The organism is Streptomyces sp. DSM 118878, assembly GCF_052936595.1.
In genome coordinates this window covers 7,073,848-7,189,190 of record NZ_CP193622.1, presented here as the reverse complement: position 1 = coordinate 7,189,190, position 115,343 = coordinate 7,073,848, and the positions used below count along the sequence as shown (strand labels likewise).

Annotated in this window: 73 protein-coding genes (2 of these 73 only partly in view); 39 read left to right on the top strand and 34 right to left on the bottom strand. The window is 71.2% G+C overall.

Features of this window, described 5'->3' with window-relative positions:
• The 7 genes from ACRAKF_RS31435 to ACRAKF_RS31405 all read right to left on the bottom strand — a co-directional run.
• On the bottom strand, positions 1 to 3,370 hold the beginning of the coding sequence (locus ACRAKF_RS31435; protein WP_447041069.1) for a type I polyketide synthase. 21,467 nt of this gene lie to the left of the window's left edge; only the first 3,370 of its 24,837 coding nucleotides appear in the window; the start codon lies at positions 3,368 to 3,370; the stop codon falls past the left edge of the window.
• Positions 3,371 to 3,448: 78 nt separating this feature from the next.
• The gene (locus ACRAKF_RS31430) at positions 3,449 to 17,749 is read right to left on the bottom strand and encodes a type I polyketide synthase (protein ID WP_447041067.1); all 14,301 of its coding nucleotides are present in this window, start codon (positions 17,747 to 17,749) and stop codon (positions 3,449 to 3,451) included.
• Between the two features lie 32 nt (positions 17,750 to 17,781).
• Positions 17,782 to 27,891, bottom strand: a complete 10,110-nt coding sequence (locus ACRAKF_RS31425; protein ID WP_447041065.1) for a type I polyketide synthase — start codon at positions 27,889 to 27,891, stop codon at positions 17,782 to 17,784.
• An 82-nt stretch (positions 27,892 to 27,973) separates the two neighbouring features.
• On the bottom strand, positions 27,974 to 43,519 hold the full coding sequence (locus tag ACRAKF_RS31420; protein ID WP_447041064.1) for a type I polyketide synthase: 15,546 nt from the start codon (positions 43,517 to 43,519) through the stop codon (positions 27,974 to 27,976).
• Positions 43,520 to 43,781: 262 nt separating this feature from the next.
• Positions 43,782 to 43,988: a ferredoxin gene (locus ACRAKF_RS31415; RefSeq protein WP_447041062.1), complete on the bottom strand. Its 207-nt coding sequence runs from the start codon at positions 43,986 to 43,988 to the stop codon at positions 43,782 to 43,784.
• Between the two features lie 131 nt (positions 43,989 to 44,119).
• Entirely contained in the window at positions 44,120 to 45,319 is a 1,200-nt protein-coding gene (locus ACRAKF_RS31410) for a cytochrome P450 (protein ID WP_447041060.1), read from the bottom strand.
• 213 nt (positions 45,320 to 45,532) lie between these two features.
• Positions 45,533 to 48,517: an AAA family ATPase gene (locus tag ACRAKF_RS31405; protein WP_447041059.1), complete on the bottom strand. Its 2,985-nt coding sequence runs from the start codon at positions 48,515 to 48,517 to the stop codon at positions 45,533 to 45,535.
• 179 nt (positions 48,518 to 48,696) lie between these two features.
• Here ACRAKF_RS31405 and ACRAKF_RS31400 point away from each other — a divergent pair, with 179 nt between their 5' ends.
• The 5 genes from ACRAKF_RS31400 (at position 48,697) to ACRAKF_RS31380 (ending at position 55,556) form a co-directional block, all read left to right on the top strand.
• Positions 48,697 to 51,690 (top strand): AAA family ATPase, encoded by a 2,994-nt coding sequence (locus ACRAKF_RS31400; RefSeq protein WP_447041057.1) that lies wholly within the window; start codon positions 48,697 to 48,699, stop codon positions 51,688 to 51,690.
• Between the two features lie 186 nt (positions 51,691 to 51,876).
• On the top strand, positions 51,877 to 52,803 hold the full coding sequence (locus ACRAKF_RS31395; RefSeq protein ID WP_447041055.1) for a CPBP family intramembrane glutamic endopeptidase: 927 nt from the start codon (positions 51,877 to 51,879) through the stop codon (positions 52,801 to 52,803).
• Between the two features lie 36 nt (positions 52,804 to 52,839).
• Positions 52,840 to 54,060 carry a sensor histidine kinase gene (locus tag ACRAKF_RS31390; protein ID WP_447041053.1) on the top strand — a complete coding sequence of 407 codons (1,221 nt, stop codon included), beginning with the start codon at positions 52,840 to 52,842 and terminating at the stop codon, positions 54,058 to 54,060.
• Complete coding sequence (locus tag ACRAKF_RS31385) at positions 54,057 to 54,743, top strand: response regulator (RefSeq protein ID WP_447041051.1); 687 nt, start codon at positions 54,057 to 54,059, stop codon at positions 54,741 to 54,743. The genes ACRAKF_RS31390 and ACRAKF_RS31385 overlap by 4 nt, the downstream gene beginning before the upstream one ends.
• Positions 54,744 to 54,821: 78 nt before the next feature.
• Positions 54,822 to 55,556 (top strand): S1 family peptidase, encoded by a 735-nt coding sequence (locus tag ACRAKF_RS31380; protein ID WP_447041049.1) that lies wholly within the window; start codon positions 54,822 to 54,824, stop codon positions 55,554 to 55,556.
• Positions 55,557 to 55,646: 90 nt separating this feature from the next.
• Here the strand turns inward: ACRAKF_RS31380 and ACRAKF_RS31375 are convergent, their stop codons facing one another.
• The 5 genes from ACRAKF_RS31375 to aztB all read right to left on the bottom strand — a co-directional run bounded on the left by ACRAKF_RS31375 (position 55,647) and on the right by aztB (position 60,374).
• Positions 55,647 to 55,856, bottom strand: coding sequence for a DUF6243 family protein (locus ACRAKF_RS31375; RefSeq protein ID WP_447041048.1), 210 nt, complete (start codon positions 55,854 to 55,856; stop codon positions 55,647 to 55,649).
• Between the two features lie 172 nt (positions 55,857 to 56,028).
• Positions 56,029 to 57,228: a zinc metallochaperone AztD gene (aztD, locus tag ACRAKF_RS31370; RefSeq protein WP_447041047.1), complete on the bottom strand. Its 1,200-nt coding sequence runs from the start codon at positions 57,226 to 57,228 to the stop codon at positions 56,029 to 56,031.
• A gap of 44 nt (positions 57,229 to 57,272) precedes the next feature.
• Positions 57,273 to 58,232, bottom strand: a complete 960-nt coding sequence (gene aztC / locus ACRAKF_RS31365) for a zinc ABC transporter substrate-binding protein AztC (protein WP_447041045.1) — start codon at positions 58,230 to 58,232, stop codon at positions 57,273 to 57,275.
• On the bottom strand, positions 58,229 to 59,467 hold the full coding sequence (locus ACRAKF_RS31360; protein ID WP_447041043.1) for a hypothetical protein: 1,239 nt from the start codon (positions 59,465 to 59,467) through the stop codon (positions 58,229 to 58,231). The genes aztC and ACRAKF_RS31360 overlap by 4 nt, the downstream gene beginning before the upstream one ends.
• A 10-nt stretch (positions 59,468 to 59,477) precedes the next feature.
• Positions 59,478 to 60,374 carry a zinc ABC transporter permease AztB gene (gene aztB, locus ACRAKF_RS31355; RefSeq protein WP_447041041.1) on the bottom strand — a complete coding sequence of 299 codons (897 nt, stop codon included), beginning with the start codon at positions 60,372 to 60,374 and terminating at the stop codon, positions 59,478 to 59,480.
• 14 nt (positions 60,375 to 60,388) lie between these two features.
• On the opposite strand from aztB, the gene aztA reads away from it, so the two are divergent.
• Complete coding sequence (gene aztA, locus ACRAKF_RS31350) at positions 60,389 to 61,132, top strand: zinc ABC transporter ATP-binding protein AztA (RefSeq protein WP_447041039.1); 744 nt, start codon at positions 60,389 to 60,391, stop codon at positions 61,130 to 61,132.
• Between the two features lie 37 nt (positions 61,133 to 61,169).
• On the opposite strand, the gene ACRAKF_RS31345 is transcribed toward aztA, so the two are convergent.
• The 7 genes from ACRAKF_RS31345 to ACRAKF_RS31315 all read right to left on the bottom strand — a co-directional run bounded on the left by ACRAKF_RS31345 (position 61,170) and on the right by ACRAKF_RS31315 (position 67,981).
• Positions 61,170 to 61,772, bottom strand: coding sequence for a sugar kinase (locus tag ACRAKF_RS31345; protein WP_447041038.1), 603 nt, complete (start codon positions 61,770 to 61,772; stop codon positions 61,170 to 61,172).
• On the bottom strand, positions 61,773 to 62,930 hold the full coding sequence (locus ACRAKF_RS31340; RefSeq protein WP_447041036.1) for an ROK family glucokinase: 1,158 nt from the start codon (positions 62,928 to 62,930) through the stop codon (positions 61,773 to 61,775). It lies immediately after the preceding gene.
• A 211-nt stretch (positions 62,931 to 63,141) separates the two neighbouring features.
• A complete protein-coding gene (locus tag ACRAKF_RS31335) occupies positions 63,142 to 63,960 on the bottom strand; it encodes an ATP-binding cassette domain-containing protein (protein ID WP_447041034.1) in 819 nt (272 codons plus the stop codon).
• Positions 63,957 to 65,012: an ABC transporter permease gene (locus ACRAKF_RS31330; RefSeq protein ID WP_447041033.1), complete on the bottom strand. Its 1,056-nt coding sequence runs from the start codon at positions 65,010 to 65,012 to the stop codon at positions 63,957 to 63,959. The genes ACRAKF_RS31335 and ACRAKF_RS31330 overlap by 4 nt, the downstream gene beginning before the upstream one ends.
• Positions 65,009 to 66,022, bottom strand: coding sequence for a sugar ABC transporter substrate-binding protein (locus ACRAKF_RS31325; protein WP_447041031.1), 1,014 nt, complete (start codon positions 66,020 to 66,022; stop codon positions 65,009 to 65,011). The genes ACRAKF_RS31330 and ACRAKF_RS31325 overlap by 4 nt, the downstream gene beginning before the upstream one ends.
• A gap of 95 nt (positions 66,023 to 66,117) precedes the next feature.
• Positions 66,118 to 67,107 carry a sugar ABC transporter substrate-binding protein gene (locus ACRAKF_RS31320; protein ID WP_447041030.1) on the bottom strand — a complete coding sequence of 330 codons (990 nt, stop codon included), beginning with the start codon at positions 67,105 to 67,107 and terminating at the stop codon, positions 66,118 to 66,120.
• A gap of 136 nt (positions 67,108 to 67,243) precedes the next feature.
• On the bottom strand, positions 67,244 to 67,981 hold the full coding sequence (locus tag ACRAKF_RS31315) for a GntR family transcriptional regulator (RefSeq protein WP_447042261.1): 738 nt from the start codon (positions 67,979 to 67,981) through the stop codon (positions 67,244 to 67,246).
• Positions 67,982 to 68,163: 182 nt separating this feature from the next.
• Between ACRAKF_RS31315 and ACRAKF_RS31310 the strand changes: the two genes are divergently transcribed.
• Complete coding sequence (locus ACRAKF_RS31310; RefSeq protein ID WP_447041029.1) at positions 68,164 to 69,168, top strand: Gfo/Idh/MocA family protein; 1,005 nt, start codon at positions 68,164 to 68,166, stop codon at positions 69,166 to 69,168.
• Between the two features lie 30 nt (positions 69,169 to 69,198).
• Here ACRAKF_RS31310 and ACRAKF_RS31305 read toward each other — a convergent pair whose 3' ends face one another.
• The 3 genes from ACRAKF_RS31305 to ACRAKF_RS31295 all read right to left on the bottom strand — a co-directional run bounded on the left by ACRAKF_RS31305 (position 69,199) and on the right by ACRAKF_RS31295 (position 71,646).
• On the bottom strand, positions 69,199 to 69,651 hold the full coding sequence (locus ACRAKF_RS31305) for a PaaI family thioesterase (RefSeq protein WP_447041027.1): 453 nt from the start codon (positions 69,649 to 69,651) through the stop codon (positions 69,199 to 69,201).
• Between the two features lie 61 nt (positions 69,652 to 69,712).
• Positions 69,713 to 70,384, bottom strand: a complete 672-nt coding sequence (locus ACRAKF_RS31300) for a response regulator transcription factor (RefSeq protein ID WP_447041026.1) — start codon at positions 70,382 to 70,384, stop codon at positions 69,713 to 69,715.
• On the bottom strand, positions 70,381 to 71,646 hold the full coding sequence (locus ACRAKF_RS31295) for a sensor histidine kinase (protein ID WP_447041025.1): 1,266 nt from the start codon (positions 71,644 to 71,646) through the stop codon (positions 70,381 to 70,383). The genes ACRAKF_RS31300 and ACRAKF_RS31295 overlap by 4 nt, the downstream gene beginning before the upstream one ends.
• 157 nt (positions 71,647 to 71,803) lie before the next feature.
• Between ACRAKF_RS31295 and ACRAKF_RS31290 the strand changes: the two genes are divergently transcribed.
• Positions 71,804 to 72,010, top strand: coding sequence for a hypothetical protein (locus tag ACRAKF_RS31290; RefSeq protein WP_447041023.1), 207 nt, complete (start codon positions 71,804 to 71,806; stop codon positions 72,008 to 72,010).
• 35 nt (positions 72,011 to 72,045) lie between these two features.
• Here the strand turns inward: ACRAKF_RS31290 and ACRAKF_RS31285 are convergent, their stop codons facing one another.
• Both ACRAKF_RS31285 and ACRAKF_RS31280 read right to left on the bottom strand, forming a co-directional pair.
• On the bottom strand, positions 72,046 to 72,489 hold the full coding sequence (locus ACRAKF_RS31285; RefSeq protein ID WP_447041021.1) for a ribonuclease: 444 nt from the start codon (positions 72,487 to 72,489) through the stop codon (positions 72,046 to 72,048).
• Positions 72,490 to 72,602: 113 nt separating this feature from the next.
• A complete protein-coding gene (locus ACRAKF_RS31280; RefSeq protein ID WP_447041019.1) occupies positions 72,603 to 73,283 on the bottom strand; it encodes a CGNR zinc finger domain-containing protein in 681 nt (226 codons plus the stop codon).
• Positions 73,284 to 73,374: 91 nt separating this feature from the next.
• Between ACRAKF_RS31280 and ACRAKF_RS31275 the strand changes: the two genes are divergently transcribed.
• The 4 genes from ACRAKF_RS31275 to ACRAKF_RS31260 all read left to right on the top strand — a co-directional run bounded on the left by ACRAKF_RS31275 (position 73,375) and on the right by ACRAKF_RS31260 (position 77,700).
• Positions 73,375 to 74,169, top strand: a complete 795-nt coding sequence (locus tag ACRAKF_RS31275) for an MBL fold metallo-hydrolase (RefSeq protein ID WP_447041018.1) — start codon at positions 73,375 to 73,377, stop codon at positions 74,167 to 74,169.
• Positions 74,170 to 74,365: 196 nt separating this feature from the next.
• Positions 74,366 to 75,451, top strand: a complete 1,086-nt coding sequence (locus ACRAKF_RS31270) for an LLM class flavin-dependent oxidoreductase (RefSeq protein WP_447041017.1) — start codon at positions 74,366 to 74,368, stop codon at positions 75,449 to 75,451.
• 133 nt (positions 75,452 to 75,584) lie between these two features.
• Complete coding sequence (locus tag ACRAKF_RS31265; protein WP_447041015.1) at positions 75,585 to 76,877, top strand: MFS transporter; 1,293 nt, start codon at positions 75,585 to 75,587, stop codon at positions 76,875 to 76,877.
• Positions 76,878 to 76,959: 82 nt separating this feature from the next.
• Positions 76,960 to 77,700: an SDR family oxidoreductase gene (locus ACRAKF_RS31260; protein WP_447041013.1), complete on the top strand. Its 741-nt coding sequence runs from the start codon at positions 76,960 to 76,962 to the stop codon at positions 77,698 to 77,700.
• A gap of 132 nt (positions 77,701 to 77,832) precedes the next feature.
• Here ACRAKF_RS31260 and alc read toward each other — a convergent pair whose 3' ends face one another.
• Positions 77,833 to 78,963: an allantoicase gene (gene alc, locus ACRAKF_RS31255; protein WP_447041012.1), complete on the bottom strand. Its 1,131-nt coding sequence runs from the start codon at positions 78,961 to 78,963 to the stop codon at positions 77,833 to 77,835.
• Between the two features lie 4 nt (positions 78,964 to 78,967).
• The gene (gene allB, locus ACRAKF_RS31250; protein WP_447041010.1) at positions 78,968 to 80,344 is read right to left on the bottom strand and encodes an allantoinase AllB; all 1,377 of its coding nucleotides are present in this window, start codon (positions 80,342 to 80,344) and stop codon (positions 78,968 to 78,970) included.
• A 311-nt stretch (positions 80,345 to 80,655) separates the two neighbouring features.
• On the opposite strand from allB, the gene ACRAKF_RS31245 reads away from it, so the two are divergent.
• Positions 80,656 to 81,471 (top strand): IclR family transcriptional regulator, encoded by an 816-nt coding sequence (locus ACRAKF_RS31245; protein ID WP_447041009.1) that lies wholly within the window; start codon positions 80,656 to 80,658, stop codon positions 81,469 to 81,471.
• 62 nt (positions 81,472 to 81,533) lie between these two features.
• Here ACRAKF_RS31245 and ACRAKF_RS31240 read toward each other — a convergent pair whose 3' ends face one another.
• Together ACRAKF_RS31240 and ACRAKF_RS31235 are read right to left on the bottom strand one after the other, a co-directional pair.
• Positions 81,534 to 82,253 (bottom strand): ABC transporter ATP-binding protein, encoded by a 720-nt coding sequence (locus tag ACRAKF_RS31240; protein WP_447041007.1) that lies wholly within the window; start codon positions 82,251 to 82,253, stop codon positions 81,534 to 81,536.
• Complete coding sequence (locus ACRAKF_RS31235) at positions 82,250 to 83,335, bottom strand: ABC transporter permease (RefSeq protein ID WP_447041005.1); 1,086 nt, start codon at positions 83,333 to 83,335, stop codon at positions 82,250 to 82,252. The genes ACRAKF_RS31240 and ACRAKF_RS31235 overlap by 4 nt, the downstream gene beginning before the upstream one ends.
• Positions 83,336 to 83,504: 169 nt before the next feature.
• Here ACRAKF_RS31235 and ACRAKF_RS31230 point away from each other — a divergent pair, with 169 nt between their 5' ends.
• Both ACRAKF_RS31230 and ACRAKF_RS31225 read left to right on the top strand, forming a co-directional pair.
• The gene (locus tag ACRAKF_RS31230; RefSeq protein WP_447041003.1) at positions 83,505 to 84,731 is read left to right on the top strand and encodes a sensor histidine kinase; all 1,227 of its coding nucleotides are present in this window, start codon (positions 83,505 to 83,507) and stop codon (positions 84,729 to 84,731) included.
• Complete coding sequence (locus ACRAKF_RS31225) at positions 84,728 to 85,432, top strand: response regulator (protein ID WP_447041002.1); 705 nt, start codon at positions 84,728 to 84,730, stop codon at positions 85,430 to 85,432. Before ACRAKF_RS31230 ends, ACRAKF_RS31225 begins: the two co-directional genes overlap by 4 nt.
• A gap of 29 nt (positions 85,433 to 85,461) precedes the next feature.
• Here ACRAKF_RS31225 and ACRAKF_RS31220 read toward each other — a convergent pair whose 3' ends face one another.
• Positions 85,462 to 85,983, bottom strand: coding sequence for a universal stress protein (locus tag ACRAKF_RS31220; protein WP_447041000.1), 522 nt, complete (start codon positions 85,981 to 85,983; stop codon positions 85,462 to 85,464).
• 96 nt (positions 85,984 to 86,079) lie between these two features.
• On the opposite strand from ACRAKF_RS31220, the gene yczR reads away from it, so the two are divergent.
• On the top strand, positions 86,080 to 87,549 hold the full coding sequence (yczR, locus tag ACRAKF_RS31215; protein WP_447040999.1) for a MocR-like transcription factor YczR: 1,470 nt from the start codon (positions 86,080 to 86,082) through the stop codon (positions 87,547 to 87,549).
• A gap of 25 nt (positions 87,550 to 87,574) precedes the next feature.
• Here yczR and ACRAKF_RS31210 read toward each other — a convergent pair whose 3' ends face one another.
• Positions 87,575 to 87,832, bottom strand: coding sequence for a DUF5955 family protein (locus ACRAKF_RS31210; protein WP_447042259.1), 258 nt, complete (start codon positions 87,830 to 87,832; stop codon positions 87,575 to 87,577).
• A 308-nt stretch (positions 87,833 to 88,140) separates the two neighbouring features.
• Between ACRAKF_RS31210 and ACRAKF_RS31205 the strand changes: the two genes are divergently transcribed.
• On the top strand, positions 88,141 to 88,794 hold the full coding sequence (locus ACRAKF_RS31205; RefSeq protein ID WP_447040997.1) for a nucleotidyltransferase family protein: 654 nt from the start codon (positions 88,141 to 88,143) through the stop codon (positions 88,792 to 88,794).
• Between the two features lie 226 nt (positions 88,795 to 89,020).
• On the top strand, positions 89,021 to 90,640 hold the full coding sequence (gene aceB, locus ACRAKF_RS31200) for a malate synthase A (RefSeq protein ID WP_447040996.1): 1,620 nt from the start codon (positions 89,021 to 89,023) through the stop codon (positions 90,638 to 90,640).
• Positions 90,641 to 90,728: 88 nt separating this feature from the next.
• On the opposite strand, the gene ACRAKF_RS31195 is transcribed toward aceB, so the two are convergent.
• Positions 90,729 to 91,634: a HipA family kinase gene (locus ACRAKF_RS31195; RefSeq protein ID WP_447040995.1), complete on the bottom strand. Its 906-nt coding sequence runs from the start codon at positions 91,632 to 91,634 to the stop codon at positions 90,729 to 90,731.
• Between the two features lie 239 nt (positions 91,635 to 91,873).
• Here ACRAKF_RS31195 and ACRAKF_RS31190 point away from each other — a divergent pair, with 239 nt between their 5' ends.
• The 11 genes from ACRAKF_RS31190 to ACRAKF_RS31140 all read left to right on the top strand — a co-directional run bounded on the left by ACRAKF_RS31190 (position 91,874) and on the right by ACRAKF_RS31140 (position 102,988).
• Positions 91,874 to 92,230, top strand: coding sequence for an NADH-quinone oxidoreductase subunit A (locus tag ACRAKF_RS31190; RefSeq protein ID WP_447040993.1), 357 nt, complete (start codon positions 91,874 to 91,876; stop codon positions 92,228 to 92,230).
• Positions 92,231 to 92,253: 23 nt separating this feature from the next.
• The gene (locus ACRAKF_RS31185; protein ID WP_447040991.1) at positions 92,254 to 93,354 is read left to right on the top strand and encodes a hypothetical protein; all 1,101 of its coding nucleotides are present in this window, start codon (positions 92,254 to 92,256) and stop codon (positions 93,352 to 93,354) included.
• The gene (locus ACRAKF_RS31180; RefSeq protein ID WP_447040989.1) at positions 93,347 to 94,288 is read left to right on the top strand and encodes an NADH-quinone oxidoreductase subunit H; all 942 of its coding nucleotides are present in this window, start codon (positions 93,347 to 93,349) and stop codon (positions 94,286 to 94,288) included. Before ACRAKF_RS31185 ends, ACRAKF_RS31180 begins: the two co-directional genes overlap by 8 nt.
• Positions 94,289 to 94,311: 23 nt before the next feature.
• Complete coding sequence (locus ACRAKF_RS31175) at positions 94,312 to 94,872, top strand: NADH-quinone oxidoreductase subunit J (RefSeq protein WP_447040987.1); 561 nt, start codon at positions 94,312 to 94,314, stop codon at positions 94,870 to 94,872.
• A complete protein-coding gene (locus ACRAKF_RS31170) occupies positions 94,869 to 95,174 on the top strand; it encodes an NADH-quinone oxidoreductase subunit NuoK (protein ID WP_447040985.1) in 306 nt (101 codons plus the stop codon). Before ACRAKF_RS31175 ends, ACRAKF_RS31170 begins: the two co-directional genes overlap by 4 nt.
• Positions 95,171 to 97,033 (top strand): NADH-quinone oxidoreductase subunit 5 family protein, encoded by a 1,863-nt coding sequence (locus ACRAKF_RS31165; protein ID WP_447040983.1) that lies wholly within the window; start codon positions 95,171 to 95,173, stop codon positions 97,031 to 97,033. The genes ACRAKF_RS31170 and ACRAKF_RS31165 overlap by 4 nt, the downstream gene beginning before the upstream one ends.
• A 6-nt stretch (positions 97,034 to 97,039) precedes the next feature.
• On the top strand, positions 97,040 to 98,545 hold the full coding sequence (locus ACRAKF_RS31160) for a complex I subunit 4 family protein (protein WP_447040981.1): 1,506 nt from the start codon (positions 97,040 to 97,042) through the stop codon (positions 98,543 to 98,545).
• Entirely contained in the window at positions 98,542 to 99,957 is a 1,416-nt protein-coding gene (locus ACRAKF_RS31155) for an NADH-quinone oxidoreductase subunit N (RefSeq protein WP_447040979.1), read from the top strand. The genes ACRAKF_RS31160 and ACRAKF_RS31155 overlap by 4 nt, the downstream gene beginning before the upstream one ends.
• 96 nt (positions 99,958 to 100,053) lie before the next feature.
• Positions 100,054 to 100,404 (top strand): ArsR/SmtB family transcription factor, encoded by a 351-nt coding sequence (locus ACRAKF_RS31150; RefSeq protein WP_447040977.1) that lies wholly within the window; start codon positions 100,054 to 100,056, stop codon positions 100,402 to 100,404.
• Positions 100,397 to 100,546 carry a hypothetical protein gene (locus ACRAKF_RS31145; RefSeq protein WP_447040975.1) on the top strand — a complete coding sequence of 50 codons (150 nt, stop codon included), beginning with the start codon at positions 100,397 to 100,399 and terminating at the stop codon, positions 100,544 to 100,546. The genes ACRAKF_RS31150 and ACRAKF_RS31145 overlap by 8 nt, the downstream gene beginning before the upstream one ends.
• A 150-nt stretch (positions 100,547 to 100,696) precedes the next feature.
• A complete protein-coding gene (locus tag ACRAKF_RS31140) occupies positions 100,697 to 102,988 on the top strand; it encodes an MMPL family transporter (RefSeq protein ID WP_447040974.1) in 2,292 nt (763 codons plus the stop codon).
• A 29-nt stretch (positions 102,989 to 103,017) separates the two neighbouring features.
• Here ACRAKF_RS31140 and ACRAKF_RS31135 read toward each other — a convergent pair whose 3' ends face one another.
• A complete protein-coding gene (locus ACRAKF_RS31135; RefSeq protein ID WP_447040972.1) occupies positions 103,018 to 103,674 on the bottom strand; it encodes a winged helix-turn-helix transcriptional regulator in 657 nt (218 codons plus the stop codon).
• An 84-nt stretch (positions 103,675 to 103,758) separates the two neighbouring features.
• Between ACRAKF_RS31135 and ACRAKF_RS31130 the strand changes: the two genes are divergently transcribed.
• From ACRAKF_RS31130 to ACRAKF_RS31085, 10 genes are all read left to right on the top strand, one after another.
• Positions 103,759 to 104,970, top strand: coding sequence for a pyridoxal phosphate-dependent aminotransferase (locus ACRAKF_RS31130; protein ID WP_447040970.1), 1,212 nt, complete (start codon positions 103,759 to 103,761; stop codon positions 104,968 to 104,970).
• A gap of 30 nt (positions 104,971 to 105,000) precedes the next feature.
• Positions 105,001 to 105,603: a peptidase gene (locus tag ACRAKF_RS31125; protein WP_447040968.1), complete on the top strand. Its 603-nt coding sequence runs from the start codon at positions 105,001 to 105,003 to the stop codon at positions 105,601 to 105,603.
• A 35-nt stretch (positions 105,604 to 105,638) separates the two neighbouring features.
• On the top strand, positions 105,639 to 106,868 hold the full coding sequence (locus tag ACRAKF_RS31120) for an FAD-dependent monooxygenase (protein ID WP_447042258.1): 1,230 nt from the start codon (positions 105,639 to 105,641) through the stop codon (positions 106,866 to 106,868).
• Positions 106,869 to 106,912: 44 nt separating this feature from the next.
• Positions 106,913 to 108,208 (top strand): VWA domain-containing protein, encoded by a 1,296-nt coding sequence (locus tag ACRAKF_RS31115; protein WP_447040967.1) that lies wholly within the window; start codon positions 106,913 to 106,915, stop codon positions 108,206 to 108,208.
• On the top strand, positions 108,208 to 108,999 hold the full coding sequence (locus tag ACRAKF_RS31110) for a hypothetical protein (protein ID WP_447040966.1): 792 nt from the start codon (positions 108,208 to 108,210) through the stop codon (positions 108,997 to 108,999). Before ACRAKF_RS31115 ends, ACRAKF_RS31110 begins: the two co-directional genes overlap by 1 nt.
• A 111-nt stretch (positions 109,000 to 109,110) precedes the next feature.
• Complete coding sequence (locus ACRAKF_RS31105) at positions 109,111 to 109,704, top strand: histidine phosphatase family protein (protein ID WP_447040964.1); 594 nt, start codon at positions 109,111 to 109,113, stop codon at positions 109,702 to 109,704.
• 130 nt (positions 109,705 to 109,834) lie between these two features.
• Entirely contained in the window at positions 109,835 to 110,470 is a 636-nt protein-coding gene (locus ACRAKF_RS31100; RefSeq protein ID WP_447040962.1) for a hypothetical protein, read from the top strand.
• Positions 110,471 to 110,563: 93 nt separating this feature from the next.
• The gene (locus ACRAKF_RS31095; RefSeq protein WP_447040960.1) at positions 110,564 to 110,986 is read left to right on the top strand and encodes an acyl-CoA thioesterase; all 423 of its coding nucleotides are present in this window, start codon (positions 110,564 to 110,566) and stop codon (positions 110,984 to 110,986) included.
• A 229-nt stretch (positions 110,987 to 111,215) separates the two neighbouring features.
• Positions 111,216 to 112,040 (top strand): endonuclease I family protein, encoded by an 825-nt coding sequence (locus tag ACRAKF_RS31090; protein WP_447040958.1) that lies wholly within the window; start codon positions 111,216 to 111,218, stop codon positions 112,038 to 112,040.
• 162 nt (positions 112,041 to 112,202) lie between these two features.
• The gene (locus tag ACRAKF_RS31085; RefSeq protein ID WP_447040957.1) at positions 112,203 to 113,015 is read left to right on the top strand and encodes an SAM-dependent methyltransferase; all 813 of its coding nucleotides are present in this window, start codon (positions 112,203 to 112,205) and stop codon (positions 113,013 to 113,015) included.
• Positions 113,016 to 113,084: 69 nt separating this feature from the next.
• On the opposite strand, the gene asnB is transcribed toward ACRAKF_RS31085, so the two are convergent.
• Together asnB and ACRAKF_RS31075 are read right to left on the bottom strand one after the other, a co-directional pair.
• Positions 113,085 to 114,920, bottom strand: a complete 1,836-nt coding sequence (gene asnB / locus ACRAKF_RS31080) for an asparagine synthase (glutamine-hydrolyzing) (RefSeq protein ID WP_447040956.1) — start codon at positions 114,918 to 114,920, stop codon at positions 113,085 to 113,087.
• Positions 114,921 to 114,991: 71 nt separating this feature from the next.
• Positions 114,992 to 115,343, bottom strand: the 3' end of a protein-coding gene (locus ACRAKF_RS31075; RefSeq protein ID WP_447040955.1) for a nucleotide sugar dehydrogenase. The gene runs 908 nt beyond the window's last position; only the last 352 of its 1,260 coding nucleotides appear in the window; its start codon lies off the right edge, out of view; its stop codon occupies positions 114,992 to 114,994.

The following is a 115,343-nucleotide window of genomic DNA, read 5'->3' as shown; positions in this document are numbered from 1 at the left end:
CGGAACGGCCCACCGACACGGCACCGGTGGTGGCGCACCACAGCCGGGCGCGGAGGTCCGCCTCGGCCAGGGCGCGCACCAGCGTCAGGGTCAGCGCGAGGCCGCGCGAGACCACCGGGTGCTCGGTGCAGGGCCGCTCGTCCACTCCCAGCAGGGACAGCACGCCGCCGAGCCCGGACGGCTCGGTGGCCATGTCACGCAGTCGCCCGGCCAGCACACCGGGGGCGAGATCGGCCTCGTCCGCCACCAGGCGAACGACCTCGGCGCCGTGCCGCTGGAGTGCGGCGGACACCGAGTCCGCGAACGTGTCGGCGACACCGGACGCGGGGACGACCATGAGCCAGGTGCCGGACAGTGTGGCCGCGGGGGTCTCCGAGACCGGCTTCCACGAGATCCGGTAGCGCCAGCCTTCGACCGTGGCCCGGTCGCGTCCCTGACGGCGGTAGGAGGACAGCGCGGGCAGCAACTCGCCCAGCGAGCCGCTCCCGTCGACGTCCAGCGCCTTTGCCAGCGCCTCCAGGTCCTCGCGCTCCACCGCGTCCCAGAACCGAGCGTCCACCGAGTCCGTGGCTGCGGAGGCGCCCGAGGTTCCGCCCGTGCCCTCCAGCCAGTAGCGCTGACGCTGGAAGGCGTACGTCGGCAGCTCCACCGTCCGCGCACCGCGCCCGGCGAAGACCTGCTCCCAGCCCACCTCGACACCGTGGACATGGGCCTCGGTCAGCGCGGCCATCAGGGCCTGGGCGTCGGGGCGTCCCTTGCGCAGGACCGGCACCACGGCCGGGGCCGAAGCCGCCTCGCCCGTCAGGCAGTCCCGCGCCATCGCCGAGAGCACACCGTCGGGGCCCACCTCGATGTACGCGGTGACGCCCTGGGCCTGGAGGGAGCGGACGCCGTCGGCGAAACGCACGGCCGCGCGCACATGCCGCACCCAGTATTCGGGGGAGCAGACTTCGTCGACCCCGACCGGCTCTCCGGTGACATTGGAGACCAGGGCCAGGGTGGGAGCCTGGAAGGTCAGGTCCCGCGCGACACGGCGGAAGTCGTCCAGCATGGCGTCCATGCGGGGCGAGTGGAAGGCGTGGCTGACGCGCAGGCGGCGGGTCTTGCGGCCCTGCTCCGACCACTGTCCTGCGATCTCCAGTACGGAGGCCTCGTCGCCCGCGATGACGACGGCGGTCGGGCCGTTGACGGCCGCGATGCTCACCTCGGCCTCACGGCCGGCGAGCGATCCGGCGATCTCCTCCTCGGACGCCTCGACGGCGACCATCGCGCCGCCCTCCGGCAGCGCCTGCATCAGCCGACCACGGGCGGCCACCAGGGCGCACGCGTCCTCCAGCGAGAAGACTCCGGCCACATGGGCCGCGGTGATCTCACCGACGGAGTGACCGATCAGCACGTCCGGGGTGACACCCCAGTGCTCAAGGAGCCGGAACAGCGCCACCTCGATGGCGAAGAGCGCGGGCTGCGTGAACGCGGTCCGGTCCAGCAGCTCGGCGTCCGCGCTGCCCTCGGCCGCGAACATCACGTCCTTCAGCGGACGGTCCAGTACGACGTCCAGGTGCGCGCACACCTCGTCCAGAGCCTGGGCGAACACCGGGAACGCCTCGTACAACTCCCGTCCCATACCCAGGCGTTGAGCGCCCTGACCGGAGAAGAGGAACGCCGTCTTGACGGCCGACCCTGCCACGCCCTGGAGCGCACCGGGAGCGGCTTCTCCGGATGCGACGGCCTCAAGACCGGCGAGGAGTTCCGCACGGCTCGCGCCCGACACCACCGCACGGTGCTCGAACATCGACCGCGTCGCCACCAGCGAGTGGCCGACGTCCAGCGCGCTCGATTCGGCCCGCTCCAGCAGGAACGCCCTGAGCCGCGCCGCCTGGGCCCGCAGCGCGTCCGCGCCACGAGCCGACAACAGCCACGTGGCCACGCCACTGTCGGCGTCGGAAGCCGGAATCTCCTCGGCCTCGGACACGTCCTCGCCGACCGGCGGGGCCTGCTCGATGATGGTGTGCGCGTTGGTGCCGCTCACGCCGAAGGCGGAGACACCGGCCCGGCGCGGCTGCCCGGTCTCGGGCCACTCCGTGGGCTCCGTCAGCAGCCGCACCTCACCCGCCGACCAGTCCACCTGCCGTGAGGGCTCATCCACATGCAGCGACTGCGGCAGCACACCGTGCCGCATCGCCATCACCATCTTGATGACACCCGCGACACCGGCGGCGGCCTGCGTGTGACCGAGGTTCGACTTGAGCGATCCCAGCCACAGCGGGCGGCCCTCCGGCCGCTCCTGGCCGTAGGTGGCAAGGAGCGCCTGCGCCTCGATCGGGTCACCCAGGGACGTACCGGTCCCGTGGCCCTCCACCACGTCCACATCGGCGGCCGACAGGCTGGCACTCGCCAGCGCGTCGCGGATGACTCGCTGCTGGGACGGGCCGTTGGGCGCCGTGAGGCCGTTGGACGCACCGTCCTGGTTGACCGCCGAACCACGCACGACCGCCAGTACCGGGTGGCCGTTCTTGCGCGCGTCCGACAGCCGCTCCACGAGGAGCATGCCGACACCCTCGGACCAGCCGGTGCCGTCCGCGGCGTCCGCGTACGGCTTGCAGCGGCCGTCGGGGGCCAGGCCACGCTGGCGGCTGAACTCCACGAAGGCACCCGGTGTGGACATCACCGTGGCACCACCGGCAAGGGCAAGGTCGCACTCGCCCTGACGCAGTGCCTGCGCGGCCAGATGCAGCGCGACCAGCGACGACGAGCACGCCGTGTCGACCGTCACCGCGGGTCCCTCAAGACCGAGTGTGTACGAGATACGGCCCGATACGACCGAAGTCGCCGTGCCGGTCAGCAGGTGGCCTTCGATCTCCTCGGGGAAACCGACGATGTCCGCCCCGTAGCCCGAGGTGGCGGCTCCCACGAACACACCGCCACGCCGGCCCTTCACCGACCCCGGAGCGATGCCCGCCCGCTCGAAGACCTCCCACGAGGTTTCGAGGAGCAGCCGCTGCTGCGGGTCCATGGCAAGGGCCTCACGCGGCGAGATCCCGAAGAAGCCCGCGTCGAACTCGTCCGCGTCGTGCAGGAAGCCACCCTCGCGGGAGTAGAACGTCCCCGAACTCTCGGGGTCCGGGTCATACATCCCGTCCACGTCCCACCCACGGTTGGACGGGAAGTCGGAGATGGCGTCACCACCGCCGGCCACGAGCCGCCACAAATCCTCGGGGCTCCCCACACCACCCGGGAAGCGGCAGCTCATCGCCACGATCGCGATGGGCTCCTGCTCTCCTGCCTCCAGCTCGCGCAGGCGTTGGCGCGCTTGGTGCAGATCAGCCGTGACCCGCTTGAGGTAGTCCCGAAGCCTATCTTCGTTCACCATGAAACCCTTGCCTGTTACGAGTCAAAGAAGACTGAAGAATGAAAGGAGGCCAGAGAACTGCACCTCGGCGCCCACGTTTTAGCTGAGCTCGTTCTCGATGAAATCGAAGAGATCGTCGTCGGAAGCCCCGTCAAGCCGCTGCGTAATGCTCTCGGCGTCCTTCGCTCCGCCCTCGTCGCCATTCAATCTGGCGAGGAGCACTTGGAGTCGAGCCGCGATGGCCATTCGCCCGGCATCGTCCGGCTCAGCCGTGGAAAGTGATGCCTCAAGTTTTTCCAGATCCGCGATCAGCGGATTGGCGGATACCCCTTCGTCGGGCAGGACACCCGTTCCTACATGCTCGGCCAAGGCCTTTGCATTGGGGTAGTCGAAGACCAGTGTGGTGGGCAGCCGCAGCCCGGTGTCCGAGTTCAGCCGGTTTCGGAATTCTACCGCGGTGAGCGAGTCGAATCCCAAATCCTTGAAGGCCCGGTCGGATTCCACGCCTTCCATACCGGCGAATCCGAGAACCGCCGCCGCGTGACCGCGCACCAGGTCGAGCACGGCGCGCTGCCGCTCGCCCGGAGCCAGCGCGAGGAGCCTTTCCCGCAGTGCCGATCCGCCCTCGGCGTGGCTTTCCTCGGCGGCACGGGCCTGCTCCAGGGCCGTTATGACCTCGGGCAGTTCGCCGAGGAGCGGACTGGGCCGCCCCATCGTGAACGCGGGCGCGAACCGCTCCCAGTCCACGTCGGCGACCGTCACCACACCGTCATCACCCGCGACCGCTCCCTGCAACGCCGCAAGAGCCAGACCGGGCGCCATCGCGGACAGACCACGACGGGCCAACTGGTCGCCGCCGTCGCCGGCCGCCATACCGCTTTCCGCCCACGGCCCCCAAGCCACAGCCGTACCGGCAAGACCCCGACCCCGACGGTCCTCCACCAACGCGTCCAGATAAGCGTTGGCCGCACCATAAGCAGCCTGACCACCACTGCCCCACACACCCGCGATCGAAGAGAACACCACGAACGCGTCCAGCTCACGATCACCCAGCAACGCGTCCAGATGCCCGGCACCCGTCGCCTTGCCCGACACCACAGCCGCCGCATCCGCCAGCCCCATACCCGCAAGCTCCGCCGCCTGCTCCACACCCGCCGCATGGAAAACAGCCCTCAGCGGAAACTCCTCCGGAACCGCCTCCAGCACACCGGCCAGCGCCTCACGATCAGACACATCACAGGCCGCCACCGTCACCCCGGCACCCAGGGCCACCAGCTCATCCCGCAACGCCTCAGCACCCGGCGCCTCAAGACCACGACGGCTGGTCAGCACCAGATGCTCGGCACCGTTGCCCACCAGCCAGCGGGCCACCCGGCCACCCAGCGCACCCGTACCACCGGTCACCAACACCGTGCCACGCACCCGCCACGGCGCCACATCGGCGACAGGCGCAGCCGACCGGGCCAGACGACGTACGAACACACCAGAGCCACGCACCGCGACCTGGTCCTCGCCGCCCTCACCGGCACCGCCGGACAGCACACCCGTCAGCCGCGCGACCGCACGCTCATCCAGCACCTCGGGCAGATCAACCAGACCACCCCACAACGCCGAGTGCTCCAACGCGGCCACCCGGCCCAAACCCCACACCTGCGCCTGCACAGCGCCCGCAAGCCGATCCGAACGCCCCACCGACACCGCACCCCGCGTACCGCACCACAGCGAGGCCTCGAAGCCCGTGTCCGCCATGGCCTGCACCAACGTCAGCGTCAGGGCGAGACCGCTCGGCAGCTCGGGATGCCCGGAGCAAGGCTCCTCGTCCAGGGCGAGCAGCGACAACACACCACCCACAGCAGGCGCGTCGGCGACCGCCGCACGCAGCCGCTGCCCCAGCGCCTCGGCATCGAGGTCACGCTCGTCCGCCACCAGCGACACCACATCAGCGCCGTGACGACGGAGCCCGGCGACGGCCTCCGTCACCAACTCGTCCTCGGCACACGATGCCGGAACCACCACCAGCCACGTCCCCGACAACGCCCCACCGGCCACATCCCCGACCGGCTTCCACGACACCCGATAACGCCAACCGTCAATCGTGGATTGCTCGCGGTTGCTCCGGTGATATGCGGACAGCGCGGGCATGACCGTGCTCAGCGGCGCATTGCGATCGACATCGAGCGCCTCGGCGAGCGCTTCGAGATCCTCGCGCTCGACCGCTTCCCAGAAGCGCGCGTCCACCGAGTCCGCGGCCGTCGAACCGGAATTCCGGCCACCGCCGGACGCGGACACCTCGGGCCAGAACCGTTCACGCTGAAACGCGTATGTGGGCAGCTCCACCTTGCCGGCGCCCTGTCCGGCGAATATCGACTCCCAGCCCACCGTGGCACCGTGTGCATGCAGTTCGGCAAGCGCCGTCATCAAAGCCCCTGCTTCGGATCGTTCTTTACGCAGCACTGGTACCAGGACCGCCGCCGAGGTGTCCTCGGCGTTTGCCGCGAGGCAGTCCTGGGCCATGGCGGTGAGCACACCGTCCGGACCGACTTCCAAGAACCTTGTCACGCCCAACGCCTCAAGCGAACGAACCCCATCCGCGAACCGAACTGCCTCACGCACATGCCGGACCCAATAGTCCGGAGAACACGTCTCCCCCTCCGAGACCAGCCTGCCAGTGACATTGGAGACCAGCGCCGTGGTCGGCGGTGCAAAAGAGACCTCACGGACGACTCGGTCGAACTCCTCCAACATACTGTCCATGAGATAAGAGTGAAACGCATGTGAGACCCGCAAACACCTAGTCTTTCTCCCCTTCGCCGTCCAGGTGTCCGCCACCTCCTGGACCGCTTGCGTGTGCCCGGCGATCACCACGGCCGTCGGTCCGTTGACCGCCGCGATGCTCACCTCGTGCTCACGGCCGGCGAACGAGGCGGCGATCTCCTCCTCAGATGCCTGGATGGCGACCATCGCGCCGCCCTCCGGCAGGGCCTGCATCAACCGGCCGCGGGCGGCCACCAGCGTGCACGCGTCCTGGAGCGAGAACACCCCCGCCACATGTGCGGCGGCGATCTCACCGATGGAGTGACCCATCACCACATCCGGGGTGACACCCCAGTGCTCAAGGAGCCGGAACAACGCCACCTCGACGGCGAACAACGCGGGCTGCGTGAACCCCGTCCGGTCCAGCAGCTCGGCATCCTCGCCGCCCTCCGTAGCGAACATCACATCCTTCAGCGGACGGTCCAGTACGACATCCAGGTGCGCGCACACCTCGTCCAGGGCGCGGGCGAACACCGGGTATGCCTCGTACAACTCTCGGCCCATACCCAGACGTTGTGCACCCTGCCCCGAGAACATGAACGCCGTCTTACCGCCCGACAACGCCTGCCCCTGGACCACACCGGAAGCGATTCCGCTCCCGGCCACGGCCTCAAGACCACGCAGAAGGGTTTCCCGGTCCTCGCCGACCAGCACGGCACGGTGCTCGAACACCGACCTGGCCGCCAGCGAATACCCCACATCCAGCACACCGAGGTCGCCCCGGGCCGCCACATGCGCGGCGAGCCGCCCGGCCTGTGCCCGCAATGCCTCCTGGCTCTTGGCCGAGACCAGCCACGGCACCACTGCCGACGACTCGACGGTCGCGGAAGCGGAAACCGGAGTGGCAGCGGGGGCCACGGCGTCCGAAGCCGAGGGCTGCCCGGTCTCCGGCGCCTGCTCGATGATGGTGTGGGCGTTGGTCCCGCTCAGCCCGAACGAGGAGATACCCGCCCGGCGCGGACGGCCGGTCTCCGGCCATGCGGTGGCCTCCGTCAGCAGCCGCACCTCACCCGCCGACCAGTCCACCTGGCTCGACGGCTCATCCACATGCAGGATCTTCGGCAACACGCCCTCACGCATCGCCATCACCATCTTGATGATGCCGGCGACACCGGCCGCCGCCTGAGTGTGCCCGATGTTCGACTTGATGGCCCCCAGCCACAGCGGCTGCTCCTCGGGCCGCCCCTGGCCGTAGGTGGCAAGGAGTGCCTGCGCCTCGATCGGGTCACCCAGCGTGGTACCTGTGCCGTGCGCCTCGACCGCGTCCACCTCGGTGGCCGACAGACGGGCACTCGCCAGCGCCTGACGGATCACCCGCTGCTGCGAGGGACCGTTGGGCGCCGTAAGGCCGTTGGACGCACCGTCCTGGTTGACCGCCGAGCCCCGTACGATCGCCAGCACCGGGTGGCCGTTCTTCCGCGCGTCCGACAGCCGCTCCACGAGGAGCAGGCCCACACCCTCTGACCAGCCCGTACCGTCCGCGGCGTCCGCGAACGGCTTGCACCGGCCATCGACCGCCAGCCCGCGCTGCCTGCTGAACTCCACGAAGGCGCCGGGTGTCGACATGACCGACACACCACCGGCAAGGGCCAGGTCGCACTCGCCCTGGCGCAGCGCCTGCATGGCCATGTGGAGTGCCACCAGCGACGACGAACACGCCGTGTCCACTGTCACCGCGGGCCCTTCGAGGCCGAAGGTGTAGGAGATACGGCCCGACACCACGCTGGCGGCGCTGCCCGTGCCCAAGTGGCCTTCGAGGTCGCCCTGGGAGTCCACCCACAATCCGGCGTAGTCCTGGCCGTTCGTCCCGACGAACACACCCGCCCGGGCGCCTCTCAGCGACTCGGGAGCGATACCGGCGCGCTCGAACGCCTCCCACGAGGTCTCGAGCAGCAGCCGCTGCTGCGGGTCCATGGCCAGCGCCTCACGCGGGGAGATCCCGAAGAACCTGGCGTCGAATCGCGGGGCGTCGTAGAGGAAGCCGCCCTCGCGGGCGTAGGACGTACCGAGCCGCTCGGGGTCGGGGTCGTACAGCCCGTCGAGGTCCCAACCGCGGTCGGCGGGGAACTCGGAGATGGCGTCGGCGCCTTCGGCCACCAGCCGCCACAGGTCTTCCGGTGTGTGGACGTCGCCGGGGAAGTGGCAGCTCATCGCCACGATCGCGATGGGGTCGTGGTCCACGGCCACCGCGTTCGGCTGGGCGGTGTCGAGGGCCGGCTGGGCCGTGCCGAACGCCTCGGCGTCCAGGTGGTCGGCCAGTTCGGCGGCGGTCGGGTAGTCGAAGACGAGCGTCGCCGGGAGGCGCAGGCCGGTCGCGAGGTCCAGCCGGTTGCGCAGCTCGACCGCCGTGAGGGAGTCGAATCCGAGGTCGCGGAAGGCGCGGCCGGGCTCGATCGAGTCCGCCGAGCTGTGGCCGAGCACGGAGGCCGCGTGGCCGCGGACCAGCTCCAGCACGGCCTCGTGGCGTTCGGCCGCCGACAGTCCGGCGAGCTTCCCGGCGAAGGTGGCCGCCTCCGTACCGGTGCCGCCGTCGTCCGTGGCCAGGTGCTTGTGCGCCTCGGGGATGCCGCTGACGAGAGTGCCGCCATGCGCGGCGGCCAGCGACGGGGCCAGGCGCTCCCAGTCGACGTCCGCGACGACGAGCGACGCCTCGTCTTGGCCGACGGCCCAGCTCAGCGCGTCCACCGCCAGCGCCGGGGCCATCGCGGACACCGCGCCACCGCGTACCCGCTCCCCCGCGCGGCCGCTCGCGGCCATTCCGGATTCGGCCCACGGTCCCCAGGCCACCGCCGTACCGGCAAGACCGGCGCCACGGCGCATCACGGCCAGCGCGTCCAGGTACGCGTTCGCCGCCGCGTAGGCGCCCTGTCCGGCGCCGCCCACCACACCGGCGAACGACGAGAACAGTACGAACGCGTCCAGTTCCAGGTCGGCCGTCAGCTCATGCAGCAGCCGCGCGCCCTCGACCTTCGCCCGCAGCACCCCGGCGAGCTGTTCGACGGTCAGTCCGTCCAGGACGCCGTCATCCAGCACACCGGCCGCGTGCACCACACCACGCAGCGGGAAGCGCTCGGGAATCCCCGCGAGCACCTCGACCAGCGCGTCCCTGTCGGAGGCGTCACAGGTCACCACCGACACGGCGGCGCCGAGCCCTTCCAGCTCCGCCCTCAGCTCGGAGGCGCCCTCCGCCGCGAGTCCACGACGGCTGGTCAGCACCACATGCTCGGCACCCTCACGCACCGCCCAGCGCGCCACATGCGCGCCCAGCGCACCCGTACCGCCGGTGATCAGCACCGAGCCGCTCGGCCGCCATGCCTCGCCGCCCATCGACGCCGTACGCACCAGCCGCCGGCCGAACACACCAGAGCCCCGGATCGCCGTCTCGTCCTCGCCGTCCTCGCCGTCCTCCGTGGACAGCACACCGGCCAGCCGCGCCACGGCGCGCTCGTCCAGCGTCTCGGGCAGATCGACGAGCCCGCCCCAGATCTGCGGATGCTCCAGCGCCGCCACCCGGCCGAGGCCCCACATCTGCGCCTGCGCGGTGCTCACGAGCCGGTCGGAACGACCCACCGACACCGCGCCCCGCGAGGCACACCACAGCCGAAGGCCCACGTCCAGCCCGGCCGCGGCCTGCACCAGCCGCAGCGTCAGCGCGAGTCCGGCGGTGACCACCGGCTCCGCGGCACACGGCTCCTCGTCCAGCGCGAGCAACGACAGCACATTCGCGTCGGACGCATCGCCGAGCACACGGAGCAGCACCTCGGCGAGCCCATCGCGGTCCATGTCGCCGTCGACCGGCACCGGTACGACGCGAGCGCCGTACTTCTCCAGTCCCTGCGTGATCGTGACGGCCAGCTCGCTGTCCGCGAGCCCGGCGGGCACGGCCAGCAGCCACGCACCCGACAGCGTCCCCGCCGCCTCCGCGACCGGCTTCCAGGAGACCCGGTAGCGCCAGCCGTCGACCGTGGCCCGGTCGCGCTGCTGACGGCGGTAGGAGGACAGCGCGGGCAGCAACTCGCCGAGCGAGCCACCGCCGTCGACGTCCAGCGCCTTTGCCAGTGTCTCCAGGTCCTCGCGCTCCACCGCGTCCCAGAACCGCGCGTCCACCGAGTCCGCGGCGGAACCGCTCGAAGCCTGCGCACGGTCCTCCAGCCAGAAGCGCTGGTGCTGGAAGGCGTACGTCGGCAGCTCCACCGTCCGCGCACCGCGCCCGGCGAAGACCTGCTCCCAGCCCACCTCGACACCGTGCACATGGAGTTCCGCCAGCGCCGTCGTCAGCGCCTGCGCCTCCGGGCGGTCCTTGCGCAGAACGGGTGCCACGACCGGGGCCGAACCGGCGTCCGCCCCCAGGCAGTCGCGCGCCATGGCGGACAGCACACCGTCGGGGCCGACCTCGACGAACCGGGTCACGCCCAGCTTCTCAAGCGCCCGCACGCCATCCGCGAACCGCACGGCCTCGCGCACATGCCGCACCCAGTACTCCGGCAAGCACACATCATCGCTGCTCGCCGCCTCACCGGTCACGTTCGACACCAGCGCGATGGTCGGTGGGGCGAACGACAGCCCCTCGACGACCTTGCGGAAGTCGGCGAGCATCGCGTCCATACGCGGCGAGTGGAAGGCGTGGCTGACCCGCAGGCGGCGGGTCTTGCGGCCCTGCTCCGACCACTGGCCTGCGATCTCCAGTACGGCGGCCTCGTCGCCCGCGATGACGACGGCGGTCGGGCCGTTTACGGCGGCAACACTCACCTCGGCCTCACGACCGGCGAGCGCCCCCGCGATCTCTTCCCCGGACGCCTCGATGGCGACCATGGCGCCGCCCTCCGGCAGCGCCTGCATCAGCCGGCCACGGGCAGCCACCAGCGTGCACGCGTCCTGAAGCGAGAACACCCCCGCCACATGCGCGGCAGCGATCTCACCGATGGAGTGACCCATCACCACATCCGGGGTGACACCCCAGTGCTCAAGCAACCGGAACAACGCCACCTCGACGGCGAACAGCGCGGGCTGCGTGAAAGCCGTCCGGTCCAGCAGTTCAGCGTCGGGACTGCCCTCGGCCGCGAACATCACAGCCTTCAGCGGACGGTCCAGTACGACGTCCAGGTGCGCGCACACCTCATCCAGGGCGCGGGCGAACACCGGGAACGCCTCGTACAGCTCCCGGCCCATGCCGAGCCGCTGCGCACCCTGACCCGAGAACAAGAACGCCATCACACCCGACGCGTTCGCGACGCCCTGAACCGCTCCCGGGGCCACTTCACCGGTCGCGACAGCCTCGACGCCGCGCAACAACTCCGCACGGTCGACACCCACGATCACCGCGCGGTGTTCATGCACCGCGCGGGTCGCCACCAGCGAGTGGCCCACATCCAGCGCGCCCAGCTCGGCACGCTCGACCAGATGCGACCGCAGCCGCTCGGCCTGGGCGCGCAGAGCCTCCGCGCTCCTGGCGGAAAGCGCCCAGGGCACGATGCCGTGATCCTCGACCGGGGCCGCCGGGGCGGGTTCCGCCTCGTGCTCGACCGGCGGGGCCTGCTCGATGATGGTGTGGGCGTTGGTGCCGCTCACGCCGAAGGCGGAGACACCGGCCCTGCGCGGATGCCCGGTCTCGGGCCACTCCACCGTCTCGGCCAGCAGCCGCACCTCACCCGCCGACCAGTCCACCTGGCTCGACGGCTCATCCACATGCAGCGACTGCGGCAGCACACCGTGCCGCATCGCCATCACCATCTTGATGATTCCGCCCACACCGGCCGCGGCCTGCGTGTGGCCGATGTTCGACTTCAGCGATCCCAGCCACAGCGGAAGACCCTCCGGCCGCTCCTGGCCGTACGTGGCAAGGAGTGCCTGCGCCTCGATCGGGTCACCCAGCGTCGTACCGGTACCGTGCGCCTCCACCACGTCCACATCGGCCGCCGACACTCCGGCGTTGGCGAGCGCCTGCCGGATCACCCGCTGCTGCGACGGCCCGTTGGGCGCCGTAAGGCCGTTGGACGCACCGTCCTGGTTGACCGCCGAGCCCCGTACGATCGCCAGCACCTCGTGGCCGTTGCGCTCGGCATCCGACAGCCGCTCCACAAGGAGCAGGCCCACGCCCTCGGACCAGCCCGTACCGTCCGCGGCGTCCGCGAACGGCTTGCAGCGGCCATCGGGGGCCAGCCCACGCTGCCGGCTGAACTCCACGAAGGCGCCGGGCGTGGCCATCACCGTCACACCACCGGCGAGCGCCATCTCGCACTCGCCCTGGCGCAGCGCCTGCGCGGCCTGGTGCAGGGCGACCAGCGACGAGGAGCACGCCGTGTCCACCGTCAGCGCCGGGCCCTCAAGGCCCAGCGTGTAGGAGATACGACCGGAGACGACCGAGGTCGCGTTGCCGGTCAGGATCTGCCCTTCGAGCTCCCCGGCCGCGCCGTCGTGCCCGACTCCGTAGCCCGAGGTCGCGGCTCCGACGAACACGCCGATCTGGCGGCCACGTACGGAGGTGGGAGCGATACCGGCCCGCTCGAACGCCTCCCAGGACGTCTCAAGGAGCAGCCGCTGCTGCGGGTCCATGGCGAGCGCCTCACGCGGCGAGATCCCGAAGAAGGCGGCATCGAACTCGCCTCCGTTGTGCAGGAAACCACCTTCACGTGCGTAGAACGTACCCAGACGCTCGGGGTCCGGGTCGTACATGCCCTCCACGTCCCAGCCGCGGTTGGACGGGAAGTCGGAGATGGCGTCACCACCACCGGCCACGAGCCGCCACAGGTCCTCGGGGCTTCCGACGCCGCCCGGGAAGCGGCAGCTCATCCCGACGATCGCGATCGGGTCGTCATCGACCGAGGCCACCAGCGCCGAAGGCGCAGCCACCGCCCCCTGCGTACCCAGCACCTCGGCACGCAGATGGTCGGCCAGCACCGCGGCACTCGGGTAGTCGAAGACCAACGTGGCCGGCAGCACCAGCCCCGTCTCCGCGTTCAACCGGTTACGGAACTCCACCGCGGTGAGCGAGTCGAAGCCCAGCTCCTTGAACGCCCGCCCCGGCTCAACCACCTCGGCACCCGCGAAACCGAGCACCGCCGCGGCCTGGCCGCGCACGAGGTCGAGCAGGGCCCGGTCGATCTCGGCCTCGGTCAGCCCCGCCAGACGCTGCCGCAGCCCCGTCGATGCGTCGCCTGCCTGGCCGGACGAGTTCGCGGCGTCGAGTGCCTTCCGGACCTCGGGCAGGTCACCGAGCAACGGGCTCGGCCGCTCCAAAGTGAACAAGGGGGCGAACCGCTCCCAGTCCACGTCGGCGACCGTCACCACACCGTCATCACCCGCGACCGCTCCCTGCAACGCCGCAAGCGCCAGCGTCGGAGGAATGACCGCCAGGCCACGACGGCCGAGCTCCTCTTCCATCCGGTCCGAAGCGGCCATACCGCTTTCCGCCCACGGCCCCCAAGCCACAGCCGTACCGGCAAGACCCCGACCCCGACGGTCCTCCACCAACGCGTCCAGATAGGCGTTGGCCGCACCATAGGCAGCCTGTCCACCACTGCCCCACACACCGGCGATCGAAGAGAACACCACAAACGCGTCCAGCTCACGATCGCCCAGCAACGCGTCCAGATGCCCGGCACCCGTCGCCTTGCCCGACACCACAGCCGCCGCATCCGCCAGCCCCATGCCCGCAAGCTCCGCCGCCTGCTCCACACCCGCCGCATGGAAAACAGCCCTCAGCGGAAACTCCTCCGGAACCGCCTCCAGCACACCGGCCAACTGCTCACGATCAGACACATCACACGCCGCCACGGTCACCCCGGCGCCCAGGGCCACCAGCTCATCCCGCAACGCCTCAGCACCCGGCGCCTCAAGACCACGACGGCTGGTCAGCACCAGATGCTCGGCACCGTTGCCCACCAGCCAGCGGGCCACCCGGCCACCCAGCGCACCCGTACCGCCGGTCACCAACACCGTGCCACGCACCCGCCACGGCGTCGCATCAGCGACAGGCGCCGCCGACCGGGCCAGACGACGTACGAACACACCAGAGCCGCGCACCGCGACCTGGTCCTCGCCGCCCTCACCGGCCCCGCCGGACAGCACACCCGTCAGCCGCGCGACCGCACGCTCATCCAGCACCTCGGGCAGATCAACCAGACCACCCCACAACGCCGAGTGCTCCAACGCGGCCACCCGGCCCAAACCCCACACCTGCGACTGCACAGCGCCCGCAAGCCGATCCGAACGGCCCACCGACACCGCACCCCGCGTACCACACCACAGCGAGGCCTCGAAGCCCGTGTCCGCCATGGCCTGCACCAACGTCAGCGTCAGGGCGAGACCGCTGGGCAGCTCGGGATGCCCGGAGCAAGGCTCCTCGTCCAGGGCGAGCAGCGACAACACACCACCCACAGCAGGCGCGTCGGCGACCGCCGCACGCAGCCGCTGGCCCAGCGCCTCGGCGTCGAGGTCGTGCTCGTCCGCCACCAGCGACACCACATCGGCGCCGTGACGACGGAGCCCGGCGACGGCCTCCGTCACCAACTCGTCCTCGGCACACGATGCCGGAACCACCACCAGCCACGTCCCCGACAACGCCCCACCGGCCACATCCCCGACCGGCTTCCACGCCACCCGATAGCGCCAACCATCAATGGTCGACTGGTCACGGCTGCTGCGCCGGTACGCCGAAAGCGCGGGCAGAACCGCGCCCAGCGTCGCTTCATCATCGAAGTCGAGCGTCTTGGCGAGCGCTTCGAGATCCTCGCGCTCCACGGCCCGCCAGAACCACGCGTCCACCTCGTCCCGGATGCCGGCATCAACACCGAGCCCGTCGGCGGACTTCTCGATCCAGTAGCGCTGACGCTGGAACGGGTATGTCGGCAGGTCGACCCTGCGAGCTTCGAGACCGTCGAACGCCGGCCGCCAGTCGACGACGGAGCCATGAACATGCAGCCGAGCCAGCGTCGTGGTCAGGGCGACGGTCTCCGAGCGGTCCTTGCGCAGCACCGGCACGACCACGGGCGCCGAGCCGGACTCGACCCGTTCTGCCAGGCAGTCCTGCGCCATCGCCGAGAGCACACCGTCGGGGCCCACCTCCAGGAAGGTGGTCACGCCCTGCGCGTCGAGCGTCCGCACACCGTCCGCGAACCGCACCGCCTCCCGGACATGGCGCACCCAGTACTCCGGCGAGCACACTTCCGCGTCCGCCACCTTGCCGGTGACGTTGGAGACGAGATCGATGGAGGGCGAGGCGAACGACAGGGCTTCCACGACACGCCGGAAGTCGTCCAGCATGGCGTCCATGCGGGGCGAGTGGAAGGCGTGGCTGACCCGCAGGCGGCGGGTCTTGCGGCCCTGCTCCGACCACTGGCCTGCGATCTCCAGTACGGCGGCCTCGTCCCCGGCGATCACCACGGCCGTCGGGCCATTGACGGCCGCGATGCTCACCTCGGCCTCACGACCGGCGAGCGATCCGGCGATCTCCTCCTCCGACGCCTGCACCGCCACCATCGCGCCGCCCTCCGGCAGCGCCTGCATCAGCCGGCCACGCGCCGCGACCAGCGCGCACGCGTCCTTCAGCGAGAACACCCCGGCCACGTGGGCGGCGGCGATCTCACCGATGGAGTGACCCATCACCACATCCGGGGTGACACCCCAGTGCTCAAGGAGCCGGAACAACGCCACCTCGACGGCGAACAGCGCGGGCTGCGTGAACGCCGTCTGATTCAGCAGTTCAGCGTGGGGACTGCCCTCGGCCGCGAACATCACAGCCTTCAGCGGACGGTCCAGTACGACGTCCAGGTGCGCGCACACCTCATCCAGGGCGCGGGCGAACACCGGGAACTCCTCGTACAACTCCCGGCCCATGCCGTGGCGTTGCGCACCCTGCCCGGAGAACAGGAACGCGAGGGTGTCCTCGTTCCGTGCCACACCCTGGACGACCTGAGCCGCGTTCTCGCCGTTGGCCAGAGCCTCCAGATCGCGGAGGAGGCTCTCACGGTCCTTGGTGATCACGGCCGCGCGGTGCTCGAAAACCGAACGGGTCGTGGCCAGGGAAAACGCCATATCGACCGGCGACAACTCCGGATGGGCAACCATGTGGGCATGGAGCTGGCCCGCCTGGGCGCTCAGCGCCTCCGCGCTCTTTCCGGACACCAGCCACGGCAGGACGGCGGGCTGCTTCGCCGCGTCGGCCTGGGGGACGGTTTCCTCCTGTCGTTCACCGAGGTCGGTCTCCGGGGCCTGCTCGATGATGGTGTGGGCGTTGGTCCCACTGAGCCCGAACGAGGAGATACCCGCCCGGCGCGGACGGCCGGTCTCCGGCCACTCGGTGGCCTCCGTCAGCAGCCGCACCTCACCCGCAGACCAGTCCACCTGCCGTGAGGGCTCGTCCACATGAAGGATCTTCGGCAACACGCCCTCGCGCATCGCCATCACCATCTTGATGATGCCCGCGACACCGGCCGCCGCCTGAGTGTGCCCGATGTTCGACTTGATGGCGCCCAGCCACAGCGGCTGCTCCTCGGAACGCCCCTGACCGTAGGCGGCAAGGAGCGCCTGCGCCTCGATCGGGTCACCCAGCGACGTACCCGTACCGTGCGCCTCGACCGCGTCCACCTCGGTGGCCGACAGTCCCGCGCTGGCCAGTGCCTGGCGGATGACTCGCTGCTGGGACGGGCCGTTGGGCGCCGTGAGGCCGTTGGACGCACCGTCCTGGTTGACCGCCGAGCCGCGCACGATCGCCAGCACCGGATGGCCGTTCTTCCGCGCGTCCGACAGCCGCTCCACAAGGAGCAGGCCCACACCCTCGGACCACCCCGTGCCGTCCGCGCCCTCCGCGAACGGCTTGCACCGGCCATCGACCGCCAGTCCGCGCTGCCGGCTGAACTCGATGAACGATCCGGGCGACGACATGACCGACACACCACCGGCGAGCGCCATGTCGCACTCGCCCTGGCGCAGTGCCTGCACCGCGAGGTGCAGCGCGACGAGCGACGACGAGCATGCCGTGTCCACCGTCACCGCGGGCCCTTCGAGGCCGAAGGTGTAGGAGATACGGCCCGACACCACGCTGGCCGCACTGCCCGTCAGGTAGCCCTCCAGTTCGCCTCCCACCTCGTAGAGATGGGTCGCGTAGTCCAGGCCACTCGTGCCGACGAAGACCCCGACCGGCCTGTTGCGCAGGGAGACGGGGTCGATACCGGTCCGCTCGAACGCCTCCCACGAGGCTTCAAGGAGCAGCCTCTGCTGTGGATCGGTCGCCAGCGCCTCACGCGGAGACATCCCGAAGAACTGCGGGTCGAACTCGTCGGCGTCGTAGAGGAAGCCGCCCTCACGGGTGTAACTCGTCCCCGGGTTGTCCGGGTCGGGGTGGTACAGCGTCTCGTTCTCCCAACCGCGATCGGTCGGGAACTCGGAGATGGCATCGACGCCATCCGCGACGAGTTGCCAGAGCTGCTCGGGGGTGCGCACGCCTCCGGGGAAACGACAGCTCATACCGACGATGGCGATGGGCTCTTTCGAGGCCGCGACCAGACGCTGGTTCTGTAGCTTGAGGTGGTCGTTTTCCCGCAGGGAAGCGCGCAGCGCTTCGACAACTTTTTCGGAGGACGTAGCCATCAGTAGCTCCACACTTCCAACAACATCAAAGGTCAGCCGCCCAGAGCCCTCTGGACCAGGTCATCGACATCCATCGTGTCGACCGCGCTACTCAGTTCTTCTTGCGGCGCCGACTCAGAACCGCTCTCCGATATCTGAGCGAGTTCGAGCAGGGTGTCCATGAGTCCGGCTTCACGGAAACGCGCGAGCGGAATGGAAACCAACGCCTCGCGTATCCGGTCCTCTTCCGAGCCGTTCCGCTCGGGCCCACCACCTTGCGGGAACATGCCCGCTTCCAGGTGCTCGGCCAGGGCGACGAGGTTCGGGTAGTCGAATGCCAGCGTGGTCGACAGCTCCAGGCCGGTGATCACGCCCAGCCGGTTGCGTAGCTGAACAGCCGTCAGTGAGTCGAACCCGAGCTCTGTGAACGACCGGTCGTTCTCGATGGCGTCCGGGGTCGTGTGCACCAGGACCGCGGCGACGTGCTGACGCACCAGCTTGCGCAACTGGCGTTGACGCTTCGCCGGGGGCAGCGCCTCCAGACTTGTGCGCAGCTCGGCCGCCGCCGACTCGGTCGCCGCCGGTTCGGAATGCGTCAGCGATGCCGTCGGCCGCTGCGTCTCCATCAGCTCGCTCAGCAACGCTGTCGTCCTGGCCGCTCCCAGCTCGCCCGCGAGCCGCTCCCATGCGGCATCGGCCACGAGGAGGAAGGTTTCGTCCAGGTCCAGAGCACGCTGAAGCGCGGAGATGGCCAGATCCGGGTTCATCGGGGCCATGCCGCCCCGCCTCATCTGCTCTTCGAGCTCCCCGTCGACCGCCATACCGCTCCCGGCCCAGGCGCCCCAGGCGATGGAGGTCGCGGGAAGGCCGTCCGCGCGCCGCTGCAACGCCAGCGCGTCAAGATAGGCATTACCCGCCGCGTAGCTTCCCTGGCCCGGGCCACCCAACGTGCCCGCCGCCGAGGAGAACAACACGAACGCCGACAGATCCATCCCCGCCGTCAGCTCATGCAGATTCCGCGCCGCATCCACCTTCGGACGCAACACCCCAGCCGCACGCTCCACCGTCAGGGCATCCACCACACCGTCATCCAGCACACCCGCCGTATGCACCACCGCAGTAAGCGGCAACTCCTCCGGAATCGCCTCCAGCACCGCCGCCAGCGCCTCACGGTCCGCCGCATCACACGCCGCCACCGTCACCGAAGCACCCAGGCCCTCCAGCTCCGCCTTCAGCTCAGCGGCACCCCCGGCCTCCAACCCACGACGACTCGTCAGCACCAAATGCTCAGCACCCGTACGAGCCAGCCAACGAGCCACATGGCCCCCCAGCGCACCCGTACCACCGGTCACCAGCACCGAACCGCCCGAACGCCACCCATCAACACCCGCGGCCTCACCCACGGAAGCCCGCACCAACCGCTTGGCGAACACGCCCGAAGCGCGCACCGCGACCTGGTCCTCACCGTCACCGCCCGCCAGCACCCCGGCCAGCCGCGATACGGCGCGCTCGTCGAGCGTCTCGGGCAGGTCGACGAGCCCGCCCCAGGTCTGCGGGTGCTCAAGCGCCACGACTCCGCCGAGGCCCCACACCTGCGCCTGGGTGGCGCTCGCGAGCCGGTCGGAACGGCCCACCGACACCGCGCCCCGCGAGGCACACCACAGCCGAGCGCGGACACCCAGCCCTGCCACGGTCTGCATCAGCCACAGAGTCAGCGCGAGTCCAGCGGCCACCGGTTGCCCGGCCATCGGCTCCTCGTCCAACGCGAGCAACGACAGCACCCTGACATCGGATTCGCCGTCGACCGCGGCCAGCAGTGCCCGGGCGAGCACGTCGCGGTCCGCGCCCGCGTCCACCGCCACCGGTACGACACGGGCACCGGCCTTTTCGAGCCCTTGGGAAATCGTCTCGGTGAGCTCACTGTCCGCGTGCCCGGCGGGCACCACCAGCAGCCACGCACCGGACAGCGACCCCGCCTCCGCCTCCGGGAGCGGCTTCCAGGAGACCCGGTAACGCCAGCCATCGACCGTGGTCCGCTCACGCTGCTGACGGCGGTACGAGGACAGCGCGGGCAGCAACTCGCCCAGCGAGCCGCTCCCGTCGACGTCCAGCGCCTCCGCCAGCGTCTCCAAGTCCTCACGCTCCACCGCGTCCCAGAACCGCGCGTCCACGCTGTCCACCGCGGCGGAACCACCCGGCACGGAGCCGGCCGAAGCCTCCGCGTCCTCCAGCCAGTAACGCCGACGCTGGAAGGCGTACGTCGGCAGCTCCACCGTCCGCGCACCGCGCCCGGCGAAGACCTGCTCCCAGCCCACCTCGACACCGTGCACATGGAGTTCGGCCAGCGCCGTCGTCAGCGCCAGCACCTCCGGACGGTCCTTGCGCAGAACGGCTGCCACGACCGAGGCCGAACCGGCGTCCGCCCCCAGGCAGTCCTGCGTCATCGCGGTGAGCACACCGTCGGGACCGACCTCCAGGAACGAGGTCACCCCGAGCTTCTCCAGCGCCCGCACCCCGTCCGCGAACCGCACCGCCTGCCGCACATGGCGCACCCAGTACTCCGCCGAGCACACATCGTCCGTGCCCGCCGGCTCACCGGTCACATTGGAGACCAGCGCGAGGGTCGGCGGGGCGAACGACAGCCCCTCGACGACCTTGCGGAAGTCGCCGAGCATCGCGTCCATGCGGGGCGAGTGGAAGGCGTGGCTGACCCGCAGGCGACGGGTCTTACGGCCCTGCTCCGACCACTGGCCGACAATCTCCAGTACGGCGGCCTCGTCACCCGCGATCACCACGGCGGTCGGGCCGTTGACGGCCGCAATGCTCACCTCGGCCTCACGACCGGCGAGCGATCCGGCGATCTCCTCCTCCGACGCCTGCACCGCCACCATCGCGCCGCCCTCCGGCAGCGCCTGCATCAACCGGCCACGCGCCGCGACCAGCGCACACGCGTCCTGAAGCGAGAACACCCCCGCCACATGCGCGGCAGCGATCTCACCGATGGAGTGACCCATCACCACATCCGGGGTGACACCCCAGTGCTCAAGCAGCCGGAACAACGCCACCTCGACGGCGAACAACGCGGGCTGCGTGAACGCCGTCCGATTCAGCAGCTCGGCATCCACGCCGCCTTCCGCCGCGAACATCACGTCCTTCAGCGGACGGTCCAGTACGACATCCAGATGCGCGCACACCTCGTCCAGAGCCTGGGCGAACACCGGGAACGTCTCGTACAACTCCCGGCCCATACCCAAGCGTTGCGCGCCCTGCCCCGAGAACAGGAACGCCCGCAGACCGGGCGCGTTCGCGACGCCCTGAACCAGTCCCGGGGCGACCTCTCCGGATGCGACGGCCTCAAGACCGGCGAGGAGTTCCGCACGGCTCGCGCCCGACACCACCGCACGGTGCTCGAACATCGACCGCGTCGCCACCAGCGAGTGGCCGACGTCCAGCGCGCTCGTCTCGACCCGCTCCAGCAGGAACGCCCTCAGCCGCGCCGCCTGGGCCCGCAGCGCGTCCGCGCCACGAGCCGACAACAGCCACGTGACCACGCCACTGTCCGCGTCGGAAGCCGGAATCTCCTCGGCCTCGGACGCATCCTCGCCGACCGGCGGGGCCTGCTCGATGATGGTGTGCGCGTTGGTGCCGCTCACACCGAAGGCGGAGACACCGGCCCGGCGCGGCTGCCCGGTCTCAGGCCACTCGGTGGGCTCCGTCAGCAACCGCACCTCACCCGCCGACCAGTCCACCTGCCGTGAGGGCTCGTCCACATGCAGCGTCTTCGGCAGTACGCCGTGCCGCATCGCCATCACCATCTTGATGACACCGGCGAGTCCGGACGCGGCCTGGGTGTGGCCGATGTTCGACTTCAGCGCGCCCAGCAGCAGCGGGCGGCCCTCCGGCCGCTCCTGGCCGTACGTGGCAAGCAGCGCCTGCGCCTCGATGGGGTCACCCAGCGTCGTACCGGTGCCGTGTGCCTCGACCACCTGGATGTCGGCGGCCGACACTCCGGCGTTGGCGAGGGCCTGCCGGATCACCCGCTGCTGGGACGGCCCGTTCGGCGCCGTCAGACCATTGCTGGCGCCGTCCTGGTTGACCGCCGAACCACGCACGACCGCCAGTACGGGGTGGCCGTTGCGCCGGGCGTCGGACAGCCGCTCCACGAGCAGCATGCCCACCCCCTCTGACCAGCCCGTGCCGTCCGCGGCGTCCGCGAACGGCTTGCAGCGGCCGTCGGCGGCAAGTCCACGCTGCCTGCTGAACTCCACGAACGCACCGGGCGACGACATCACCGAGACGCCGCCGGCGAGCGCCAGATCGCATTCGCCCTGACGCAGCGCCTGCGCGGCCAGATGCAGCGCGACCAGCGACGACGAGCACGCCGTGTCGACCGTCACCGCGGGTCCCTCAAGACCGAGCGTGTACGAGATACGACCGGATGCCACGCTGCCGGCGCTTCCGCTGCCGAGAGACCCCTCGAAGCCCTCGGGGACCTGCCGCAGCCGGGTGCCGTAGTCGTTGTACATCACGCCCACGAACACACCGGACCGGCTGCCCCGCTTGGTCGTGGGGTCGATACCGGCCCGCTCGAACGCCTCCCATGAGGTCTCAAGGAGCAGCCGCTGCTGCGGGTCGGTCGCCAGCGCCTCGCGCGGACTCATGTCGAAGAAGGCGGGGTCGAATTGGTGCGCGTCGTAGAGGAACCCACCGTTCTGGGCGTAGTACGTGCCCTCCCGGTCGGGGTCCGGGTCGTACAGGCCCTCAAGGTCCCACCCGCGGTCGGAGGGGAACTCGGACATCGCGTCCGTGCCCGCCATGACCAACTGCCACAGCTCTTCGGGGGTCCGCACCCCGCCCGGGAAGCGGCAGCTCATGCTCACGATCACGATGGGGTCGCTGTCCACCGGCGTGCCCGGCGCGACCATCGCCGCCGCGCCCGCCGACGAGGCAGCACTGTCTCCGCCCAGGATTTCGTCACGGATGTGGCCGACGAGTGCCATCGGGGTCGGATAGTCGAAAACCAGCGTGGCGGGCAGCCGCAGACCGGTCTCCGCGGTGAGCCGATTCCTGAGATCGACCCCCATCAGCGAGTCGAAGCCGAGCTCCTTGAACGGCCGTCGTGTGTTGACGGTCTCGGCAGTGGCGTGTCCGAGGGCGGCCGCGGTCTGCACGCGGACCAGCTCCAGCAACATCTGATCCTGCGATGTCTGCGGCAGGCCCGCGAGGCGCCGGCGCAGTTCACCGGGAAGGCTCTCGTCCTGCTCCGCTCGTACGACACGGCGCGCGGTCACGGTGGGCACGACGCCACGGAAGACGGCGGGGAGTTCGGCGCCCTGCGCACGCAGCGCCGGGATGTCCAGCCGCACCGAAACCGGCACGATCTCATCCGCGACCAGAGCCGCGTCGAACAGCTCAAGCCCTTCGTCCGTGGTCAGTGGCACCAGGCCGGAACGCGACACTCGGCGCAGGTCCCTCTCGCCGAGGTGTCCGGTCATGCCGCTGGCCTCGGCCCACAGGCCCCACGCCATCGACACACCCGGCAACCCCTGCGTCCGGCGCCAGGAGGCGAGACCGTCCAGGAACACATTCGCCGCCGCGTAGCTTCCCTGGCCCGGACCGCCCAGCACACCAGCCGCCGAGGAGAACAGCACGAACGCCGACAGGTCCAGCCCGGCCGTCAGCTCATGCAGGTTCCACGCCGCGTCCACCTTCGCCCGCAGCACCGGCTCGACCCGCTCACGGGTCAACGACGTCAGCAACCCGTCATCCAGCACACCCGCCGCATGCACCACACCGCTCAACGTGAAGCCCGCCGGCAGCCCGGACAACGTCCCGGCCAGGGCCTCGCGGTCCGCGGCGTCACACGCCGCGATCACCACCTCGGCGCCCGCAGCCTCCAGCTCCGCCCGCAACTCCCCCGCCCCCGCAGCCTCCCCACCACGACGAGACAGCAGCACCAGCTTCGTGACCCCATGCCGCGCCACCAAATGCCGGGCCACCAAACCACCCAGCACACCCGTGCCACCCGTCACCAGCACCGCGCCAGAACCAAACGCCCCCGACTCCGACAGATCCGGCGCCGGCACCCGGCCCAGGCGCGGCACCCGCACCACGCCCGACCGCACCACCACCTGCTCCTCCCCCAGGCCCAGCACCCCGGGAAGAACACCGTCGACTCCCTCCACGTCATCGGTGTCCAACAGCACCAGACGCCCAGGATTCTCCGACTGCGCCGACCGCACCAGACCCCACACCGCGGCCCCGGCCAGATCCACCACGCCCTCACCCACATCAACAGCGCGCCGGGTCACCACCACCAGCCGCTCACCCGCGAGATCCTCACCCCCAACCCACGCCTGCACCCGCTCCAGGACCTCAAGGACCCGCCCGTACACCTCACTCACCACATCAAAACCACCGGAGACCACCCGCACGACCTCAGTCCGCGACGCCACCTCCCCCACAACAGCCGCGGGCGCATCCACCCACTCGACCCGGAACAGCGCATCCCGCGCCACCCCACCCGCAGTGTTCAGCTGATCCGCGTCAACCGGCCGCAACACCAGCGACTCGACCGACGCCACCCCGCGCCCCGACTCGTCCCCCACCAGCACCGACACCGCATCCGACCCCACACTCACCGGAGCCAGCCGCACCCGCAGCGACGTCGCACCCACCGCATCCAGAGCAAACCCACGCCAGGAGAACGGCAACAGACTCCCCGAACCCCCCGCGAAGCCCTCACTCACCCCCAACGCATGCAACGCCGCGTCGAACAACGCCGGATGCAGACCAAACCGGCCCGCCCGCTCCCGCTCACCCTCCGGAAGCCCGACCTCCGCGAACACCTCACCATCACGCCGCCACGCACGCCTCAACCCCTGGAAAACCGGCCCGTACTCCAGCCCGTTCTCCGCAGCCCGCACATACTCACCCGACACATCAACCGACTCAGCCCCCACCGGCGGCCACACACCGAAGTCGAAGGAATCCGCGTCGGCTGTTGCCATCGGCGCGAGCACACCACGGGCATGGCACGTCCATGGCACGTCCTGGCCCGCTGCCTCCTCCCGCGAGAACACGCTCACCTCACGGAAGCCGGAAGCGTCCGCCTCCCCTGCCTCGACCTGGATCCGCACCCCACCGCGCTCGGGCAGGATCAGCGGCGCCTCGATGACGAGTTCCTCAATCCGGCCACAGCCGACCTGGTCCCCGGCCTGCCCCACAAGCTCGACAAACGCCGTCCCGGGCAGCAGCACGACGCCGTGGACGGCGTGATCCGCCAGCCACTCGTGCGTGGCCAACGACAACCGTCCATTCAGCAGCACCCCGCCGCCGCTGGCCAACGACACCACCGCACCCAACAACGGGTGCCCCAGCGAACCCAACCCCACGGAACTCACATCGCCCACACCCGCGGGAACGTCGAGCCAGAAGCGCTCCCGCTGGAAGGCGTACGTCGGCAGCTCAATCTGCCGACCGCCCCGGCCCTCCAACACGGTGGCCCAGTCCACCTCGGCGCCGTTCACGAATACCTCGGCGGCGGAGGTCAGGAACCGCTCCAGGCCGCCTTCGTCGCGGCGCAGAGTGCCGACGACCACGGCCTGCGCCTCGACGGCCTCCACCGTCTGCTGAACAGGGAGCGTGAGTACGGGATGCGGGCTCACCTCGATGAACACACCATGCCCGGCATCGAGCAGGACGCGGGTCGTGGCCTCCAGCTCGACCGTCTGCCGCAGGTTCCGGTACCAGTACTCCGCGTCGAGAGCGGCCGTATCCACCAGCCCACCGAACACCGTCGAGTAGAACGGCACCTCGGAGGTGCGGGGCTTCAGGTCCGCCAGGACCCTCAGCAGTTCCTCGCGAATGGACTCCACGTGCGCGGAGTGCGACGCGTAGTCCACCGGAACCCGGCGGACACGAATCTCCTCGCCCTCCAGCTCCGCGACCATCTCATCCAGCGCACCCGGATCACCCGACACCACGACCGAACCCGGGCCGTTGACCGCCGCAACCGAGATCACACCACCCCACCGGGCGATACGTTCCTGCGCCTGATCAACCGGGAGCCCCACCGACACCATGCCGCCGCGGCCGGCCAGACCGGCCGCGATCGCCTGGGACCGCAGGGTGACCACCTTCGCGGCGTCCTCCAGCGACAGCGCACCCGCCACACACGCCGCAGCGATCTCACCCTGGCTGTGGCCCATCACCGCGTCCGGCTCGACACCCACCGAACGCCACAGCTTCGCCAGCGACACCATCACCGCGAACAACACCGGCTGCACCACATCCACCCGGTCAAAACCGGGAGCACCCTCGCCGCCGCGCAGTACGTCCGTCAGCGACCAGTCCACATGAGCCGACAAAGCCGTCTCACACTCGCCGATCGCCTCGGCGAACACCGGCGAGGACTCAAGCAGCTCCACCGCCATACCCAGCCACTGCGCCCCCTGACCCGGGAACACGAACACCGAACGACCGGGAGGCGCGCTCTCGCCCACCACCACGCCCGGAACAGCGGACTTCTCCGTGACGGCGTCCAGGCCGGACAGCAACTCGTCCCGGTCCCGGCCCACCAGCACCGCGCGGTGCTCAAGCACCGACCGGGTCATGACCAGCGACCGCGCCACGTCGGCGGCGCTCAGCTCGGGGCGCTCGGCCACGAACTCCCGCAGCCGCCCGGCCTGCGCCCGCAGCCCCTCCTGGCTACGGCCCGACACCAGCCACGCCACCGGACCATCGGCGACCTCGGCATCGGCGTCGTCGGCCGCCTCGGCCTCCGGCGCCTGCTCCAGGATCACATGCGCGTTCGTCCCGCTCACACCGAACGAGGACACACCGGCCCTGCGCCGCTCACCCGTCTCCGGCCACGGGGTCTGCTCGGTCAGCAGCGATACCGCCCCCGCCGACCAGTCCACATGCTCCGACGGCTCCTCGACATGCAGGGTCTTGGGCAACACACCGTGCCGCATCGCCATCACCATCTTGATGACGCCACCCACGCCTGCGGCCGCCTGCGTGTGCCCCACGTTCGACTTGAACGAGCCCAGCCACAACGGCCGGTCGGCTCCGGCGCGCTCCTTGCCGTAGGTGGCAAGCAGCGCCTGCGCCTCGATCGGGTCACCCAGCGGTGTTCCGGTGCCGTGTGCCTCCACCGCGTCCACATCGGCCGCGGACAGGCCGGCGTTGCGCAGCGCGTCGCGGATCACCCTCTGCTGCGAGGGGCCATTGGGCGCCGTCAGCCGGCTGCTCGCCCCGTCCTGGTTCACGGCGGCGCCCCGTACCACGGCCAGCACCTGGTGCCCGTTGCGCCGGGCGTCGGACAGCCGCTCAAGGAGCAGCACACCGGCGCCCTCGGACCATCCGGTGCCGTCGGCGGCGTTCGAGAAGGACTTGCAGCGTCCGTCCACGGCGAGTCCGCGCAACCGGCTGAACTCGATGAACACCCCTGGTGTCGCCATCATGGCCACGCCACCGGCGAGCGCGAGCGAGCAGTCGCCCTTGCGGAGCGCCTGGACGGCCAGTTGGAGCGCCACGAGCGACGAGGAGCATGCGGTGTCCACGGTCACGGCGGGGCCTTCGAAGCCGAAGGTGTAGGAGATGCGGCCGGAGGCGATACTCCCGGCGCTGCCGTTGCCGAGGTGGCCTTCGAGGCCCTCCGGGATGGCCTGGATGCGGGAGCCGTAGTCGTTGTACATGACGCCGACGAACACGCCGGTTCGGCTGCCGCGCGCGGACGCCGGGTCGATGCCCGCCCGTTCGAGCGCTTCCCACGAGGTCTCAAGGAGCAGCCGCTGCTGCGGGTCGGTCGCCAGCGCCTCACGCGGGCTCATACCGAAGAAGGAGGCGTCGAAGCCGTTCGCGTCGTGCAGGAACCCGCCCTCACGCGTGTAGCTCTTGCCCGGCTTCTCCGGGTCGGGGTCGTACAGGTCCTCGTCCCATCCCCGGTCCACGGGGAAGGTGGAGACCGCGTCGGTGCCCGAGGCGACCAGCTCCCACAGGTCTTCGGGTGACTCCACCCCTCCGGGATATCGGCACCCCATGCCGACGATCGCGATGGGCTCCCGGTCCCTGTCCTTGAGTTCCTTCAGCTCTTGACGAGTTTCGTGCAGGCTGGCCGTCGCGCGCTTGAGATAGTCGCGCAGCTTGGTCTCGCTCACCGTTTCTTGTCACTCCTCTGAGGACCCCGGACAGGGGTGGAAAGCCTTCGGCCGGTAACTTCCGGGGACGGGGGCGTCCGCGTCATGAGAGTTCCTCGTCGAGGAAGTCGAAGATCTCGTCGTCGGTCGCCGACTCGAACGTGTCGGCGGCGGCCTCACCAGGTGCCGTCTCCGTCTGCTGCCCCACGGTCAGCTTCGCCAGGACCTGCTGCAAGCGCGAGGTGAGACGTGCCGTGGCGGCTTCGTCCGCCACCACCTCGGCGATCGAGGTCTCCAGCTTCTCCAGCTCCGACAGAACCGGCAGCACCAGCGATGCGTCCGGCTCTTCCGCCACCAGCTCCTGCGCCAGGTATCCGGCCAGCGCCCTGGACGTCGTGTAGTCGAACAGCAGGGTGGCGGGGAGCCGGAGGCCGGTCACCGTGCCCAGTTGGTTGCGCAGTCCGACCGCGGTCAGCGAGTCGAAGCCGAGTTCGAGGAAGCCACGGTCAGGGGCGATCATGCGCGGGCTGTCGTGACCCAGCGCCATGGCCGCGTGCTCGGTCACCAGTTCCAGGAGCTCCTGCTGCCGGGCGGCGGGCTTCATCGAGCCGATACGGCGGCGCAGGTCGGCGGAGTCGGCGCCGGAACCGCCCGTGGTTGTCCTCGCGGGGCCGCGCCGGGCCGTGGTCCGGATGATGCCCCGCAGCAGGGCCGGGATCGGCCCGTCCTGGGCTCGCCACGCCGCGGCGTTGAGGCGTGCCGGGACGAGGGTGGCCGCGTCGATGCCGCAAGCGGTGTCGAACAGGGCCAGGGCCTCCTCGGAGGACATCGGGGTCACGCCTTCGCGGGCAAGGCGCCGCATGTGGGCCTCGTCCAGCTTGCCGGTCATGCCGCTGCGCTCCTCCCACAGGCCCCAGGCGAGCGACTGGGCGGGCAGGCCCTCGGCCCTGCGCCGGTGGGCGAACGCGTCCAGGAAGGCGTTGGCGGCCGCGTAGTTGGCCTGGCCGGTGCCGCCGAGGGTCCCGGAGAGCGAGGAGAAGAGCACGAACGCGGACAGGTCGAGACCGGCGGTCAGCTCGTGCAGATTGAGCACCGCGTCCACCTTGGGCCGCAGCACACGGTCGATCCGCTCGGGTGTGAGGGCTTCGACGACGCCGTCGTCCAGCACTCCGGCGGTGTGCACCACGGCGGTGAGCGGGTGCTCGTCCGGCAGGGAGGCCAGGAGCGCGGCGAGGGAGTCGCGGTCGGCGGTGTCGCAGGCGGCGACCACGGCGTGGGCGCCGAGGTCCGTGAGCTCCGTCCGCAGTTCGGCCGCGCCGTCCGCGGCGAGACCGCGGCGGCTGACCAGCACGAGGTGGCGGACGCCGTGCTCGCCGACGAGGTGCTTGGCGACCAGGCCGCCGAGGCCGGATGCCGCCCCGGTGACCAGGACGGTGCCCTGCGGGTCCCAGGTGACGCCGGTCGTGGCCGACCGCTCGCCGCCCTGTTCGGACGCGCCGCCGCGGGCCGCTGCCCGGGCCAGCCTGCCGGCCAGGACCGTGCCGTCGCGGACCACGATCTGGGGTTCGTCGGTGGTGAGCGCCGCGGGGAGAATCCGGCGTGAGCTTTCCTGGTCGTCCAGGTCGGCCAGGACGAACCGGCCGGGGTTCTCGGACTGGGCCGAGCGCACCAGGCCCCAGACGGCCGCACTTGCGGGGTCGGCCACATCGGTGTCGTCGCCCGCGGCGATGGCCCCCTGGGTGAGGAACACCAGCCGGGATGCGCCGAGGCGGTTGTCGGCCAGCCAGCTCTTGAGCAGGTCGAGGGCGTGGTGGCCGGCTTCCCGTACCGCCTGTGCCAGTTCCCGCGTCCGGCCGGTGCGGGACACGTTCGCGGCGAGTACGACGTCGGGCGTGGTCGCGCCCGCGTCGATGGCCTCGGCCAGGGCCGCGAGGTCCGGGTAGGTGTCGATGGTGACATCGGCCAATCCGAGGACGCCGGTCAGCTCGGCCCGGTCGGGTCCGACGAGCGCCCAGCGCCCGGTGGCCGCGCCGCTCGTCTCCGGGGCGGTCGGCACCCAGTCGACCTGGTACAGCGATTCGTGCGGCTGGCCGGAGTTGACCTGCTCCGGGGCCACGGGCCGCAGTACGAGGGAGTCGACCGAGGCGACGAGCGCGCCGGAGGTGTCGGTGACATGCAGGGAGACCGTGTCCTCGCCGACGCTCGTGAGCCGGACGCGCAGCGCGGACGCGCCGCTTGCGTGGAGGGTCACGCCGTTCCATGAGAACGGGAGGGTGCTGCCGTCGCTGCCGGACGGCTTGAACGCCACGGTGTGCAACGACGCGTCGAGCAGCGCTGGGTGGAGACCGTAGCGTGCGGCCTCGCCTTCCTGCGCTTCGGGCAGGTCGACCTCGGCGAAGATCTCGTCGCCACGGCGCCAGGCGGCGCGCAGCCCCTGGAAGGCCGGGCCGTAGGCGAAGCCGACGTCGATGAACCGGTCGTAGAGGTCCGCCACGTCGATGGCCTTCGCCTCCGCGGGCGGCCACACGGCGAAGTCGGCGGCCACGGACCCCGGTGCCGTGGTGGACGGGTCCCTGCTGAGCAGGCCGGTCGTATGACGTGTCCAGGGGTCGTCAGGCTGGGCGCCCTCGGGCCTGGAGTGCAGGTTGAGCGAACGGGCTCCGGACTCGTCGGGTTCGCCCACGGCGAGCTGGATCTGGACCGCGCCGTGCACGGGCAGGACCAACGGCGTTTCGATGGTCAGTTCCTCCACCCGCTCGTAGCCCACCTGCTCGGCCGCGCGCAGGGCCAGTTCCACGAAGGCCGTGCCGGGGAAGAGAACGGTGTCCGCGAAGGCGTGGTCGGCCAGCCACGGCTGAGTGTCGACCGACAGGCGCCCGGTGAACAGGTAGGTGTCGGTGTCGGCCAGGGCGACGGCGGCGCCGAGGAGCGGATGGTCGGGCGAGTCCAGGCCGGCCGAGGTCACGTCTCCGCTGGTGGTCGGCGCGGCTTCGAGCCAGTAGCGCTGCCGCTGGAACGCGTAGGTGGGCAGCTCCACCCGCTGGGCGCCATGCCCGGCGAACACCGCGTCCCACTTCACCGGGGCGCCGTGGACGTGGAGTTCGGCCAGCGCCGTGGTCAGCGCCTGGAGCTCGGGCCGGTCCTTGCGCAGCACGGCCACGAGGGCGGGAGCGATCGCGTCATCGGATTCCGCGGCCGTCAGGCAGTCCTGCGCCATGGCGGTGAGCACACCGTCCGGGCCCACCTCGACGAAGGAGGTCACGCCCAGGTTCTCCAGGGTCCGTACCCCGTCCGCGAACCGCACGGCCTCGCGTACATGCCGGACCCAGTACTCCGGCGAGCACACCTCGTCCACCTCGGCCGGGGTGCCGGTGACGTTGGAGACCAGGGAGATGGTCGGCGGGGCGAACGACAGCCCTTCGACGACCTTCCGGAAGTCACCGAGCACACCGTCCATGCGCGGGGAGTGGAAGGCGTGGCTGACCCGCAGGCGGCGGGTCTTACGGCCCTCTCGCTCCCACTGTCCGGCGATCTCCAGCACGGCGGGCTCGTCGCCCGCGATGACCACGGCCGTGGGGCCGTTGACGGCCGCGATGCTCACCTCGGCCTCACGGCCGGCGAGCGATGCGGCGACCTCCTCCTCGGGCGCCTGGACGGCCACCATCGCGCCGCCTTCGGGCAGCGCCTGCATCAGCCGGCCACGGGCCGCCACCAGGGCGCACGCGTCCTGAAGGGAGAACACTCCGGCCACGTGGGCGGCGGCGATCTCACCGATGGAGTGGCCGATCAGCACGTCCGGGGTGATGCCCCAGTGTTCCAGGAGCCGGTAGAGCGCCACTTCGACGGCGAACAGCGCGGGCTGTGTGAACGCCGTCCGGTTCAGCAGTTCGGCGTCGGCGCTGCCCTCGGCCGCGAACATCACCTCGGTCAGCGGGCGGTCGAGCAGCATGTCGAGATACGAGCACACCTCGTCCAGCGCCTGGGCGAACACCGGGAAGGCGTCGTACAGCTCCCGGCCCATGCCGAGCCGTTGCGCACCCTGGCCCGAGAACAGGAACGCCGTCTTGTGCTCGGCCCGTGCCACGCCCTGGATCAGCGTGGCCGCGTTCCTGCCCTCGGCCAGCGCTTCGAGCCCGGCGCGGAACTGCGCCGGGTCCTGCGCGACCACAGCAGCGCGGTAGGGCAGGGCGGAACGGGTGGTCGCCAGTGAATAGCCGATGTCGGCGATGTCACCGGCGTCCGCGGTGCGCACACCGTCGAACTCGCGCAGCCGCCCGGCCTGAGCGCTCAGCGCATCGGCGTTGCTGCCGGAGAGCAGCCAGGGGACCACCGTGATACCGGCCGGCGAACCGGTGGCATCGCCACCCGTCTCCGGCGACGGCGCCTCAACGGGGTCGGCCGCCTCGATGATCGTGTGCGCGTTGGTGCCGCTGATCCCGAAGGACGACACGGCCGCCCGGCGCGGGCGGTCCGTCTCCGGCCACGCGGTCGCCTCGCTCAGCAGCGACACGGCGCCGCTGGTCCAGTCGACGTGCGGGGAGGGCTCGGCCGCGTGGAGGGTCTTGGGCAGGACGCCCTCGCGCATGGCCATCACCATCTTGATGACGCCCGCGACACCGGCGGCGGCCTGCGTGTGCCCGATGTTCGACTTGATGGAACCCAGCCACAGCGGCTGGTCCTCGGACTTCTCCTTGCCGTAGGTGGCAAGGAGCGCCTGCGCCTCGATCGGGTCACCCAGCGAGGTGCCCGTGCCATGGGCCTCGACCGCGTCCACATCGGCGGCCGACAGGCCCGCGTTCTCCAGGGCCTTGCCGATCACGCGCTGCTGCGACGGGCCGTTGGGCGCCGTGAGGCCGTTGGAAGCGCCGTCCTGGTTGATCGCCGAACCCCGGACGACGGCCAGCACCCGGTGGCCGCGGCGCCGGGCGTCGGACAGCCGCTCCACGAGGAGCATGCCCACGCCCTCGGACCAGCCGGTGCCATCGGCCTCGGCGGAGAACGCCTTGCACCGTCCGTCCGGCGACAGCACGCGCTGGGCGCTGAACTCGACGAACGTGCCCGGCGTGGCCATGATCGTCACACCGCCGGCCAGCGCCATGGAGCACTCTCCCTGGCGCAGTGACTGGCAGGCCAGGTGCAGGGCGACCAGCGACGACGAACACGCGGTGTCCACCGTGACGGCCGGGCCCTCGAAGCCGAAGGTGTACGAGAGACGGCCGGAGGCGACGCTGGACGCGCTGCCGAGTCCGAGATAGCCCTGCACACCGTCCGGCGCGCTGATCGCCCGGCCGCTGTAGTCCTGGTAGTTCGAGCCGATGAAGACACCCGCCTGGCTGCCGCGCAACGCCGCCGGGTCGATACCGGCCCGCTCGAACGCCTCCCAGGACGTCTCAAGGAGCAGCCGCTGCTGCGGGTCCATGGCCAGGGCCTCGCGCGGTGAGATACCGAAGAAGTCCGGGTCGAAGTCGGCGATGTTGTCCAGGAAACCGCCGGTGAGCGCGTAGGTCTTGCCCGGCTTATCGGGGTCGGGGTCGTAGAGCCCTTCGAGGTCCCAGCCGCGGTCGTCGGGGAATCCGGAGATCGTGTCGACTCCGGCGTTCACCACATCCCACAGCTGTTCAGGGGTCCGTACGCCGCCCGGGAAGCGGCAGCTCATCGCCACGATCGCGATGGGCTCGTCGAACGAGTCCGATCGGGTCGGCGTGATCTCGGCGGCGCCGCCTTCCTCGGTACCGAACATCTCGCCGTTCAGGAACCGCGCCAGCACCGTGGGCGTGGGGTAGTCGAAGACCAGACTGACCGGCAGCCGGAGGCCGGTCGCCGCGCCGATCCGATTGCGCAGTTCGACGGCGGTCAGCGAGTCGAATCCGAGGTCGCGGAAGGCACGGTCCGAGGCGACCGCGTCCGCGCTGTCGTGAGCGAGGACATCGGCGGCCTGGGCACGCACCAGATCGCGCAGCGCGGCTTCGCGCTTCTCCCGGGGCAGAGCTTCCAGGCGGTCGTGAAGTTCCGCCCGCCCGCGGTCGGCGCTGCCCGGCGCGGACTGCTTCCCCGTGGCCGTGGTCGGCACGCCGCGCAACTCGCGGAAGAGGGGGGTGGCGAAGGAGTCCGCTTCGAAACGTGCCCAGTCGATGTCCGCGACGGCGAGGAACGTCTCCTCGTGGTCCAATGCCTGGTGCAGCGCCGAGATCGCCAGCTCGGGGGACATGCCCAGCATCCCCGAGCGGCTCATCTGCTCTTCGAGATCCCCGGCGACCGCCATACCGCTCCCGGCCCAGGCGCCCCAGGCGATGGAGGTCGCGGGAAGGCCGTCCGCGCGCCGCTGCAACGCCAGCGCGTCAAGATAGGCATTACCCGCCGCGTAGCTTCCCTGGCCCGGGCCACCCAACGTGCCCGCCGCCGAGGAGAACAACACGAACGCCGACAGATCCATCCCCGCCGTCAGCTCATGCAGATTCCGCGCCGCATCCACCTTCGGACGCAACACCCCAGCCGCACGCTCCACCGTCAGGGCATCCACCACACCGTCATCCAGCACACCAGCCGTATGCACCACCGCAGTGAGCGGCAACTCCTGCGGAATCGCCTCCAGCACCGCCGCCAGCGCCTCACGGTCCGCCGCATCACACGCCGCCACCGTCACCGAAGCACCCAGGCCCTCCAGCTCCGCCTTCAGCTCAGCGGCACCCCCGGCCTCCAACCCACGACGACTCGTCAGCACCAGATGCTCAGCACCCGTACGAGCCAGCCAACGAGCCACATGGCCCCCCAGCGCACCCGTACCACCGGTCACCAGCACCGAACCGCCCGCACGCCACCCCTCAACACCCGTGGCCTCAACCACGGAAGCCCGCACCAACCGCTTGGCGAACACACCAGAGCCACGCACCGCGACCTGGTCCTCGCCGTCACCGCCCGCCAGCACCCCGGCCAGACGGACCAGCGCCCGGACGTCCACGGTCTCGGGCAGGTCCACCACACCGCCCCAGCGCTGGGGATACTCCACCCCCACGATCCGGCCCAGGCCCCACACCATCGACTGCACCGGACTCACCAGCCGGTCGGAACGACCCACCGACACGGCACCCCGGGTGCCACACCACAGCGGAGCCACCACACCCGCATCACCCAGCCCCTGGACCAGACCCACCGTCGCGGCAAGCCCAGCAGGAACACCCCCGAAGGACTCGTGCCCCGACTCATCCAACGCCAGCAGCGAGAACACACCCGCCACACCCGACGACTCCACCCCGGCCTCGTCGAGCACCACACGCAGCCGCTCCGCGACCGCCTCACGGTCATCCGCCGCCCCGACGGCCACGGAGACGACATGCGCACCACGGCCGGTCAAGCCATCCAGCACGGCGGCAGCCAGAGTCTCGTCACCGCAGGCTTCCGGAACGACCACGAGCCAGGTGCCCGAGAGCGTCGACTCGGACGCGGATGCCAGGGGCTTCCAGACCGCCCGGTAACGCCAGCGGTCGACCGTGTTCTGCTCACGCCGCTGACGGCGCCAGGACGACAGCGCCGGAAGCAACGCCGTCAACGACGACTGCTGCTCCTCGCCCTCCACCTCCAGCGTCCGCGTCAGCGCCTCCAGGTCCTCGCGCTCCACCGCGTCCCAGAAACGCGCGTCCACCGCATCGGCGCTCAAGTCGTCACCGGCGGCCGCCACTTCAGCAGCCGAGACGGCCTCCAGCCAGTACCGCTGCCGCTGGAAGGCGTACGTCGGCAGGTCGACCTGCCGGCCACCGTGTCCGGCGAACACCTTCCGCCAGTCGACGTCGCCGCCGTTGACATGAAGCTCGGCGATCGAGGTCAGGAACCGCTCCGGACCGCCCTCGTCGCGGCGCAGGGTGCCGACGACCACGGCTTGCGCCTCGGCGGCCTCCACCGTCTGCTGAACAGGGAGCGTGAGTACGGGATGCGGGCTCACCTCGATGAACACACCATGCCCGGCATCGAGCAGGACGCGGGTCGTGGCCTCCAGCTCGACCGTCTGCCGCAGGTTCCGGTACCAGTACTCGGCGTCCAGAGCAGCCGTATCCACCAGCCCACCGAACACGGTCGAATAGAACGGCACCTCGGAGGTGCGGGGCTTCAGGTCCGCCAAGACCCTCAGCAACTCCTCGCGGATCTCCTCCACATGCGCGGAGTGCGAGGCATAGTCCACCGGCACCCGGCGGACACGAATCTCCTCGCCCTCAAGCTCGGCGACCATCTCATCCAGCGCACCCGGATCACCGGAGACGACGACCGAGCCGGGGCCGTTGACCGCAGCGACCGAAATGGCGCCGTCCCAGGCAGCGATACGTTCCTGCGCCTGGTCGACCGGGAGCCCGACCGACACCATGCCACCGCGGCCGGCCAGACCCGCCGCGATCGCCTGGGACCGCAGGGTGACCACCTTGGCGGCGTCCTCCAGCGACAGCGCACCCGCCACACACGCCGCGGCGATCTCGCCCTGGCTGTGACCCATCACCGCATCCGGCTCGACACCCACCGAACGCCACAGCTTCGCCAGCGACACCATCACCGCGAACAACACCGGCTGCACCACATCCACCCGGTCAAAACCAGGAGCACCCTCGCCGCCGCGCAATACGTCCGTCAGCGACCAGTCCACATGAGCCGACAACGCCGTCTCACACTCACCGATCGCCTCGGCGAACACCGGCGAGGACTCAAGGAGCTCCACCGCCATGCCCAGCCACTGCGCCCCCTGACCCGGGAACACGAACACCGAACGGCCCCGCACATCGGCCACGCCACGCGTCACGCCCGAGGCCACCTCGTCGCCGGCCAACGCACCCAACCGCGCCAGAAGCTCCTCACGATCGGCACCCGTCACCACCCCACGGTGCTCGAACACCGAACGCGACGTCGCCAGCGAGAACGCCACATCGGCGGCGCTCAGCTCGGGGCGCTCGGCCACGAACTCCCGCAGCTTGCTGGCCTGGTCCCGCAGCGCGTCGCTGCTCTTGCCGGACACGGCCCACGCCACCGGACCATCGACGACCTCGGCATCGGCCTCGTCGGCCGCCTCGGCCTCCGGCGCCTGCTCCAGGATCGTGTGCGCGTTCGTCCCGCTCACGCCGAAGGACGAGACGCCGACGCGGCGCGGGTGGCCCGACTCCGGCCAGGCGGTGGCCTCGGCCAGCAGCGCGATGTCGCCCGCTGACCAATCCACGTGTTGTGACGGCTCATCGGTGTGCAGCGACTTCGGCAACACGCCGTGCCGCATCGCCATCACCATCTTGATGACGCCGGCCACACCGGCCGCCGCTTGCGAATGGCCGATGTTCGACTTCACCGATCCGAGCCACAGCGGCTGGTCCGCGGGCCGGTCCTGGCCGTAGGTGGCAAGCAGCGCCTGCGCCTCGATCGGGTCACCCAGCGACGTACCCGTACCGTGCGCCTCCACCGCGTCCACCTCGGCGGCCGACAGCCGGGCGGTCTTGAGCGCCGCGCGGATCACCCGCTGCTGCGACGGTCCGTTCGGGGCGGTCAGGCCGTTGGACGCACCGTCCTGGTTGACCGCCGAGCCCCGGACGAGGGCCAGCACCTCGTGGCCGTTGCGCCGGGCGTCCGACAGCCGCTCGACGAGCAGCAGCCCGACGCCTTCGGCGAATCCGAATCCGTCCGCGTCATTGCTGAACGCCTTGCACTTGCCATCGACGGACAGCGCGCGCTGACGGCTGAAGTCCACCAGCCCGGCCTGTGTGGACATCACCGTCGCGCCACCGGCGAGCGCCAGGTCGCATTCGCCCTGGCGCAGCGCCTGGACCGCGAGGTGCAGCGCGACCAGCGACGACGAGCAGGCGGTGTCCACCGTCACGGCGGGCCCTTCGAGGCCCAGGGTGTAGGAGATCCGGCCCGAGGCCACGCTGCCCGCGCTGCCGGTGCCGAGATAGCCCTCAAAGCCTTCGGGGGCGTTCCCTTGCAGCCGGGTGCCGTAGTCGTTGTACACGACGCCGACGAAGACTCCGGTCCGGCTTCCCTTCGCCGACTCGGGGTCGATGCCGGCCCGCTCGAACGCCTCCCACGAGGTTTCGAGGAGCAGCCGCTGCTGCGGGTCCATCGAGAGCGCCTCACGCGGCGAGATCCCGAAGAACGCCGGGTCGAACTGGTCCGCGTCGTAGAGGAAGCCACCGTTGCGGGCGTAGTACGTGCCCTCGCGCGACGGGTCCGGGTCGTACGTCGTCTCGAGGTCCCAGCCGCGGTTGGACGGGAGCGATGCGGTGGCGTCGGTACCACCCATCACCAGGTTCCAGAATTCCTCGGGCGTCCGCACGCCACCGGGGAAACGGCAGCTCATGGCGACGATCGCGATCGGGTCGTCGTCCGTGTGTGCCGGGGTGTTGGCGGTTCCGCCCGCCGCCGGCGCCGCGATGGCCGTGTCCTGCGCCCCGAGGATCTCCGAGCGCAGATAGCCCGCCAGTACGGTCGGGTTCGGGTAGTCGAAGACGAGCGTGGCCGGGAGGCGCAGACCCGTTTCCGCGCTCAGCCGGTTCCGCAGTTCCACGGCGGTGAGCGAGTCGAAGCCCAGTTCCTTGAAGGACCGTGCCACCCCGACAGTGTCCGACTTCGCGTGTCCCAAGGCGGCGGCCGCCTGGACGCGGATCAGCTCATCGAGCAGGAACTGCTCCTGGTCCGCCTCGGACATGTCGGCCAGTCGCCGCCGCAGACGGGCGGCGATGTCGTCCACGTCGGCGGCTCCGGCGCCCACGACGCGCCGGACCGTCATTCCCGGCACTACGTTGCGGAAGAGTACGGGGAGTTCGGCGCCCTGCGCACGCAGCGCCGGGGTGTCCAGTCGGAAGAGAACCGGAACGACCGCAGCCGAGATCAGAGCCGCGTCGAACAGCTCAAGCCCCTCGTCCGTGGCGAGTGGTACCAGGCCCGAGCGGGATATCCGCTGGACGTCGTCCTCGCCGAGGTGTCCGGTCATGCCGCTGGCCTCGGCCCACAGGCCCCACGCCATCGACACACCCGGCAACCCCTGCGTCCGGCGCCAGGAGGCGAGGCCGTCCAGGAACACATTCGCCGCCGCGTAGTTGCTCTGCCCCGCGCCGCCCAGCACACCAGTGGCCGAGGAGAACAGCACGAACGCCGACAGGTCCAGCCCCTCGGTCAGCTCATGCAGGTTCCACGCCGCGTCCACCTTCGCCCGCAGCACCGGCTCAACCCGCTCACGAGTCAACGACGTCAGCAACCCGTCATCCAGCACACCCGCCGCATGCACCACACCACTCAACGTGAAGCCCGCCGGCAGCCCCGACAGCACCCCGGCCAGAGCCTCGCGGTCCGCGGCGTCACACGCCGCGATCACCACCTCGGCGCCCGCAGCCTCCAGCTCCGCCCGCAACTCCCCCGCCCCCGCGGCCTCCCCACCACGACGAGACAGCAGCACCAGCTTCGTGACCCCATGCCGCGCCACCAGATGCCGGGCCACCAAACCACCCAGCACACCCGTGCCACCCGTCACCAGCACCGCGCCAGAACCAAACGCCCCCGACTCCGACGGATCCGGTGCCGGCACCCGGCCCAGGCGCGGCACCCGCACCGCGCCCGACCGCACCACCACCTGCTCCTCCCCCAGGCCCAGCACCCCGGGAAGAACACCGTCGACTCCCTCCACGTCATCGGTGTCCAACAGCACCAGACGCCCAGGATTCTCCGACTGCGCCGACCGCACCAGACCCCACACCGCGGCCCCGGCCAGATCCACCACGCCCTCACCCGCATCAACAGCGCGCCGGGTCACCACCACCAGCCGCTCACCCGCGAGATCCCCATCCCCAACCCACGCCTGCACCCGCTCCAGGACCTCAAGGACCCGCCCGTACACCTCACTCACCACATCAAAACCACCGGAGACCACCCGCACGACCTCAGTCCGCGACGCCACCTCCCCCACCACACCCGTGGGCGCATCCACCCACTCCACCCGGAACAGCGCATCCCGCGCCACCCCACCCGCAGTGCTCAGCTGACCCGCGTCAACCGGCCGCAACACGAGCGACTCGACCGACGCCACCCCACGCCCCGACTCATCCCCCACCAGCACCGACACCGCATCCGACCCCACACCCACCGGAGCCAGCCGCACCCGCAACGACGTCGCACCCACCGCATCCAGAGCAAACCCACGCCAGGAGAACGGCAACAGACTCCCCGAACCCCCCGCGAAGCCCTCACTCACCCCCAACGCATGCAACGCCGCGTCGAACAACGCCGGATGCAGACCAAACCGGCCCGCCCGCTCCCGCTCACCCTCCGGAAGTCCGACCTCCGCGAACACCTCACCATCACGCCGCCACGCACGCTTCAACCCCTGGAAAACCGGCCCGTACTCCAGCCCGTTCTCCGCAGCCCGCACATACTCACCCGACACATCAACCGACTCAGCCCCCACCGGCGGCCACACACCGAAGTCGAACCGGGTCTCGGAGCCGGGCGCGGCCGAATTCAGCAGACCGTGGGCATGCCGCGTCCAGGCGGCACCCTCACCCTCCGCTTCCTCCCGCGAGAACACGTTCACCTCGCGGAAGCCGGCGGCGTCCGCCTCCTCCACCTCGACCCGAAGGTGCACCCCGCCCTTCTCGGGCACGATCAGCGGCGCTTCCAGGATCAGTTCCTCTACCCGACCACAGCCGACCTGATCGCCCGCCAGTACCACCAGCTCCACGAACGCCGTCCCCGGCAGCAGCACGACCCCGTGTACGGCGTGATCCGCCAGCCACCCATGGGCGGCCAACGACAACCGCCCGCTCAGCAGCACCCCGCCGCCGCTGGCCAACGACACCACCGCACCCAACAACGGGTGCCCCAGCGAACCCAACCCCACCGAGCTCACATCGCCCACACCCGCGGGGGCGTCGAGCCAGAAGCGCTCCCGCTGGAAGGCGTAGGTCGGCAGGTCGATCTGGCGAGCGTCGTGTCCGGCGAACACCTTCCGCCAGTCAACGCTTGCCCCGCTGACATAAAGCTCGGCTGCGGAGGTCAGGAATCGCTCCGGGCCGCCCTCGTCGCGGCGCAGGGTGCCGACGACCACGGCCTGGGTGTCAGCGGCTTCCACGGTCTGCTGCACCGGCAGGGTCAATACAGGGTGCGGGCTCACCTCGATGAACACGGTGTGGCCCTCATCGAGCAGGAGGCGAGTCGTGGCCTCCAGTTCGACCGTCTGGCGCAGGTTGCGGTACCAGTACTCCGCGTCGAGAGCGGCCGTATCCACCAGCTCACCGGACACGGTCGAATAGAAGGGCACTTCGGAGGTGCGGGGCTTCAGGTCCGCCAGGACCCTCAGCAACTCCTCGCGAATGGACTCCACGTGCGCGGAGTGCGAGGCGTAGTCCACCGGAACCCGGCGGACACGGATCTCCTCGCCCTCCAGCTCGGCGACCATCTCATCCAGCGCACCCGGATCACCCGACACCACGACCGAACCCGGGCCGTTGACCGCCGCAACCGAGATCACACCACCCCACCGGGCGATACGTTCCTGCGCCTGATCGACCGGAAGCCCGACCGACACCATGCCACCACGACCGGCCAGACCCGCCGCGATCGCCTGCGACCGCAGGGTCACCACCTTCGCGGCATCCTCCAGCGACAACGCGCCCGCCACACACGCCGCGGCGATCTCGCCCTGGCTGTGACCCATCACCGCATCCGGCTCCACACCCACCGAACGCCACAGCTTCGCCAGCGACACCATCACCGCGAACAACACCGGCTGCACCACATCCACCCGATCGAAACCGGGAGCACCCTCGCCGCCGCGCAGTACGTCCGTCAGCGACCAGTCCACATGAGCCGACAACGCCGTCTCACACTCGCCGATCGCCTCGGCGAAGACCGGCGAGGACTCAAGCAGCTCCACCGCCATACCCAGCCACTGCGCCCCCTGACCCGGGAACACGAACACCGAACGACCGGGTGTTTCGGCGCCGTTCCCCCAGACCACACCGGGGAGCTTCGCCCCCTCGGCCACCGCTTCCAGGCGCTCCAGGAGCTCCTCACGGCTGGTCCCGGTCACCACGGCGCGCTGCTCGAACGCAAACCTGGTCGTCGCCAGGGAGAGCGCCACATCGGCGGCGCCCAGTTCCGGACGCTCCGCCACGAACTCCCGCAGCCGTCCGGCCTGCGCCCGCAACACGGTGTCGCTCTTGCCCGACACCACCCAGGCCACCGGGCCCGCGACGCCGCCGTCGGCAGGCTCCTCCGCAGTCTCGGCCTCGGCCGCCTCAAGCTCCGGCGCCTGCTCCAGGATCACATGCGCGTTCGTCCCGCTCACGCCGAACGAGGACACACCGGCCCTGCGCGGCTCGCCCGTCTCCGGCCACGGCCTGGACTCGGTCAGCAGCTCGATCTCGCCCTCGGACCAGTCCACGTGGCTCGACGGGGTGTCGACATGCAAGGTCTTCGGCAGCACGCCGTGCCGCATCGCCATGACCATCTTGATGATGCCGGCCACACCGGCAGCGGCCTGTGTGTGACCGAGGTTCGACTTCAGCGAGCCCAACCACAGCGGCCGTCCCTCCGGCCGGTCCTGCCCGTAGGTGGCAAGCAGCGCCTGCGCCTCGATCGGGTCACCCAGCGTCGTGCCCGTACCGTGCGCCTCGACCGCGTCGATCTGGCTGGTGGTCAGCTCGCAGTTCTCGAGGGCCTGCCGGATCACGCGGCGCTGAGAGGGGCCGTTGGGGGCCGTCAGGCCGTTGCTCGCGCCGTCCTGGTTCACGGCGGAGCCGCGTACCACCGCCAGGATCTGGTGCCCGTTGCGCCGCGCGTCGGACAGCCGTTCCACCAGCAGCACACCGATGCCCTCGGACCATGTGGTGCCGTCGGCGGCGTCGGCGAACGCCTTGCACCGGCCGTCGGCGGCAAGGCCGCGCTGGCGGCTGAAGGTGACGAAGCCCTTGGGGCTCACCATGACCGTCGCACCGCCGACCAGCGCCATGGAACACTCGCCCTGACGCAGCGCCTGCGCGGCCAGGTGCAGGGCGACCAGCGCCGATGAGCAGGCGGTGTCCACCGTCAGCGCGGGGCCCTCGAAACCGAAGGTGTAGGAGACACGGCCCGAGGCGATGCTGGTGGTGGCGCCGTTGTGGAGGTACGGCTCGATCTCGTCCGGTATCTGCGCGGCCTCGGAAGCGTAAGTGGTGTGCATGGCGCCGGTGAAGACGCCTGTCTGGCTGCCACGCAGCGACGCGGGGTCGATGCCCGCCCGCTCCATGACCTCCCACGACGTCTCGAGGAGCAGCCGCTGCTGCGGGTCCATGGCCAGCGCCTCGCGGGGCGGGATGCCGAAGAACGCGGAGTCGAATTGATCCGCGTCGTGGAGGAAGCCGCCTTCGCGAACGTAACTGGTACCCGGATGTTCCGGATCCGGATTGTAGATCCCCTCCACGTCCCAGCCGCGGTTTGTCGGGAAGGGCGAGATGGCGTCCGATCCATCGGCGACCAGGCTCCACAGCGCCTCGGGGGAATTCACTCCACCCGGAAACCGGCAGGCCATACCGATGATGGCAATGGGCTCGGTGGCCGAACTGACCAGCTGGCGGTTCTGACGCCGGAGCCGCTCGATTTCCTTGAACGACTTGCGCAGCGCTTCAACGGCTTTGTTCTGGTTGGATGCAGCAGGCATCAGAAACTCCACACTTGACGCGTCGTTCGCTGGAAGAGCGCAACGGCCCTGAAAGTTACAAAAACACGCATTGCCATACGGATACCGGCCACACTAGCTCTGGTTTCGTAAGGGAAACCCTAGAAACCTACTCGGGCACGGCTGCCACCCCGGACGTGTTTCCCGGGGGTTCGGTTTCAGCGGCGCTTCACCAGTCGTGTGATCCCTGCCACGGCCGCGTTCTCCGCCGGCATTCGTGCCCCCGAAATGTCAGGCCCTGTTTTCACGCGCCAGGGTCTTCTTCGAGGCGGATCGCACCGGTCGGGCAACGGGATACGACCTCGCGCACAACGTCCAGCAGTCCCGTGTCGGGCTGTGCGTCGAGCAGAACGACGGAGCCGTCCTCGTCGCTCTGGTCGAACAGGTCAGGCGCGATCAGCGCGCACTGGCCCGCCGAACAGCACACGTCACGGTCGGCGGTGATCCTCATCGGGTCTCAGTCCTACCTTGTCGTTCGAGATGGGCCGACATGTCTTCGTCTTGTGGGCCCTCTTGCATGACGGTGACGGACGGTGGGAGAACATCCCACCGTCCGTCGCGTTCACCGCTCGTACGTCTCGCTCAGTCGTCCCAGGTGACGCGAAGCGACTTGGGGCCGTAGTGCACGCAGTCGTCCCGCATCGGGACCTCATCGGCCGGTACGGCAAGGCGCAGCGTGGGGAACCTGTCGAACAGGGCCTCGTAGCCGACGCGCAGGATCGTGCGGGCGAGATGCTGGCCGAGACACTGGTGGACGCCGTGGCCGAGCCCCAAGTGCCCGTGATCCGTACGGCCGATGTCCAGTTGGTCGGGGTTCTCGTAGCGCTCGGGGTCGCGGTTGACGGCGGGGAGGGCGACAGTGACCACCTCGCCCTTCTTGATGGTCCGACCGGCGAACTCGACGTCTTCGAGCGCCCACCGGCTGGCCCCGAGGTGGGAGATGGTGAGGAAGCGGAGAAGCTCTTCGACGGCGGCCCCCATGAGCTCCGGGTCCTCCTGGAGCTTGGCCAGTTGATCGGGGTGCTCAAGCAGGGTGTAGACACCCATGGCGAGCATGTTGCCCGTGGTGTCGAAGGCCCCGGTGATCAACGTGGCGGTCATGCCCATGAGTTCTTGCTCGGTGAGCTGCCCACCGCGGATGAGGTCCCCGAGGATGTCGTCCCGGGGATCGTTCATCCGGCTAGGGACGAAGCGGGCCAGGAACCCGCTCATCGCGGACACGGCGGCAAGCGCCTCGGGAACGGTGGAGGAGAGCCGGCCGAGTGTCTCCACATGACGCTGGAGGCTCTTCCGCTCCGATTCGGGGACGCCGATCATCTCGCACATCACCCGGGAGGAAACGGATTCGGTGAAGACCTCCACCAGGTCGGCGCCCGGCCCGGCCTTTTCCAGATCGTCGAGTTGCTCGTGCACGATTCGCTCGATCATGGGGGTGAGTTGACGCGTGCGCCGGACCGTGAAAAAGCCGGTGACCAGCTTGCGGTACTTGCTGTGGACCGGGTCGTCCGTCTTCGCGAAAGTGCCCGGATCGGCCGGACCCTCGTACGCCAGCTCCGTGGGGACGGGGGAGAGCAGCCCTTCCTGGCGCGCGCTGAAACTTTTATGGGTGAGCAGTGCCTTCGCTTCGGCATGCCGGGTGATGAGCCACCCGGGCGTGCCGCCCGGATAACTCATGCGCGTTATGCGCTCCCGCTCGCGCAGGGGGGCGTAGCCATCCGGAGGATCGAAGGGACAGCTCCGCTCGGTGGGCAGCGAAACAGGGGGGTGCAGGGCGTCGACCAAGACTCCTCCATCGATTCACAATCCATGTATCGAGGTCGTCGGCGGCTACACCGGCTGGCTCGATCTCGATGCTAGCTTCGCCGTCGACCCGGCAGCCCCCCAAAAAGGCCCCCGCGGGCGCGTTCTGTGAAATCCCTTAGACAAAAGGCGGGGGCTGTTGACCTCCGCGCGCGGGTGCACTCACCGCGCCGGCCGCGGCGTATGTACCTTTGTCTACGCCGACAGGCCGACCGGTGAACCCGCGTCATGGCTGGTCCGGCCGCCGGCTCGTCTCGGCCCCAGCAGGGGCGCGGTGCGGGCGCCCGTGGTGGGCGTGTCAGGGGACAGCGGGCCGCGCCGGGTGAGGCTTCCGTTCAGCCAGGCCGCGGTGAGTTCCGTCCGGGAGCGGCAGCCGGTGCGCTGGAACAGTCGTGTCAGGCGCTGTTCCACGGTCTTGTGGCTGCAGGCGAGTTCCGCTGCGATCTGCCGGTTGGTGGCGCCGTCGCTGACCATGCGTGCCAGCCTGATGTCGAGTTCCGTCAGCTCGTCGTTGGGTTGGCGGAGTCTCGGTACGGGGATGTCGCGCAGCTGCGCGACACGGTTGACGGCGCTGCGGAAGGGCCGCCCGAGGGCGAGGTTCTGGGCGCTGCGCATGGCCTCGGTCAGCCAGGAGCGGGAGTCGTCGGCGATGCGCGCCAGGCCCAGGCTGGAGATGACGCTCAGGTAGACGTCACCTCGGCTCTTGAGTAATCGGTCAGCGGTCAGCGCGCTGTCCACGTCGTGGTGTGCGATGCCGCGTGCCATGAGGAGCGCCTCGTGGGTCATGGGCGTGGCCGCCTCCTCGTGCAAGGTCTCCAGTTCCTCCAGGGCCTGCCGGACCGTCTGCGGTCTGCCCTCGTGGGCGGCGAGCGACAGGATGCGCAGCAGCACACGCTCGACACCGGCGAGCCGGCCGCTCTTTCGTGCCTGCCGCGCGTCGTGCCAGGCACCCTCCAACGCCTCGTCCTCCCGGCCCGACCGGTACCGGACGGCCAGCCGTGCTCGCGCCGCCAGCGGATGGGTGACGGTGTCGGGAATCAGGCAGAGCCATGCTTGGGCACGTGCGACGTCCCCACGCATGCAGTGGATTTCCGCGGCCAGCGCCCGCGCCAGGTGGGGGACGCCTGCCGCGCCGTGGGTCCTGCTGCGCACCTCGATGCGGCGGGCGCCGACCAGCGCGGCCTCCCAGTCCCCCGCCAGGTAGTCGTGCACCATGCCCCGGTACTGGACGGCGATGCTTTCGGGTGCCGCGGTGTACCGGTCACCGAGGACAGCGGCGAGAGCACCGGCCAGGTCCGCGTAGGCGGCGGCGTTGCGCAGCCGGTCCAGGGCCCCCTCGTCGATCGTGCCCGGAGGCAGGCATTGCAGTGCCCGGCGCAGCTCGGTGTGGCTGCCCACCGCGGCGGTCATCAGGTGCAGTTCGGCGGGCGAGGGCAGCGGTGCGCAGCCGGGCCCGGGACCGGTGTCCGGGGCGGCGTTCGCGGCGGGGTCCGCGGTGGGTGCCGGCCGGGGCGGCAGCGGGCCGATGCCGTAGACGCCGCCGAGTGCCGCCAGTCCGGTCGCGGCGGGGAACGGTTCCAGCGCCGCACGGTAGCGGGGGTCGGTGTCATCGGCGTACGGGGAGCGGTGTTCGTGAACGGCCGCCCACACCCAGGCACTCGCAACAGCCTCCAGGCCCGCCGGTGTCTCGGTGTCCTCGATGCCCTCGATGTCCTCGGCGGTGTCGGTGATGTCGGTGATGTCGGTGTGCGCCAGGTCCAGGCAGGCGAGCAGCGGCTCGCCGAGCGCCAGCAGCCCGCCGGTGTCGCCGTGCCGCAGGCTCAGGCTGCTCGCCTCGTTGAGCACGCCTGGTGTGCGCCCGTCCTGCGGCGCGAGCCGGTGAAGCGCCGCGGCGTAGGCGCGGGCAGATCGTGGCCAGTTGGTCCTGGCGTCCTCGCGGGCCGCGGCCAGCAGCAGCGGCACAGCGAGGGCGTCGTCCAGGCGCGGCCCGGCGGCTGCGACGTGGTCGGCCAGCCTCGGGTAGCCACCACCGGCGGCTTCGGCTCCGAGCCGGTCCACCAACGGCGCGACGAGCCGCGCGTGCAAGCTCTGCACGCCGCACCGGTCGGGCAGGGTCCGTAGGGCGGCCGCGAGCGCCGGGACGGCGAACGACACGCGGCCCTGCTGGTCGACGGTCAGTATCCGGTCCGCGACCAGCCGGTCCAGTGTGCGCTCGATGTGCTGGGCGTGGGCCGACGGCGTCAGCCGGGACACGTCGTCGACGTGGACTTCGGCGTGGGCCAGCCCATGGGCGGCGAGGATCGCCGCCCAGACGGTCTCGAAGCCCGCGGGCGAGCGGGGCCGGCCGAACCCGAGTGACTCGGCCAGCTCCGTGGTCAGCCGCAGATGCTTTTCGGGGAGCGTGAGACACAGCCGGCCGTCGAGTTCCAGCAGGTCCTGCTCGTCGAGTGTGTCGAGCACCGACAGCACGGCCCGCGGGTTGCCCGTCAGTGTGCCCAGCGCCCGCGAGACGGCGTCCGCCAGCGCGGGTTCGGCCGGCCGGCCGAACCGCCTGGTGATGTGGCCGCTGACGAGCGTGGCGACGTCGGCCGGCCGCAGTGGCGGCAGGTGGAGGATCTGGTCGGCCGCGGCCGTCAGCTGGGCGCGGCCGGGGTCCGCCGCGGGCGGCGGCCGGCCGGCCATCACCACGGGTACGCCGCGTGGGCGCGAGATCCGCAGCAGCAGCACCAAGGCTTCGGCGCTGTGGGGCGGCATGCGTTCGATGCCGTCGACGACCAGCGCGAACGGGGTCTGGCGGGCTGTTTCGGTCAGTGCCTCGGAGAAGGCGGAAAGACCGGTCACTTGCCCTTTCCGCGCGGCGGCGCGCAACCGTGCCCGGCGGGCGAGGGTGAGAGGCGGCAGGCAGCCGTCGGGGGCCTCGACGAACAGGCCGCAGCCGGAGTCGATGACGATTGCGTCGTGCGTGTCATCGATGTCTTCGTCCTCCCAGCCGAGCCGAACGACTACGGCGCCGTCCTGGGCCGCCGCACGCCTCGCCTGCTCGACCACGGCGGTCTTGCCCATTCCGGCCTCGGCGGTGATGAGCAGGACACGCGCCGCGTCCCCCGTGGCGCACAGGGCATCGACCACTTCGCGGACGTCGCCGTCCCTGCCGATGACCGCTCCATGCTGCTGCTGCACAATGTCTCACCTCGCTCGTTTCCATCAACCCGAAAGGAAGATGACTCCCGGCTCATTTTCGTTCATCGGTAAACGGGAATGGAGTCAACTTCGTTCCTGCGCCGGAGAGTTGGCAAGCGGGTCCTGGTCGCCGCACCGCGTGGCGACGAGATCCATTGAACAAGGGGATGCACTGCACAGTGGCTTCGTGGTCGGGCAACAACGAACTGGTCCGCTGGGGTACGGCCGCGCACGTGGACTGCACCGACGACCGCCTGCTCGGCCGCGAGCGCGAGTCGGAGGAGATCCACGACTGGCTGAGCGACCCTGACGGCCCGCGCCTGGTGCTCGTGCGGGGCGAACGCGGCGTGGGCCGCAGTACGTTCCTCAAGGCGGTCGGCGAGCGGCTGCGTGCGCAAGGGACCGCCGCGGCTGCCGTGGACTGCGTTCCGGGCGACAGCGCACGGCCTCTGCTGCTGGCACTGCGGCTGGTCATGGTGCTCGAAGAGCACGCATCCGCCGGGAAACGCCAGCGGCCGGCCGGAGGGCCGGTCACCAGGGCGCGGTCCGCCGTCGACCGGCATGACCGGCCGGCCATGGACGTATTGCTCCGCGCCGTCCTGGCCCGTTCCACGCCGGTGACCGTCATGGTCGACGACGCCCAGCATGCCGACCCCGCCTCCTTGGCCCTGCTGAGCGGGATCGACGTCTCGCGGCTCGCGCCCGATGTCCGCCTGGTGGTGTCGGCGGTCCAAAATGTCACACCGAGCGCGGACAGTACGAAGGCGGGCGGCCCTGATGCTGTCGGCGTGGGCGCCCCACCCTTCGGGCGGCAGGCCGAGAAGGCCCGAACACCAGGCCGTACGAGCATGCCCGGGCCCATCGACCTGCTGACCGGTGCCGAAGGGACCCGTACGGTGGTGCTGCCTCCGCTGGGGCCGGAAGACACTGCCACGCTGGTGGCGAGGTGGTTGCAGGCGACGCCCGACGCCGCCCTGGCCCGGCAGACAGGCGAGTTGACCCGCGGCGTCCCGGGGGCGGTCGAGGCTCTGATCACCGGATGGGCTCGGCGAGACAAGATCCGGGTCGCCGACAGCCACGCCTTCATCGGCGCGAGGACGCCGGTGCCCACTCTGCCGGACGACGACCGGTTCGTCTCGGCGCTGGACGCACTGGGCGAGCCGTATGGTGCGGTGGCCGGGGCGCTGAGCATCCTGTGGCCGCTCGGCCGACCGGCCCTGGAACTGACCGCGACCTGGACCGACTTGTCCGCCGACACGGTCGCCGAGGGCGTGCGGGGCCTGGTCGAGGTGGGGATCGTCGATGAACTGACCGGCCCGGACGGCGCCACGGTAGTGGGCTGGACCTTCCGTCTCCCGCTGACGGCGCACACCGTCCGGGAGCGGCTGCGGCCGATGGAACGCGGCCGGCTGTCCGCCATGGCCGTCGAGGTCCTCTGGGCCCACGCGGACGCGGAGCGCGCCGGACAGGTCGTCCCCTCGGCGCCGGTCCTGCTCGACGAGAAAGACGCAGTGGCCTACCGGGCGGACCGGATCGCGGACGCGGGCGGCCTGGTCGACCGTGACCGTGCGGTGGCCGAACTGACGGACGCCGCCCAGCGGATGCGGCCCGGCACCGAGGACCACCCGGTGCTCCGGTGGCTGAAGGCCGCCGCCCACCTGATCGAGCAGCCCAACGACCGCGATCTTGCCCTGCAACGGTACGCCACGACCGCCTACCTGGCGTACGACTACCGAACCGGCCGTGCCGTCGGGGACATCCTGCTGCACAACCCGGGACGAGCGCTGACCGCACTCGATTTGCAGGAGGCCGCCTGCCTTGTCGTGGCGACCACCGCCAACGCACGGGACTGGCCCATGATGGCCCGACTCGCGACGCCCCATTGGTGGGACGAGCTACCGATACCCGCCCTGGCCAAGGTGACCGGCCAGGCCATGGCTCTGTGCCATCTGTCGCAATGGCGGAAGACGGCGGAACTGCTCGAAAAGACCGAGTCGGTCTGGAACACCAGTCGAGGCGCGCGTGCGGTGCCCGGCCGTTTCGCCGCCATGGCCGAACTGGCGATGGGCCGACCAGAGCCCTACCGGCGCGAACTGGCCATGCAAGACGCCCCGGAGCTGCACCCCGGCAAGCTGTACTCGCTGGCCGGCGGCATGTTCGACACCCTGCTCACCGGCTACGACCTCAACGCGGCCAAAGCCCTGCTGGAGACAGTCGGCCTGAGCGTGCAGGTGCTGCCCCCGCTCAGCCAGTTCCTCTTCCATCACCTCACGGGCCGGTGGGACCAGGCATGGGAATCGGCCCGCCGGTTGCTGGCCAACCAGGAGATCCAGTCGACCCCGGTGGCGGACCCCTCGCCGCTGCCCGCTCGCACGATGGCCATCCTTCTCGCCCGAGGCCGCATCACCAGCGCTCTCCAACTGGTGGAGGGCCTGCGTGGGCCGGAAGGGAGCCCGCCGCAGTGCGCACTGCACGCATCGGAAGCAGAAGTGCTCATGACCCTCGGCGACCTGGACGGCGCCGAGAAGACACTGCGCAGCGGACTGGACACGGCCCAGGCACACGACCAGGTCTACGGCACGGACGAGCTGTGGGCCTTGCTGGCAGAGGTGACGGCCGAGGCGGGGCGCACCGACGAGGCGATGGCCTGCCTGCGACGCCTGGAGCGGATCGCCACGCGGACGGGCACCGGCCGGTCCCGCCTGCTGCACCTGCTGGCCTCGGCCCTCATTCTGCGACATGACGCCCCCGCCATCGCCCGCGGCAACCTGCGCGAGGCCGTGGACCTCGCTCGCGCCCGCGGCCTGCCCTTCGAGACGGCAACCACGCTGCTGGCCGCCGCCGAGAGGGGCGCGGGACCGCCCGCGCTGCTCAACGAGGCGTACGAACTGTTCGGCCTGACCGGTGCCACCCTGTGGCGCTTCCACACACGGACCGCGATGCGAGAGGCCGGGCTCACCATCCCCGGCCGCAAGCAGGCCACCGCCGAGAACGACCACCTGCTGACCGTCCTGCTCGCCGAACAGCTCACCAACCGCCAGATCGCCACCGTCCTGCACCTCAATGAGGACGCGGTCTCCCGGCGACTGTCCCGGCTGTTCGCCCGAACCGGGAAACGCTCCCGCACCGAACTCGTCAGCGCCGTACTCACCGGTACGCTCGGCTCCCTCTGACGGCCCCGACCCTGGTCCCGGCCGGTCGACGGCGGGTCCTCGAAGCGGAGTCACGCCTGAGGCCTGTCCCCCGTGCGAGCTACAGCGATTGTCCACTGCGGGGGGACGTGACGAGGCGCTCCGGCTCGTAGCGTTCCCTTCGATGCAGGGGCGGCCGGGCCGCCGGTCAACAGTGGAGGAAACGCCATGCCGCTCCGGAACACTCGGGCAGCGCGATGGGCGAGGCAGCAGTTCTCGCAAGCACCGTTCGAACCGACCCGCCGGGTGTGGCCGGCCGGGGTACGGCTGGCGGTGATGGTGGTGCTCTTCCTCCTGGTGACAGCGCTCATCGCGGGGACGAGGAGCCTGGCGGGCGACAATCCGGTGCTGTCCCTGCTGTTCGGCGCGGTGTCCGTCCTGTTCGGCCTGTGCGTCTACGCGGCCGCGGTACGCGTCCTCGAACAGCGCCCCGCGTTCGAGCTGGAGACCGCGGGTGCCCGGTCCGGCCTGCGCACCGGCATCTGCGCCGGCCTCGGGCTCTTCGCCGCGACGTTCGTCCTGATCGTCCTGTGCGGCGGCGACTACAGCACGAAGGACGGGATCTCCGTCAGCGGCCTGGTGACCGTTCTCGGGATGACGGCGGGGATCGCAGTCGTCGAGGAACTCCTCTTCCGCGGCATCGTCTTCCGCGTCGTGGAGGAACTCACCGGCACCTGGGGCGCGCTGGCCCTCTCGGGGCTGCTGTTCGGGGCCCTGCACCTGGTCAACTCCGGTGCCACCATATGGGGCGCGCTGGCCATCGCCATCGAGGCGGGCCTCATGCTCGGTGCCGCCTACGCCGCGACCCGCACCCTGTGGCTCCCGATCGGCCTGCACTTCGGCTGGAACTTCGCCCTCGGCGGCATCTTCGGCGTCACGGTCTCCGGCAACGAGGACGCGCCGGAGGGTCTGCTCCGCGGCGTGCTCTCGGGCCCCACCGCCATCACCGGAGGCGACTTCGGCCCGGAGGCCAGCATCTTCGCCATCCTCGTCTGCGCCGTCCCCACCGTCGTGTTCCTGCGCATCGCCCGGCGCCGGGGCCACCTCTACACCCGCCACCAGCTCCGCTCCGCGCGCGTTCCCGCACAGCCCTGACCCTCAGCCCTCATCACTCGTGAATAATCATGAGTGATGAGGGAAGACCGATCAGTTCATGAACCGACCGCCCGGCTGCGCCTGCTGTCGCGCTGGTGGGAAGGGCGCCCCGCGGCCGTCAAGGACCGCGAGTTCGCGCTCGTGTTCACGGTGCTGTCGTTCATCCCGCCGATGGCCCTGATGGGGGCGCAATTCGGCGACCTGCCCGTCAACGGCGCCTCCGCCGCGAGCGTGCTGCTGACCCTGGGGCAGACCCTGCCGGTCGCGGTGCGGACCCGGTGGCCGGCCGCCTGCCTCGCGGTGGCGGGCACGTCGTTCGCGGTCCACCAGTGCCTCGGCTGCCCCCCGACCTTCGGCAGCCTGGGTCTGTACGTCGCGCTGTACTCGGTGGGCGCCCACCTGGACCGCCACCGGCGGGCCGTCCCCCTGGCGGCGACGGGCGGATACATACTCTTCTGCGTCGCCCTGCACCTGCTGGGCTCGCCCGCCGGCTTGATCGACTGCCTGCTCTACTACGCGGTCCTGGTCGTGACGTGGGGGCTGGGCGCCCTGGTCCGCGGGCAGCGGCGGCAGGAAGCAGCGCGCCGGCACCTGTCCGCGCAGGTCGCCATCGCCGCGGAACGCAGCCGCATGGCGCGGGAGCTGCACGACGTGGTGACCCACCACGTGACCGCGATGGTGGTGCAGGCGGGCGCGGCCCAGTACCTCACCGATTCACCGGACCGGCTGGGCGAGGCCCTCGGCGCCATCAACGGCACCGGCCGCCACGCGCTGGCCGAACTCCGTTTCCTGCTCGGGGTGCTGGAGGCGACCGGCGAAGCGGGGCCCCAGGGGCGGACACCGATGCCGGGCCAGGTGCCCGACCTGGTGGAGCGGACCCGAGCCGGCGGCCAGCCCATCGAGCTGATCGAGGAAGGGCGGCAGCCGCCCACGGCCGTGGGCGCCCGGCTCGCGGCCTACCGCGTCGTGCAGGAATCCCTCACGAACGCCGTGAAGTACGCCGCGGGCCACCGGACACTGGTACGGCTCGCGCACACCTCCGACTGGACGGAGGTCGAGGTGACCACCGCGGGGACCGCGGACGATACCTGCGGGTCCACCTCCCTCCGCGACAACGGCCGGCACGTCTCGGGAGGCCGGGGTCTGACCGGGCTCAGGGAACGGGTGGAGACGCTGGGCGGCGAGTTCGCGGCGGGTTTCCGCCCGGAAGGCGGCTTCCGTGTCCACGCGCGCATCCCCACAGGAGGTACCGCATGAGTGTTCCGCCCGCTGCGATCAGGGTGCTGATCTGCGAGGACCAGGCCCTCGTACGCGCCGGTTTCGTCACGATCCTCTCCGCCCAGCCCGACATGGAGGTCGTGGGGGAGGCCGCGGACGGGCAGGCGGCGGTGCGCGCCGCCGAGGAGCTGAAGCCGGACGTCGTCGTCATGGACATCCGCATGCCCCTGCTCGACGGGATCGAGGCCACGCGCCGCCTGGCCGGCCCCGCTTCCACCAGCCCCGCGAAGATCCTGGTGGTCACCACCTTCAACGTCGGCGAGTACGTGTACGAGGCCCTGCGGGCTGGTGCCAGCGGCTTCCTGCTGAAGGACGCCGCACCGCCCGAGCTGATCAACGCGGTGCGCACCGTCGCCCGAGGTGAGTCCCTGCTGGCTCCCGCCGTGACCCGCGCCCTGATCGGCCGCCACGCCGCGCATCTGCGCCCCGCCACCGCCCCCGTGTCCCCCGAGCGTGAACGCCTCAAAGCCCTCACCGGCCGCGAGCACGAGGTCCTTCTCCTGATCAGCGAGGGCCTGTCGAACGCGGAGATAGCCGCCGAGCTGGTCATCAGCCCCGAGACGGTGAAGACCTACGTCTCCCGCATCCTCACCAAACTGGATCTCCGTGACCGTGTCCAGGCGGTGGTCCTGGCGTACCGGGCCGGCTTGGCGATGTCGTAGCGCTCGTGCGGAACGCTTTTGCTCGGCGGGGGCTCTCACTACCTGTACGGCTGTACCCCCATGAGAGGAGCTTTCTGCATGATGCGTCGCGTTCACGTACTGCTGGTGACCGCCCTGGCGCTGGTCGCGGGCTCGGTGATGTCATCCACTCCGGCCTCGGCCGTCATCGGCGGGTCGAAGAGCACCTACGCCCCGTGGGCGGTACGCATGCTCGTCGACGGCAAACCGGCGTGCACCGGCACAGCGGTCAGCCGCCAGTGGATCCTCACCGCGTCGCACTGCTTCTACGAGCAGGCGCAGCCGGTCGCCGACAGGCGGATCTCCTTCCGGGTCGGCAAGCTCGACATGCGCAGGGGCACCACGGTCCGCCCCCTGCGCGGCGAGCGCGTGGGCAGCTCGCACGCCGACATGATGCTCGTCAAGGTCCCGCCGATGAACGTCCGCACGGCGCGCCTGTCCACGGTGGGCGTCCAGACCGGCCAGACCGTGCGGCAGTACGGGTGGGGCGCCACCTGCACCACGGATGAGAGCTCCTGCCAGTCCCCCGTGCTCAAGCAGTCGAAGCTGAAGGTCGTGCGGCAGGACGACCCGCTGTGCGCGGGTCACACCGCGCCGGGCGGCCCCGACTTCTGCATGAAGAAGGTGTCCGGGATTCCCGCCGGTGGCGACTCCGGAGGCCCGGTGACGACCGCGGGACCCCGTGGTACCGAAGTCCTCGTCGGCGTCTTCAACGGCTCGGACCGGGAGAAGAGCGCCCAGGCCGGGGAGGTCTCGCAGCAGCTCTCCTGGATCCGCTCGGTCATCCGCCGATAGCGCGGACGTGCCCGGCACGGCACAGGGCCCGGACCGCATGTCGCGGTCCGGGCCCTGCCTCGTGCGATGCCGCCCCGCGGCGGCGGTGCGTCAGCTCTGTGCGGTGTCGTCGCCGGTCTGCCCGGCGTCCTCGGCCGCGCCCACCTTCTCGCGCATCTTGCGCACCAGCTCCGCCTTCTGCTCGGCGGCACTCTGGCGGTCGAGGTTGCGGTGCGGGCCGTTGTTCTGCCGCTCGGCGCGGGACAGCTTCTTGCGCTTGCCGCCGCCCATGCCCACGGGGTTGTTGATGTTCTTGCTCATGGGTTCTCCCGGAATGGTGTGAAGTGATCTACGGATTCATCGGTGGGGGACGGGCGCTGCGACGTCGAAGGGCGTCAGCAGGGGCCCGTCACGCTCTCACTCGTAAATCTGCCTCTGGAAGAACATGACCAAGACAGTACCCCGGTTCCGGCGGTCGCCCCTACCAATCAGGTCAGTGGCCGCCCACGACGCCGGACAGTTCGTTGGTGCTCTTGGGGAGCGTCACGGACGTGATCTTCTTCCCCGAGTCCAGGTCGAAGGCGTGCAGTCGGCGCTTGCCGGGCTCGGAGACGTACGCCGTGTGGTCACGGACGAAGAGGGTGGGCCTGGGCTGCTGCCAGTCCAGCGGCTCCTGCCAGTCGTCCACCGCGTCGATCTTCTTCACCACCTTGCCGGACTTCGGGTCGATGACGTGGAGGGTGCCGTTGGTGCCGAGAACGAGCGCTTCGCCGTGCGGACCGCGGGCGAGCGAGCGGAAGGAGTAGCTGGTGCCGAGGTCCACCAGGCGCAGCTTCGCCGTCCGGGTGTCGATCAGGGATATGCGGGTGGGCCGCTCCAGTTCCGCGTCCGGGTCGGTCTTGTAGTCGCCGAGGAGGATCGGGGAGGCGTCGCTGCCCGCCTGGTTGCCGATACGTCCGTAGTCGTCGGGGGCGTCGACCTTGGTGAACTTGCCGTCCTTGTAGATCAGCACGCCGTCCTCGCAGCCGACGGCGATCGCCTCGTCCTTCGCGGCGGCTTCGCCGTGCACGCCGGGGCAGTTCTCGGCGCGTTTGATCTCCTTGTTGTTCTTGCCGAGGACCAGGGCGCCGGTGCGCTTCTCCTCGGTGCCCAGGGTGGTGAGGAGTTCGCCGTTGGCCAGCTCGATGGCGACACCGTGGTGGGCCTCGGCGGAGGTGTACTTGCGGGTCCGCGGGTCGGTGCCGTCGCCGAGTCCGGCGGGGTCGAGGACGTTCACCTCACCCGTGCCGTCGGTGAACAGGACCGTCTTGCCGGCGTGCCGCACGACGTGCCCGGGCTTGGAGCCCTTGTACTCGGTGTCCGTGAAGGTGCCGCGGGCGGCGTCGAACACCCGGAAGCCGCTGTCGGTGGAGACGACGACGTGCTCCTTGTCGCCCGCGGGGTTGACGCGGTTGAAACCGGGCAGCTCGACCGTCTTCCTCAGCTTCAGCTTGTCGCCGTCGAGGACGTACATCCCACCGTCGAAGGTGGCGACCAACGGGTCCTTGACCGCGGCGGTTCCGCTGCCCGCGGACTGCTTCGGCCCGGCTTCGGACGAGGCGTCGTCCTTGCCGCCGCAGGCGGTCAGTGCCATGGCCGCCGCCAGGGCGAGAGCCGTGCCCGTGAGTGTTCTGGCGCGTGTCGACTTGTCCATCATGTGTTTCCTCTCCGGCCCTGTCAGGGCGGTGTTCAGCGGTTTCAGCCGCGGGTGAGGCCGTCGGCCATGGCCGAGGCGTTGGCGCGCATCATTTCCAGGTAGGTGCCGGCGCCCTTGCCCTTCTCGGTGAGCGACTCGGAGTACAGCGAGACGACGTCCACGTCGCCGCCCATCTCCTGGCGGAGCACCTCGGCCAGTCGGGTGGGCTGGGAGGAGTCGGCGAAGACGGTGCGCACCCCGGCGTCCTCCATGGCCTTGGTGAGGGAGCGCAGGTCGGAGGAGCTGGGTGAGGCGAGTGTCGTACCGCTGGGGATGACAGCGCCGATCACCCGGAAACCGAAGCGGTCGGCGAGGTACCCGAAGACGTGGTGGTTGGTCACCAGGCCACGGCGGTCCTCGGGGATGGCCGCGAAGGACTTCTCCATCGAGGCGGTGAGATCGGCGAGTTGCCCGTCGTAGCGTTCGGCGTTGTCCCGGACGGCCTTCTCGCTCACACCCCCGACGTGCTCGACGACCTGGTCGGCGATGAGGCCGGCGGCCTTGCGCACCCGGTCGGGGTCGGTCCAGAAGTGCGGGTCGGGTTCTCCGGCTCCATCGGCGGGCCCGCCCTCTTCCCCGGTATGGAAGGTGAGCGGGTCCACCGCCTCGCCGGCCGCGAAGGTGGCCACGTCGGACTCGCGTGCGGCGGCAACGTGCCGCAGTACGTTCTCCTCAAGGCCCAGCCCGTTGTAGACGACCAGGTCGGCGCTCTCCAGCTCGGCGGCCTGCACTGCCGAGAGTCCGAACGAGTGCGGGTCGGCGTTGGGCTTCATCAGGACACTGACCTCGGCCTCGTCCCCGACGATCCGGCGGGTGATGTCACCGAGGATGTTGGTCGTCACCACCACCTGGGGCCGGTCGTCACCGCTCGTACAGCCGGTCACCGTACCGGCGACGACGAAGAGACTGACGAGGGTCAGCAGCAGGGCGCGGACCCGCGCCGTCCGTGTGCGCACGCTCATCGTCCCGTCTCCACCATCAGGGACGGCCGGACGTCCAGGTCGAAGGTGCGGGCGACGCGGAGGCCGTCGTTGTAGTCGACCTCGTACACGCGCTTGCCCGCGGAGTCGTTGAGGTAGGCCCGGCTGCGGTCGACCTCGATCACGGGTGCCGGGGTCCCGCCGGTCGCGGCCTTGGGCCGGTCCTTCAGCAGGGGTTCGGTGACCGCGGTCTCCTTGCCGCCGGCTATGTCGTAGCCGTGCAGGGCTCCGTCGGTCTCCAGGACGACCAGGGGGGAGCCCTCGCCCGCGGTGTTGGCGGCGACGACGGGGCCGGTCTTCACCCGCGTCCAGGCGCGCTCGGTGACGTCCAGGACCCAGACGGCCTTCTTCCCCGCGGGTGCGGTGAGCGTGGTGCTGCCCGCGCGGTGCCGGAACTCCGTGGCCCGCTCCGCCTTCGGCACGTCCTCGCCGTACGGGATCTTCTCGGCGGTGAAGGTGCCGTCGTCCTCGTGGACGAGCAGGGCGCCGTCGGCGCAGCCGAGGACGACTCCGCGCCGGGTGACGGCATCACCGCGCGGGTCCTGGCATCCGGCCTCCGGTGAGGCGACGCGCTTGCCCGCGCGGTCGAGCACGACGACCTTCGCGGGGCCGTCCCCGTCCTCCCTGAGAGCGATCAGGTGCTCCGCGTACGGCACCACGGCTCCGGCGTAGGTGCCGGGAAGCACGACGGGGCTGCCGATCCTGCCCTTCTCCAGCTCGGCACGGCGGTGGACACCCGCCTTTCCGTCCGCTTCGGTCACCACGGTGACGCCGGCGTCACTGCGGACCCTGGTACCGGCGCCTCCCGGAAGCCCGCCGACGTCCCGGATCTTCGCGCTGTAGTAGTGCACATGGTCTCCGTGGTCGACCATCCACGCACCGCTGTCCAGGACGTGGGTGCCGTCCTTGCCGTGGAAGTAGCCGAAGCGGCCGTCCGTGGTGAGTGCGGTGACACCCGTTCTGCGCGCGGTGTCGTGGACCTTGCCGGTGATCAGGTCCAGTACGCGGGTGTCTCCGGTGGAGGCGTCGCCGAGCAGAAGTCGGGACTGCTGCTCGGCGGCCTCGGCGGCTCCTTCGACGTAGCCGTGGGGGGTGGCGGAGGGAGAGGGACCCCCGGGGGTGTCCCGGGTGTCGTCCTGGCCCGCGCAGCCCGTGGTCAGCAGGACCACGGCCACAAGCGCCGGCACCAGGGAAGTGGCGTTTCTACGGACGAACAAGGAGATCGCCTCAGGTTTCGTTCGGTCGGGACGTGGGGGCGTGCACGGTGGGCGTGGCGACGCGGGCGGGGAGACCCGCGCGGCGCGCACGGTGTCGGTGCCGGATGCCGGACGCCAGGTGGGACAGGAAGAAGAGGCTGACCGCGACGGCCGAGACGGTCGCGCCGGCCGCGGTGCTCAGATGCCACGAGAGCAGCAGTCCGCAGAAGGTGGCGGTCGCGCCGAGGACCGCCGCGAGGAACATGACGCCGCGCACGCCGCGTGCCCAGGGCAGGGCCGCCGCCGGTGGGGCGATGAGCAGGCCGAGGACGAGCAGCGTTCCCACGATGTGGAAGGAGGCGACGATGGCCAGGGCCAGCAGTCCGAGCAGTACGGCGTGCGCCAGTCGGGGTCGCAGGCCCAGCGTTCGGGCCTTGCGCGCGTCGAACGCCAGGGCCAGGAAGGCCCGGTGACAGAGTGCCGAGACGATCAGGGCCAGCAGCAGCGCCACCCCGAGCAGCGCCAGGTCACTCTCGCGTACCGCGAGGACGTCACCGAAGAGGAACCCGGTGAGGTCCACCGCGAACGACTGCGAGCGCGACACGATGATGACGCCGACCGACAGCATGCCGACGAACAGCAGCCCGATACCGGTGTCCTGGGACAGCCTCGGCGTGCGACCGAGGGCCGTGACGCCGGCCGTCATGACAGCCGCGCTCACCACCGCCCCCACCAGCAGGTTGCCCCCGAGCAGGGCGGCGACCGCGACGCCCGGCAACAGACCGTGGGACATGGCGTCGCCGAGAAAGGCCATCCCCCTGAGCACCACCCATGTACCCGCAAGGGCGCATATCGCCGACACCAGAATCCCGGCCCATAGGGCCCGTTGCACAAAGGCCACCTCGAAAGGTGCCGTCAACCACTCCATACGAAGACACTACAATGACAATCATGTTCAATACACGCCGCCCTGATCCCGTCGACTCCGAGCTGCGGAGTCAGCGCATCCGTTTCACTGAGCTGGGCGCGGGCTACCCGGGCAGGCCCGTGCTCCACCAACTCAGCGCGGACATACCCGCGTTGGCCATGACGGCGCTCGTCGGGCCGAACGGGAGCGGGAAGTCCACCTTGCTCGGCGTTCTCGCCGGCGTGATCAATGCCACATCGGGACGTCTGTGCTACTCCGAGGGGCGTCCGCCGGCGTTCGTTCCGCAGCGCGGCGCCGTCGGCGACGCGCTGCCGCTCACGGTGCGGCAGACCGTGGAGATGGGGCGCTGGGGCGAGCGCGGGCTGTGGCGGCGGCTGACACGGGACGACCGGGCAGTGGTCGATTCCGTCATGGAGCGGCTGGCCGTCGCCGACCTGGCGGCCCGTCAGCTCGGGGAGTTGTCGGGTGGGCAGCGCCAGCGGGTCCTGATCGCCCAGGGCTTGGCCCAGCAGTCCGATCTGCTGCTGCTGGACGAGCCCACCACCGGGCTCGACCCCGAAGCCCGCGGGCGGATCGCCGCGCTGCTGACGGACCTGGTCACCGACGGCACGACCGTCGTCCAGGCCACGCACGATCTGGAGGCCGCCCGCTCGGCGGACGCCTGCCTGCTCCTCAGCGACGGACGGCTGGTCGGGCAGGGCACCCCCGACCAGGTACTCACCCCGACGGCCCTCGCGAGGATCTGGCAGCCGGCGTGAGGGCGTCAGGGCGTCGAGGTCTCAGGGCCTCAAGGCCTCAGGGCGTCGTCGAGGACACCACGTAGACCATCGGGTGCTTGGGGTTCGCGCGGTCCACCACCACGTCCTGGGTGGGCTTCGGGTTCTTCTGTCGGTGCGTCAGGCCGGACCAGGGGCCCTTGCCCGTGAACTCCCAGCCGACGACCTTGCGGTCACGCCTACTGATGGTGATGTCGTTCGGCTCCAGGTCGCCGCCCGTCGCGCCGATCCGCTTCAGGAACTTGTCCAGGCCCTTGTTGCTGGTGAGGAACTGGACGTAGAGACGGCTGGTGCGCCAGTTGTTCGTCTCGTAGTACGCCACCTCCTTCGAGTACGCCGGGATCGGTACGTCGTAGAGGCGGCGCTGCACCTTGGACGGCCAGCCCTCGGTGAGACCCGTGGCGGAGTACTTGTCCTCCTTGTCGCGGCCGCTGTTGCGGCTCTGGTTCGCGGAGATCACCAGGTACCCGGCGGGGATGCCGATCAGGAGCACGATGATCGTGGCCGTCAGCCAGCGGCGGCGGATCATGTGGCGGCGGTCCTCGGGCTTGCCCTTGCCGCGGTCCGACGGCTCGGGGGCGCCGGGCGTCTCCGGTGACGAGGGCTGTCTGGGCACGGTCATCTACGGGGTTCCCTGGGAGGTGCGGTCGTCGGAGCGGCGGGCCTCGGCGTAACGCTCGTACCGTTCGTAGCGCTCGACGCGGCGGCGGTTGGCGCGGCGGAAGCGGCGGGCGACCAGACGGGACAGGTCGGCGGCGCCGACCATGCCGGCCTCGGGGCCGAGCTGGGCGCGGGCGATACGGGCCTCGGGGCGGTAGCCGCGGCCGGTGAGGTGGCGCCGGAAGGCGTCGCGGGCGGGGCCGATCAGCAGGTCGTCGGCGGCCGAGACGCCGCCGCCGATCACGAAGCAGGACGGGTCGAGGGCCGCGGCGAGGTTGGCGATGCCGACGCCGAGCCACTGGCCGATGTCCTGGAGCAGTTCGACGCACATCGCGTCGCCCTCACGGGCCAGCTCGGTGATGAGCGGTCCCGTGATGTCGGGGACGTTGCCCTTGACGCGCTCGATGATCTCGTACGCCACCGGGGAGTCGGCGGCGGCGAGCTCGCGGGCCTCGCGGACCAGCGCGTTGCCCGAGCTGTACTGCTCCCAGCAGCCTCGGTTGCCGCAGGGGCAGCGGTGGCCGCCGGGGACGACCTGCATGTGCCCGAACTCGCCCGCCACGCCGAACTTGCCGCGCTTGACCTGGCCGCCCTCCAGGATCGCGCCGCCGATGCCGGTGCCGAGGGTGATCATGACCAGGTGGTCCTCGTCGCGGCCCGCGCCGAAGCGCCACTCCGCCCAGGCTGCGGTGTTCGCGTCGTTGTCCACCATCACGGGGACCGCGAGGCGGCCGGAGATGCGGTCGCGGAGCGGTTCGTTGCGCCAGGACAGGTGGGGGGCGAACAGGACGCGGTTGCGGTCCGCGTCCACCCAGCCAGCCGCTCCGATGCCGACCGCGTGCACGTCGTGGCGGTCGGAGAGGTCGAGGACCAGCTCGATGATGGTGTCCTCGACGACGCGTGGGCTCTTGGACTTGTCCGGGGTCTCCGTGCGGAGCGTCTCCAGGATGTTGCCGTCGGGGTCGACGACGCCCGCCATCACCTTGGTGCCGCCGATGTCGATGCCGACGGTGTTGACGCGCGGCGCCGTCAGATGGGAGCGGCGTTCACGCGTGCCTACGGTCCGCAGGACGGTGGCTCGTGCGGAGCCGCGGTGCGCTAGGTCGCGGTAGGTGCTCATTGCGGCGATTCTGCCTCACGCTCGCGGGGGCGCGCACAACGGGCACCCCGGGTGCCCCGTAGCTCCGGGGGTGCGCCCCGAAGGGGCGCGGGGAACTGCGCGCTCAGCCACGGAAGAGCCGCAGTCGCATCTGCTGGGTGACCGAGCAGACGCGACTGCGGCTTTGTCGTGGTTGCTCGCGCAGTTCCCCGCGCCCCTGACGGGGCGCTCCTCAGCGCTTTTCCAGCTCGTGACGGAGGTCGTCCAGCTCCGAGCCGCCCGCCATCTGGCGGGTCAGCTCGTCGAGGGTCACCTCGTCGCGCGCGTAGCTGCCGGACATCGCGCCCCGCTTGAGGAGGACGAAACGGTTGCCGACCAGGTACGCGTGGTGCGGGTTGTGCGTGATCAGGACCACACCCAGGCCCGCGTCCCGCGCCGCGGCCACGTACTTCAGGACCACGCCCGACTGCTTCACGCCGAGCGCCGCGGTCGGCTCGTCGAGGACGAGGACCTTCGCGCCGAAGTAGACGGCGCGGGCGATCGCCACGCACTGGCGCTCGCCGCCCGAGAGCGTGCCGATCGGCTGGTCCACGTCCCGCAGGTCGATGCCCATGCGGAGCAGCTCCGCGCGGGTCGTCTCGCGCATGAGGTCCACGTCCATGCGCTTGAAGGGACCGGCCCCCTTCGTCGGCTCGGAGCCGAGGAAGAAGTTCCGCCAGACCGGCATCAGCGGGACCACCGCGAGGTCCTGGTAGACCGTGGCGATGCCCAGGTCGAGCGCCTCGCGCGGCGAGCCGAGCCGTGTCTCCTCGCCGTCGATCCGCAGCGCGCCCGCGTCGTGCTGGTGCAGCCCTGCGATGATCTTGATGAGGGTGGACTTGCCCGCGCCGTTGTCGCCGAGCACGCAGGAGATCTCCCCCGCGTGGACTTCGAGGGAGACGCCTTCGAGGGCGCGGATGTTGCCGTAGTACTTGCTGACGTCGTCCAGCTCGACGAGTGGCGTACGTTCCGGCTCGGCGGCCGGGTCATTCACTTCGCTCACGTCGGTCATTTCGTCGCCTCCGCCCGCTTGCGGACCCAGTGGTTGAGCAGGGTGGCCAGGAGCAGCATCACGCCCAGGAAGAACTTGAACCAGTCGGAGTTCCACTCGGCGAACACGATGCCCTTGCTGACCATGCCGAAGATCAGCGCGCCCACGGCCGCGCCGACCGCGGAGCCGTAGCCGCCGGTGATCAGGCACCCGCCGATGACCGCCGCGACGATGTAGATCAGCTCGTTGCCGACGCCCTCGCCGGACTGGACGGTGTCGTACGACAGGAGCAGGTGCTGGCCGGAGATCCAGGCGCCGAAGGCGACGCCCATGTACAGGCCGATCTTGGTCGCCGCGACCGGGACGCCGACCGCGCGGGCCGCGTCCTCGCCGCCGCCGACCGCGAAGATCCAGTTGCCGACGCGGGTGCGCAGCAGGATCCAGGTGGCGACGGCGATCAGGGCGAGCCACCACACGATGGTGATCTTGTAGTCGACGCCGCCGACGGTGATGGTGGAGGCGAAGACCGACTTGGCGGATTCGAAGCCCTCCATGTCGGCGATCGACTTGGTGGAGACCGTGCCGCTGATCAGCTTGGTGAAGCCGAGGTTCATGCCGGTCAGCATCAGGAACGTGCCGAGCGTGATGATGAAGCTCGGCGGGTCCGTGCGGGTCAGCATCACGCCGTTGAAGACGCCGATGGCGAGGGTGACGAGCAGCGAGACGGCGACGCCCACCCAGACGTTCGCCGTCATCTGGTAGCTGAACATCGACGAGACGAGCGCCGAGGTCGTCACCAGGACACCGGCCGACAGGTCGAACTCGCCGCCGATCATGAGCAGCGCCACCGGCACCGCCATGATGCCGAGCGTGGAGGCCGCGTACAGGACCGTGGCGAGGCTGGTGGCCTGGAGGAAGCTGTCCGCGATGATCGAGAAGAAGATGAAGACGGCGATGGCGCCGACGACCGAGCCGAGCTCGGGGCGGCCCATCAGCCGCTTCAGCGGAGAGGTCTTCAGGAGGCGCTCGTCGCCCTTGGTGTCCGGGGCCGGCGCCGGGGCTGTCGCGGTCATCGGGTCCCTCGCTTCGCGTAGTCCTCGAGCTCGCCGGCCTGGTCCTTGGTGACGATCTGCGGGCCGGTCAGGACCGGCTTGCCGCCGCCGAGCACGTCGGCGTTGTACTTGTAGAGCCAGAGCAGGTCCACGGCCTGGTAGCCCTGGAGGAAGGGCTGCTGGTCGACGGCGAAGCCGAGGTCGCCGTTCTTGAGACCGGCGGCGACCTTCTCGTTCAGGTCGAACGTGTCGACCTCCGTCTCGGTCCCCGCGCCGTCTGCGGCCTTGACCGCGGCGTCGGCGAAGGGCGCGCCGAGCGTGACGACCGCGTCGATCGACTTGTCGGTCTGGAGGCGGGCCTCGATGGAGGACTGCACGTCGGGCATGTTGGTGCCGGTCACGTACAGGTTCTGCATCTTGCCGTCGAAGGTCTTCTTGGCGCCGTCGCAGCGCTGCTCATGGCCGACGTTGCCCTGCTCGTGGAGGATGCACAGCGCCTTCTTCTTGCCGCGCTCGTTCAGCTCCTTGCCGACGGCCTCGCCCGCGATCGTCTCGTCCTGGCCGATGTGGGTGAGGGCCCCGAACTCCTTGGACTCGGCGGAGCCGGAGTTCACGGTGACCACCGGGATGCCGGCCTTCTTCGCGCGGGCCAGGGCGCCCTTCATCGCGTCCGGCTTGGCCAGCGTGACGATGATCGCGTCGACCTTCTTGTCGATGTACGAGTCCACGAGCTGGGCCTGCTGCTGGGCCTCGTCGTCGTGGGCGTACAAGAAGTTGATGTTGTCCTTGCGGGCCGCCTCCTCGGCGCCCTCCTGGACGATGTCCCAGAACGTGTCGCCGTCACCCGAGTGCGTCACCATGCCGAAGGTCCAGCGGGGCGTGGACACCGCCGCCTTCCCTCGGGCCGTGGACGCCTTGCGGGCGTCCTCCGCGCGCTTGCCGCCCGTGCTGCTGCATCCCACGAGGGACACTCCGAGCGCCGCCACCAGCACGGCGCCCACCGCGCGTACCCCTGTCTGAACCCTTGCCACGACGCCGTGCCCTTCTTGTTCTGCTCCTCGGTGCGGCCGGTCCTGTTCCTCGGCCCCGGCCGCCCAAGTATCGACCACGCGGATCACGCGTGTGTTCATCGGGTACCGCGGGCCGTGTACTTCTCCAGCTTCGGCACGTCCTTCTCGGTGACGACGGCGGGTCCCGTGAGGACGGGTTCGCCGCCTCCCAGGACGTTGGCGTTGCTCCGGTGGAGCCAGAGTCCGTCGACGGCGAGGTAGCCCTGGAGGTAGGGCTGCTGGTCGACGGCGAAGCCGACCTCCTTGGCCTTGAGGCGCTTGACGACCTCGGCGTTCAGGTCGAACGTGTCGACCTCCGCCTCGCTCCCCGCGTCCTCCTTGGCCTTCACCGAGACGGCGGCGATCGGCGCGCCGAGCGTGACGACGGCGTCGATGTCCTTGCCGGCCTGGAGCTTCGCGCTGATGGAGGACTGGGCGCCGGGCGCGTTGGTGCCCTCGACGTTCAGGTTCTCGACCGAGCCGTCGAACGTCTTCTTGACGCCGGCGCAGCGCTGTTCCAGCGAGACGTTGCCCTGCTCGTGGATGACGCAGATCACCTTCTTCTTCCCGCGCGTGTCGAGCTCGTCGCCGACGGCCTCGCCCGCCACGGACTCGTCCTGGCCGATGTGGCTCAGCGCGCCGAACTCCGCGGAGAACTCGGCCCCGGAGTTGATGGTGATCACCGGTATCCCCGCGGCCTTCGCCTTGCCGAGCACGGACTTCATCGCCTCGGGCTTGGCCAGGGTCACGACGATCCCGTCGACCTTCTTGTCCACGAAGGACTGGACGAGCTCGGCCTGCCCCTTGGCCTCCTTGTCGTTCGCGTAGAGGAAGTCGACGTTGTCCTTGCGTGCAGCCTGCTTGGCGCCGCTGCGGACGATGTCCCAGAAGGTGTCGCCCTCACCGGAGTGCGTGATCATCGCGATCTTGAGGCGGGGCGTGCTCACGCCCTTGCCGCCGCCCCCGCCGTCCCCCGAGCCGTCCTCGTCGTCCTTGCCGCCGGAGCCGCTGCACCCCGCGAGCGCGATCACCGCGACGAGGGCCGCGGCCGTACGGGCTGTACGCATGGGACCACCTCTTCTCCCGGCCGCCCGAATGCGGCTGGGGGAGTTCTAGCGGCGCGCCCGCGGCAGCGTCAATGGATTTGTCAGAACATTCTGACGAACGTGAGCGACTTGGGACCTGCGGCCGTACCCCCCGCTCCTACGGTCGTACGAGGAGCTGGAACTCGAAGGAGTACCGCGAGGCCCGGTAGACGTGCGCCCCGAACTCGACCGCGCGCCCCGTGTCGTCGAAGGTCGTGCGCCGCATCGTGAGCAGCGGGGCCCCCGCGGGTTCGGCGAGCCGTTCGGCCTCATCGGCGCCGGCGGCGCGGGCGCCGACGGACTGGCGGGCGCTGTGCAGGGTGAGCCCGGCGGCGCGCATCAGGCGGTAGAGCCCGGTGGCCTCCAGGCGGGTGCTTTCGAGGTCGAGCAGCCCGGCGGGGATGTGGTTGGTCAGGAAGGCCATGGGCTCCCCGTGGGCCAGGCGCAGCCTTTCGAGGTGGTGCACGTCCTCCCCCTCGGCGACGCCGAGCGCGGCGGCGACCTCGGCGGACGCGGGCCCGACGGTGTTGTGCAGGACCCGGGTCTCGGGGCGCTGGCCCGCGGCCTCCAGGTCGTCGTAGAGGCTGCTGAGCTCCAGGGGCCGCTTGACCTGGCTGTGCACCACCTGCGTACCGACGCCTCTGCGCCGCACGAGCAGCCCCTTGTCGACGAGGGACTGGATGGCCTGGCGGACGGTGGGCCGGGACAGCCCGAGGCGTCCGGCGAGCTCGATCTCGTTGCCCAGGAGACTGCCGGGGGTCAGGGCGCCCCGCTCGATCGCCGCCTCCAGTTGCTGGGCGAGCTGGAAGTAGAGCGGCACCGGGCTGCTGCGGTCGACGCCGAGGCCGAGGACCACGGCGGGGTCCTTGGCCTGCCGGTCCTGGCCGCCCTGCCCGTCCTGCCTGTCCTGCGCTGCTTTGGCGAGTGGTTTGGACACGGGGCGAGCGTAGCCCGAAGAGAAGATGACGGGAAGTTAAGAGGTTCTGTTGTCCGGACAAATGATTGACAGGGTGGGCGGGGCGCGGTGAGGGTGGGTGCATGCGCATCGGACTGATCGGAACAGGCCGTATCGGCACCTTCCACGCGGCGGCCCTGAGCCGTCACCCCGACGTGACGTCTCTGGTCGTCGCCGACGCCGACCCGGTGCGGGCGGCCGGCCTCGCGGCACAGACCGGGGCCGTGCCCGCGCCCTCGGTGGACGACGTCTTCACCATCGGGGTGGACGCCGTGGTGATCACCGCGGCGACCGCCGCGCACGCCGGTCTCATCGGCGCCGCCGCCCGGGCCGGCCTCCCGGTGTTCTGCGAGAAGCCCATCGCCCTGGACCTGCCGGGCACGCTGGCCGCGCTCGGCGAGGTCGAGGCCGCGGGCACGCTGCTCCAGCTCGGCTTCCAGCGGCGCTTCGACGCGGGGTACGCGGCGGCGCGCGAGGCGGTGCGGGCGGGCAGGCTCGGCCGCCTGCACACCGTACGGGCGATCACCTCGGACCCGGCGCCGCCCCCGCCCGCGTACCTGCCGCTCTCCGGCGGCCTCTACCGCGACTGCCTCGTGCACGACTTCGACATCCTGCGGTGGGTGACGGGCCGCGAGGTCACGGAGGTGTACGCGAGCGGCTCGGACGCGGGCCCCGCGATGTTCCGCGAGGCGGGTGACGTCGACACCGCCGCGGCGCTGCTCACCCTCGACGACGGCACGCTCGCCACGGCCACGGCGACCCGCTGCAACGGCGCCGGTTACGACGTACGCATGGAACTGGCGGGCGAGGACGGCCAGTTGGCGGTCGGCCTGGACGACCGCACGCCCCTGACCTCGGCGGAACCGACGGGCCCTGCCGCGCCGGTCAAGCCCTGGCCCGGCTTCCTCGAACGGTTCGCCCCCGCGTACGAGGCGGAGCTCGGCGCGTTCGTCGATCTCGTACGAGGCGCGCGGCCGAACCCCTGCGACGGCCGCGAGGCACTGCATGCGCTGCGGATCGCGGAGGCGTGCGAACTGTCGCGGCGCGAGCGGCGGCCGGTGCGGATGGAAGAGATCCCCGCCGGCTGAGCGCTCCGGCGCTCCCCTCCCCCGACCGGCTCAGGAGGCGGAGAGCACGGTCCCCTGCGCGATGGCGCAGAGCGTCTCCGTCTCCTCGCCGCCCGCCTCGCCGACGGAGAACAGCTCGCAACGCACCGTGGCCTGGCGCCGCCCCGTATGGGCGACGACGGCGCGGGCCACGAGCTTCGTGCCGGTCGCCGGGCGGACGTACTGGATGGAGAACCCGGAGGTCAGCACGGCGGGCCCGAGCGTGGTGCCCGCGGCGAAGGTGATGGAGTTGTCGGCCGCGTAGGCGAGGACGCCGCCGTGCAGGAAGCCGTTCTGCTGCTGGAGCTCCTCACGGACACCGATCTCCAGGGTGGCCGCGCCCTCCCCGAAGCGGGTGATGCGCGCCCGGACGAGCCGGCTGAACGGCTGGGATTCCAGCACCTTCCGGGCCATGGCGAAATCAATGGGGTCGGGCTGCGGCGGCTCGGGCTGGTTCTCAGTCATGCACGACTATTACCACCGGGCGTTGGGGCCCGTCCGGCGGACGCCGGAGCCCGCCGGGCCCTCAGAGGTCCTGGTCCAGCAACCCCGCGTCATGCGCCAACAGCGCGATCTGCACGCGGTTGTTGAGGTCCAGCTTCGTCAGGATGCGGGAGACGTGCGCCTTCACCGTGGCCACGCTCAGGAAGAGCTGCGCCGCGATGTCCGCGTTCGAGCCGCCGCGGCCCACCGCCTCGGCGACCTCCCGCTCCCGCTCGCCGAGGGCGTCGAGCCGGGCCAGCGCGCGCCGCCTGCGGTCGAGCCGCGGATCGGCGCCCGTCACCCGGCTGATGAGCTGCTGCGTCACCGTCGGCGAGAGCACAGGCTCGCCCGCGGCGACGGCACGGACGGCCGCGACGATCTCCGCGGGGGCGGTGTCCTTCAGGACGAATCCCGCCGCGCCCGCCCGCAGCGCCCGCAGGACCTGTTCGTCGGCGTGGAAGGTGGTGAGGACGATGACCTCGGGCGCGTCGGGGCGTTTGCGCAGGGCCTCCGTGGCGGCGAGGCCGTCCATCACGGGCATGCGGATGTCCATCAGGACGACGTCGGGGCGGAGCTCACCGACGCGCGACGCGACCTCCGTACCGTCCCCCGCCTCGCCGACGATCTCGATGTCGTCCGCCCCGCCGAGCATGAAGGAGAGCCCGGCGCGCACCAGCGGATCGTCGTCGACGAGCAGCAGCCTGATCGGTTTCATGGCGCCCACGGTAGCCAGGCCTCCAGGCGGAACCCGCCGTCGGGCCCAGGCCCGTGGACGAGCCTGCCGCCCGCGAGCGAGGCCCGTTCGGTGAGCCCGATCAGGCCCTGTCCCGAGCCGGGCACCTTCGGGACGTCACCGGGCGGCGCGGGGTTGGTCACGGTCATGGTCAGGCCCTCGCCGGCCAGCCCGGAGACGGTGACGGTCACCTCGGCGCCGGGGGCGTGCTTGCGGGCGTTGGTCAGGGCCTCCTGCGCGATGCGGTACGCGGTGCGCCCGAGGGCTGCGGGCACGGCCTCCGGGTCGGTGACACGGCGGTCCAGGGCGATCTTCATGCCCGCCTCGCGGCACTCGGCGACCAGTGCGCCCAGCGCGGCGAGCGTGGGCTGGGGCCGGCCGGACGCGTCCGTGTCACCGCCGCGCAGGACGCCGATCACCTGCCGCAGGTCCTGAAGTGCCTCGTGGGAGCTCTCCCGGATGACGCCGGCCGCGCGGACGATCTCCTCGCGGGGCGCGTCGGGGCGGAACTCCAGGGCGCCCGCGTGGACGCTGAGCAGTGTCAGGCGGTGGGCGAGCACGTCGTGCATCTCGCGGGCGATGGCCTCCCTGGCGAGGCGTTGGGCCTGTTCCGCGCGGAGGGCCGCCTCGTTCTCGGCACGGACGGCGCGGTCGCGCAGGCTGAGCAGCAGTTCGCGGCGGGAACGCACGAACATGCCCCAGCCGATCACGGTCGCCGTCAGCATGACGCCGAAGGCGATGGAGACCAGGTAGGACAGCTCCGCGTCGGGGCGCAGCCAGAACGTCAAGGGGACCACCGCGAGCGAGGCGGTGCCGATCCAGGCCACGTACCGGAAGGGCCGGTGCACGGCGAGGGTGAAGAGGGCGATGGCCGCCGCGCCGCCCGCCGTGTCGGAGACCACCGCGACCGGCACCATCGCGATGGCGAGGCCGACGGGCCAGCGTCTGCGCAGCCAGACGGCGGCGCAGGCGAGCGCCCCGACCACCTGGTCGAGCTCGGCGACGCCCGGCGAGACATGGGGGTTGTCCCCGACCGCGTCGGCGCCCACCATGCCGATGACGACGGCGACGAGGAAACAGGCGAAGTCGACGAGCCAGTCGCGCACGGTCCGGCGCCCCTCGCGTCCCGCACGGCCGGGATCGAACTCCCGGGCGAGCGCGGAGGGCAGCGCCCACGGGCTCCTGGCCAGGGGCAGGGGTTCGGCCACGGGCTCATGTCCTCGCGGGGGTTCGGTACCGCTCATGGTCGACAAATCTACGCACCGAAGCACGGGCGCGGCGCCCTTCGCCCATGACCGGCTACCGAAGTCACCCCGGCCCGCGACTTTCGGACCGGCCGCGACGTGGACCTTCGCCCCGCGGCCGATGTGCGCGGACGAGCGGCGGGGCGAAGATCACGGCATGAAGCGGGTTCTGGAATTCCTGGGCGTCGTCCTGCTGCTCCAAGGCGCGGCCGGCCTGGCGCACGAACTGACCGGCCGCCTCGACGGCTGGGGCGTGGTGGCGCGCCTCGGCCTCCTCGACGGTCACGAGATCTACGCGAGCGTCACGCTGATCGTCCTCGCCTGCGCGCTGTTCGCCGTCGCGGAGAGCCGCGGCCCACGCTGACGGGGCCCCGGCCGCCGCGGCTCGAAGGCCGGTTCTCAGCAGCCGTGGTCGATCAGGTCGAACGAGGCGTAGTGGTCGGCGGTGTAGTAGTCCTCCTGGCTCTTGTCACCGGTGACGATGCGGCGGGCCCCGCGGTCGTCGGAGCCCGGCGTGATGACCGTGTACTCGTGGTAGTAACCGGAGCTCTGCTGCGGCAGCTCGCCCTCGCGGTTCTGGAAGACGGTGCCGTCCTGCGGGAAGGGGTAGGGGCCACCCGCCTCGATCAGGTCAAGGGTGTCGTGTGCCTGCGGGGGCAGCGCGGAGAGACAGATGTCGCCGACCGCGGCGACGGAGTACGCGACCGGGGACGTGTACGAGGCCGGTGCGGCGTACGCGACCGGGGCGGCGGGCGCCGCGCTCGCGGTGGCCGTGACGGGACCGCCGATGAGCAGGGCGGCGGCGAGGGCGGATGCGCCGAGAATTCGTGGGGGGATTCGCATGGGACCAGTGTGACGCGCGTAGAGGTTGGCGTGTCAACGCCAAGTCGGCGAATTTTCCCGGTAGTTCACCCATCTTCACCAGTCACCCGCACCTGCGATCGCGATCGCGATCGTCACTCCGCCGCGGCGCGGCGGGCGTAGGCGCGGGCGGCGCGGGCGCGGTCGCCGCAGCGAGTGGAGCACCACTGGCGGCGGCCGTGCTTGAGCAGGAAGCGGTTGCAGGGAGGCGAGGCACAGGCGGTCAGGCGGTCGGCGTCGGGGGACGTGAGCAGGTCGGCGACGTCGGCCGCGATGACCGCCAGGGCGTGCTCGACGATCGCGGTGGTGGGGTGCGGCGCGGCGCGGTAGGGGCCGGTCTTCTCGTCCCACAGCAGCAGGGACGCGGTGGGGACGCGGGTCATCGCGTCGTTGACCGCCGTGACGGCGGCGGGCAGGGCCGGCTGCCCGGCGACACGGGAGGCCAGCAGCGACCTGACCTGTTCGCGCAGCGAGCGGAGCTGTGTCGCGCAGACCTCCGCCAGGCCGGCGCCGGCCGGGGCGAGGTCGCGCAGCGCCAGCCACTGCTCGGCCTGCGCCGGGGCGCCGAGGAGGTCGGCCATGTGGCCGCCGGGCAGCGCGACGGCGCTGTTGGCCAGGGCCAGGGCGGGGTGCTCCGCCTCGCCCGGGGCCGGCGGGAGGGCTGCGTCTTCCACCACGATCCCGTCCACCACGGTCTCGTCCACCACCGTCTCGTCCACCACCGTCTCGTCCACGGTCTCGTCCATCACGGCCTCCTCCATCACGGTCTCGTCCACACTTCTCATGGTACGGGTTGCATTCATCCATGAGACCTGCCTACAGTCGGATCACGGTTAACACGCACTCTATCCGTGAGGAACTTCTTTCGTGTCATCCCCCACCCCGCAGACCGCCCCCTTCCCCGTCCGGGTCTTCGGCGGCCCGACCGCCCTCTTCGACTACGGCGGCCTGCGCTTTCTCACCGACCCGACCTTCGACGGCCCCGGCGACCACCAGGCACCGGCCGTCGTGCTGACCAAGACGGCGGCGTCTGACGGCGGCCCGGCCGACCTCGGCCGCGTCGACGTGGTCCTGCTTTCGCACGACGAGCACGCCGACAACCTCGACACCTCCGGCCGGGCCCTGCTCGCCGACGTGCCGCTGACGCTCACCACCCCTGGTGGTGGAGAGCGCCTCGGGGAGGCGGCCACCGGCCTCGCCGACTGGCAGTCGGTCGAGCTCGAGCGCCGGGACGGCGGGCCCGGCACGGTCACCGTGACCGGCGTGCCCGCCATCCACGGCCCCGGCCCGCGCGAGGAGGTCGAGGCGATCACCGGCCAGGTCGTCGGGTTCGTCCTGACCTGCGAGGGCCTGCCCACCGTCTACGTCAGCGGCGACAACGCCTCTCTCGACGCGGTCAGGGAGATCGCCGAACGCTTCGCCCCGGTCGACACGGCCCTCCTCTTCGCCGGAGCGCCCCGCTTCACCGAAGTCTTCGACAACGAGGTGATCGTCCTGGACAGCGCCCAGGCCGCCGAGGCAGCGAAGATCCTCGGCGCCGGCCGTGTGGTCCCCGTCCACTTCGATAGCTGGGCCCACTTCACCGAGGGCCGCGACGAGCTCGTCGCCGCCTTCGCCGCCGCCGGTCTCGCCGACCGCGTGGACTTCGGCACCCGCGGCTGACCCCACGTACGCCGGGACCGTACGCCGGACCCGTGTCCGGGACCCGTACGCCGGGACCCGTACGCCGGACACTGCCGGGCACCGGCCGACAGAGACCACCGCGGCTGTCGGCCGGTGCCCGGCCCCGCCCCACCCTCGCGCCCGCCCTCCCCTCACCCCGCCCTCACCCCTCGCGCCACCGAAGGACCGCACCACCATGACCGACCCCATCCGCGGCACCCGCCATGGCTCCGCCCCCGCCGCCCTGTCCGTACTGGACTCCGCCATGACCGGCACCGGCCAGAGTGCCGCGGAGGCGCTGGCCGGCAGCATCGAACTCGCCCGGCTCGCCGACCGGCGCGGCTTCACCCGCTACTGGATGAACGAGCACCACGCCATGCCCGGCGTCTCCACCTCCAGCCCACCCGTCCTGCTGGCCCGCCTCACCGCGGAGACCAGCAGACTGCGCCTCGGCGCCGGCGGGATCATGCTGCCCAACCATCCGCCCCTGGTCGTCGCCGAACAGTTCGGCATGCTCAACGCCCTCGCCCCCGGCCGCATCGACCTGGGCCTCGGCCGCGCCCCGGGCACCGACCACACCACCGCGGCCGCTCTGCGCCGCGGCGCGAGCGACGCCGAGGACTTCCCCCGGCAGGTCACCGAACTCCTGCACTTCCTCGGCGACGACTTCCCCGCCGAACACCCCTACGCCGACCGCGTCTACGCCGTACCCGGGCCCGCCCAGGACCGGCTCAACGGCCTCACCCCGCCCGTCGGCCGCCTGCCGGTGTGGCTCCTCGGCTCGTCCGGCTACTCGGCACAGCTCGCCGCCCGGCTCGGCCTGCCGTTCGCCTTCGCCGCGCACTTCAACCCGCGCGATGTCGTGGCCGCCCTGCGCCTGTACCGCGAGCAGTTCACGCCGTCCGAGGCCCTGGCCGAGCCGTACACGCTGGTCAGCTTCACCGTCGCGGCATCCGACGACGAGCGCGAGGCCCGCCGCCAGGCCGGCACCCTCGCGCACGCCATGCTCCGCATGTTCCAGCGCAAGTCCTACCTGCTGCCGTCCCCCGAAGAAGTGGACGCCTACACCTACGACGCCCAGGAACGCCAGGCCGTCGACAGCTGGCTGACCCACGTCCCGCACGGCACCCCCGAGCAGGTCACCGCCCACCTCAACCAGGTCCAGCGGGAATCCGGCGCCGACGAACTCATGATCGGCGGCGTCGGCCACTCCATCTCGGCCCGGCTGCGCTCCATCGAGCTGATCGCCGACGCCTACGGCATGCCCGACAGCCCGCGCTGACGCGGGACGGACGAGTCTCCTCCCACCAAGGCCGCCGCCGGCCGCCGACGGCCACCGACCGCCCCGCCCGGCAGCCACCACCCCGGCCTTCCGGCACCCCCGGCACCCCCGGCACCCTGAAAGTACCGACCCCATGGACAACCTGCCCCCCGTCCCCGTCCCCGCCCGCACCCCGCCCGCCGCCGCTCCCGCCCCCGTCATATCCGCGGTGCAGAAGCGCACGCTGACCGTGCTGCTCGTCTCCCAGGTCCTCAGCGGTGTCGGCCTCGCCGCCGGTGTCACCGTCGCCGGTCTCCTTGCCGGGCAGATGCTCCACGACACCTCGCTGTCCGGACTGCCCATCGCCCTGCTCACCGCGGGCTCCGCCGTCGCCGCCGTCGTCATCGGACGCGTCTCCCAGCGCCTCGGCCGCCGACCGGGGCTGGCCGCCGGGTACCTGACCGGCGCCCTCGGCGGTGCGGGTGTCGTCGTCGCGGCCGCCCTCGACAGCCCCGCGCTGCTCTTCGTCTCCCTGTTCCTGTACGGCGCCGGCACCACGTCCAACCTCCAGGCCCGGTACGCGGGAGCCGACCTCGCCGCACCCCATCAGCGCGCCCGCGCCACCTCCACCGTCATCGTCGCCACCACCGCCGGCGGCATCGCGGGACCGCTGCTCGTCACCCCCGCCGGACACCTCGCGACCGCCCTCCGCCTGCCCGAGTTGACCGGCCTGTTCCTCCTCTCCACGGTCGCCTTCACGCTGGCCGCGCTCACCCTCCTCGTATGGCTGCGGCCCGACCCGCTGCTGCTCGCCCGCGCCCGTCCCGCGGCCCCGGCCGAGGGCGCGCCCGCGGACTCGCCCTCCCGGTCCGGGCCCGGACTGCTCGTCGGCGTCATGGTCCTGGTCCTCAGTCAGCTCGTCATGGTCGCCGTGATGACCATGACCCCCATCCACATGCACGCCCACGGCTTCGGCACCGCCGCGTCCGGACTGGTCATCGCCCTGCACACGGGCTCCATGTATCTGCCGTCGCCGCTGGCCGGCCGCCTCGTCGACCGGTTCGGTGCCACCACGATGAGCGTGGTGACCGCCGGCACGCTGCTCGCCGCGGGAGTGGCCGCCGCCCTCGCGCCCGGCGACTCGTTCGCCCTGATCACCCTCGCCCTCGTCCTGCTCGGCGTCGGCTGGAGCCTCGGCCTGATCACCGGCACCGCGATCGTCACCAACAGCACGGTCCTCGCCACCCGCGCCAAGGTCCAGGGACTGGTCGACGTCGCCATCGCCGTCGCGGGCGCCGTGGGCGGCCTGGTCTCCGGCATCGTCGTCGCCTTCGCCGGCTACCCGGTCCTCGCCGTCCTGTCCGGCATCCTCGCCTTCGCCGCCGCGCCCGCGGCCATCGTCGTGGCCCGCAAGGACTCCGTGTCCATTTCCCGCCAGCCCCGCTGACCCCGAACCACTTTCATTGAACCCGCAAGCACTTCTCGCCCAAGAGCGGCGGAAACCACGCGTGAATGAAAGAGGTACGGACATGTCTTCTCTCAACGGCAGGACCGCCCTGGTGACCGGCGGCAGCCGCGGCATGGGCGCGGCGATCGCGCTGCGCCTGGCTCAGGAGGGCGCGGACGTGGCGATCACCTACGTACAGGGCGAGGCCGCGGCCCGCGAGGTGGTCACCAAGATCCAGGCCATGGGGCGGCGCGCCGTCGCCATCAGGGCGGACGCGGCGGACGCCGGCGACGCGGCGGGCGCGGTGGACCGCGCGGCCGACGACCTGGGCGGCCTGGACATCCTGGTCAACAACGCGGGGATCGGTGTGCTCGGCCCCATCGGCGACCTGACGCTCGCGGACCTCGACCGCGTGCTGGCCGTCAATGTACGAGGGGTCTTCCTGGCCTCGCAGACGGCCGCCGCCCGGCTCCGCGACGGCGGCCGGATCATCACCATCGGAAGTTGCATGGCCCAGCGCGTCCCGGGCCCCGGCGGCACGCTCTACGCGACGAGCAAGGCCGCGCTGATCGGCCTGAACAAGGCGCTGGCACGGGAGCTCGGCGGGCGCGGGATCACGGCGAACCTGGTCCAGCCGGGCCCCATCGACACCGACATGAACCCGGCGGACGGCCCCTTCGCGGAGGGGCAGAGCGGCATGACGGCCCTCGGCCGCTTCGGCTCCGCCGACGAGGTGGCGTCCCTGGTCGGCTATCTCGCCGGGGACGACGCCGCGTACGTCACCGGCACCGAGCTGTCGGTGGACGGCGGTCACGCCGCCTGACGCGCCCCGCCCGGAGCACGGGTGCGGGGCACATCAGGACGGTGGACATCAGGACGGTGGACATCGGGACATGAGTGCGGGGCGCACCGGGGCGGTTCACCCGGTGCGCCCCGCGTTCAGGGGGGGTGCGGATCAGCCGCCCAGCTCCTGGTGGCGGGCGGCCAGCCTGGCCGCGCCGGCCTCGGTCAGCGAGCCGAACAGGCGCAGGCGGGAGATGCCGCCGTCGGGGAAGATGTCGACGCGGACGTGCGTACCGACGACCGGCGCGTCGAGGACGAACCGGTGGTTGGTGTCGGGCTGGAGGCGGGTGCGGGGCAGGGCCTCGACCCACTCCCCCGACTCGCCGTCACGCACCGAGAGGGCGGCCCAGCCGGCCGAGTTGCCCTTGAGGTAGGCGGTGTCGATCTCCACGGCGCGGATCTCGGACTGCTGCACCAGCTGGTAGCGGATCCAGTCGTTGCCGGTGTCGCGGCGGCGGCGGGTCTCCCAGCCGTCGTCCATCTTGCGGGAACGGCCCGGCTGGATGGTGTTGGTGGCCGGCGAGTAGAAGCGGTCGGATGCGTCCTCGACCTGGCCGCCGTTCTCCAGGGCGACGACGTCGAACGTGCCGAGCGCGGCGAGCCACTTGGGGTCGGCGACGACCTCGCCGTAGACGCGGAGGCGGGCGATGCCGCCGTCCGGGTGCTGGTTGACGCGCAGGTGCGTGAAGCGCTGCTCGACGTCGACGGCGAAGCCGTTGGCGGCGTGACCGCCGACCGGCGTGCGGGGGACGAGGGTCGTCCACTTCACGTCGTCGCCGCACAGCTCCTCCGGCGTCGGCGAGCCCTCGACGCTGGTGCCCTCCACGGACACGGCCTGCGGGTAGTTGCCGCGGAAGTGGGCCGTGTCGATGACGATGCCGCGTACGACACCCGGCGCGCCGAGCCGTACGAGCGCCCAGTCGTGGTCGTCCTGGGTCGGCCACGGGTGCTCCGCCGACACACCGCGCCGGCGGCGGGTCTCCCACCCGTCCATGACCTTGCCCTTGTGGCCGAAGTGCTCGGGGTCGAACACGGCGGCGTGCGGGAGCAGCAGGTTCTCGCGCATCGCGAAGAACTCGTCGTTGGCGGCGATCACTCCGGCGCCGAGCTGCCGGTCCGCGAGGTTGGCGTACTGGGTGAAGGGGAAGTCGGCCGTGCGGTAGTCGGCGTAGGGCTCGCCGCCGCCGTAGGGGCTGGCGTCGCCGGTGAAGGAGGCCAGGGGGGTTATGTTCTGCGCCGTCACGGTGTCAGTTGTTCCTTTCCAGAAGTCGGCCCGCGGGTTCGCTGAACTCGCCGCCGTGCAGGATGCGTTCGCCGCGCAGCCAGGTGGACTTCACGACGCCGCTGAGGGTCTTGCCCGCGTACGCCGTGACTCGGTTCCGGTGCTGGAGCTCCGCGGGATCCACGGTGAAGGTCTCGTCGGGCGCGAGGACCGCGAAGTCGGCGTCGCGGCCGGCCTCGATGGCGCCCTTCTGGTCGAGTCCGACCAGTTCCGCGGTACGGGTGGACATCCACCGCACCACGTCGTCAAGGGTGTGGCCGCGCTTCCTGGCCTCGGTCCAGACGGCCGGCAGGCTGAGCTGAAGGCCGGAGATGCCGCCCCAGGCGGTGGCGAAGTCGTCAGTCTTCAGGTCGGCGGTGGACGGCGAGTGGTCGGTGACGACACAGTCGATGGTGCCGTCGGCCAGCGCGGCCCAGAGCAGGTCCTGGTTGGCCGCCTCCCGGATGGGCGGACAGCACTTGAACTCGCTGGCGCCGTCGGGGACTTCCTCGGCGGTCAGGGTCAGGTAGTGCGGGCAGGTCTCGACGGTCAGCTTGACGCCCTCGCGCCTGGCGGCGGCGATGAGCGGCAGCGCGTCGGAGGACGACAGGTGCAGTACGTGCACACGCGCGCCGATCCGCTTGGCGACGGCGATGAGCCCGTCGATGGCGGTGTCCTCCGAGACGCGGGGCCGGGTCTGAAGGTAGTCGGCGTACCTGGGGCCGCTGTGGTGCGGGGCGGCGTCCAGCTCGTGCGGGTCCTCGGCGTGCACGATGAGGAGGCCGCCGAACCCGGCGATCTCGGCCATGGAGGCGGTGAGCTGGTCCTGGTCGAGCTCGGGGAACTCATCGACGCCGGAGGGCGAGAGGAAGCACTTGAATCCGTAGACGCCCGCGTCGTGCAGCGGCTTGAGGTCCTGCACGTTGTCGGGGAGGGCGCCGCCCCAGAAACCGACGTCGACGTGGGCCTTGGGCCGGGCGACCTCCTGCTTGGTGCGGAGGTTGTCGACCGTCGTCGTCGGCGGCAGGGAGTTGAGCGGCATGTCGACGAGCGTGGTGATGCCGCCGGCGGCCGCGGCGCGGGTGGCGGTCCAGAAGCCCTCCCACTCCGTGCGGCCGGGGTCGTTCACGTGGACGTGCGTGTCGACGAGGCCGGGCAGCAGGACGTCGTCGCCGAGGTCCTCCAGACGTGCGCCGGCGGGTACGGCGGCGTCGTGCGCGGCGACGGCCACGATCTTCCCGCCGGAGACGGTGACCGAGGCGGCCCGGGTCCCCTCCGGGGTGACGACGCGTGTGGAGCGCAGCACCAGCTCCACCTCGCCGGTCGCGGCACTCGTGACGACGTCCACGTCTCGCTCGGACACCCGTGTCCCCTCTCTTCTCTCTTCTGTTCCGCTACACAGACCTTTTGCTTCCGCTTAACGGAATTCAACGTTCTGTTGAAGAAGTTTTCACGCTCGGTCTTCCGGCGTCAAGGGTGGAATCGGCGGTGGGGTTCGCGTGCGCGCGGCGAGGAGGTCGCCACTAGACATTTCCACAAGGTGGAAATACAATTCCGCACACCAAAACGTAGCGGGCGACCCGACCGGCTACGACGTCACGACGCGCCAGATCCCTGGCGGGGAACCGCCCGGTAGGCTGCTGACTTGCCCGCCAGCACCGAAAGGAAAGCGCCGTGCCGACGTCAAGCGCCAACGACGCCCTTGCTGAAGTCGCCGCCTCAAAGCCTCCCGCCGCGAGTGGAGGCGTCCAGTCCCTGGAGCGCGCCTTCGATCTGCTGGAGCGGATGGCGGACGCCGGGGGCGAGGTCGGCCTCAGCGAGCTCTCCGCCAGCAGCGGGCTTCCGCTGCCGACGATCCACCGCCTCATGCGCACGCTGGTCGCCTGTGGTTACGTACGCCAGCAGGCCAACCGCCGCTACTCCCTCGGCCCGCGCCTGATCCGCCTCGGCGAGTCCGCCTCCCGGCTGCTCGGCACCTGGGCCCGGCCCTACCTCGCCCGCCTGGTCGAGGAGACCGGCGAGACGGCGAACATGGCGCTGCTCGACGGCGACGAGATCGTGTACGTGGCGCAGGTGCCGTCCAAGCACTCCATGCGGATGTTCACCGAGGTCGGCCGGCGGGTCCTGCCGCACTCCACGGGCGTCGGCAAGGCACTCCTCGCCGACACGCCCCCCGAGGAGGTCCGGGCGCTGCTCGCGCGCACCGGGATGCCGGCGGCCACGGAGAAGACGATCACCACGCCGCAGGGGTTCCTCGACGCGCTCGAGGAGGTCCGCCGCGCGGGGTACGCGGTCGACGACAACGAGCAGGAGATCGGTGTGCGGTGCCTCGCCGTGCCGGTGCCGAACTCCCCCACGGCGGCGGCCATCTCGATCTCCGGGCCCGCGGGCCGGGTCACCGAGGCGGCCACGGACAAGATCGTGCCGGTGTTGCAGCAGGTGGCTGTCGAGCTCTCGGCCGCCCTGTCGGCCACGGCCACCGGCTCCTGAGCCCCGGCCGCCGGAACGGGGCCGGTGGGCCCACCGGGCCCTCGGGAGCCGAGGTGAGGCGGCTAGCCGCCCAAGGGTGGCGCGGTGACCTTGCCGTCCGACAGTTCCACCACCCTGTCCGCCACACTCAGCCGCGACCGGTCGTGCGTGACCAGCACCGTCGCCGTGCCGCGCTCCCGCGTGAGATCCGCGAGCAGGTCCAGTACCGCGCCTCCCCGCTCGTGGTCCAACGCGCTGGTCGGCTCGTCGACCAGCAGCACCGCGGGTGAGTTCATCAGCGCCCGCGCGATGCCGACCCGTTGCCGCTGCCCGCCGGACAACTGGTGCGGGCGCCGCCCCGCCTCCCCCGCGAGCCCGACCGCGGCCAGCAGTTCCCTCGCCCGCTCACGGACCTGCCGGGAGGCCCGCCTGCCGTCCACGTGCGCCATCAGCTCAAGCTGCTCCACCGCCGTGAGCGAGGCCAGCAGGTTCGGCTGCTGGAAGACGAGGCCGAGGCGCCGTCGCCGCAGCGCGGCCTGTTCCGCCCGGCTCAGGGCCCCCGTGTCGACGCCGTCGATCACGACCCGCCCCCGGTCGGGCGTGACCAGCGTCGCCGCCACCGCCAGCAGGCTGGACTTCCCGGAACCCGACGGGCCGAGTACGGCCGTCATGGTGCCGCCGGGCACCATGAGGCTCACCCCGTCCAACGCGGTGAGCCGCCCGCCCCCGTCGGGATACGTGAGGGTGACGTCCTCCACCGACAACGAGGACGTGGTGGACCGGAACGCGTCTGCTGACTTCATCGAGCACTCCCCAGCGCGACCAACGGATCAACGGCGGTGATCCGCCGCACGGAAAGACCGGCTCCGAGCACCCCGAGGGCGACCATGACCGCGGCCGGCCACAGCACGGTCGACGGTTCGAGGACGAACGGGACGTCGCCGCCGCTGATGACCCCGCCCACCGCGGCGGCCAGGCCCGTCCCGAGCGCCGTACCGGCGACGAGCATGACCACCGCCTGCCCGAGCGCGTCCCGCAGCAGATACGGCGTCGAGGCGCCCAACGCCTTCAGGACGGCGATGTCACCGCTCCGCTGGATCGTCCAGACGGTGAAGAAGGCGCCTATGACGAGCGCGGAGATCACGAAGAGGAAGCCCCGCATCAATTGCAGGGACCCGTTCTCGGCCTGGTAGGAGCCGATCGCGGTGAGCGCGCCGTCCAGCGACTTCGTCTCAGTCCCCGCGGCCCGGTCCCCGGCGGCCAGATCGACGCCGTCGGCGGTACGGAGCGCCACCACGGTCGCCTGCGGCTCCTTCGACGCTCCCCGCCGGGAGAGCTTCTGCCAGTCGTCGAGGCCGACCCACACCACGGGGGTGTGGCTGTACGAGGCGTCGGACGCGACCCGTACGACCCGCTCCTCGACCGCACCGCCCCCGAGCCGCACACGGTCACCGACGCCCGCGCCGAGTTCCGCCGCCGCCTTCTCGGACAGCACGGCCCCTCCGGACGTGACCCCGCGCGGGGCGATACCGGAGTCGGGCTCCACGCCGAACGCGGAGACCGCGGCCGACCGGTCACCGGAGGTGGCGTTGAGGGTGCTGATGCCGATGGGGTGCGCCGATGTGACACCGCGACGCCCGGACCACTTCTCCCAGGCGCCCTGCCCCAGCGACGAGTTGGTGAAGGAGACGGACTGGCCGTCGGGCGGCGCGGCGAACGCCAGGTGGTCGGCGGGCAGCCCGGTGACGGCCGAGGTGTTCTCCCTCGCGAGCCCGGCGGTCAGGCCGGACAGCAGCCCCACGAGCAGGGTGATCAGTACGACGACGGCTCCCATGAGGGCGAACCGCCCCTTGGCGAACCGCAGGTCTCTCCATGCGACGAACATGCCTCCACCCTGCGGGCCAGGCCGGGGCCCGGGCATCGCGCCACAGCACGGTTCACCCGTATCGAAGTGCGGAACCGCCGCTCAACCTTTCGGTTGACGATCGAGCGAGGGCTGTGCCCGTACCGTGGAAGGACCGAAAGGCCCCCCGCCCGACCACACGAGACGCCCCATGCCACGCACCCGCAGAGCCACGAGCCCCCCGCCGGGCCGGCCGGTCCCCGTACCCCCGACCATCCGCCTCTGCCTCCACGCCCTCCTCGCGGGGCTTCTCGCGCTCGCCGCGGTCAAGGCGCTGACGGGCGGCGCCGAGCACCGGTTCGGGGTCGCCGCGGCGGCGCTGGCCATGGGGGCCGTGTACACGGCGGGCACGCTGCACCCGGCGGTGGGCCGCTCGCGGCGTGCGACCGTGGGGTGGCTGGCGGCGCTCGCCGCCTGCTGGCTGGTGCTGCTCGTGCTCTCGCCGGACGGGCTCTGGGCCGCCTTCCCGCTGTACTTCCTCCAGCTCCACCTGCTGCCGAGGCGCTGGGCGCTGCCCGCGGTCCTCGGCACGGCGGCGGCCGCCATCGCCAGTTTCCTGCTGCACAGCGCGCGGGTCACACCCGGCAGCTTCCTAGGGCCGCTGCTCGGCGCGGCCGTGGCGGTGGCCACGGTCGTGGGGTACGAGGCGCTGTACCGGGAGAGCGAGCGCCGCCGCGAGCTGATCGACGAGCTGATGGCGACCCGCGCCGAACTGGCCGCCGCCGAACGCACCGCGGGCACACTGGCCGAGCGCGAACGCCTGGCCAGGGAGATCCACGACACGCTGGCGCAGGGCCTGTCCTCGATCCAGTTGCTGCTGCGGGCCGCCCAGCGCGCGCTGCCGGACGACTCCCCCGCGGCCCCGCACATCGAGCGGGCGCGCGAGGCCGCGCAGGACAACCTCGCCGAGGCCCGGCGCTTCGTACGCGCCCTGTCGCCCCCCGGCCTGGCGCACGGTTCGCTCGCGGGAGCCCTTGAGCGGCTGAGCGCGTCGAGCACGGGGCCGCGCGTCCGGTTCTCGCTCAGCGGGACGCCGACGGCGCTTCCCACGCCGTACGAGGTGGCGCTGCTGCGGGTCGCACAGTCCGCCCTGGCGAACACGGTCGGCCACGCGGAGGCCGGCCGCGCCGAGATCACCCTGACGTTCATGGACTCCTCGGTCACGCTGGACGTGGTCGACGACGGCCGCGGCTTCGACCCGGCGGCGGACGGCCGGGGTCGCGCCGGTGAGCGTGACGGCGGCTTCGGGCTGCCCGCCATGCGGGCGCGTGCCGCGTCACTCGGCGGTACGTTCACGGTGGAGTCGGCTCCCGGTCAGGGCACGGCGGTGGCGATCTCGCTGCCGCTGCCGGTACTGGCGAAGGAGGACGCGGCGTGACGCTCGCACCCGGGGCGGGGGCACCGAGGATCCGGCTGCTGCTCGCCGACGACCATCCGGTGGTCCGCGCGGGCCTGCGGGCCGTCCTCGACGCCGAGCCGGACTTCGAGATCGTCGCGGAGGCGGCGACGGCGGAGGCCGCCGTGGAACGCGCCACCGCGCAGGGGACAGAGGGGCCGGAAGGGACCGAGGGGCCGGAAGGGCCGGAGGGCGTCGATGTGGTCCTGATGGACCTCCAATTCGGCCCGGGGATGCACGGAGCCGCCGCGACGGCGGCGATCACCGCGCGCGAGGGCGCGCCGCGGGTCCTGGTCCTCACCACGTACGACACGGACGCGGACATCCTCGCGGCGGTGGAGGCGGGCGCCGCGGGCTACCTCCTCAAGGACGCGCCGCCCGAGGAACTGGCCGCTGCGGTCCGCACCGCGGCCTCGGGACGTTCGGCGCTCGCCCCCGCCATCGCCCACCGCCTGATGGACCGGATGCGGGCGCCCGCGGAGGCGCTGAGCCGCCGTGAGCTGGAGGTGCTGCGCCTGGTGAAGGACGGCCTGTCCAATCAGCGGATCAGCAAGGAGCTGTTCCTCAGCCAGGCCACGGTGAAGTCCCACCTGGTGCACATCTACGCCAAGCTGGGAGTGGACTCCCGTACGGCCGCGGTGGCCGCGGCGACCTCCCGCGGCCTGATCCGCGACCGCCCCTGAACCCACCCCCAACCCCTTTCCGGCGTGTCCTACCGCCCCACCAGCGCGATGTTCTCCACGGTCACCCGCCGCAGCGTCCTGCGCAGGCCCCTCGGCACAGCCGGTGCGGGAACGGTGAGGACCGGGCAGAGCGCGCGGGCACCGACCCGCCGGCGCAGCCTGCCCGGGCGGCGTCTGCCGGGTCTCGTACCGAGGACCAGCAGGTCGTACGGGTGGACGGCCAGGCCGGGCAGCGCGCGTTCCGGACGGGCCCTGACCACCCGGCGCTCGCACCGGACGCCGGGTGGCGCGCCGCCGAAGACCGCGTCGAAGGCTCCGTCGAGGCGGGCCCGCGCCTCGGCCCGCCACTGCCGCGCCCACGCCGGGTCGGGGTGCCGCAGATACAGCGCCTCGCCCTCCGGCGGCTCCCAGGCGGTCACCGCCACCAGCAGGCGCCCGCTCCGCCGGGCCTCGTCGGCGGCGGCACGCAGCGCCGCGAGACTCGCGAGCGAGCCGCTCACCCCCACCACGACGCGCCCGTCCACGCTCTCCGTCCCCGCTGTCGATGCCACCGGTACCTCCCAGGCCACATAGCCGCCGCACACCCGCCACCGCCGACTCTGTACGCTGATTGGCCTGGACAGCAGGGCCAATCAGCAGGAGTTGGCATGGCAGAGGGGCATGTGGTCCGCGTGGTGGACAGAAGACTCGGCAGCCGTCAGCTCGCCGCGCTGCTCGTCGGCGCCGTGGGCGAGCACCCCGGCTACCGCGCGCTCGCGCACGGCATACGCACCCTCGTACTGGACGGCCGTGTCCCGCTGCACACCCGGCTGCCCGCCGAGCGCGAGCTGGCCTCGGCGCTCGTGGTGAGCCGGGCCACGGTCACGGCGGCGTACGACGTGCTGCGCGAGGGCGGCTTCGCGCGCAGCCGGCGGGGCGCGGGGACCTGGACCGAGCTGCCGGAGGGGCAGCGGCCGGCCGCCGTGGCGGCGTTCCCAGCGGGCGACGACGTGCTCGATCTGGCGGTGGCGGCGCCCGGCGCCCCGGAGCCGGAGCTTGCCGCGGCGCTCGGCGCGGCGGCCGCGATGCTTCCCGAGCACGCGCCGACGGCGGGCTACCACCCGTACGGCATACCGGAGTTGAGGGCGGCCGTGGCCGACCGCTTCACCCGGCGGGGGCTCCCCACGCTCCCCGACCAGATCCTCATCACGACCGGCGCCCAGCACGCGCTGTCCCTGACGCTCTCGCTCCTCGGCAGGCCGGGCGACCGCGTCCTGGTCGAGAACCCCTCGTACCCGAACGCCCTGGACGCGATCCGCAACGCCGGGCTGCGTTCGGTGCCGGTTCCGGTCACGGAGGACGGCTGGGACATCGGGCTCGTCGAGTCCTCGCTGCGGCAGGCGGCGCCCCGCATGGCGTACCTCGTACCGGACTTCCAGAATCCGACCGGCGGGCTGATGCCGCGCGAGCAGCGCGTACGCGTCCTAAAAACGGCCCGCGCCACCGGCACCTGGCTGCTGATCGACGAGACCATCACCGACATCGCCCTGGACGGGCCGCCGCCCACGCCCTTCGCCTCGCTGGCGCCGCACGGCGTGGGCGAACAGGTCGTCACCGTGGGGTCGTTGAGCAAGTCGCACTGGGGCGGGCTGCGGATCGGCTGGGTGCGGGCGGGTACGCGGCTGATCACGGAACTGGCGATGGCGCGGGTGCCCACCGACATGGCGACGCCCGTCATCGAGCAGCTCGTGGCGCTGCATCTGGTGCGCGACATGGACCGGGTCCTCGGCGAGCGGCTGCCGATGCTGCGGGAGCGGCGGGACGCCCTGGCGGCGTCGCTGGCCAGGCATCTGCCGGAGTGGCGCTGGCGGACGCCGCCGGGCGGGCTTTCGCTCTGGGTGGATCTGGGGCGCCCCATCGCGTCGGCCCTGGCCCGTGCGGCGCCGGCCCAGGGCGTGCGGATCGAGGGCGGCTCCCGCTTCGGCGCCGACCCGGGCACCCACGAACACCGCCTCCGCATCCCCTACACGCTCCCGCCGGCCACGCTGGAGGAGGCCGCGCAACGCCTGGCGGCAACGCTGGCGGGCGACCTGCGCACCCCCACCGACGACCCCCAGGGCCGCCGCTGGGTCGCGTGACGGGGGGCTGGGCCGGCCCTTGGCCCTAGGCCCTGGGCCCGGTCGGGGTGCCGAACATCTCCACCGCGCCCCGCACCTCCGCGAGCCCCGGCGCCAGGGCACTGACGGAGCCGATCGCGCCGGCCACGAGGAGCAGGGAGCGGCGCAGGCGCGGGATCTCGGGGTTACCGCCGTCAGCCATTTCCGCGAGGGCGGCCAGTTCGTCCTCGGCTATGCCACGGTCGGTGAACTCCGGCGGATGGACGGCAAGTTCCCGCCGCAACCGCGCCACGGAGGCCCGCAGCCCAACAACCCGAGGATCCTCGCCGCTTCCGTCACTCCCGGCGCTCCGGGCACTCCGGGCGTTACCGGTGCTCCCGGCGTTCCCCGCCGCTCGTCTCTGTTCCGTGCTTCGCAACACGGCTCTCCCCCCTCGCACACCGTCGTGCGTCAGTCTCGTGCGTCTTTTTCTGCCCCGCCAGGGCGCTGGTCAGGCGCCCGGGAGCCGCGGATCAGTAAACCGTTACGTGGGCCCGGTGCGCCACTTGCCGGCCGCCGCCCGGCCGCCGCCCGGCCGGAATGCGCCCTGGCGCCCGGGTGTATGCAGGAGGCATGACGACAGAACCGATGAACCCGCAGGCCGGCGAGGTGGCCGGACTGTTGCTCGCCGCAGGCGGCGGGCGGCGCCTCGGCGGCCGGGCCAAGGCGCTCCTGGAGCACCGGGGCCGCCCCCTGGTCGAGCACGCCGTACGGGTGCTGCGCGAGGCCGGATGCGCACGCGTGCACGTGGTCATCGGCGCCGCCTCCGCCACCGTACGCGCGCGTGCCTCGCTCCCCGGCTGCGTACTGGTCGACAACCCGGACTGGACGCAGGGCATGGGTTCGTCGCTGCGGGCCGGTCTCGCCTCGCTGCGGGACACCGGCGCGGCGGCGGCGCTGGTCTCGCTGGTCGACCAGCCGGGGATCGGCCCGACGGCCACCGCGCGCGTGCGCGCCGCGTACCGGTCGCCCGCGACGCTCGCGGCGGCGGCGTACGACGGCGTGCGCGGCCACCCGGTCCTGTTCGGCTCCGCCCACTGGGCCGGGATCGAGGCGAGTGCGGTCGGCGACCGCGGGGCACGCGCCTATCTGAGGCAGTACGCGGAGGCGATCGCTCTCGTCGAGTGCGGGGATGTGGCGGAGGCTTACGACATCGACACGGCGGCGGACCTGAGCCGCCTGGAGCCCGCCCCCCGGGGTTCCGGGACCGCGGCGCACGGCGAGTGACCGGCGTGGCACTCAGCGACACGTTCTGTCGACCAAAAGAATCTCGACATCAACAAACCATTGAACTTCCACCATGAGGAAACTAGTATCCACTGACCAGAAGGCCCGTTACCTCGGACAGGGCCCGGAAGCCGTACCTCGGCTCTGGTGGCACCCCGTGCCACCGTGTCTGCCCGGCGGCTCGCCCGGCACCGTCCGTGCAGCTCTCTGAAGGAAGTGACAGTTCATGTCCGCACTAGCGCCGTCGCCGCTGGCCATCGTCGACGCAGAGCCCCTGCCCCGGCAGGAAGAGGTGCTCACCGACGCGGCCCTCGCCTTTGTGGCCGAGCTGCACCGGCTGTTCACGCCCCGCCGTGACGAACTCCTCGCCCGCCGCGCCGAGCGCCGTGCCGAGATCGCCGCCACCTCCACCCTGGACTTCCTCCCGGAGACGGCCGCGATCCGCGCCGACGACTCCTGGCGGGTGGCCGAAGCCCCGGCCGCGCTCAACGACCGCCGCGTGGAGATCACGGGCCCGACCGACCGCAAGATGACCATCAACGCCCTGAACTCGGGCGCCAAGGTCTGGCTCGCCGACTTCGAGGACGCCTCCGCGCCCACCTGGGAGAACGTGGTCCTCGGCCAGCTCAACCTCGCCGACGCCTACGAGCGCCGCATCGACTTCACCGACGAGCGCACCGGCAAGTCGTACGCCCTCAAGGGCGCCGACGAGCTCGCCACCGTCGTCATGCGCCCCCGCGGCTGGCACCTGGACGAGCGTCACCTCCAGGTCGACGGCAAGCCGGTCCCCGGCGCCCTCGTCGACTTCGGGCTCTACTTCTTCCACAACGCCAAGCGCCTCATCGAGCTCGGCAAGGGCCCGTACTTCTACCTCCCGAAGACGGAGTCGTACCTGGAGGCCCGCCTCTGGAACGACATCTTCGTCTTCGCCCAGGACCACGTCGGCATCCCCCAGGGCACGGTCCGCGCGACCGTCCTGATCGAGACGATCACCGCCGCGTACCAGATGGAGGAGATCCTCTACGAGCTGCGCGACCACGCGTCCGGGCTCAACGCGGGCCGCTGGGACTACCTCTTCTCCATCGTCAAGAACTTCCGTGACGGCGGCTCGAAGTTCGTCCTGCCGGACCGCAACCTGGTCACGATGACGGCCCCGTTCATGCGGGCGTACACCGAACTCCTCGTCCGCACCTGCCACAAGCGCGGCGCGCACGCGATCGGCGGCATGGCGGCCTTCATCCCGTCCCGCAGGGACGCGGAGGTCAACAAGGTCGCGTTCGAGAAGGTCAAGAACGACAAGGACCGCGAGGCGAACGACGGCTTCGACGGTTCGTGGGTGGCGCACCCGGACCTCGTCCCGATCGCCATGAAGTCCTTCGACGCCGTCCTGGGCGACAAGCCCAACCAGAAGGACCGCCTGCGCGAGGACGTGAAGGTCGCGCCCGAGGACCTGATCGCCATCGACTCCCTCGACGCGAAGCCCACGTACGACGGCCTGGTCAACGCCGTGCAGGTCGGCATCCGCTACATCGAGGCCTGGCTGCGCGGCCTCGGCGCCGTCGCGATCTTCAACCTCATGGAGGACGCGGCCACCGCCGAGATCTCGCGCTCGCAGATCTGGCAGTGGATCAACGCCGGGGTCGTCTTCGAGACGGGCGAGACGGCCACCGCCGACCTGGCCCGCGAGGTCGCCGCCCGGGAGCTGGACGCCATCCGCACCGAGATCGGCGATGAGGCCTTCGCGGCCGGCAAATGGCAGCAGGCCCACGACCTCCTCCTCCAGGTCTCCCTGGACGAGGACTACGCGGACTTCCTGACCCTCCCGGCGTACGAGCAGCTCCGCTAAGCCCAGCCGCCCCCGACTGAGCCCCCGGCACCGCACGGCGCCGGGGGCTTCGTTCATGGGCGCCCGCGCAGACCGCCGGGCGGAGTCCTCAGCCGAGGTGAGCGGACCAGTCCTGCTGAGCGCCGGGTTTCCCGTGGAGATCGGGCACTCGCTTCAGCCAGGCGGGCCGAGCCCTCTCCGTATCCGCCGCGCGCCGCGCGTCCGCGGCGGCCAGCTCGTCCCGCGAGGGGAAACCGCTCGGGAGCCACACGGCGGAGGACCGGGCCCGGGCCAGCAGAAACTCCACGTAGGCCTCCCGGACCGCCTCCGGCGAGCCGAAGCCGGGCTCGTCGTCCAGCCAGGCGTCCGGCACGAGCCCGGTGACTTCCCGCAGCAAGGACTCCGTGACCAGCGGCGCGAGTTCCGCGTCGGCGGCGGCCATGTCGGGCCCGTAGCCGCCCAGCGCATGGTGCCGGAAGTCATACACCTTGTCCGGCGCCGAAGCCCCCCACCGGTGGTGGAAGACCAGAGCCGCCCCGTGATCGATGAGCCAGAGCTTCGGCGGCAGCACGCCGAAGGTGGGCCAGACCATCAGGTTCGAGCTGTGCACGGTCCGGTCCACGTTGGCCGTGAGCGCGTCGAGCCAGACGACCTTGCCGGCCTCCAGCGGGTCGACGTCGATCGCCTCCGGCGTGAAGTCGCGCGCCCCCGGCAGCAGGTCCATGCCGAGGTTGAGACCCGCGCTCGCGCGCAGCAGGTCCCGCACCTCCTGGTGCGGCTCGTGCGCGCCGACCGCCGGGTCGAAGTGGACGAGGACCAGCTCGGGAAAGCGGAGCCCCAGCCGCCGGGCCAGCTCGCCGACGATGATCTCGGCGACCAGGGCCTTGCGTCCCTGCGCGGACCCGGTGAACTTCACGACGTACGTCCCGAGGTCGTCGGCCTCGACGACACCGGGCACGGAGCCGCCGGTGTGCAGGGGCTCGACGTAGCGGGTCGCGGTGACCTCCTTCAGCATGTTCCCGGGCCACCCATCTCTTCCTCCGGCATGAAGTCAGCATAGTAACCGAGGGTGATCGCGGGCGAGGAGTGCCCGATCGGCCCCGCGACAGGAGAGGTTCGGACGACGGGAGAGATTCGGACGGCGGGAGAAATGCCGCAATGTTCGCAGTGTCGTACGTTCCAGACTTCCCGCATGGCTGACATGCTGCCTGGCGGTAGTCGCGGCGCAAGGGCGGTCGTCGGGAAGGGGCCCGCATGCAGACATCCCACTGGCAGCCGGTGCTGGCACTGCTCGTGCTGGTCATTGCCGCCGTCTTCCTGCTGCACGCCGTCGGTGTCGCCTTGACGGCGGTCCGGGCGCCCCTCGGCACCGGGCCGTTCAGCGGTGGGTTCGAGCCCCGTGAGCACCCCCTCTCTCGATTCCATGTGCGCTGGTATCCGGTGACGATGGTCTTCCTCGCCTTCGACATGGAGATGCTGTTCATGTATCCGTGGACGAAGGTCGTCTCGGCGGTCGGCGTGAGCGCTGTCGTCGAGATGTTCCTCTTCCTCGGTGTGCTGCTGGCGGGTGTGGGATACGCCTGGCGGGAGGGGGCCTTCCGGTGGACCTGAGGCGCAGGCTGGCCCGAACCGCCATGCACCGCCCGGGGGTTCTGATCGTTGCCGGCCCCGGCGGCACGCGGGAGAGACTCGCCGTCGAGGCCGAGCTGACACGCCGTGCGTGGCCGTGCGTGGCCGGGCCCGGGCAGGCGGATCTGCTGGTCGTCGCGGGCGCTTCCGGCACCGCGGGCGACGACTGGGCGCGGGCCGTCTGGGGCGCGATCCCGGCGCCGAAGGCCCTGGTGACGGTCTCCGACGCCGAGCATGTCGGCCCCGTCCTCGATCAGGGTCTGGCCGAGCTCGCGCTCGGAGATCACGGTCACGCGGGCCACGACATGGCGGTCGTGGCCGGGCTGCCCATGGCCGATCGCGCGGACGACCGGGACGGATTGATCCTCGACCGCCTGCACGTACCTCTGGGTCCCGCGCTGCCGGACTGGCCCGCGGGGCTGATCCTGCGTGTCTCACTCCAGGGCGATGTCGTCCAAGAGGCGGCAGTCGAGTCGGCGGCCGCGCCCCCCTCGCCGCGTCCGCCCTTCTGGAGCGAGCCGTGGCTACGTGCCGCCGCGGGCGGGCGGGTCACCGAGGGAGAGGCCGCGCGGCGGCGGTGCGCGGCCCATCTGGACAGTCTGGGCCGGTTCTTCGCCGTGGCGGGATGGGACGACATGGCGGCCCGGGCGCGCGACGCCCGGGACCGGGGCCTGGCCGGGGCGGGGTCGGGTGAGCTCTGTTCGCTCGTGCGCCCCGTGATCCGCAGGGCGGAACGTTCGCGGACGCTGCGGTGGCTGACGTCCGGCCTCGGGGTGCTTCCCGCGGAGCGTGCCTCGCGCTGCGGAGTGAGCGGGCCGGCCTCGGCCGCGGACGGAGACGTACACAGCCGGATGCTCGTGTGGCTCGACGAGGTCGGGCGGAGCGCGGCCGCGTGTGAGGCCGACGAGCCGCTTGGGACGACTCGGGCCGTAGGTCCTCGCGGGCGAGTCGACGGTGCGGTGCCACCGTCACGAGGACTGCTCGACGCCCTCCCCCACCTGCTGGCGGGCACGGAGTTCGCCTGCGCCCGCGTCATCATCGCGAGCCTCGACCCGGATCTCGACGAGCTGTCGTACCTGGCGACATCGGCGATGACCCATGGCTGAGCGGGCTCCCCTGTGGGCGGTCCTCGTTCTGCCCGCCCTCCTGATCGCCCTGGCGCTGGCGACGGCCGGATTCGATGCCGTACTCACCGGCACGAGGACCAGACGGCCTTTGTCGCTGCGCTCGGCGGCCGCGAGCGCGATGGTCCCCGGACGGGAAGTACTGCGGCAGCTCGTGCGGCAACCGCGCCGCACCCGGGCGGCCGATGTGCTGCTGACCCGCGTCGGCACCGCGCTGCTCCCCGTCGCCGCCGTCATGGCCGCCGTCGTGCTGCCGCTGGGCTTCCGGCCAGTGAGCGATCTCCCGGACGGGATCGTCTGGTTCAACGCGATGGAGGCTTTGGCCTGGGCGGCCGTATGGATGGCGGGCTGGGGGCCGAACTCGACACTGTCGCTCATCGGCGGCTACCGGTTCCTGGCCCAAGGGCTCGCGTACGAACTGCCCCACATGTTCGCGATCACGACGGCCGCGCTCGGCGCGGAGTCGCTGAGGGTGGGTGAGGTGGTCGACGACCAGGCCGGACTGTGGTTCGCGGTGTGGATGCCCGCCGCCTTCGGGATCTATCTGCTCAGCGCGATGGCGATGGCGTTCTGGGGGCCCTTCGACCAGCCCGCCGGGCGGGACGTGGCCGGCGGGCCGGCCGCCGAGCTGTCCGGCACCGACCGTGTGCTGTTCCTCGGCGGCCGGTGGCTGCTGCTCGTGGTGGCTGCCGCGTTCAGCGTGCCGCTGTTCCTGGGCGGCGGACACGGACCGCTGCTGCCCGGCTGGGCGTGGACCCTGCTCAAAACGGCCGCCGTGCTCGCCTTCCTGGTCTGGGTACGGCGCCGGATCCCGACCCTGCGCATGGAGCGCTACGTGGAGCTTGCCTGGGTCGTCCTGACCCCACTGGCCATCCTTCAGGCCCTGCTGGTGGCCGTGGTGGTGCTCGACCGATGACGGAAGCGAGGTGACGTACACCGATGGATACCGCGGTCTTCTGGATGCTGACGAGTCTGGCGATCGCCGGCGGGGTGATGGTGTTCCGCTTCGACTCCATGGCGCGCGCGACCTTCTCCCTGCTGACCTCGCTGCTCTGCGTGGGCGGTCTCGTCGTGCTGCTGGGGCTGGACTACCTGGGCATCGTGATCGTGCTGATGATGACCATCGAGATGGCCATCATGGCCGTCTTCATGGTGATGTACATGATGAACCCGGCCGGGTTCATGCCGATGACGATGGTGCACAACAAGAAGGGCGCGGCGGTCATCTGCGGCCTGGTGTTCGCGCTCCTTGCCGCCGGCATCCTGCTGGCCCGGTGGCCCGCACGGAAGGGCGAGCCGCCCGCCGATCCGACCAGGGATCTCGGAATGTCCCTGATGGGATCCCAGATGCTCACCATGATGACGCTCGGGATGGCGCTTTTCGCGACGATCGTTGCCACCGTGGTGCTCGCCACGCGACGCGGACGCTACGACCGGTTCGGCGACGATCTGCGGGCACCGCGTGCGGACGACCCCGTGCGAGGCGGTGTAGGGCGATGAACCTGGAACTGCTTCTGCTGGCGGCCGCGGCCCTGTTCTGCGTCGGGCTGTTCGGCGCGCTCACCCAGCAGTCGATCGTGATGCTGATGATGGGGCTCGAACTGATGCTGGGCGGCGTCATCCTCGCCGCCGCCACCGCCTGGCACCACATCGCTCCGGCCGCGCCCGAGGGACAGGTGCTCATCGTGCTCGCGGTCACCGCGATGGCCCTGGAGATGGCGGTCGGCTTCGCCGTCGTCACCGCCCTGTTCCGGTCACGGGAGATCGACATGACCGACATGGCGGCGGAGCTCAAGGGGTGAGCGCCCTGCTGTGGGTGCTGATCACCCTGCCGATCGGCGCCGGCCTGCTGCTTCTCGTGGCGGGACGCGTGGCCGACCGCGCGGCGCCGGGCGTGGCACTCGCCGTCGCGTCCACCGCGCTGGGGCTCGCCGTCGCCGCCGCCTCCCGGCATCCGACCGCTCGGGCCCCGTTCCTCGACGGGATGCCCGTGCGGCTCGCGGCAGACGGGCTTTCCGAGGTGCTCGCCATCACGGTCACCGCGGTCACGCTCGCCGTACTGCTGTTCAGCGCGGCAGAGTTCGGCGCGGCGGAGTTCGGCGCGGGCGAGGCGCGGGCGCGCTTCTTCGGGCTGATGCTGCTGTTCGCCGGGAGCATGCTCGTCACGGTGACCGCCGCGAACCTGCCGGTGCTCCTGATGGGCTGGGAGGTCATGGGCGCCACCTCGTGGGCGCTGATCGGCTACTGGTGGCGGGATCCGGAGCGTACGAGCGCGGCCGACACCGCCTTCCTCACCACCCGCACCACCGACCTCGGCCTCTACCTGGCCGCTGGCGCGGCGCTCGCGAGCGGGCAGGTCCCTGCGCTCTCCCTGGACGGACTCGCCCGGGCCGAGGAGCCGTGGCTGTCCTTCGTCACCGCGGGCCTGATCGTCGCCGCCCTCGGCAAGTCCGCCCAACTGCCCTTCAGCTTCTGGCTGTCCAAGGCCATGCGGGGGCCGAGCCCCGTCTCCGCGCTCCTGCATTCGGCGACGATGGTGGTAGCGGGGGCGTATCTGCTGCTGCGGACCGGGCCGCTGCTCGACGCTTCGGGCTGGGGCGACGACGTGGTCGCCTGGGCGGGTGCGGCCACCGCCATCTGTCTGGGCCTGGTCGCCGTGGCGCAGACCGATCTCAAGCAACTGCTCGCCGCGTCGAGTTGTGCGCAGATCGGCTTCATGGTGCTCGCGGCCGGGGTCGGCGCGACCACCGGCGGAACCCTCCAGCTCACCGCCCACGCGGCGGCGAAGAGCCTGCTCTTCCTCTGTGCCGGAGCATGGCTGACCGCCCTCGGCACGCAACGGCTGCCCGCGCTGTCCGGCGCCGCTCGCCACCGGTGGACGGTCGGAGCGGCGTTCACCGTGGGCGGGCTCTCCTTGGCCGGGCTCCCGCCGTTTTCGCTGTGGGCCGCCAAGGACGTGCTGCTGGCCGGGGCCTTGGAGGCCGGTCCCTGGCTGTACGCGGCCGGGCTGGCGGCCGCCCTGCTGTCCGCGGTCTACAGCGCCAAGGTGTTGTGGTTCGTATGGCGCCCCACGGTGTCCCGGCCCGATACCCGGAAGATCCCCGGTGGCGCCGTACCACCGCTGGCTCTGCTGGCCCTGGCCTGCGTCGCGCTGACGCCACTGGCGTTCCCTCCCCTGCGCGACAGCGTCGCACGAGTGCTCAACGGCACCGGTCAACCGGCCCCCCGGATCCCGGAGTTCGCGCTCTCCGGCTCGCTGGCCCTCCTCGCGGCCGCGGCCGTCTGGACCTGGGGTACGCGTCGGCTGCCCTTGCCCGAGCGGGTGAGGTCAGGGCTCACGGACTGGCTCGGCCTTGAGCGCGCCGCCCACTTCCTGCTCGTCGCCCCCGTGCTGCGGCTCGCGCACGCCGCGGCGGCCTTCGACGACAAGGCTCTGGACCGCGCCGTCGACGGGGCAGCGGGGGCAGCCATGCGGCTCGCCCGCTGGTCGGACAGAGCCGTGGAGAAGTCGGTGGACGGCGCTGTGGGCGCGGTCGCGGCCGGCACTCGCGCCCTGGGCCGCTGGGCCCGCCGACCGCAGACCGGCCGGCTTCACCAGTACCTCGCCCAGGCCGTCGCGGCCTTCACCGTCCTCGCCGTCGTGTTCGTCCTCGTGAGGTGACCCCCCTTGCTGACCGCCCTCGTCTTCGCCCCCGCGGCCGTGGCGCTGCTGCTGTTCGCCGTGCCGCGCCGTGCCTCCGCGACCGTGTTCCGTACGGTCTGGGTGACGGCGTCGGCCGCTGAGCTCGCGCTCGTCATCGCCGTGTGGGCCGGATACCAGGCCGACGGCGGGACGCAGTACGAGGTGCGCGCCCGCTGGATTCCCAGCGCGGGCGTCGGTTACCACGTCGGTGTCGACGGCCTCTCGCTGCCGCTGCTCGCCCTGACCTGTCTGCTCTTCCTCGCCTGCGCCGTGTACAGCCTGCGCGAGGACCGCCGTATCCGGGAATTCGCGGCGCTCTTCCTGTTCCTGGAGACGACCTGCCTGGGCCTGTTCGCCGCGCTCGACCTGATCCTGTTCTTCGTCTTCTTCGACCTGTCGATCGTGGCGATGTACTTCGTCATCGCCGGGTGGGGCCACCAGCGGGCGGCCCGCGCCGCGCTGAAGTTCTTCCTCTACACGTTCATCGGATCGCTGGCCCTGCTGCTGGGCTTCATCGGCCTGTATCTGGCCGCTTCCCCGCACACCTTCGACATGGTCGAGCTGACCGAGCGGAACCCGCTCGCCGGGCGCTCCGTGTACGCCGCCCTGGTGCTGCTCGCCATCGTCGTGGGCCTCGCCGTGAAGACACCGACGGTGCCGTTCCACACCTGGCTGCCGCTCGCCCACGTCGAGGCACCCGCCGCCGGGTCGGCGATCCTGGCCGGGGTGCTGCTGAAGATGGGCACGTACGGGTTCGTCCGCATCGCCATGCCGATGCTCCCGGAAGCCTGGCGGCGCTACGCCCTCGTCCTGGTCGTCATCGGTGTCGTCTCGGTCCTCCACGGCGCACTCGTCGCCCTGGCACAGACCGACTTCAAGCGGATGATCGCCTACACCTCCGTGAACCACATGGGCTACATCGTGCTCGCCGTCGGCGCGGCTGCCGCGACGGCCGACACCTCCGCGCAGGCCCGCTCGCCTGCCGTCACGGGAGCGGTGACACAGATGGTCAGCCACGGTCTGCTCACCGGCGCGCTGTTCCTGCTCGCGGGCATCATGTACGAGCGCGGACGTACGTACGAGATGAGCGCCTACTCCGGGGTCGCCGCCGCCGCCCCCGTGTTCGCCGCCCTGACCGGCGTCGCCGCCTTCGCCTCGCTGGGGCTTCCCGGGTTCTCCGGGTTCATCGCCGAGTTCCAGATCTTCACCGGCAGCCTGGGGCCACGACCGCTGGCCACGGCGCTCTCGGTGATCGGCATCATGCTCACGGCCGGGCTGTTCCTGCGTGCGCTACGGCACGTACTCATGGGGCCACTGCGACTGCCCGACGCTCCGGGTACGCCCCGCGCCTTCCCCGACCTGCGCGCCCACGAGGCCGGCGCCGTCGTGCCGTTGCTGGCCTTCGCCGTGTTGCTCGGGGTGGCGCCGCGATTCCTGCTCGACGTCATCGAGCCGGCCTCCCGCGCCGTCCTGGAGCTACTCGCCCGATGACCGAGATGAACGAGAACCCCCTCGATCTCCTCCCCGAGGTACTCCTTGCCGCGTCCGCCGTACTCGGACTGCTGCTCGGCTCCTGGCTGCCGCGCGGACGGCAGTGGGTGGTGGGGCTGCTGACCGCCGTGGCGTGCGCGGCCGGGATCGTCGCCGCGTCCGTCGCGGCCGCGGGTCCGGTCACCACCGCCTTCGGTGAGGGCTTCGCCATCGACCCGGTGACCAGCACCTCCCGGATCGTGGTGCTCGGCGGCACGCTGCTCGTCCTCGGCATCTCCTTCCGCTCCCTCCGTGCAGACGCCAGGGAGAGCGAGTTCTACGTCTTGGTGCAGCTCGCCGCTCTCGGGGCGCTGATGATGGCCGGGGCGCAAGACCTGCTGCTGCTCGCCGCCGCGTATCTGCTGGCGAGCATTCCCGCGTACACGCTCGCCGGATTCCGCAAGGACGGCCCGGGCACCGAAGCGGCGCTGAAGTACTACGTGATCGGCGCCCTGCTCGGCGTACTCATGCTGACCGGCATCACCATCCTGTACGCGGCCGGGCGCGGCACCGGCTACCCGATGCTCGGGGACGCCCTGCGTGACGCGCCCGAGATGCTCGTCGCCACGGGAGCGATCGGGCTGCTGGCCGGAGTGCTATTCAAGGCGGGTGGCGTGCCCGCCCACTTCTGGGTGCCCGACGCCGTGCAGGGCAGCCGCGCACCGGTCGCCGCGCTGCTCACCACCCTGCCGAAGACCGGGGCGCTCGCCGCGCTCTTCCGGCTCGGTGACGTGGTGTTCGCGGGCGGTTCGCTGCCGTGGCCCGCGCTGGTCGCGGTGCTGGCCTCCGCCTCCATGACGCTCGGCAATCTCGGCGCGTTCTTCCAGGAGGACGTCAAGCGGCTGCTCGCCTACTCGACGATCAGTCAGGTCGGTTATCTGCTGCTGCCCGTGGCGGTCGCCGGGCGCTCGGACCTCTCCCAACAGGCCCTGCTGTACTACCTCGCGGCGTACACCGTCACCAACCTCGGCGCGTTCGCGGTCGTCTGCGCGCTGCCCCGCGCACGGACGCTCAAGGACTATCGCGGGCTCGCCGCGGAGCGTCCGCTGCTGGCCGCGAGCCTGGTCATCTGCCTGCTGGGGCTCGTCGGTACGCCACCTACCGCGGTGTTCCTGGGCAAACTGGAGGTGTTCGGCGCGGTGGTCGACGGCGGGCACGCCTGGCTGGCGGTGCTCGGCGCGGCCAACACCGTGGTGTCGCTCTTCTACTACCTGCGCTGGATCGTGCCCACGGTCTCCCGGAGCACCTCACCGCAGCACGCCGACAGCGATCGCGCGTCACGCCTGACCGCGTACACGGCCACCGCCTTCTCGCTCGGACTCGGCGTGGCGGCAGGGCCCGTCCTGGGTCTGCTGGGCGGATCTCCAGCTTGACCAGCCGGCAGGAAGTACGAGCTCGCGCAGGTGACGGAAGGGTTGTCATAACTCTAGGCACCTGCAAGGATTTACTAGCACGAGCAAGGAGCTGGTATGCGGCGGATGAATGGCGACCACATGCTGCGGGTCGCGTCGGCGCTCGCCAATCCGCATCGATTGCGGATCATCGCAGCGCTCTCCGGCAAGCGCAGTTACGTGAGCGAGTTGGCTCGCGAGATCGGTATCAGCCGCGCCCTGCTACAGGTGCACCTCCGCAAGCTGGAGGCGGCTGAGCTGGTCACGGCTGAACTTCAGCTCTCGGAGGACGGGAAGGCAATGAAGTACTACGAGGTGGCCCCGTTCGCGTTCCTCCTCGACCCGGAGACCATCACGGACGCCGCCCAGACCCTCACGCCGCCAGGTGATGGATCACAGTCCGGACGAAAGGAGTCATCCGATGGATGACGAGTACCAGTGGCAGGCCGTAGCCGCGATCATCGGCGTCTTCATCCTGATCACGTCCGTGATCGTGGTCGTCATCTGGACGCGTACCACCACGACTCGGGCCCTGGACGGGGTCGAACGGATCCTCAAAGAGACCGAATAGGGATCTCGACGCACCACCACAGGACGCACCACCACCGAAAGACCCCGGGCCGACGAGCGGCAACTCGTCGGCCCAGGTATGGAAGGCGCTCCATCTCGCCAGTAGGCGAGTTCTCGCAGGTAGACACCCTCTGAGGAAGGACAACACGTCATGCCGGGCATTGGCAAGCCACGTCCCGACGAGGCGTTCGGCGGCCCCCGCGGCACCTTCGTCGAACGCATCACCGCATGGTCGGTACGACATCGCAAGACGGCTGTCGCGGGCTGGTTCGCGCTGGTCCTCGCCGCGATACTGGCCGGCGGCATGGTTTCGGGCCCCGAAGCCCTGACGAGTGACCCAGGGGAATCGGGACGGGCCCAGGAAGTGCTGCGGTCCCAGCAGACCGACGAGCCCGTCCAGGAGAACGTGCTGATCCAGCCGCGCGAGGCCGACAGCCGGACCCGGTTCTCCTCGGCCGAGATCCAGGCGGCGGTCACCGACATGGTGCGGACGTTGGAACGCGAGTCCGCGTCGGTCGCCGACGTTCGCTCGCCTCTGGACAAAGGCAACGACAGCCTCCTCTCCGAGGACGGCCGCTCCGGACTCGTGACCTTCGAGGTCTCCGGTCCTGACGAGGAGTTGGGCCTGCACTCCGAAACGGCGTGGAAGGCCATCAACGCCGTCCAGGACCGCCATGAGAACGTCTGGGTCGGCGAGGCCGGCGACATGAGTACGCGGACCGCGGTGGACAACGCCTACGACGACGACTTCCAGCGTTCCGAAGTCATCTCGCTGCCGCTGACCCTGGTCATCCTGCTCATCGTGTTCGGCGCGTTGATCGCGGCGAGTGTCCCGCTGCTGCTCTCGATCACCGCGGTGCTCTCCGCCCTCGGCTCCCTCCAGGCACTCGGCCACGTGATCCCCGTCAACAGCACCGTCTCCTCCGTGGTGCTCCTGATCGGCATGGCCGTCGGCGTCGACTACTCCCTGTTCTACCTGCGCCGCGAGCGTGAGGAGCGGCAGCGGGGCCACAGCTCCCAGGAAGCCCTCAAGGTCACCTCCCGCACCTCCGGGCACGCCGTCGTTCTCTCCGGCGTCACCGTGATGCTCTGTCTTTCCGGCCTGTACCTGACCGGCATGGACGTCTTCCGCGGGCTTGCCGTCGGCACCAGCATCGTCGTCGGCCTGACGGTGATCGGCTCCATGACCGTGCTCCCGGCTCTCCTGTCCTTACTGGGCCACCGCGTGGACAAGGGCCGGATCCCCTGGCTGGGCCGCCGGCGGACCGCCGCGGCGGAGTCACGGGTGTGGGGCACGGTGGCCCGGGCCGTGGTGCGTCGTCCGTTGGCGTGGGGCGGCGCCGCGTTGCTCGCGCTGCTGGCGGTCGCGCTCCCCGCCCTCGACATGCGCCTCCAGGACCCGTCCGTCACGGACAGCCTGCCGCACTCCCATGTCGCCGTCGAGACGGTGGCCCGTATGGACAAGGCCTTCCCCGGTGATCCGTCTCCGGCTCGGCTCGTCGTCTGGGGCGACAACGTGGGTGGCTCCGCCGTGCGCCAGGCGGTCGACTCACTCCGCGAACGGGCGGCCGACACCGACGGGCGGATCAGCACCTCCATCACGAGCGCCGCGGTGGGTGACGCACTCGTGGTCAAGGTGCCGCTGGCCGGTTCGGGGACCGACGCGACCTCGAACGCCGCTCTGGAAACCCTCCGCCAGGACCTCCTGCCGGCGACTCTGGGCGAGGTCGACGGCATCGAGTACGCGGTGAACGGTCAGACGGCCCAGCCGTACGACTTCACCAGGACGCTGAAGGACACCACGCCCATCGTCTTCACGTTCGTGCTCGCCGTGGCCTTCGTCCTGCTGCTCGTCGCCTTCCGGTCGCTGGCCGTCCCGGTCATCTCGATCGTCCTCAACCTGCTGTCGATCACTGCCGCCTACGGTGCCGTCACCTGGGTCTTCCAGGACGGTCACTTCAGTTCGTTCCTGGACTTCACCCCGTACGGCGGAGTGACCAGTTGGCTGCCCCTGTTCATGTTCGTGCTGCTCTTCGGCTTGAGCATGGACTACCACATCTTCATCCTGAGCCGGATCCGTGAACGGCGGCGGGCAGGTGAGGAGCCGACGGCCGCCGTCGTCAGCGGTATCGCCACGAGCGCCGGCGTGGTGAGCAGCGCGGCTGTCATCATGGTCGCCGTCTTCAGCGTCTTCGTCACGCTGTCGGCCATCGAGTACAAGATGCTCGGCGTCGGGATGTCCATGGCGATCATCATCGATGCCACCGTCGTGCGGGGTGTGCTGCTTCCCGCGGTCATGGCTCTACTGGGCCGGCATGCCTGGGCCCTCCCCCGGTGGCTGCACTGGCTCCCGGGCGGCAAGGCAGAAGCGGCGGCGGCCCCGGAGCCGGCGCCCGCTCCCGAACCCGCTCCCGAACCCACGGTGCCCGCGATGCGCCGGTAGCCGGAGGGCCGCGGGTGGCTGACCTCGCCTCACGTCTCCCGCAGTGCCTTCGCCAGAACCCCGTCCCCGGACAGCTCGATCCGCCCCTGGCGCAAGCCCTCGCCCACCGTCAGCGCGCCCCCGCTCACCTCGACGCATGTCTGCGCGTCCAGCGTGAGCAGCACGTCGGGAGCTTCCGGCGCGGGCCCGTCGCCGAAGCCCTCCGCATCGCCGCCCACGCGTACGTGGAACTCGCCCTCCGCCAGCCTGACCTGCACGACCCCCGCCGCCCCGAGCCCCGTGAGCGACCGCAGCAGCGGCAGCGCGAACCAGTGCGCGCGCACCGCGTCCGTGGGCCTGCGCTCCGCCAGGGCGGGCGTGCCCCAGGCGGCGAGGGTGCGCAGGACGGGCTGCAACTCCCGGCCCCGGGCGGTGAGTTCGTACACGTACGCCGCCGCGGGCGGGGGCAGCTTGCGGCGGGTCACCAGGCCCTGCTGCTCCATGTCCTTCAGGCGCGAGGCGAGGACGTCCGTGCTGACGCCGGGCAGGTCGGCGTGCAGGTCGGTGTAGCGACGGGGTCCGGCGAGCAGCTCCCTGACGATCAGGAGCGTCCAGCGGTCCCCGACGGCGTCGAGGCCGCGGGCGACCGCGCAGTACTGGTCGTAGCTTCGGCGGGCGCGGGCGGACGGCCGTGACTGAGGTGGCATGCGACATAGTCTAGGCAACTTGTTGGACTTTCCAAGCGCGGGCTTGGTAAAACCAAGTAACACACGTCACGGGAGGCGCACCGCATGGAGTTCCGGCAGTCGAGCAAGCTCAGCGAGGTCTGTTACGAGATCCGGGGCCCCGTCATCGAGCACGCCAACGCCCTGGAGGAGGCGGGCCACAGCGTGCTGCGCCTCAACACCGGCAACCCCGCGCTCTTCGGCTTCGAGGCGCCCGAGGAGATCGTCCAGGACATGATCCGGATGCTCCCGAACGCGCACGGCTACACGGACTCGCGCGGTGTCCTCTCCGCCCGCCGCGCGGTCGCCCAGCGCTACCAGGCGCTCGGCCTCGACGACGTCTCCGTGGACGACGTCTTTCTCGGCAACGGGGTGTCCGAGCTGGTCACCATGGCCGTGCAGGCGCTCCTGGAGGACGGCGACGAAGTCCTGATCCCCGCCCCCGACTTCCCCCTGTGGACGGCCGTGACCACCCTCTCCGGAGGCAAGGCCGTGCACTACGTATGTGACGAGTCCGCGGAGTGGTACCCCGACCTCGACGACATGGCCGCGAAGATCACCGACCGGACCAAGGCCGTCGTGATCATCAACCCCAACAACCCCACGGGCGCCGTCTACCCCAAGGAGATCCTGGAGGGCATCCTCGACCTCGCGCGGCGGCACGGCCTGATGGTCTTCGCCGACGAGATCTACGACCAGATCCTGTACGACGACGCCGTGCACCACAGCGTCGCCGCCCTCGCCCCGGATCTCGTCGTCCTCACCTTCTGCGGGCTCTCGAAGACGTACCGGGTGGCAGGGTTCCGGTCCGGGTGGATGGTCGTCACCGGACCGCGGCAGCACGCCAGGAACTACCTGGAGGGCCTGACGATGCTCGCCTCCATGCGGCTGTGCCCGAACGCCCCCGCGCAGTACGCCATCCAGGCCGCGCTCGGCGGCCGGCAGTCCATCCGCGAGCTCACCGCCCCCGGCGGCCGGCTGCACGAGCAGCGCGACCGCGCCTGGGAGAAGCTGAACGAGATCCCGGGCGTCTCGTGCGTGAAGCCCAAGGGCGCCCTGTACGCCTTCCCCCGCCTGGACCCGAAGGTGCACCCGATCCACGACGACGAGAAGTTCGTCCTCGACCTGCTGCTCCAGGAGAAGATCCAGGTCGTGCAGGGCACCGGTTTCAACTGGCCGCGCCCCGACCACTTCCGCATCCTCACCCTCCCTTACGCTGACGACCTGGACGCGGCGATCAGCCGCATCGGCCGCTTCCTCAGCGGCTACCGCCAGTAGCCAGTTCCGCCACGGCCCACCGGGAGCGACGTGCCCCTCTGCCCCACCTGCGGTACGACCTCCCGTACGCAGTTCGCCTCACCCGAACTGGTCGGGCCCATCGTGTACGAGGACTTCGACCGCGCCGCCGACCCGGCGTGGCGGGAGTCGGGCGCCGCCACCGTCGAGGACTACGCGCGCTGGTGCGGTCACCTCTGCGGCCTGACGTGCTACCAGATGGCGCTCGGCGCCGACGCGCCCTCCCTCTTCGAGCTGCGTGACGGCGCCCTGAAGTACGGCGCGTACACCGAGGAGGGTGGGGTGATCCGCGGGATGATCTACGCGCCCTTCGCCGAGTACGCCCGCGAGGCGCACGGCGTCGACGCCACGGTCCACCGGCACCTGACCGTCGCGGAGATCGGGACGCTCCTCGACGAGGGACGCCGGGTCATCGCCTCCGTCCACTTCGAGATCCGCCGCCCGGACCGTCCCGCGCCCGGCAGGGGCGGCCACCTGGTCCTGCTCACCGGCCGCACCGCCGAGGGGCTGCACTTCCACAACCCCTCGGGCGTCGACGCGGCGACCAGGACCGCCACGCTGCCCGCCGACGAGTTCGAGCCGTTCTTCGCCGGGCGCGGGGTCTCCCTGCCCTGACAGATGGTCACCGGGGCTGCCAGGATGGCCCGATGATGCGTGGGGGCAGGGTCGCCGTCGTGGGGGGCAGCATCGCCGGATGTGCGGCGGCGCTGGCCGCGCACCGCGGCGGCGCCGATGAGATCACCGTGTACGAGCGCGCGACGAGTGACCTGGCGGACCGCGGGGTGGGCCTCGCGGTGCACGACGCGCGGTACGCGGAGCTGGAGTCGGCCGGGTACCTGGACGCGGGCATGGCGTGGGTGCAGATGAGGCGGCGGCGCTGGTACGTGCGCGACGGCTCCACCGCCTCCCCGGTGGGCCGGGAGATCGCGGAGATGCCCTTCCCGTTCCGTACGTACAACTGGGGACCGCTGTGGCGCGAGTTGCGCGACCGGGTCCCCGGGGCCGCGGTCTTCCGGGCGGGCACTCCGGTGCAGGCGCTGCGCCCCGGGGCCGACGGCATCCGGGTGGGGACCTCCGCGGGCTCCGAGCGCTTCGACCTGGTCATCGGCGCGGACGGCTACCGCTCGACGGCCCGCGCGGCGGTCTTCGGCGACGTACGCCCCGCGTATGCCGGATACCTCGCCTGGCGCGGCGCCTTCCCCGAGGACCGGCTCGCCGATCCGGCGCTGTGGCCCGGCGAGATCTGCGCGTACGTCGTCTTCCCCGGCGGCCACCTCATCGTCTACCGCATCCCGGACGGGTCCGGCGGCCGCCGCGTCAACTGGGTCCTGTACACCGCGCCGCCCCCGGACCTGGACCTCGGGCTCGGCCTCGACCTGCGGCTCACCGGGCCCGCGAGCCTGCCGCCCGGCGGCCTCACCGAGGCACTCACCGCGCATCTGCGGCACGTGGCCGACGAGCTGCTGCCGCCGTACTGGGGCGCGCTGCTGCACGCGACGGCACCCGGCGAACGGTTCCTCCAGCCCCTGTACGACTTCGCGGCGCCGCACTGCACGGCGGGCCGCGTCCTACTGACGGGCGACGCGGCGGCGGTGGCCCGGCCGCACACCGGCGCGGGCGCGGTGAAGGCGCTCCAGGACGCGACGGTCCTGGAGTCCTGTCTCGCGGCGGCGGACACCTGGGACGAGGCCCTGAGCGCGTACGACAGGGACCGCACGCTCTCCGGCCACGCGATGGTGGACCTCGGGCGCCGGCTCGGCGACGCGCTCGTCCTGGCCACGCCGGACTGGCGGACCATGGACCGGACGGCGCTGGAGACCTGGTGGAAGCAGGCGGACGGCGCCGGAGTCTTCGGCGGCCGGGAGCTGAAGCCCTCGTAGCCGCCGTTTTGGGGATGTGCCGCCATGATCAATAAGATCCGGCGATGATCACAAGACAACGGCCGGCGGCCTGGGCTCTCGCCCTGCTCGCCGCCCTGACCGCCGGGCTCGTCACGGCGGGCCCCGCAGCCGCCGACGACGACGGCGACGAACCCGCACAGCCCTCCCCCAAGGTCGAGCTGGTCCTCGACGTCAGCGGCTCCATGCGGGCCCGCGACATCGACGGCACATCACGCATGGCCGCCGCGAAGCAGGCCTTCAACGAGGTGCTCGACGCCACCCCCGACGAGGTCGCGCTCGGCATCCGCACCCTCGGCGCCAACTACCGCGGCGACGACCGCAAGACGGGCTGCAAGGACACCGAGCTGCTCTACCCCGTGGAGCGGCTCGACGAATCGGGCCGCACCGACGCCAAGACCGCGGTGGCGACCCTGGCGCCGACCGGCTGGACGCCGATCGGCCCGACGCTGCTCAAGGCCGCCGACGACCTGACGGACGACACCGCCGAGCGCAGCCGCCGCATCGTGCTGATATCCGACGGCGAGGACACCTGCCAGCCGCTCGACCCGTGCGTCGTGGCCCGTGAGATCTCCGCCAAGGGCATCCACCTGACCATCGACACCCTCGGCCTCGTCCCCGACGCCAAGACCCGTGAGCAGTTGAGCTGCATCGCGGAGGCGACCGGCGGTACGTACACCTCGATCCGGCACACCGACGAACTGGCCGGCCGCGTCAAGCAGTTGGTGGACCGCGCCGCCGACCCGGTGGTCACCCCGGTGGAGGCCAAGGGTGGTGCCCGGTGCACCGACGCGCCCGAGCTGAAGTCGGGCCTCTACACCGACCGCGAGAAGTTCGGCGAGCACCGCTGGTACCGCGTGGCGGTCCCCGCGGGCAAGGAGCTGCGCGCCTCCGTGAGCGTCTCGGCCGACCGTGCCGTCAACCCCGACTACGGCGTGCTGCTGCGGGCCGAGACACCGGGCGGACGCGAGATCGTACGCGGCCAGGAGTCCGGCGACGGCCGCACGGACGTCATCTCCACCGGCCTGCGCCACCCGACCCCCGAAGCGGACGACGAGGACGAGGAGGGCACCGCCGAGACCGTCTGTCTGCGCGTCAGCAACTCCTTCTCGGCGCCCGCCTCGGTGAAGACCGCACCAGGTCTGCCGATCGAGCTGGCCGTCGACCTGGTCGACTCCCCCGACGAGGCGTCCGACGTGGCGTCCTTCGGACTCGGCCACGGCTGGTGGCTGCTCGGCCTGCTCGTGCTCGTCGGCTTCCTCGCCGGGCTGATCTGGGGCTGGGTCTCACGCTGGCGTCTCGCGGTCTGGAGGACCAACTGATGCGTACGACACGTGTGCTGCGCCGGGCGCTGCTGCTGGCCGGTGCGGCGCTCCTGACCTTCTCCGGAACCGCGTCCGCCGCCGGTGACGGTGCCGGCGACGACAAGAGCGACGCCCCCTCCGAGGCGGGCACCTCCTTCCGCACCGCCACCGCGATCCGCCAGGACCAGGAGGCCACCGCGGACGCGTCCACGGGCGACTACCTGTACTGGGCGTTCCCGGTGGACGCCGGACAGCGGGCCACCGTGCACGCCACGGTGAAGCTGCCGGACGCCGCCGCCCGGCACGCGGCCTCCACCTGGCAGGTCGACGTCTACGACGGGCTGCGCCGCCGTCAGGCCTGCCGCCTCGGCACGCCGAAGAGGACCGCCGCGCAGGACGCCGCCTCGGTGTCCCTGTCCTGCTCGCTGCGGACGGTCAGGGCCTGGTCGGAGCAGTGGGCCAACGATCCGCTGCCGGGCACGTACTACCTGCGGCTCACGGTCACCGGCCTGAAGGCCGACGACCTCGGCCTGCCGGTACGGGCCGAGGCCAAGGTCACCGCGACCGACGCGGGCGGCGCGCAGGCCGTGGACGGGGCGCTCGCGGAGCCGCTGGTGCCGGGCGCGGGCTCGGACGAGCAGCGGCCCGCCGAGATGACCGAACCGGAGGACGGCTGGTCCTCCGGATGGTGGTCCTCGCGCTGGCTCTGGACGGGAGCCGGCGGTGTCCTCGCGGCCCTGGCGGGCGTCGGCGGCTACGCCCTGACGCGCGGCTCCGGCCGCCCCGCACGGGTGCCGCAGGGACTGTGAACCGCCGATGAGGCGAGTCCCGAGGGGCATCTGACCTGCGGGGCATGGCAGTCTCGGGGGTGGCGGTACCGCACGGCACCGCCACCCCCGGAAGAACAGGATTGGCGCGACATGGGCGATCTGCTCCTCGTCCGGCACGGCGAGACGGAGTGGTCCCTCTCAGGACAGCACACGAGCTGGACGGACATCCCCCTGACGGACAACGGCAGGGAGCAGGCCCGCTCGCTCGCCCCGCTGATCGGCAGGTTCCGGATCGGCACGGCGTTCACCAGCCCGCGGCAGCGCTCACGGGAGACCGCGGAGCTCGCCGGATTCCCGGACGCCCGCGTCGACCCCGACCTCCGCGAGTGGGAGTACGGGGCGTACGAGGGCGTCACGACCGTCGAGATCCACCGCACGCGGCCCAACTGGTACCTCTTCGACGACGGCGTCGCCCTCGGCCCGCCCGACCACCCCGGCGAGAACCCGGCGCAGGTGGGTGAGCGCGCCGACCGCATGCTGGCCAAGGTGGACGCGGCCCTCGCCAACTACGAGGGCAGTGTCGTCCTCTTCGCCCACAGCCACTTCCTCCGCGTCCTGACGGCCCGCCGCCTGGGTCTGCCGGTGTCCGGCGGCTCGATGTTCCTCCTGGCCACGGGCACGGTCTGCCGCCTGAGCACGGAGCACGGCCGACCCGTGGTGGCGAGCTGGAACCAGCGGCCGTAGCCAGACCGCGGCCTGCTCCACCGCGCTCCCAGAGGCCCGTTGTCAGTGCCGCGAGGCAGTATCGGAACCAGCAGACGGATGCGACGGCGTACGGAGCCGATGGACTCACGGGGGAAGGGGTGCACGCGCGGTGAAGCCACCCACGGCCGCCCAGCGGCGGATCATCGAGGCCGCGGACCCGGACACGGGCCGCCTGTCCGGCACGGAGGCCCAGCTCACGGCCCTGGTCCGGGCCCGGCTCGCCTTCCGCCATCCCCGGCCGCCGCGCGCGTTCTTCCTGACCCCCGCGGGCCATCGCCTGCGGGATGAGGGCGCGGCCCCCGCTGTCGCCCCCGAGCCGGCGGAGCCCGCACCGGCCGCCGGTGTCTTCGCCGCCCGCACCGGCACGGAGACGTCGGCGCCCGACAGCGAGGGCCCCGCGCGGGCGCGGGAGGTCCGCAGCGCCTGGGAGGGCCTCGTCGAGCTGCGCCGTATGACCAACCCCGACGGCTCCCGGGACCGCCCCTGCGCCTGGGAGCGCACGCATCTGGCCCAGGCGGCGGCCCTGGCCCTGGAGACCGCGGGCCGCTCCCCGGCGGCCCCCGACCGCGAGGGCTACGAGGTGACCGGCACCCCGCAGCCCGAGGCCGTCGCCGTGCGCGATCCGTCGCCGGAGGGGCTGCGGGCCTGTGCGGCGGCCCTGGAGCGGGCGGGCTGGCAGGTCGGTGAGTACGCGGGGGCGCGCGGCGGGGGCCGTTATCTGCTGGCCTCGCCGCGGAGGGCATGAGCCACCGGAATCGCACGCGGCGAAGCAGAGTTGGACCGGGCTGAACCGAGTCGAACGCACCGAGCACATCCGAGAGATACCGAAGGGAACACCGTGACAGAGCCGTTTTCCGTGCGCGTAGACGTCCGTGGGTACGAGACGGACACTCAGGGGCACCTCAACCAGGCCGTGTACCTCCAGTACGCCGAGCACGCCCGCTGGTCCCTGCTCCGCGCGGCGGGCATAGCCCAGAGCGACCTCCTCGACAAGGGCGTGGGCCCGGTCGCCCTGGAGAACACCGTCCGTTACCGCAGCGAGCTGCGCGCGGGCGACGAGACGACGGTGAGCTGCGCGTTTCTCTGGGGCGCCGGCAAGACGTTCCGCATCGAGCAGACGGTCACGAAGGCGGACGGCACGGTGGCCGCGACGTTCACCTCGGTGGGCGGCCTGATGGACCTCAAGGAGCGGCGGCTCGTGGCGGACCCGCGGGAGTACTTCAGAGCGCTGGCGAGCGAGCCCGCCCTGCTGGGGCTGTGAGCACGCGCCTCACGCCCCGCGCCAGGACGGCCGTGGTGGCCCGGACCGCCGGACGGCCAGAATGGCTGTGTACATGACATCGTCACCGAACCACCCCACACCGTTCACACGATCGTACGCACATCCGTGCCACTCTCCCGGTGACTGACCAGTCAACTCGCGTAGACCGCGCGCCCCTTGGGCGGACGCGCGGCGCGCGAGGTCGGATTCGGGAGAGGACACCCCCCACATGCCCGTCCCGCGCGTACGCCGCTGGAAACCCCTGGCCCTGGCCGCCGCCGCGGTGCTCGTCGGCATCACCGTGCCGACCGCCGCCACGGCCACCGCGTCCCCCGCCCCGGCGGCGGCGCCCGCAGCCGTCGGCGCCTATGACGACACGTACTACCAGGACGCGCTCGGCAAGAGCGGCCCCGAGCTCAAGTCCGCGCTGCACACGATCATCAGCGACCAGACCAAGCTGTCGTACGCCCAGGTCTGGGACGCCCTGAAGGCCACCGACCAGGACCCGGCCAACAGCTCGAACGTCATCCTGCTCTACAGCGGCACCTCGCGGAGCAAGAGCGCGAACGGCGGCGACCAGGGCGACTGGAACCGTGAGCACGTCTGGGCCAAGTCCCACGGCGACTTCGGCACGTCGACCGGTCCGGGCACCGACATCCACCACCTCCGCCCCGAGGACGTCAAGGTCAACAGCATCCGCGGCAACAAGGACTTCGACAACGGCGGCGGCGCGGTGGGCGGCGCCCCCGGCAACCTCACCGACGGCGACTCCTTCGAGCCCCGTGACGCGGTCAAGGGCGACGTCGCCCGCATGATCCTCTACATGGCCGTGCGCTACGACGGCGAGAGCGGCTTCCCCGACCTGGAGCCCAACGACAAGGTCGACAACGGCAGCGCCCCCGCCATCGGCCGCCTCTCGGTCCTGAAGCAGTGGAGCGAGGAAGACCCGCCGGACGCCTTCGAGAAGAACCGCAACCAGGTCATCTTCGACAAGTACCAGCACAACAGGAACCCGTTCATCGACCACCCGGAGTGGGTGCCGGCCATCTGGTGACCCGACCGCGACACGACCGCACGGCCCGCGGCCAAGCGGGCTGCCGCGGGACCGAGTTGCCGTCCTGCCCCGAGGGGCAGGGCGGGAACCCGCGGCGGGGGCCGACCGTCTAGATTGATGCTTGATCGTCGAACTTCGACGCAGGTTTTCAGGGAGGCTCCCGTGTCCGACCACGACCCGCAACTCGACTCCGCCGCCGAGATCCGCGCGCGAATCGACACCAGCAAGCCGCACTCGGCGCGGTTCTGGAACTATTTCGTGGGCGGCAAGGACAACTACGAGAAGGACCGCGAACTGGGCGACCACATCAAGGAGATCTTCCCCGGCCTGGTCGACGTGGCCCGCCACAGCCGTCTCTTCCTGGGCCGCGCGGTCACCCACCTCGCGGGCGAGCAGGGTATCCGGCAGTTCCTCGACATCGGCACCGGCCTGCCCACGGCGGACAACACCCACCAGGTCGCGCAGAGCGTCGCCCCGGACTCCCGCATCGTCTACGTGGACAACGACCCGCTGGTCCTCGCGCACGCCCGCGCCCTGCTGACCAGCACGCCCGAGGGCGAGACGGCGTACATCGACGCGGATCTGTACGACCCCGACGCGATCCTGCGGGAGGCGTCGAAGACCCTGGACCTCTCCCAGCCGGTCGCCCTGATCATCCTCAACACCCTCGGCCACGTCGCCGATCACGGCAAGGCCCGTGACCTGGTCACCCGCCTCCTGGCCGGGCTGGCGTCCGGCAGTCACCTCGTCATCAGCGACTCCACGGCCACCAGCGACGGCATGATCGCGGCGTCGAACGAGTACAACAGGAGCGGCGCGATCCCGTACTACGTCCGCAGCGTCGAGGAGATCGGCGCCTTCTTCGACGGCCTCGAACTCCTGGAGCCGGGCGTCGAGCAGGTCACGCGCTGGCGCGCGGAGACGGCGGACCCGGTGCGGGTCGACGCCTATGGAGCGGTGGGGCGCAAGCCGTAGAAGGACGAGGAAGGCGGGCCGGTGCCGATCGGCGGGCACCGGCTCGCCCTCCTCATGCCTCCGCGGTGATCAGAGGGTGATGGCGACGTCGTAGGTGCGCAGCCATGCGTCGAGTTGGAGCGTCGTCTCCAGGGCCGCCCGGCTCATGCCCTTCTCCAGCGCCGCGGGCCCGTTCCGGCGGAGGCCCTCGGTGAGGCCGGGGGCCAGGTAGTCGGTGAGGGGACTGGAACCGTCCTGGACGAGATGTGCCAGCCGCTCGCGGAGGGTCTGGTTGTAGGCCTCCGCGCGGATGGAGGGGTAGGGGGTCTTGACGCGCTGGGAGATGGCTTCGGGCAGCAAATCCTTCATGGCTGCCCGCAGCAGGCTCTTCTCGCGTCCGTCGAAGCTCTTCATGGCCCACGGGATGTTGAAGGTGTACTCCACGAGGCGGTGGTCGGCGAAGGGCACCCGCACCTCCAGCCCACAGGCCATGCTCATCCGGTCCTTGCGGTCGAAGAGCACCTGCGCGTGGCGGGTGAGCGCCAGGTAGGTGACCTCCCGGTAGCGGGCCTCGTCCGGGTCGTCGAGATGCTCGTGCGCGGAGATCTCGGCCACCGCGGCGCTGTGGCAGTCACGTTCGTAGGAGTCGAGGTCGAGCTTGGCGAGGAGCTCGGGGGCGTACAGGACGTCGTTGCCCTGGTAGTTGTGCCGGCCTTCGTGGACCCAGGGGAAGGTGGGGGCGAACACTGCGTCGGGGTCGCGCTGCCAGCGGTAGCCGCCGAAGACCTCGTCGCCGCATTCTCCCGAGAGCGCGACGGTGGAATGCCCGCGGACGATGCCGAACAGCATGTGGAGCGAGGCGTGTTCGTCGCCCTTGGCCAGGGGGAGATCGTAGGCGTCGAGCACGGACGCCCTCAGTTCCGGTGCGAGCAGGTCGGGTGCGCGCAGGGGCAGTTCGCTGTGCAGGGACCCGACGTGCTCGGCCAGCAGGCGCGCGTAGACGTGGTCTTGGTTCGCGTCCGCTCCGGCCGTGCCGTCGATGTCCGGGTCGCTGACCGAGCAGGAACGTATCGGTCCGATGCCCTTGCGGCGTCCGACCCGGGCGGCGAGTGCGGTGAGCGAGCTGGAGTCGAGGCCTCCGGAGAGCAGGGTGCACAGCGGCACGTCCGAGACCATCTGCTGTTCGACCACTGATTCGAGCAGGGTGCGCACCGTGGAGATGGTCTGCTCCAGGGAGTCGGTGTGCTCGGCGACCCGCAGCCGCCAGTAGCGGTTCTCCGTGAGCCCCGCCCGGTTGACACGGACGGTGCATCCCGCCGGAACCTCTCGCATGCCGCGGAACATGGCATGCCCGGGCACCTTCGCCACCGAGAGGATGTCGCGGAGCCCGTCGGCGTCGACCTCGGCCTTGAACGCGGGGTGGGCGAGGATCGCTTTGGGCTCGGACCCGAAGAGGATCCCTGTCGGGGTCTGGGCGTAGTAGAGGGGCTTGACCCCCATGCGGTCGCGGACCAGGACGAGCTCCTGGCGCCGGGTGTCCCAGACGGCGAAGGCGTAGATGCCTTCGAGGCGGTCCGCGAGCGCGGGGCCCCACTGAAGGTAGGCGCGGAGGACGACCTCGGTGTCGCTGCGCGTCGTGAACCGGTGGCCGAGGGCGCTGAGCTGGGTGCGCAGCTCCCGGAAGTTGTAGGTCTCGCCGCTGTAGGTCAGTACGGCAGCCGGGGCGGCGGGGTCGTCGGCGGCCATGGGCTGGCAGCCGCCTTCGAGGTCGATGACGGACAGGCGCCGGTGGCCGAGGGCCGCGTGGCGGTCGGTCCACAGCCCCTCCGCGTCGGGGCCGCGGCGGGACATGGTGTCCGTCATGGCCTGTGCCAGGCCCCTGTCGACGGGGTGGGCGAAGTCCACCCACCCTGCTATACCGCACATGACTTTGCTCCTGACAGTGATGAGTGGATGAGTGATGGTCCGGGCCGGGAGGAAGTGGGCTGCCGCCGGTACTACAGGCGTGCGACGTTCGCCTGCACACGGGCGGTGCCCCGGGTGTCGAGCAGCCGGGGCGCGCGGCGCTCGATGGTCTCCATGTCGAAGACGGAGTGCCGCTGGAGGAGGATCGCCAGCTCGGTGCCGTCCAGGGCGGCCGTCAACTCCGGTTCGGACCGCACGGGTGTGCCGTCGACCTCCCAGGCGGGAACGTGCGGGTCGTGGTAGGAGACTTCGGCGCCCAGGGTGCGCAGCCTTCTGACGACGTCCCGGGCGGAGGTCTCACGCTGGTCGGCGATGTCCGCCTTGTACGTGACGCCGAGGAGCAGGACCCTTGCTCCGCTGAGGGTGGTGCCGCTCGCGTCGAGG

Excerpts from the sequence above, each read along its gene's own strand:
- ACRAKF_RS31120 (WP_447042258.1), top strand. The coding sequence starts at position 105,639 with ATGCGTGGGGGCAGGGTCGCCGTCGTGGGGGGCAGCATCGCCGGATGT.
- aztA (WP_447041039.1), top strand. The coding sequence starts at position 60,389 with ATGACAATCATGTTCAATACACGCCGCCCTGATCCCGTCGACTCCGAG.
- ACRAKF_RS31420 (WP_447041064.1), bottom strand. The coding sequence starts at position 43,519 with ATGCCTGCTGCATCCAACCAGAACAAAGCCGTTGAAGCGCTGCGCAAG.
- ACRAKF_RS31185 (WP_447040991.1), top strand. The coding sequence starts at position 92,254 with ATGCACCGCCCGGGGGTTCTGATCGTTGCCGGCCCCGGCGGCACGCGG.
- ACRAKF_RS31375 (WP_447041048.1), bottom strand. The coding sequence starts at position 55,856 with ATGAGCAAGAACATCAACAACCCCGTGGGCATGGGCGGCGGCAAGCGC.
- aztD (WP_447041047.1), bottom strand. The coding sequence starts at position 57,228 with ATGGACAAGTCGACACGCGCCAGAACACTCACGGGCACGGCTCTCGCC.
- ACRAKF_RS31205 (WP_447040997.1), top strand. The coding sequence starts at position 88,141 with ATGACGACAGAACCGATGAACCCGCAGGCCGGCGAGGTGGCCGGACTG.
- ACRAKF_RS31260 (WP_447041013.1), top strand. The coding sequence starts at position 76,960 with ATGTCTTCTCTCAACGGCAGGACCGCCCTGGTGACCGGCGGCAGCCGC.
- ACRAKF_RS31155 (WP_447040979.1), top strand. The coding sequence starts at position 98,542 with ATGACCGAGATGAACGAGAACCCCCTCGATCTCCTCCCCGAGGTACTC.
- ACRAKF_RS31090 (WP_447040958.1), top strand. The coding sequence starts at position 111,216 with ATGCCCGTCCCGCGCGTACGCCGCTGGAAACCCCTGGCCCTGGCCGCC.
- ACRAKF_RS31190 (WP_447040993.1), top strand. The coding sequence starts at position 91,874 with ATGCAGACATCCCACTGGCAGCCGGTGCTGGCACTGCTCGTGCTGGTC.
- ACRAKF_RS31140 (WP_447040974.1), top strand. The coding sequence starts at position 100,697 with ATGCCGGGCATTGGCAAGCCACGTCCCGACGAGGCGTTCGGCGGCCCC.
- ACRAKF_RS31300 (WP_447041026.1), bottom strand. The coding sequence starts at position 70,384 with ATGAAACCGATCAGGCTGCTGCTCGTCGACGACGATCCGCTGGTGCGC.
- ACRAKF_RS31110 (WP_447040966.1), top strand. The coding sequence starts at position 108,208 with ATGCGTACGACACGTGTGCTGCGCCGGGCGCTGCTGCTGGCCGGTGCG.
- ACRAKF_RS31330 (WP_447041033.1), bottom strand. The coding sequence starts at position 65,012 with ATGACCGCGACAGCCCCGGCGCCGGCCCCGGACACCAAGGGCGACGAG.
- ACRAKF_RS31430 (WP_447041067.1), bottom strand. The coding sequence starts at position 17,749 with ATGGCTACGTCCTCCGAAAAAGTTGTCGAAGCGCTGCGCGCTTCCCTG.
- ACRAKF_RS31230 (WP_447041003.1), top strand. The coding sequence starts at position 83,505 with ATGCCACGCACCCGCAGAGCCACGAGCCCCCCGCCGGGCCGGCCGGTC.
- ACRAKF_RS31290 (WP_447041023.1), top strand. The coding sequence starts at position 71,804 with ATGAAGCGGGTTCTGGAATTCCTGGGCGTCGTCCTGCTGCTCCAAGGC.
- aceB (WP_447040996.1), top strand. The coding sequence starts at position 89,021 with ATGTCCGCACTAGCGCCGTCGCCGCTGGCCATCGTCGACGCAGAGCCC.
- ACRAKF_RS31415 (WP_447041062.1), bottom strand. The coding sequence starts at position 43,988 with ATGAGGATCACCGCCGACCGTGACGTGTGCTGTTCGGCGGGCCAGTGC.
- ACRAKF_RS31305 (WP_447041027.1), bottom strand. The coding sequence starts at position 69,651 with ATGACTGAGAACCAGCCCGAGCCGCCGCAGCCCGACCCCATTGATTTC.
- ACRAKF_RS31115 (WP_447040967.1), top strand. The coding sequence starts at position 106,913 with ATGATCACAAGACAACGGCCGGCGGCCTGGGCTCTCGCCCTGCTCGCC.
- ACRAKF_RS31130 (WP_447040970.1), top strand. The coding sequence starts at position 103,759 with ATGGAGTTCCGGCAGTCGAGCAAGCTCAGCGAGGTCTGTTACGAGATC.
- ACRAKF_RS31295 (WP_447041025.1), bottom strand. The coding sequence starts at position 71,646 with ATGAGCGGTACCGAACCCCCGCGAGGACATGAGCCCGTGGCCGAACCC.
- ACRAKF_RS31285 (WP_447041021.1), bottom strand. The coding sequence starts at position 72,489 with ATGCGAATCCCCCCACGAATTCTCGGCGCATCCGCCCTCGCCGCCGCC.
- ACRAKF_RS31310 (WP_447041029.1), top strand. The coding sequence starts at position 68,164 with ATGCGCATCGGACTGATCGGAACAGGCCGTATCGGCACCTTCCACGCG.
- ACRAKF_RS31105 (WP_447040964.1), top strand. The coding sequence starts at position 109,111 with ATGGGCGATCTGCTCCTCGTCCGGCACGGCGAGACGGAGTGGTCCCTC.
- aztB (WP_447041041.1), bottom strand. The coding sequence starts at position 60,374 with ATGGAGTGGTTGACGGCACCTTTCGAGGTGGCCTTTGTGCAACGGGCC.
- ACRAKF_RS31345 (WP_447041038.1), bottom strand. The coding sequence starts at position 61,772 with ATGACCGTGCCCAGACAGCCCTCGTCACCGGAGACGCCCGGCGCCCCC.
- ACRAKF_RS31270 (WP_447041017.1), top strand. The coding sequence starts at position 74,366 with ATGACCGACCCCATCCGCGGCACCCGCCATGGCTCCGCCCCCGCCGCC.
- ACRAKF_RS31195 (WP_447040995.1), bottom strand. The coding sequence starts at position 91,634 with ATGCTGAAGGAGGTCACCGCGACCCGCTACGTCGAGCCCCTGCACACC.
- ACRAKF_RS31390 (WP_447041053.1), top strand. The coding sequence starts at position 52,840 with ATGAGGGAAGACCGATCAGTTCATGAACCGACCGCCCGGCTGCGCCTG.
- ACRAKF_RS31235 (WP_447041005.1), bottom strand. The coding sequence starts at position 83,335 with ATGTTCGTCGCATGGAGAGACCTGCGGTTCGCCAAGGGGCGGTTCGCC.
- ACRAKF_RS31240 (WP_447041007.1), bottom strand. The coding sequence starts at position 82,253 with ATGAAGTCAGCAGACGCGTTCCGGTCCACCACGTCCTCGTTGTCGGTG.
- yczR (WP_447040999.1), top strand. The coding sequence starts at position 86,080 with ATGGCAGAGGGGCATGTGGTCCGCGTGGTGGACAGAAGACTCGGCAGC.
- ACRAKF_RS31135 (WP_447040972.1), bottom strand. The coding sequence starts at position 103,674 with ATGCCACCTCAGTCACGGCCGTCCGCCCGCGCCCGCCGAAGCTACGAC.
- ACRAKF_RS31265 (WP_447041015.1), top strand. The coding sequence starts at position 75,585 with ATGGACAACCTGCCCCCCGTCCCCGTCCCCGCCCGCACCCCGCCCGCC.
- ACRAKF_RS31170 (WP_447040985.1), top strand. The coding sequence starts at position 94,869 with ATGAACCTGGAACTGCTTCTGCTGGCGGCCGCGGCCCTGTTCTGCGTC.
- ACRAKF_RS31150 (WP_447040977.1), top strand. The coding sequence starts at position 100,054 with ATGCGGCGGATGAATGGCGACCACATGCTGCGGGTCGCGTCGGCGCTC.
- ACRAKF_RS31340 (WP_447041036.1), bottom strand. The coding sequence starts at position 62,930 with ATGAGCACCTACCGCGACCTAGCGCACCGCGGCTCCGCACGAGCCACC.
- ACRAKF_RS31320 (WP_447041030.1), bottom strand. The coding sequence starts at position 67,107 with ATGCGTACAGCCCGTACGGCCGCGGCCCTCGTCGCGGTGATCGCGCTC.
- ACRAKF_RS31395 (WP_447041055.1), top strand. The coding sequence starts at position 51,877 with ATGCCGCTCCGGAACACTCGGGCAGCGCGATGGGCGAGGCAGCAGTTC.
- ACRAKF_RS31385 (WP_447041051.1), top strand. The coding sequence starts at position 54,057 with ATGAGTGTTCCGCCCGCTGCGATCAGGGTGCTGATCTGCGAGGACCAG.
- ACRAKF_RS31180 (WP_447040989.1), top strand. The coding sequence starts at position 93,347 with ATGGCTGAGCGGGCTCCCCTGTGGGCGGTCCTCGTTCTGCCCGCCCTC.
- ACRAKF_RS31175 (WP_447040987.1), top strand. The coding sequence starts at position 94,312 with ATGGATACCGCGGTCTTCTGGATGCTGACGAGTCTGGCGATCGCCGGC.
- ACRAKF_RS31380 (WP_447041049.1), top strand. The coding sequence starts at position 54,822 with ATGATGCGTCGCGTTCACGTACTGCTGGTGACCGCCCTGGCGCTGGTC.
- asnB (WP_447040956.1), bottom strand. The coding sequence starts at position 114,920 with ATGTGCGGTATAGCAGGGTGGGTGGACTTCGCCCACCCCGTCGACAGG.
- ACRAKF_RS31335 (WP_447041034.1), bottom strand. The coding sequence starts at position 63,960 with ATGACCGACGTGAGCGAAGTGAATGACCCGGCCGCCGAGCCGGAACGT.
- ACRAKF_RS31145 (WP_447040975.1), top strand. The coding sequence starts at position 100,397 with ATGGATGACGAGTACCAGTGGCAGGCCGTAGCCGCGATCATCGGCGTC.
- aztC (WP_447041045.1), bottom strand. The coding sequence starts at position 58,232 with ATGAGCGTGCGCACACGGACGGCGCGGGTCCGCGCCCTGCTGCTGACC.